This is a genomic window from Snodgrassella sp. B3800 (assembly GCF_026535865.1).
GTDB lineage: Bacteria > Pseudomonadota > Gammaproteobacteria > Burkholderiales > Neisseriaceae > Snodgrassella > Snodgrassella alvi_E.
This window is the reverse complement of sequence record NZ_JAFNPH010000004.1, coordinates 1-115,343: the sequence shown is the minus strand read 5'-3', so window position 1 is coordinate 115,343 and position 115,343 is coordinate 1. Positions and strand designations below refer to the sequence as shown.

96 protein-coding genes, 8 tRNA genes and 1 pseudogene (1 of these 105 running past the window's edge) are annotated in these 115,343 nt (G+C 40.6%); 59 read left to right on the top strand and 46 right to left on the bottom strand.

Going from position 1 to position 115,343, the window contains the following annotated elements:
• Positions 1-556 carry the 3' portion of a bile acid:sodium symporter family protein gene (locus J3U64_RS07340; protein WP_100141273.1) on the top strand. The gene continues 425 nt to the left of window position 1, outside the view, so the window shows 556 of its 981 coding nt (coding positions 426-981); the start codon falls outside the window, past its left edge; it ends in the stop codon at positions 554-556.
• A 336-nt stretch (positions 557-892) separates the two neighbouring features.
• Here J3U64_RS07340 and J3U64_RS07335 read toward each other — a convergent pair.
• Both J3U64_RS07335 and J3U64_RS07330 read right to left on the bottom strand, forming a co-directional pair.
• A tRNA-Thr gene (locus tag J3U64_RS07335) sits at positions 893-968 on the bottom strand.
• Between the two features lie 351 nt (positions 969-1,319).
• Positions 1,320-2,255 (bottom strand): hypothetical protein, encoded by a 936-nt coding sequence (locus J3U64_RS07330; protein WP_267408779.1) that lies wholly within the window; start codon positions 2,253-2,255, stop codon positions 1,320-1,322.
• A gap of 143 nt (positions 2,256-2,398) precedes the next feature.
• Here J3U64_RS07330 and J3U64_RS07325 point away from each other — a divergent pair, with 143 nt between their 5' ends.
• A complete protein-coding gene (locus tag J3U64_RS07325; RefSeq protein WP_100141275.1) occupies positions 2,399-2,650 on the top strand; it encodes an NGO1151 family protein in 252 nt (83 codons plus the stop codon).
• Between the two features lie 70 nt (positions 2,651-2,720).
• On the opposite strand, the gene J3U64_RS07320 is transcribed toward J3U64_RS07325, so the two are convergent.
• On the bottom strand, positions 2,721-4,373 hold the full coding sequence (locus J3U64_RS07320) for an electron transfer flavoprotein-ubiquinone oxidoreductase (protein ID WP_267408778.1): 1,653 nt from the start codon (positions 4,371-4,373) through the stop codon (positions 2,721-2,723).
• A 1,069-nt stretch (positions 4,374-5,442) separates the two neighbouring features.
• Between J3U64_RS07320 and J3U64_RS07315 the strand changes: the two genes are divergently transcribed.
• Positions 5,443-5,655, top strand: coding sequence for a hypothetical protein (locus J3U64_RS07315; protein ID WP_100141277.1), 213 nt, complete (start codon positions 5,443-5,445; stop codon positions 5,653-5,655).
• Positions 5,656-5,763: 108 nt separating this feature from the next.
• Here J3U64_RS07315 and J3U64_RS07310 read toward each other — a convergent pair whose 3' ends face one another.
• The 10 genes from J3U64_RS07310 to gshA all read right to left on the bottom strand — a co-directional run bounded on the left by J3U64_RS07310 (position 5,764) and on the right by gshA (position 15,192).
• On the bottom strand, positions 5,764-6,318 hold the full coding sequence (locus J3U64_RS07310; RefSeq protein WP_267408777.1) for a hypothetical protein: 555 nt from the start codon (positions 6,316-6,318) through the stop codon (positions 5,764-5,766).
• Positions 6,318-6,971, bottom strand: coding sequence for a DUF484 family protein (locus J3U64_RS07305; RefSeq protein WP_267408776.1), 654 nt, complete (start codon positions 6,969-6,971; stop codon positions 6,318-6,320). Before J3U64_RS07305 ends, J3U64_RS07310 begins: the two co-directional genes overlap by 1 nt.
• Complete coding sequence (gene dapF / locus J3U64_RS07300) at positions 6,968-7,825, bottom strand: diaminopimelate epimerase (protein WP_267408775.1); 858 nt, start codon at positions 7,823-7,825, stop codon at positions 6,968-6,970. Before dapF ends, J3U64_RS07305 begins: the two co-directional genes overlap by 4 nt.
• 305 nt (positions 7,826-8,130) lie before the next feature.
• Positions 8,131-9,051, bottom strand: a complete 921-nt coding sequence (locus J3U64_RS07295) for a LysR family transcriptional regulator (protein WP_267408774.1) — start codon at positions 9,049-9,051, stop codon at positions 8,131-8,133.
• Between the two features lie 8 nt (positions 9,052-9,059).
• On the bottom strand, positions 9,060-9,989 hold the full coding sequence (locus tag J3U64_RS07290) for a DMT family transporter (RefSeq protein WP_267408773.1): 930 nt from the start codon (positions 9,987-9,989) through the stop codon (positions 9,060-9,062).
• Positions 9,990-10,193: 204 nt separating this feature from the next.
• Positions 10,194-11,120, bottom strand: coding sequence for an AEC family transporter (locus J3U64_RS07285; RefSeq protein ID WP_100141283.1), 927 nt, complete (start codon positions 11,118-11,120; stop codon positions 10,194-10,196).
• 109 nt (positions 11,121-11,229) lie between these two features.
• Positions 11,230-11,637 (bottom strand): diacylglycerol kinase, encoded by a 408-nt coding sequence (locus J3U64_RS07280; protein ID WP_100141284.1) that lies wholly within the window; start codon positions 11,635-11,637, stop codon positions 11,230-11,232.
• A 48-nt stretch (positions 11,638-11,685) separates the two neighbouring features.
• Positions 11,686-12,660 carry a glutathione synthase gene (gene gshB, locus J3U64_RS07275; protein WP_267408856.1) on the bottom strand — a complete coding sequence of 325 codons (975 nt, stop codon included), beginning with the start codon at positions 12,658-12,660 and terminating at the stop codon, positions 11,686-11,688.
• Positions 12,661-12,720: 60 nt separating this feature from the next.
• A complete protein-coding gene (gene trpS, locus J3U64_RS07270; RefSeq protein ID WP_100152044.1) occupies positions 12,721-13,731 on the bottom strand; it encodes a tryptophan--tRNA ligase in 1,011 nt (336 codons plus the stop codon).
• Positions 13,732-13,830: 99 nt separating this feature from the next.
• Positions 13,831-15,192, bottom strand: coding sequence for a glutamate--cysteine ligase (gshA, locus tag J3U64_RS07265; protein ID WP_267408772.1), 1,362 nt, complete (start codon positions 15,190-15,192; stop codon positions 13,831-13,833).
• Positions 15,193-15,475: 283 nt separating this feature from the next.
• Here gshA and leuC point away from each other — a divergent pair, with 283 nt between their 5' ends.
• The 12 genes from leuC to J3U64_RS07205 all read left to right on the top strand — a co-directional run bounded on the left by leuC (position 15,476) and on the right by J3U64_RS07205 (position 25,936).
• Entirely contained in the window at positions 15,476-16,882 is a 1,407-nt protein-coding gene (leuC, locus tag J3U64_RS07260) for a 3-isopropylmalate dehydratase large subunit (protein WP_267408771.1), read from the top strand.
• A 95-nt stretch (positions 16,883-16,977) separates the two neighbouring features.
• Positions 16,978-17,103 carry an entericidin A/B family lipoprotein gene (locus tag J3U64_RS07255; protein ID WP_100141289.1) on the top strand — a complete coding sequence of 42 codons (126 nt, stop codon included), beginning with the start codon at positions 16,978-16,980 and terminating at the stop codon, positions 17,101-17,103.
• 18 nt (positions 17,104-17,121) lie between these two features.
• Positions 17,122-17,262 (top strand): entericidin A/B family lipoprotein, encoded by a 141-nt coding sequence (locus J3U64_RS07250; RefSeq protein WP_100141290.1) that lies wholly within the window; start codon positions 17,122-17,124, stop codon positions 17,260-17,262.
• Positions 17,263-17,328: 66 nt separating this feature from the next.
• On the top strand, positions 17,329-17,970 hold the full coding sequence (gene leuD, locus J3U64_RS07245; RefSeq protein WP_100157110.1) for a 3-isopropylmalate dehydratase small subunit: 642 nt from the start codon (positions 17,329-17,331) through the stop codon (positions 17,968-17,970).
• A 93-nt stretch (positions 17,971-18,063) separates the two neighbouring features.
• On the top strand, positions 18,064-19,134 hold the full coding sequence (leuB, locus tag J3U64_RS07240; protein ID WP_267408770.1) for a 3-isopropylmalate dehydrogenase: 1,071 nt from the start codon (positions 18,064-18,066) through the stop codon (positions 19,132-19,134).
• Between the two features lie 109 nt (positions 19,135-19,243).
• Entirely contained in the window at positions 19,244-20,539 is a 1,296-nt protein-coding gene (locus J3U64_RS07235; RefSeq protein ID WP_267408769.1) for a paraquat-inducible protein A, read from the top strand.
• Between the two features lie 10 nt (positions 20,540-20,549).
• Entirely contained in the window at positions 20,550-22,187 is a 1,638-nt protein-coding gene (gene pqiB, locus J3U64_RS07230; RefSeq protein WP_267408768.1) for an intermembrane transport protein PqiB, read from the top strand.
• Entirely contained in the window at positions 22,187-22,720 is a 534-nt protein-coding gene (locus J3U64_RS07225) for a PqiC family protein (RefSeq protein ID WP_267408767.1), read from the top strand. Before pqiB ends, J3U64_RS07225 begins: the two co-directional genes overlap by 1 nt.
• A gap of 282 nt (positions 22,721-23,002) precedes the next feature.
• Positions 23,003-23,248, top strand: a complete 246-nt coding sequence (locus J3U64_RS07220) for a hypothetical protein (RefSeq protein ID WP_267403264.1) — start codon at positions 23,003-23,005, stop codon at positions 23,246-23,248.
• A 234-nt stretch (positions 23,249-23,482) separates the two neighbouring features.
• On the top strand, positions 23,483-24,583 hold the full coding sequence (aroC, locus tag J3U64_RS07215) for a chorismate synthase (protein WP_267408766.1): 1,101 nt from the start codon (positions 23,483-23,485) through the stop codon (positions 24,581-24,583).
• 113 nt (positions 24,584-24,696) lie between these two features.
• The gene (locus J3U64_RS07210) at positions 24,697-25,128 is read left to right on the top strand and encodes a ProQ/FINO family protein (RefSeq protein ID WP_267408765.1); all 432 of its coding nucleotides are present in this window, start codon (positions 24,697-24,699) and stop codon (positions 25,126-25,128) included.
• A gap of 43 nt (positions 25,129-25,171) precedes the next feature.
• The gene (locus J3U64_RS07205) at positions 25,172-25,936 is read left to right on the top strand and encodes a TatD family hydrolase (RefSeq protein ID WP_267408764.1); all 765 of its coding nucleotides are present in this window, start codon (positions 25,172-25,174) and stop codon (positions 25,934-25,936) included.
• Between the two features lie 213 nt (positions 25,937-26,149).
• Here the strand turns inward: J3U64_RS07205 and J3U64_RS07200 are convergent, their stop codons facing one another.
• Positions 26,150-28,129 (bottom strand): ligand-gated channel protein, encoded by a 1,980-nt coding sequence (locus J3U64_RS07200; protein WP_267408763.1) that lies wholly within the window; start codon positions 28,127-28,129, stop codon positions 26,150-26,152.
• Positions 28,130-28,442: 313 nt separating this feature from the next.
• Positions 28,443-28,535 (bottom strand) — tRNA-Ser (locus tag J3U64_RS07195).
• A gap of 475 nt (positions 28,536-29,010) precedes the next feature.
• Here J3U64_RS07195 and eno point away from each other — a divergent pair.
• From eno to J3U64_RS07180, 3 genes are all read left to right on the top strand, one after another.
• Positions 29,011-30,294: a phosphopyruvate hydratase gene (eno, locus tag J3U64_RS07190; protein ID WP_267408762.1), complete on the top strand. Its 1,284-nt coding sequence runs from the start codon at positions 29,011-29,013 to the stop codon at positions 30,292-30,294.
• Between the two features lie 33 nt (positions 30,295-30,327).
• On the top strand, positions 30,328-30,648 hold the full coding sequence (ftsB, locus tag J3U64_RS07185) for a cell division protein FtsB (RefSeq protein ID WP_267391102.1): 321 nt from the start codon (positions 30,328-30,330) through the stop codon (positions 30,646-30,648).
• A 262-nt stretch (positions 30,649-30,910) separates the two neighbouring features.
• Complete coding sequence (locus J3U64_RS07180) at positions 30,911-31,291, top strand: STAS/SEC14 domain-containing protein (RefSeq protein ID WP_267408761.1); 381 nt, start codon at positions 30,911-30,913, stop codon at positions 31,289-31,291.
• 80 nt (positions 31,292-31,371) lie between these two features.
• Here J3U64_RS07180 and J3U64_RS07175 read toward each other — a convergent pair whose 3' ends face one another.
• On the bottom strand, positions 31,372-32,070 hold the full coding sequence (locus tag J3U64_RS07175; RefSeq protein WP_267408760.1) for an alpha/beta fold hydrolase: 699 nt from the start codon (positions 32,068-32,070) through the stop codon (positions 31,372-31,374).
• 494 nt (positions 32,071-32,564) lie between these two features.
• Here J3U64_RS07175 and J3U64_RS07170 point away from each other — a divergent pair, with 494 nt between their 5' ends.
• Positions 32,565-33,050 (top strand): YbhB/YbcL family Raf kinase inhibitor-like protein, encoded by a 486-nt coding sequence (locus J3U64_RS07170; protein ID WP_267391099.1) that lies wholly within the window; start codon positions 32,565-32,567, stop codon positions 33,048-33,050.
• 80 nt (positions 33,051-33,130) lie between these two features.
• Here the strand turns inward: J3U64_RS07170 and rbfA are convergent, their stop codons facing one another.
• The 4 genes from rbfA to rimP all read right to left on the bottom strand — a co-directional run bounded on the left by rbfA (position 33,131) and on the right by rimP (position 38,539).
• Positions 33,131-33,502: a 30S ribosome-binding factor RbfA gene (gene rbfA, locus J3U64_RS07165; protein WP_100141364.1), complete on the bottom strand. Its 372-nt coding sequence runs from the start codon at positions 33,500-33,502 to the stop codon at positions 33,131-33,133.
• 81 nt (positions 33,503-33,583) lie between these two features.
• The gene (gene infB, locus J3U64_RS07160; protein ID WP_267408759.1) at positions 33,584-36,511 is read right to left on the bottom strand and encodes a translation initiation factor IF-2; all 2,928 of its coding nucleotides are present in this window, start codon (positions 36,509-36,511) and stop codon (positions 33,584-33,586) included.
• A gap of 10 nt (positions 36,512-36,521) precedes the next feature.
• Positions 36,522-38,009: a transcription termination factor NusA gene (gene nusA / locus J3U64_RS07155; protein WP_267408758.1), complete on the bottom strand. Its 1,488-nt coding sequence runs from the start codon at positions 38,007-38,009 to the stop codon at positions 36,522-36,524.
• Between the two features lie 47 nt (positions 38,010-38,056).
• Positions 38,057-38,539, bottom strand: coding sequence for a ribosome maturation factor RimP (rimP, locus tag J3U64_RS07150; RefSeq protein WP_100141306.1), 483 nt, complete (start codon positions 38,537-38,539; stop codon positions 38,057-38,059).
• Between the two features lie 431 nt (positions 38,540-38,970).
• Between rimP and J3U64_RS07145 the strand changes: the two genes are divergently transcribed.
• The 7 genes from J3U64_RS07145 to J3U64_RS07115 all read left to right on the top strand — a co-directional run bounded on the left by J3U64_RS07145 (position 38,971) and on the right by J3U64_RS07115 (position 49,818).
• The gene (locus tag J3U64_RS07145; protein ID WP_267408757.1) at positions 38,971-40,842 is read left to right on the top strand and encodes a potassium transporter Kup; all 1,872 of its coding nucleotides are present in this window, start codon (positions 38,971-38,973) and stop codon (positions 40,840-40,842) included.
• 33 nt (positions 40,843-40,875) lie between these two features.
• Positions 40,876-41,916 carry an N-acetyl-gamma-glutamyl-phosphate reductase gene (gene argC, locus J3U64_RS07140; protein WP_267408756.1) on the top strand — a complete coding sequence of 347 codons (1,041 nt, stop codon included), beginning with the start codon at positions 40,876-40,878 and terminating at the stop codon, positions 41,914-41,916.
• Between the two features lie 53 nt (positions 41,917-41,969).
• Complete coding sequence (gene erpA, locus J3U64_RS07135; protein ID WP_100141308.1) at positions 41,970-42,317, top strand: iron-sulfur cluster insertion protein ErpA; 348 nt, start codon at positions 41,970-41,972, stop codon at positions 42,315-42,317.
• A 278-nt stretch (positions 42,318-42,595) separates the two neighbouring features.
• Entirely contained in the window at positions 42,596-44,116 is a 1,521-nt protein-coding gene (locus J3U64_RS07130) for a catalase (protein ID WP_100157124.1), read from the top strand.
• A gap of 778 nt (positions 44,117-44,894) precedes the next feature.
• Positions 44,895-47,036 carry a type I secretion system permease/ATPase gene (locus tag J3U64_RS07125; protein ID WP_267408755.1) on the top strand — a complete coding sequence of 714 codons (2,142 nt, stop codon included), beginning with the start codon at positions 44,895-44,897 and terminating at the stop codon, positions 47,034-47,036.
• A 32-nt stretch (positions 47,037-47,068) separates the two neighbouring features.
• Complete coding sequence (locus J3U64_RS07120) at positions 47,069-48,496, top strand: HlyD family type I secretion periplasmic adaptor subunit (protein WP_267408855.1); 1,428 nt, start codon at positions 47,069-47,071, stop codon at positions 48,494-48,496.
• Positions 48,496-49,818 carry a TolC family protein gene (locus J3U64_RS07115; RefSeq protein ID WP_267408754.1) on the top strand — a complete coding sequence of 441 codons (1,323 nt, stop codon included), beginning with the start codon at positions 48,496-48,498 and terminating at the stop codon, positions 49,816-49,818. The genes J3U64_RS07120 and J3U64_RS07115 overlap by 1 nt, the downstream gene beginning before the upstream one ends.
• A 417-nt stretch (positions 49,819-50,235) precedes the next feature.
• Here the strand turns inward: J3U64_RS07115 and lptG are convergent, their stop codons facing one another.
• Together lptG and lptF are read right to left on the bottom strand one after the other, a co-directional pair.
• On the bottom strand, positions 50,236-51,324 hold the full coding sequence (gene lptG, locus J3U64_RS07110; protein ID WP_267408753.1) for an LPS export ABC transporter permease LptG: 1,089 nt from the start codon (positions 51,322-51,324) through the stop codon (positions 50,236-50,238).
• On the bottom strand, positions 51,324-52,433 hold the full coding sequence (gene lptF / locus J3U64_RS07105) for an LPS export ABC transporter permease LptF (protein WP_267408752.1): 1,110 nt from the start codon (positions 52,431-52,433) through the stop codon (positions 51,324-51,326). The genes lptG and lptF overlap by 1 nt, the downstream gene beginning before the upstream one ends.
• 129 nt (positions 52,434-52,562) lie before the next feature.
• Between lptF and J3U64_RS07100 the strand changes: the two genes are divergently transcribed.
• Both J3U64_RS07100 and J3U64_RS07095 read left to right on the top strand, forming a co-directional pair.
• On the top strand, positions 52,563-53,972 hold the full coding sequence (locus J3U64_RS07100; RefSeq protein WP_267408751.1) for a leucyl aminopeptidase: 1,410 nt from the start codon (positions 52,563-52,565) through the stop codon (positions 53,970-53,972).
• The gene (locus tag J3U64_RS07095; RefSeq protein ID WP_267408750.1) at positions 53,973-54,428 is read left to right on the top strand and encodes a DNA polymerase III subunit chi; all 456 of its coding nucleotides are present in this window, start codon (positions 53,973-53,975) and stop codon (positions 54,426-54,428) included.
• Positions 54,429-54,479: 51 nt separating this feature from the next.
• Here the strand turns inward: J3U64_RS07095 and rfbD are convergent, their stop codons facing one another.
• The 5 genes from rfbD to J3U64_RS07070 all read right to left on the bottom strand — a co-directional run bounded on the left by rfbD (position 54,480) and on the right by J3U64_RS07070 (position 58,782).
• Complete coding sequence (gene rfbD, locus J3U64_RS07090) at positions 54,480-55,340, bottom strand: dTDP-4-dehydrorhamnose reductase (RefSeq protein ID WP_267391083.1); 861 nt, start codon at positions 55,338-55,340, stop codon at positions 54,480-54,482.
• 186 nt (positions 55,341-55,526) lie between these two features.
• Positions 55,527-56,663, bottom strand: coding sequence for a bifunctional diaminohydroxyphosphoribosylaminopyrimidine deaminase/5-amino-6-(5-phosphoribosylamino)uracil reductase RibD (gene ribD / locus J3U64_RS07085; RefSeq protein ID WP_267408749.1), 1,137 nt, complete (start codon positions 56,661-56,663; stop codon positions 55,527-55,529).
• Positions 56,663-57,253: a cytochrome C gene (locus J3U64_RS07080; protein ID WP_267408748.1), complete on the bottom strand. Its 591-nt coding sequence runs from the start codon at positions 57,251-57,253 to the stop codon at positions 56,663-56,665. Before J3U64_RS07080 ends, ribD begins: the two co-directional genes overlap by 1 nt.
• Before the next feature lie 103 nt (positions 57,254-57,356).
• Positions 57,357-57,812 carry a transcriptional regulator NrdR gene (gene nrdR, locus J3U64_RS07075; protein ID WP_100141320.1) on the bottom strand — a complete coding sequence of 152 codons (456 nt, stop codon included), beginning with the start codon at positions 57,810-57,812 and terminating at the stop codon, positions 57,357-57,359.
• Positions 57,813-58,293: 481 nt separating this feature from the next.
• On the bottom strand, positions 58,294-58,782 hold the full coding sequence (locus tag J3U64_RS07070) for a GNAT family N-acetyltransferase (RefSeq protein ID WP_100141321.1): 489 nt from the start codon (positions 58,780-58,782) through the stop codon (positions 58,294-58,296).
• A 155-nt stretch (positions 58,783-58,937) separates the two neighbouring features.
• Between J3U64_RS07070 and msrAB the strand changes: the two are divergent.
• From msrAB to J3U64_RS07035, 7 genes and pseudogenes are all read left to right on the top strand, one after another.
• Positions 58,938-59,924, top strand: a pseudogene (msrAB, locus tag J3U64_RS07065) (bifunctional peptide-methionine (S)-S-oxide reductase MsrA/peptide-methionine (R)-S-oxide reductase MsrB); the annotation flags it as partial.
• Between the two features lie 236 nt (positions 59,925-60,160).
• On the top strand, positions 60,161-60,733 hold the full coding sequence (gene pgsA, locus J3U64_RS07060) for a CDP-diacylglycerol--glycerol-3-phosphate 3-phosphatidyltransferase (RefSeq protein WP_100141323.1): 573 nt from the start codon (positions 60,161-60,163) through the stop codon (positions 60,731-60,733).
• 107 nt (positions 60,734-60,840) lie between these two features.
• A tRNA-Gly gene (locus J3U64_RS07055) sits at positions 60,841-60,916 on the top strand.
• Positions 60,917-60,947: 31 nt separating this feature from the next.
• Positions 60,948-61,023 (top strand) — tRNA-Gly (locus tag J3U64_RS07050).
• A gap of 52 nt (positions 61,024-61,075) precedes the next feature.
• A tRNA-Cys gene (locus tag J3U64_RS07045) sits at positions 61,076-61,149 on the top strand.
• A 20-nt stretch (positions 61,150-61,169) separates the two neighbouring features.
• Positions 61,170-61,244: transfer RNA gene (locus tag J3U64_RS07040), tRNA-Cys, on the top strand.
• Between the two features lie 39 nt (positions 61,245-61,283).
• Positions 61,284-61,374 (top strand) — tRNA-Leu (locus J3U64_RS07035).
• 1,216 nt (positions 61,375-62,590) lie between these two features.
• Here J3U64_RS07035 and J3U64_RS07030 read toward each other — a convergent pair.
• The 3 genes from J3U64_RS07030 to J3U64_RS07020 form a co-directional block, all read right to left on the bottom strand.
• On the bottom strand, positions 62,591-63,754 hold the full coding sequence (locus tag J3U64_RS07030; RefSeq protein WP_267408747.1) for an FAD-dependent monooxygenase: 1,164 nt from the start codon (positions 63,752-63,754) through the stop codon (positions 62,591-62,593).
• A gap of 26 nt (positions 63,755-63,780) precedes the next feature.
• Positions 63,781-64,971, bottom strand: coding sequence for an FAD-dependent monooxygenase (locus tag J3U64_RS07025; protein WP_267408746.1), 1,191 nt, complete (start codon positions 64,969-64,971; stop codon positions 63,781-63,783).
• A 256-nt stretch (positions 64,972-65,227) separates the two neighbouring features.
• Entirely contained in the window at positions 65,228-66,424 is a 1,197-nt protein-coding gene (locus J3U64_RS07020; RefSeq protein WP_267408745.1) for an MFS transporter, read from the bottom strand.
• A 690-nt stretch (positions 66,425-67,114) separates the two neighbouring features.
• On the opposite strand from J3U64_RS07020, the gene J3U64_RS07015 reads away from it, so the two are divergent.
• The 6 genes from J3U64_RS07015 (at position 67,115) to J3U64_RS06990 (ending at position 72,899) form a co-directional block, all read left to right on the top strand.
• On the top strand, positions 67,115-67,597 hold the full coding sequence (locus J3U64_RS07015; protein WP_100141327.1) for an Lrp/AsnC family transcriptional regulator: 483 nt from the start codon (positions 67,115-67,117) through the stop codon (positions 67,595-67,597).
• Positions 67,598-67,688: 91 nt separating this feature from the next.
• Positions 67,689-68,273: a DUF1415 domain-containing protein gene (locus tag J3U64_RS07010; RefSeq protein ID WP_267408744.1), complete on the top strand. Its 585-nt coding sequence runs from the start codon at positions 67,689-67,691 to the stop codon at positions 68,271-68,273.
• Between the two features lie 260 nt (positions 68,274-68,533).
• Positions 68,534-69,925, top strand: a complete 1,392-nt coding sequence (locus J3U64_RS07005; protein WP_416384988.1) for a sodium:proton antiporter — start codon at positions 68,534-68,536, stop codon at positions 69,923-69,925.
• A gap of 38 nt (positions 69,926-69,963) precedes the next feature.
• Entirely contained in the window at positions 69,964-70,677 is a 714-nt protein-coding gene (locus tag J3U64_RS07000) for a 16S rRNA pseudouridine(516) synthase (RefSeq protein WP_267408742.1), read from the top strand.
• Positions 70,664-71,305: a trimeric intracellular cation channel family protein gene (locus tag J3U64_RS06995; RefSeq protein WP_100141331.1), complete on the top strand. Its 642-nt coding sequence runs from the start codon at positions 70,664-70,666 to the stop codon at positions 71,303-71,305. Before J3U64_RS07000 ends, J3U64_RS06995 begins: the two co-directional genes overlap by 14 nt.
• 490 nt (positions 71,306-71,795) lie before the next feature.
• The gene (locus J3U64_RS06990; RefSeq protein WP_267404852.1) at positions 71,796-72,899 is read left to right on the top strand and encodes a Tim44 domain-containing protein; all 1,104 of its coding nucleotides are present in this window, start codon (positions 71,796-71,798) and stop codon (positions 72,897-72,899) included.
• 69 nt (positions 72,900-72,968) lie between these two features.
• Here J3U64_RS06990 and J3U64_RS06985 read toward each other — a convergent pair whose 3' ends face one another.
• From J3U64_RS06985 to J3U64_RS06925, 13 genes are all read right to left on the bottom strand, one after another.
• Positions 72,969-75,020: a TonB-dependent receptor gene (locus J3U64_RS06985; RefSeq protein ID WP_267408741.1), complete on the bottom strand. Its 2,052-nt coding sequence runs from the start codon at positions 75,018-75,020 to the stop codon at positions 72,969-72,971.
• 406 nt (positions 75,021-75,426) lie between these two features.
• Positions 75,427-76,920, bottom strand: coding sequence for a cardiolipin synthase (gene cls, locus J3U64_RS06980; RefSeq protein WP_267408740.1), 1,494 nt, complete (start codon positions 76,918-76,920; stop codon positions 75,427-75,429).
• 200 nt (positions 76,921-77,120) lie between these two features.
• Positions 77,121-78,185 carry a uroporphyrinogen decarboxylase gene (gene hemE / locus J3U64_RS06975; RefSeq protein WP_267408739.1) on the bottom strand — a complete coding sequence of 355 codons (1,065 nt, stop codon included), beginning with the start codon at positions 78,183-78,185 and terminating at the stop codon, positions 77,121-77,123.
• A gap of 60 nt (positions 78,186-78,245) precedes the next feature.
• Positions 78,246-79,448 carry a heme biosynthesis HemY N-terminal domain-containing protein gene (locus tag J3U64_RS06970; protein WP_267408738.1) on the bottom strand — a complete coding sequence of 401 codons (1,203 nt, stop codon included), beginning with the start codon at positions 79,446-79,448 and terminating at the stop codon, positions 78,246-78,248.
• Positions 79,445-80,830 (bottom strand): uroporphyrinogen-III C-methyltransferase, encoded by a 1,386-nt coding sequence (locus J3U64_RS06965; protein ID WP_267408737.1) that lies wholly within the window; start codon positions 80,828-80,830, stop codon positions 79,445-79,447. The genes J3U64_RS06970 and J3U64_RS06965 overlap by 4 nt, the downstream gene beginning before the upstream one ends.
• A gap of 51 nt (positions 80,831-80,881) precedes the next feature.
• Positions 80,882-81,613: a uroporphyrinogen-III synthase gene (locus J3U64_RS06960; RefSeq protein ID WP_267408736.1), complete on the bottom strand. Its 732-nt coding sequence runs from the start codon at positions 81,611-81,613 to the stop codon at positions 80,882-80,884.
• A complete protein-coding gene (gene hemC / locus J3U64_RS06955; protein WP_267408735.1) occupies positions 81,610-82,542 on the bottom strand; it encodes a hydroxymethylbilane synthase in 933 nt (310 codons plus the stop codon). The genes J3U64_RS06960 and hemC overlap by 4 nt, the downstream gene beginning before the upstream one ends.
• A gap of 95 nt (positions 82,543-82,637) precedes the next feature.
• The gene (locus J3U64_RS06950) at positions 82,638-83,348 is read right to left on the bottom strand and encodes a Sir2 family NAD-dependent protein deacetylase (RefSeq protein WP_267408734.1); all 711 of its coding nucleotides are present in this window, start codon (positions 83,346-83,348) and stop codon (positions 82,638-82,640) included.
• Positions 83,345-84,532: an acetylornithine/succinyldiaminopimelate transaminase gene (locus tag J3U64_RS06945; RefSeq protein WP_267408733.1), complete on the bottom strand. Its 1,188-nt coding sequence runs from the start codon at positions 84,530-84,532 to the stop codon at positions 83,345-83,347. Before J3U64_RS06945 ends, J3U64_RS06950 begins: the two co-directional genes overlap by 4 nt.
• Before the next feature lie 799 nt (positions 84,533-85,331).
• Entirely contained in the window at positions 85,332-86,186 is an 855-nt protein-coding gene (gene htpX / locus J3U64_RS06940; protein ID WP_267391058.1) for a protease HtpX, read from the bottom strand.
• 237 nt (positions 86,187-86,423) lie between these two features.
• On the bottom strand, positions 86,424-87,677 hold the full coding sequence (locus tag J3U64_RS06935) for a glutamate-5-semialdehyde dehydrogenase (RefSeq protein ID WP_267408854.1): 1,254 nt from the start codon (positions 87,675-87,677) through the stop codon (positions 86,424-86,426).
• 167 nt (positions 87,678-87,844) lie between these two features.
• Positions 87,845-88,777 carry a polyphosphate kinase 2 gene (gene ppk2, locus J3U64_RS06930; RefSeq protein WP_100151997.1) on the bottom strand — a complete coding sequence of 311 codons (933 nt, stop codon included), beginning with the start codon at positions 88,775-88,777 and terminating at the stop codon, positions 87,845-87,847.
• Positions 88,778-89,116: 339 nt separating this feature from the next.
• Positions 89,117-91,468, bottom strand: a complete 2,352-nt coding sequence (locus J3U64_RS06925; RefSeq protein WP_267408732.1) for a penicillin-binding protein 1A — start codon at positions 91,466-91,468, stop codon at positions 89,117-89,119.
• A gap of 180 nt (positions 91,469-91,648) precedes the next feature.
• Here J3U64_RS06925 and pilM point away from each other — a divergent pair, with 180 nt between their 5' ends.
• The 9 genes from pilM (at position 91,649) to J3U64_RS06880 (ending at position 100,812) form a co-directional block, all read left to right on the top strand.
• Positions 91,649-92,698 (top strand): type IV pilus biogenesis protein PilM, encoded by a 1,050-nt coding sequence (gene pilM / locus J3U64_RS06920; RefSeq protein ID WP_267391056.1) that lies wholly within the window; start codon positions 91,649-91,651, stop codon positions 92,696-92,698.
• A gap of 1 nt (position 92,699) precedes the next feature.
• Positions 92,700-93,368 carry a PilN domain-containing protein gene (locus tag J3U64_RS06915; protein WP_267391055.1) on the top strand — a complete coding sequence of 223 codons (669 nt, stop codon included), beginning with the start codon at positions 92,700-92,702 and terminating at the stop codon, positions 93,366-93,368.
• 13 nt (positions 93,369-93,381) lie between these two features.
• The gene (locus J3U64_RS06910; RefSeq protein ID WP_267404828.1) at positions 93,382-94,041 is read left to right on the top strand and encodes a type 4a pilus biogenesis protein PilO; all 660 of its coding nucleotides are present in this window, start codon (positions 93,382-93,384) and stop codon (positions 94,039-94,041) included.
• A 52-nt stretch (positions 94,042-94,093) separates the two neighbouring features.
• On the top strand, positions 94,094-94,630 hold the full coding sequence (locus J3U64_RS06905; RefSeq protein ID WP_267404826.1) for a pilus assembly protein PilP: 537 nt from the start codon (positions 94,094-94,096) through the stop codon (positions 94,628-94,630).
• Between the two features lie 36 nt (positions 94,631-94,666).
• Positions 94,667-96,850 carry a type IV pilus secretin PilQ gene (gene pilQ / locus J3U64_RS06900; RefSeq protein WP_267391052.1) on the top strand — a complete coding sequence of 728 codons (2,184 nt, stop codon included), beginning with the start codon at positions 94,667-94,669 and terminating at the stop codon, positions 96,848-96,850.
• 265 nt (positions 96,851-97,115) lie between these two features.
• Positions 97,116-97,658: a shikimate kinase gene (locus tag J3U64_RS06895; RefSeq protein WP_416384985.1), complete on the top strand. Its 543-nt coding sequence runs from the start codon at positions 97,116-97,118 to the stop codon at positions 97,656-97,658.
• 6 nt (positions 97,659-97,664) lie between these two features.
• Entirely contained in the window at positions 97,665-98,747 is a 1,083-nt protein-coding gene (gene aroB / locus J3U64_RS06890; RefSeq protein WP_267408731.1) for a 3-dehydroquinate synthase, read from the top strand.
• A gap of 56 nt (positions 98,748-98,803) precedes the next feature.
• Positions 98,804-99,511 carry a tRNA (guanosine(46)-N7)-methyltransferase TrmB gene (gene trmB / locus J3U64_RS06885; protein ID WP_267408730.1) on the top strand — a complete coding sequence of 236 codons (708 nt, stop codon included), beginning with the start codon at positions 98,804-98,806 and terminating at the stop codon, positions 99,509-99,511.
• Between the two features lie 107 nt (positions 99,512-99,618).
• Complete coding sequence (locus J3U64_RS06880; protein ID WP_267408729.1) at positions 99,619-100,812, top strand: aromatic amino acid transaminase; 1,194 nt, start codon at positions 99,619-99,621, stop codon at positions 100,810-100,812.
• A 101-nt stretch (positions 100,813-100,913) separates the two neighbouring features.
• Here the strand turns inward: J3U64_RS06880 and J3U64_RS06875 are convergent, their stop codons facing one another.
• From J3U64_RS06875 to J3U64_RS06865, 3 genes are all read right to left on the bottom strand, one after another.
• The gene (locus tag J3U64_RS06875; protein WP_267408728.1) at positions 100,914-101,489 is read right to left on the bottom strand and encodes an HdeD family acid-resistance protein; all 576 of its coding nucleotides are present in this window, start codon (positions 101,487-101,489) and stop codon (positions 100,914-100,916) included.
• A 63-nt stretch (positions 101,490-101,552) separates the two neighbouring features.
• Complete coding sequence (locus J3U64_RS06870) at positions 101,553-102,050, bottom strand: DUF3465 domain-containing protein (RefSeq protein ID WP_267408727.1); 498 nt, start codon at positions 102,048-102,050, stop codon at positions 101,553-101,555.
• Between the two features lie 150 nt (positions 102,051-102,200).
• Positions 102,201-103,826, bottom strand: a complete 1,626-nt coding sequence (locus J3U64_RS06865; protein WP_267408726.1) for a CTP synthase — start codon at positions 103,824-103,826, stop codon at positions 102,201-102,203.
• A 167-nt stretch (positions 103,827-103,993) separates the two neighbouring features.
• Here J3U64_RS06865 and gmk point away from each other — a divergent pair, with 167 nt between their 5' ends.
• The 9 genes from gmk to J3U64_RS06820 form a co-directional block, all read left to right on the top strand.
• Entirely contained in the window at positions 103,994-104,605 is a 612-nt protein-coding gene (gene gmk, locus J3U64_RS06860) for a guanylate kinase (RefSeq protein ID WP_267391045.1), read from the top strand.
• A 48-nt stretch (positions 104,606-104,653) separates the two neighbouring features.
• Entirely contained in the window at positions 104,654-104,857 is a 204-nt protein-coding gene (gene rpoZ, locus J3U64_RS06855; RefSeq protein WP_100141356.1) for a DNA-directed RNA polymerase subunit omega, read from the top strand.
• Positions 104,858-104,871: 14 nt separating this feature from the next.
• Positions 104,872-107,400: a RelA/SpoT family protein gene (locus J3U64_RS06850; RefSeq protein WP_267408725.1), complete on the top strand. Its 2,529-nt coding sequence runs from the start codon at positions 104,872-104,874 to the stop codon at positions 107,398-107,400.
• Between the two features lie 276 nt (positions 107,401-107,676).
• Positions 107,677-107,889: a 30S ribosomal protein S21 gene (gene rpsU, locus J3U64_RS06845; protein ID WP_100141358.1), complete on the top strand. Its 213-nt coding sequence runs from the start codon at positions 107,677-107,679 to the stop codon at positions 107,887-107,889.
• Between the two features lie 161 nt (positions 107,890-108,050).
• A complete protein-coding gene (locus J3U64_RS06840) occupies positions 108,051-108,494 on the top strand; it encodes a GatB/YqeY domain-containing protein (protein WP_267408724.1) in 444 nt (147 codons plus the stop codon).
• A 79-nt stretch (positions 108,495-108,573) separates the two neighbouring features.
• Positions 108,574-110,358 (top strand): DNA primase, encoded by a 1,785-nt coding sequence (dnaG, locus tag J3U64_RS06835; RefSeq protein WP_267408852.1) that lies wholly within the window; start codon positions 108,574-108,576, stop codon positions 110,356-110,358.
• Between the two features lie 59 nt (positions 110,359-110,417).
• Positions 110,418-112,379 carry an RNA polymerase sigma factor RpoD gene (gene rpoD, locus J3U64_RS06830; protein WP_267408723.1) on the top strand — a complete coding sequence of 654 codons (1,962 nt, stop codon included), beginning with the start codon at positions 110,418-110,420 and terminating at the stop codon, positions 112,377-112,379.
• Between the two features lie 100 nt (positions 112,380-112,479).
• Positions 112,480-112,555 (top strand) — tRNA-Ile (locus J3U64_RS06825).
• Between the two features lie 1,029 nt (positions 112,556-113,584).
• Positions 113,585-115,343: ESPR domain-containing protein (locus J3U64_RS06820; protein ID WP_267408722.1), on the top strand; the 1,759-nt coding region annotated here is incomplete at its 3' end.

Genomic DNA, 115,343 nt, shown 5'->3' with positions numbered 1-115,343 from the left:
CGGTGTTTTTCTATCACCTGTTCTGGTAGGACTGATGATGCCAACCAGTGGCAACAGCGTTGATACCGCAGCAGCGATAGAATCCATTTTGATGCAGTTAATGCTACCTTTTGTAATCGGACACCTTGCACGCCCTTTATTAGCCAATTGGATTCATCAGCACAAAGTTTGGATTAACCGCACAGACCGTAGTTCCATTCTGCTGGTTGTGTATGTGGCTTTCAGTGATGCAGTGGTTGAAGGCTTATGGCACAAAGTAAATCTGGGTTCAATTGGTATGATTGTGATGCTGAGCCTAGTGATTCTATTTCTGGTGATTACGATCAATACACTGGTAGCACGGTTACTAGGTTTTAAACGAGCCGATGAAATTACAATTGTGTTTTGCGGCTCCAAAAAAAGCTTGGCCAATGGCGTACCTATGGCTAACGTTCTGTTTCCTGCCAATATGGTAGGTATAATGCTCTTACCATTGATGATTTTTCACCAGCTACAATTGATGATTTGCGCTGTACTGGCGCAACGCTATGCTCGCACAAATAAACCAATTTCATAACGGTTACCTAGTACTATTGCGACAGATTATAATTGGTTTAAATATTTTTCATTTTAGAAAAACTGAACCAAATGAGTAATAGTTTTTCAGATGTATGCAAATACAACTTTTAGGTTCAGTAGTAAGCTTACTATTAGCACAAATTTTTGTTTTAATAATAAATACTTGTGATTTATTTGCCTGTGATTAGAATACATTCAGTATATTTATCATCAAGTTAATGGTTGCGATAAATATAAAATGCTTAATTCAAAGAATGACGAAACAATTAAGGGAATTTAAGTTGGAATAAGTGACGCAGATTTGTCACAAGATAATTGATATAATGAATTATTGTGGTGCCAGTAATAGGAATCGAACCTACGACCTTCGCGTTACGAGTGCGCTGCTCTACCAACTGAGCTATACTGGCTGACGGATAAATTTTTTCAGAATGGCGCGCAGTATAACATACCTACCTTTGATTCACCATCATTAACAAAACATGCCTGAAATCTTAGAATCTTAAGAATTTATACTTAATCATACATATAAAGCTTATTTAGTAGCCGTACTTTTTATGCGTTACTATCTCATTAAATTTTATGCTTCTGTTAATTAAAAATAATCGCAATAAGCATAATTATATTCAAAACACAATTTCTTTCTACTATGCTATGTTAGAAAAATTCTTTATTTCTAATAATCAATAGATATGTTAGCAACTTCAGCTACTACTCTTTTACAGAAGCAAATAGCAAAGCTAAAATACTGACATTAAATTTTAACGTTGTCTTTTCTTAAAATTGTTCATAACTTGTGTCAAGTTATATTTCAGCACGTCATCCACTGCCGAAGGCACTTCCGCCAATAGCTCACGCTGTAGCGTTGTTACCAGCCCAGCAGTATGTTTCTGTACCGCTACCCTGACCATACCAGATAATACATCGGCTAGATGAGGGCGTAATTTTTCACTAAGCTGCTGCAATAGAGCCTGTTCTGAAATGCAGGTAACAGCACGATTTGCTGTACCTCGCGGCTCGATTACATGCATATGAACATGAATTACTGGCTGGCCATTTTCACTAAAGTCTGTATTGACATCGGTAACATCAGACTCAGAAGTCTCAGCCTGCACAACCTTTGCCTGATTTCCTTTTAGTTGCACAGTACAGCCAGATGGCAAAGTTTCATCAATCGGAGCACTTTGCAAACAGTTTTGGGCAGCCAGCCAGTCTTCCTGAATCAGTAATGCTGTATCATTCAAGGCAGATTCTTGTTGCTGAGCCTCCAACGTACTCTGCTGCTGCCATTGCTGCAGATAGGCTCGATAAACACGTTCTCGCTGTATCGGATCCAATACTACTTCATCAGTCTGATTATACTGGGAAGGATTAGGTTTTTTTGGTTTAGCTGTAGCAGGCTGCCGGTTGTGAGGTACTGTACCTGTTACTACAGCAGAAGTATTAAAAGCGTGCTCGTGTCTTCTGGTTTGATGTACAACCACTGTCGGTTTAATACTCTTGTTCACATCATGATGAACAGCATGATTATCATGCTTCTTTTTATTCTGGCGCAGTTGTTCAAGATTACGTACCCAATCAGGTCTGGCTTCAGCCGACTCACTATCTGTATTAGTCATAGATTGCTGTGCAGGCGGATTATCTTCACTCAAAGTAAAAACAAATTGATTTTGTTGTTCATACTGGTTTTTCACCATGCCCTCACTTCTTATCGTCTGATGTATTCTGGCTCGCTTCACATGAATTTTCACTGTGCCATATATAGGTAATTATAACAACTTTTGTAGGTTAAAATGCTAAAATAATGTATATTTTGTCCAATTTAATTAGGAATCAAATAATGAGTACCTTAGAACAACGAATTGAATTTCTCGAAGAAAATAACGAAGCCCTACTCATGCAAAACCGTGTGCTAGCCACTGCACTGAAAGGTTTATTGAGAGCCTTGCCCGCAGATTTAGCAGAACTAGCTACAGAATCTATTCGAACAGCTTTTGATAACGAAATTGCTGAATTGCAGTATGAAGAAAATCCGCAAGTAGAATTATTTCATGATGCCACTTACGCGTTTTTTCATGAACGCGAACATTAAATCATAAAACAGACCAGCAGCAGATGGCTGGTCTGTATATGCTCAACTCTGATGTTTTTCATGCCGGCAGTCACATATCGGCATAATTTGGTCCGCTACCGCCTTCGGGACACACCCAGTCAATATTCTGCTCAGGATCTTTAATATCGCAGGTTTTACAGTGTACACAATTCTGCGCATTAATCTGCAATTGTGGTTCTCCTGCTTCTTCTATAATTTCATACACCCCAGCAGGACAATAACGCGTTTCTGGACTAGCAAATTTTTGATAATTAACACTAATGGCCAATTCTGGATTGTGTAGCCTAAGATGTACAGGTTGGTTTTCAGCATGGCTGATACCAGCCAAAAATACACTACTCATACGATCAAATGTGAGTTTGCCATCCGGTTTAGGATAATCAATCTTCTGGCAATCTTGTGCTGGTCGTAAAGACGCATAATCCGCCCGCTGATGCCTTAGAGTCCATGGTGCCTTACCCTTGAACACATATTCTTCTAGTGCACCATAAACTAGGCCTCCCAACAGACCCCATTTAAATGCAGGACGTACATTGCGGACTTTATTCAACTCACTAAATAACCAACTGTTTCTGAATAAACTTGTATAATTTACTGCCTCTGCATTACTGCTTTCGCTAGCTTCCTCGCTTAATACCTCAGCAACGGCCTCTGCTGCGAGCATACCGGATTTCATAGCGGCATGAATACCTTTAATTCGCGGCACATTCAGAAAACCAGCAGTATCACCAACCAGAACACCACCAGGAAACGTTAGTTTGGGCAAACTTTGCAAGCCACCTTCACTCAGCGCTCTTGCACCATAAGCAATACGTTTACCACCCTCTAATGTAGCTCGAATGGCCGGATGAGTTTTGTAGCGCTGCATTTCTGCATACGGAGACAGATAAGGGTTCTGATAATCCAGACCAATCACAAAACCAACTGCTACTTTATTATCATTCAAATGATACAAAAAAGAACCGCCATAGGTTTTCTGATCCAATGGCCAGCCTATAGTATGAATCACAGTTCCGGGTTTGGATTTTTCCGGTGCGATTTCCCATAATTCTTTAATTCCGATTCCATAAGTTTGATGCTGGCAGTCTCTTCTTAAATCAAATTGCTGCATCAGTACTTTAGTAAGCGAACCGCGGCAACCTTCAGCAAAAATAGTCTGTTGTGCCAACAATGCCATACCCTGCTGATATTGGTCACCAGGAGTACCATCGCGTTGAACGCCCATATCGCCGGTGGCAATTCCCCGTACCGAACCATCAGCATGATAAAGTATTTCTGTAGCGGCAAAACCAGGATATATTTCTACGCCCAATTCTTCCGCCTGCTGCGCCAGCCAACGACAAAACACGCCCAGACTAATGATGTAATTGCCTTGATTATTAAAACTGGCTGGCGTTGGCAGACGGTAAGCTTTTTTTTCGGTTAAAAACAGCAAACTGTCTTGTTTCACCGCACACGATAACGGAGCGTCTTTATCCTGCCAATTTTCAATCAGCTCCGATAATGAATGAGGGTCAATTACAGCACCGGAAATAATATGCGCTCCAACTTCAGAACCTTTATCAACAACGCATACACTAATCTCGCGCTGTTGTTTAGCGGCCAATTGTTTTAAACGTATGGCAGCAGATAAACCTGACGGACCGGCCCCCACAATAACAACATCATATTGCATGCTCTCGCGTTCAAGGGTATCTGTCATGATAAGTTTTCCTGCTTAGAAACAAAATTACTCAAAATTCAGTAGCCATGCCTGATAAATGCATGCTGAATACTCAAAACTTGTCATTATATCGAACAATGGCTTCAGACAGTGACTAAGGGACTAAGCCTGTTCTGATTTCCATTTCACACTAGCCAAACCAAGAAATAAACCATTACTTAAAATATTTGAATATAAGCTGAAAAATTACTTCTTAAAATACAATAAACTGTATTTCAATAAATGTACAATATCTATCCCAAACAGGTTTTATCAACATTAACTTTTCAACGGCTTTGTTTCAATAGAATAACCGTAGTAATAGTCTATATTCTGCGCACATCATTTCAAAGCAAGGGTTCATGCTGAGAATCGCTTTGATTTTCTCAAACTAAAAAATTGGCTACACAACCAATACTAAAAAACCAAACAACAATCTTTGTTGATTTCTGAATATGAAAATTAACACATTTTCATTGCGATTAATTGGTATTACTTCATTGTTAATAGACTCAGAAATTGATAATCAGATTGAAGACTGTAATTAGGATAAACCTAAAGTACGTCAGCTGCTCTATACAACATTCCCTATTAACTTAATTGTGGCAAGATTGCATGAAAATCATCCACAGTGTCATCAGCTAAACCAAGCAGAATCCAAGGTATATAAACCATAAATATGTAAATTTGTTGTAAAAAAACAACTTCTCTAATTTGCAGTAATTTTGTTGGGTAATCATTAAACTGTAACATTATTGCTGAATATTATTTACTTTTATTAAATTTTATCAATATCTTATAACTATACCCATACCTTAATCTTATTGCTTATCTAGTAAGTATATCCTGCACTAGACTAGATTCTAACGCGCCATTCTCAACAAGCTTCTGTAGCTGTTTAACAAAAATACACCTTTGGCAGATTGCATTAGTTTGCAAGGCGGGGCATAATTCGATTTGCACAAGTTATGCGCACTGTAGCTATTTATTGAAGAAATGATATAGTGTGCAAAAACTGGACTTCCATCACTAAAGTAATACTTTTTGATACAGATTAAGGTACATAATCATGAAAAAATCTCTGTTAGCTGCTGCTGCCCTGATGTCTTTGTTCTTGGCTGCTTGTAATAAAGATGAATCAGCTCCTGCTGCTTCTGCTGCATCAGAAGTTTCAGCTCCTGTAGCTTCTGAACCAGCTCCGGCTTCTGAACCAGCTCCAGCTTCTGAAGTTTCAGCTCCTGCTGTTGCTTCTGGCGCTTCTGCTGAAGCTGCTTCTCACTAAGCACATCAAATTAAAAAAGCCAGACTTTCCAGTCTGGCTTTTTTATTATCTGATTCTTAAAAAGGGTGCAAAGTTGAGATCTGGCTCAAAAACAATAGCAAACTCCAACTACAATTTTCCTCTAAAACTTAACATTAGATATATCAGTTGAGTAAATAAACAAAAGAGCAACAATGTCTGCATGCGCCATACCGTTTTTTGTTTATTTTCTGTACGTGAAAATAGCATCAACATCAATAACCATTGAGTTCCAATCCAGTATAAAGGTTGCCAAGTAAGCATCTGTAAAACACTAACCATTAAAGGAACTAATAAAATTGTATTTCTGATTAGACATAAAATGAGCGTCAAACAGATAGCCAGCGCTCCAAACTGTAACCAACTACTATAAAGCAGATTAGATAAATAACCGTTGCTTTTGAGTCTATTGCGCTGATGAAGCATAAACACCGAACCCAACAGCACATAAACTGGCATCAGAAATAAATTTAACGGTTTAAACAAACCAGCAATACCCGGCAATACCACACTACTCATAGCTGCCAAAATCACCCAAATGGTTAACGCAGCAGCCAGCCAGCCATATAATTGATATTTACAACATTGCCACACAAACAGTACTGCATAAATCATTACAACCGCATAAATGATTAATGTAGTCATCAGCGTACCAGTTTTAGCAGACGTGCCAGTACCACGGCCATATTTTCTGCCATATAGTTTACCCATTCAGTAGCCATATCCGATGTGAAATGAGCTTCATTCTCATGGCCGACTATCAAAATTGCTAGCGTCTGTTCCTGCCAGCGCAATGGCAGTTGTAAAAAGCTTTCCAGACGAGGCTGTACGGGCAATAATTCCCGTAAAACAACCACAGGTAAGTTACCACATATGGGCTTATTCAGTTTTTTTGCTACAGCTTTAACCTTATCATCTGCCATTAAAGAAGCAGGTATACGCACACTTTTAGGTGCTTCGGTAACAATTTTCAAGGCGAAATCAGGTAATACAAATTCGTTTTTCAAGCTATCGTGAATTGCCCTTTGCCATTGAGCGACTGTATTTACCAAGAGCAGGCGTCGGTCGAAAGCCATGAACTTAGCCATCAAAGTATGATTAGCATCCGCTTCTCCCAACATCTGTACCAATTGTGAAGCCATTTTTTCCGTTTTACGCTGCATAAACTGCATCCGGCCCTGCTGGAAAGACATTATCTTGCTTTCAATAGGTCGCAGGTTAAACTCTGCTGCATGTTCGTACAGCCACTCTGGCTGAGCATGTAAAAACGCACGTACATCTGCTTCTTTGATACTCATAAATAATCAATCTCCCCATCAAAAACACTCTGGGTAGGCCCTGTCATCCATACATGAGCATCAGGTTGCTGCTGCCAACTGATTAATAACTGCCCCCCAGTCAAATTAACTTCTACCGGTTCATCATCGCCCAGTAATCCCAAACTGATTCCGGCTACAACTGCAGCACAGGCACCCGTACCACAGGCCTGAGTTTCTCCAACACCTCGCTCAAAAACACGCAGACGAATCCTGCGTGGTGCCACAATCTGCATAAAACCGACATTAACGCGTTGAGGAAACTGTTTGTGGTTTTCAATAGCTGCTCCCAGCCGGTGTACAGGTGCTTGCTCAATATCTTTCACCACTATCACCGCATGCGGATTGCCCATATTGATACAGGTAACACTAACAGTCTCATTGCCGATTACAAGCTGATGGCTGATACTACGAGCATCATCCTCATCAATAGCGGTAAACGGAATTTGCTCCGGAGCCAACAACGGCACACCCATGTCTACTGTTACCAAACCATCATCGGTTAAACGGGGCACAATCACACCGCCAGCTGTTTCTACGACAATCTGCTTTTTGCTGGTTAACCCTTTATCGTAAACAAAGCGGGCAAAACACCGTGCGCCATTTCCACACTGTTCCACTTCAGAACCATCTGCATTGAAAATCCGATAGCGAAAATCAGCTTCTGCTTGTCGTGGTGCCTCAATCAGAAGAAGCTGGTCAAATCCAACTCCGGTATGCCGTTGTGCCCATGCGGCAATTGGTGCTGTACTCGGGTTAAATTTCTGGTTGATACCATCAATAACCATGAAATCATTACCTAAGCCATGCATTTTGGTAAATTTTAACTTTGTCATAAGCCGCCCAGTTTATTATTCCAGCAGATAGGCGACTATGATACCGATTTATCTTGATAACGATAAGTTCTGAACACCAATAAAATCAAAAATCTTTACATTTATATGATTTGAAAAATAACTTAAACTGTGATTTTATATACTTCATCTTTTGAATCAGATTCAGTATAAACCGCTAATAATATATATTCTGATATAAGAAATAGTATAAAAAAATAAAAATCATCTGATTATTGAAACACTGAATACTATCAGCCTAATATTTTTTATAAATATCAGCATATATACTAAATATTTTTGCTTGATTATTTAATGTTTTCAATGAAGTAATCGATAAAAACTCTAAGTTTTGCTAAATTCCTATTTGACTCTGGGTAAAGAAAACAAAATTGCCATGTATGATTATTAGAATATTCAGGTAAGATTTCTACCAATTTATTACTCTGCAACTCATTCTGCACCGCAAATCTAAATAAATGTACAATTCCACAACCATTCAACGCAAGAACCTTAGTCGCAAGAATGCTGTCAAACACTTGTATCTGGTTCGAATAATGAAAATCCCTCTTTGAATGATTATCTACAGAATTCCATAAGAATTTTTTGTTATTTTCGCTAATGCTGAAATTGATACACTGATGATTTTTAATATCTGAAGGCGATTGTATCATGCTGTTGTTAGACAAATATTCAGGACTAGCAAACAGACCGGATGTAGCATCATGCAATTTTTTTTTAATTAAAAAGGGCTCAAGTTTGGTCTCAGGCTGAATCAACCTCACTGATAAATCATAAGTTTCAGCCACAAAATCAATATTTCGATTAGTTACATGAAAATCTAGCTTCAGATTTGGATATAGTTCACAAAATTTATTTAAATATGGCGCCATTTTATAGTTAAAAAAACTTTCTGGAACACTGATTTTTAGTCTTCCAGCTACAGACTCTTTTTGTAGTTTAAGCTCTCGCTCAACACTGATTAATGATTCTAAAATTTCAGAGCATTTTTTATAATAAATTTTCCCCTCTGGTGTTAATTTGATTTTACGTGTATTTCGACTGAATAATTCAATACCAATCCTTTCTTCAAGCCTTTTAATAGAGCGGCTAACAGCAGCAGGTGTAATATTCAAATACTCAGCAGCAGCTGAGAAATTTTCATTTTCAGCTGCTACTAGAAACAGTTCAAGACTAGCTAAATTCATACCCTGTAAATGGTTTTTCATTTCAACAACTAAATATCTGCTTGATTTTTACGCATATAGAGATTATTCATTATTAATGCTATAAGCGTAATTACCATTCCCAAAACTTCAATATACGAAACATGATGCCCTTGCAAAAGGCCAACAATATACGATATAACGGGTACCAAATTAACAAATAAAACTCCATTGATTGTGCCTAGCGCTTTAATGCCTGCATTCCAACTGATAATCACTAAAGTAGTTATAACCAAAATAAAAATATCAAATTTACTGGCTGCCATTGCCTGAAAATTTGGATAACTGGCGTAACCTAATAATGTTGCCGCTATAGTAATGAATATTATACTCAATGTTCCTAAGGAAGAGCTTAACGCAGTAACACGTAAAGCACTCCAGCCACATACTGAAATCATAATATTGGCAAAATAGGTATATATTACCCAGCAGATAGTGGCCGCCAATAGTAGCAAATCGCCGATAAAGCTAGATGAAGCCCTCAAATGACTAAAATTACCATTAGTAATTACCAAAACAATACCAGTAAAAGCTAATAGCATGCAGAAACTAGTTTTAGAATCGGGGAAGCTACGATGAATAATGCATGTTAGCGCAAGCGATAATAAAGGCATCAGAGCTAATATAATCGTTGCATGTTCTGCTGAAGAATAACCTATTCCAATAAACGTGAGAAAATTTAGTCCTGCAAAGCCGATACTTCCAAAAAACCAGAGTAACAAGGTTTTACCTTCAGTTTGATAACTTTTTTTACCTTCTAGAATGATTAAAATCACACTGACAAGCACTGCCCCCAAAACATAACGAATGAAAGTAAGATAATAGCCATCAATACCTGAAGATACGGCATGTTTGGATGCGGGATACATAATTCCCCAGCCAACTACCGTAATCAATAGATATACAATACTTTTGCAACTAAATTGTCTGTTAATACCCATGTCTTTTATCCTGAAATGAATTGTATTGCATATTGTTATAATTCATTTCAAGTAAAAGAACATTATAGAGCGAGTAATAAGTCTTGTTACATAAAGTAACATCAGACAACATTAAGATCCAGAAAACCAACAATAGGTTTGTAATTGATTCAGATAAGCGTATATCGAATATACATTTAATTGCATCTCTCGCTACTCAATTGCTTACAGATTCATAACCGGCGGCTGCACCAGCATCAGCACTATCGGCAAGGTAATCAAGCTTAATACCGTACTGAAAAAAGTAGCAGAAGAAACTAGTTGTGGTTTGGTGTTGAACTGTACAGACATCAATGTGGTATTGGCTGCTGTCGGCATGGCAGCAAGAACAATTAATATTTTTTTCGCCATCAGGTCTAGCGGCATAAAGTACACCAGCAGCACAGCCCACAAAGGCGATACTATCAATCGGAGTATCAACGCAAAGCTTATTTTGGGCAGTTCAATCTGCTTAATATGTAATGTAGCCAGCTGCATACCCAAAATAAGCATAATAACTGGAATGGAAGAATCTCCTATCATTCCTACAGCCAGCAGTATTTCTTTACTGAGTGGAATATGCAGTATCTGAAATATCAAACCCAACAAAGCACCATGTACAATCGGCATGCGTAAGACTTTTTTCAAAACCGTGCGCTGGCTGATGCCTTCAACATCATTGCTGCCTTTTGCTGCAAAATAAGTGCCTAATGTACTCATAACAAACTGTTGCAGTACCATCAGAATCACAGCGATATCAAAACCGGCACTCCCGAAAAATACCAGAATCACCGGTGTACCATAGTTTCCATTATTCATAAAACATGATGCCAAAATCAAGGCGCAATTATCCTGATTGCGGTAATGACAAATTTTCGACCACAGATACACCAGCACAATCAGTCCGATACACAAAATCAATACATAGAAAGCATAATAAGCATAAGCAGAAGTAAGCTGATGGCTGTAAAACGTTTTGAAGGCCAGAAAGGGAGAAAGGATATACAAAGACATTTTCGATAATCCGGCTATATCGAATTTAAGGATTTTCTGACCAATGAATCCAGTAACAAAAATTCCGAAAACCGGTAATAAAATCATCAGAAAATGCATAATCTATCCTTACCGATAAACAGATATCGGATTGTCAATATGTCTGAAGAATTTTAGAAATTCTTAATCAGGCAGCTCTCGTACACAATGGCAGCAATGTGACTATGGTTTAAAACCAGTTAACCAGATAATCTCGCCACAGCGCCAGCACCCATAAAATTGCCAGTAGTAACATGGTTAATAATTGAGCAGCCGATGCTGTATCTTTAGCCCGTTTGGCCAGCGGATGTTTTGCCAATGAAGTATGGTCGACAGCTGCTTCAATAGCCGTATTAAAGAGCTCTACAATCCAGCTTAAAAACGAAGCCATAATTAAAACCATACGCGTCAGGATGCCAAAATCCAATACAAAAACCAGCACAATCAAAATTCCATTTAACCACAACAGCTGACGAAAAGCCGATTCGCTGCAAGCCGCTTTCAAACCAGCCAGAGAGTAACCATAGGCGTTGAATATGCGGCGTATACCGGTTTTACCTTTAATAGTATTGGCATACTGCTTATTATTTTCCGGCATGATAATATTATTGTCCTTTTGAAATCGGATATGGCTGCACAAGATTTTTTAAAGCGGGGAACCATATAAACGTGCAGCTTCTTCAACAGCATCGGCAAATATAGCAGCCACATCACAGTCAGTTTGCTTGCTAATTTCTTGAAAACCAGTCGGACTGGTAACATTGATTTCCGTCAGATAATCACCAATCACATCCAGTCCAGCCAGCAGAATACCTCTGCGTACCAGTTCCGGAGCCAATGTTTCAGCAATTTGCCTATCTCGTTCACTCAGTGGCTGCGCCACGCCATGGCCACCTGCAGCCAGATTGCCTCGTGTCTCGCCCTGCTGTGGAATACGTGCCAATGCATAGGGAACAACTCGCCCACCAATAATTAATATGCGTTTATCGCCATGAACAATTTCTGGAATATAACGCTGTACCATAATTGTACGGCTGTCTAAACGCATCAGCATTTCCAGAATACTGCTGATATTCGGGTCATTCTGCTGCAAGCGGAAAATCCCCATACCCCCCATACCATCCAGCGGCTTAATAATGATATCGTGGTATTCATGCAAAAAAGCACGCACATCTGCTGCACGGGTAGTGACCAAAGTCGGAGCAGTAAACTCTGTAAAATCTAAAATAGCTAGTTTTTCATTAAAATCGCGCATAGCCTGCCCGCTGTTATAAACACGGGCACCTTGTTTGGCGGCTAAAGTCAGCAGTTGAGTCGCATATAAATACTGCATATCAAACGGCGGGTCAGTACGCATGATCACTGCATCAAAACTGTTAAGCCGATATTGCTGTTGAGACAAAGGACTAAACCAGCAGTGGTCATGATCATCTCTGGCTTCGGTAAAGCCAAATTCGCTAGCCTCTGCCACAACATATTCTTGCTGCACACTTAGCTGACTGGCTAATGTGTGAAACAATGTCCAGCCTCGTTCAGCCATTTCCCTCATCATGGCATAAGTGGTGTCTTTATAAATTTTGAAGCCAGCCATTGGGTCGGCTATAAACAGGATTTTCATTATGTTTACCTACAGATAATTTAACCGGCTCAAAATCTACTTACAGCCGGTTAAACCAGTACTTTATTTTAATGAACGAATGCCTACTGCTTCACGTACTTCCTCTAGCAGCGGTTTTGCCTGTGCACGCGCTTTTACCGCACCTGCCTGCAAAATATCCTCAATCAATGAGGGCTCTGCCATCAGCTGAGTAAATCGCTCACGCTTTTCAGCCAGCTCTTCATTGATTTTTGTTGCTAGCATTTTTTTAGCTTCGCCCCAAGCCAGACCTTCAGCAAGCATCTGAGTAAAGCTGCTCGTTTCTGTCGGTGTAGAGAAAGCTTTATAAATATCAAACAGGGGGCTTTCATCAGGCTGTTTCGGTTCGCCCGGTTCTTTCAGATTGGTAACAATCTTATTTACCGCTTTCTGCAATTTCTTTTCCGGTTCAAATAATGGAATGGTATTACCGTAACTTTTGCTCATTTTTCGGCCATCCAGACCAACCAATGTTTCCACATTGTCATCTATTTGAGCTTCGGGCAAAGTAAACAAAGGCTTGAAACGATGATTGAAACGGCCTGCTATATCACGCGCCATTTCCAGATGCTGAATCTGATCACGCCCTACCGGTACCTTATCGGCATTAAATATCAGAATATCTGCACTCATGAGCATCGGATAACAGAAAAGCCCCATTTCAATGCCGTGATCTAGGTCCTCCTGCCCTTTTTCAGCATTTTCCTGTACGGCTGCTTTATACGCATGGGCACGGTTCATTAGCCCCTTAGCTGTATTGCAGGTCAGAATCCAGTTCAGTTCCATTACTTCGGGAATATCAGTCTGACGGTAAAAAGTTGTACGCTCAGGGTCAAGGCCACAGGCCAGCCATGTTGCAGCCACAGCTTTGGTTGATTCATGAACTTTTTCCGGATCATGACATTTAATTAAAGCATGATAATCAGATAAAAAAAGGAAAGATTCCACATCTGGATTCTGGCTCGCCTGAATAGCCGGACGAATGGCACCCACATAATTACCAAGATGTGGTATGCCGCTGGGTGTAACACCAGTTAAAACGCGCGTTTTTTTCATTATGAATCGTACTTTATGAAATTAATATTATTTTGAAACAAAATTTTCTGCTTACTCTAAATTACGTAGCAGTGAGAAAGTCTGAATAATAGAAGTAAATCAAACCGCTATTTCAGGCATATTTTCCAGCTCTATAGCTGCAGCCAGCAACGATAATCTGGCCAGCACACCATACACATAAAGACGGACACTTTCACAATCACTGGCCTGACTAACATTCTCTGTCTGCACGATACCCAATTGTTCCCATGGCTGAAATTCGCGTTTGCTAGCAGCATCTTCTTCCGTAATTTCAGTTTCCGGTGAGACAATATTGCAGTGCAATGGCACAAAATGCATACCCATAGCATTCAGATTTTCGTCTGGTCCGCGTCCCTCATGCACACGGTAAAAGCCACCGATTACAAACCGGTCCATCATATAAACCACAGGTTCTGCGGTAGCACCATGCAGTGTTTCATAAGTATAAATACCTTCCTGAACAATCACTTCACTGACTTCCAGACCTTCTTTGATTTTAGCCATTTTATTGCGTTTTTTGCGATTGAGGCCACGCACCTCATCTGCCGAATGAACGCTCATCACCCCCATACCATAAGTACCGGCGTCGGCTTTAACAATCACAAACGGTTTATCCTGAATGCCCAGTTCATCATATTTATTCTGAATGCGTTGTAAGAGACGTTCCACAGTATCTGCTAAACGGTTTTCACCTTCGTGGCTGGCAAAATCTAAACCACTACATACTTCATAATATGGATTAATCGTCCACTCATCTATGCCTGCCAGTTTGGCAAACTCTGCTGCCACCTGATTATATGCATGAAAATGAGTACTTTTTCGCCTCGTGGTCCAGCCTGCTTTTAATGGTGGCAATAGTTTCTGTTCCAGCCCCTGAAGAATATCTGGTACGCCTCCTGACAAATCATTGTTCAGCAAAATCATACAAGGAGTGAAACCATCTGCTAGCTGTAATCGATTACCCTGCCGCAATACTGGCTCGAGTGTAATGTGGTCACCAAGCGCCGTTTCCAGTGTGGTAATCTGAGTAATTTCGGGATTAATTGTACCAATTCGCACATTTAATCCCACATGACGCAATATAGAATAGAGTGCGTAAACATTTTGCAGATAAAAAGTATTGCGCGTATGGTTTTCAGGTATCATCAAAACAGACTGTGCTTCTGCACAGGCACGTTCCACTGCATCCTGTGCCGCTACAGAAGCCAAAGGCAAAAAAACAGGATTCAGGTTATTAAAACCACCCGGAAACAGATTCATGTCAATACTGGCAAGTTTATATCCGCTGTTACGAATATCCACCGAACCGTAAAAAGGAGCGTGGTGATGTCGCCATTGGGTACGAAACCATGATTCAATCTGCGTCTGTTTGGCTAAAATTGCCCGTTCAAAATTCTGCAATTCCAAGCGATGCGCTGCGGCCACATCAGGTAAACTCATATTTCAGTCCTTTCTACATATATATGCTGCATTACTTAGTGCATATAGTGGTCATTATTATAACAACAAACGCCAGATTAACAGAAAACAGCAACTATAATCGTTTTCACACAGACATTCAGGACATCTACACTTGCAAAAAAATAGACAATAAGTCCAAAAATATTCATTTAATTACATTCAAATCTGAATATTTTATATTTTTAGACAAAATGCTTGTAAATCCTTCTTAACAGTATTAAGATGCTTCACACATAAAACATAACAAAACAAAGCTAGTACAATGAAAGCACAAACCCTGTATGAAAAATTGTGGAATAGCCATATTGTCCAACAACAGGCTGATGGCACAGTTTTACTCTATATCGACCGCCATCTAGTACATGAAGTCACCAGCCCGCAAGCTTTTGAAGGACTGAAGCTGGCTCATCGGCCATTGTGGCGCGAGCAAAGTATAGTTGCTACTGCTGATCACAACACCCCTACAGACCACTGGGACAAAGGCATCACCGATCCAATTTCCAAGCTTCAGGTCAACACACTGGATAAAAACATACACGATTTTGGTGTAGAAAAATATTATCCTTTCAAAAACATCAATCAGGGTATCGTGCACGTAGTTGGCCCTGAACAAGGCGCCACTTTACCAGGTATGACAGTAGTCTGTGGAGATTCACACACGTCCACCCATGGTGCTTTTGGTGCGCTGGCTCATGGCATCGGTACATCAGAAGTAGAACACGTCATGGCCACACAGTGTATTACTGCCAAAAAATCAAAAACCATGCTTATTGAAATTACCGGCAAGCTAAAACCTTGTATAACCGCCAAAGATATTGCTTTATATATTATTGGCCAGATAGGTACTGCCGGAGGCACTGGTTATGCAATTGAATTCGGCGGTGAAGCAATCCGCAATTTATCAATGGAAGGTCGAATGACCCTATGCAACATGGCCATTGAAGCAGGGGCACGTTCAGGCCTTGTAGCAGTTGACCAAACCACAATCGATTACATCAAAGACCGCCATTTCGCACCTAAAGGTGAATTATGGGAGCAGGCTGTTAGTTACTGGAAAACGCTGGTCTCAGATGCAGGGGCCAGCTTTGATAAATCTTATCATTTTAATGCGGAAGACATCGATCCACAGGTCACATGGGGAACCTCACCAGAAATGGTAATTGCAGTAAATCAACAAGTGCCCGACCCTGACGCAGAAACGGATCCAGTAAAACGGGAGGGTATGCAGCGGGCACTGCGATATATGGGCTTAACTGCCGGTACACCCATTAATGAAATTCCAGTTGATGTTGTATTTATTGGTTCATGCACCAACGGAAGAATTGAAGATTTACGCATTGCTGCCCAAGTAGCGAAAGGACGACATAAGGCAGATAATGTTAATCGGGTATTAATAGTACCCGGCTCAGGAAGAGTCAAACAACAAGCTGAAGCAGAAGGGCTGGATAAAATTTTTACAGCCGCAGGTTTTGAGTGGCGTGAACCAGGCTGCTCAATGTGCTTGGCTATGAATGCAGATCGATTACAGCCACATGAACGTTGTGCTTCAACTTCCAATCGTAACTTTGAGGGCCGTCAAGGCAACGGCGGTCGCACTCATCTGGTCAGCCCTGCCATGGCAGCAGCTGCAGCAGTCACTGGCCATTTTACTGATGTGCGACACATATAAAGTGAATAACTTGCAGTTTTAAGCCAGCAAGTGCATGATAAGCATGTAGTTCTGATTGAATGTGTTAATTATTATCTTTGTTGAAGGAGTAAAGCATGAAAAAAATGTTGTTAATTGCTGCAATGGTTATGGCTGTACTCTCTGGTTGTCACACAATTCATGGCGTAGGACAAGACGTCCGTGCTGGGGGTCAGCATCTGTCCAACGCAGCTAGTCGATAATATTACAAGGATAAAACCATGAAAAAACTGATGCTCTTAAGCGTTGCCATTGTTGGTTTTCTGGCTGGTTGTCATACAGTTTCCGGCGTTGGTCGTGATATTTCTGCCGGTGGTCAGGCAGTAAGTAATGCTTCAGACAACGTACGCTCAGAAATGTAACTGCATGCAAGCCCGACAGGGCTTGCACTAAATTCAATCATTAACTACACATACTGTATCACCCGCATGAAATCTTTTACAACTCTTACGGCTCTGGTAGCACCGCTTGACCGCGCTAATGTAGACACAGATGCCATTATTCCTAAACAGTTTTTAAAATCAATCAAACGCAGTGGTTTCGGCCCAAATGCTTTTGATGAGTGGCGTTATCTTGATCACGGTGAACCGGGTATGGACAACAGCAAACGTCCCTTGAATCCGGATTTTGTACTCAATCAGCCACGTTATCAGGGTGCACACATTCTGCTGACCCGTAAGAATTTTGGTTGTGGTTCAAGCCGCGAACACGCACCATGGGCTCTAGATGATTACGGTTTTCGTGCCATCATTGCACCATCTTTTGCAGATATTTTTTTCAACAACTGCTATAAAAACGGTCTATTACCTATAATTTTGCCCGAAGAAGTAGTGGATCAACTTTTTCATGAAGTTACTTCTCATGAAGGCTATCAGCTCAGCATCAATCTGCCCGAACAAACCGTTACCACACCCAGCGGTCATCATTACTATTTCGAGATCACCGAACACCGCAAACATTGTCTTCTCAATGGTCTGGATGAAATCGGTCTGACCTTGCAACATGCGGATGCTATAAAAGCCTATGAAAGCAGCCACAAACAACAGCAACCATGGCTGTATCAGTCCTGACTCCATAGAAACCTGTTTCGTTTTCATACACTAAAAATAAATTATTACTGAGTGCCAATCAGTGGCAGTCAGACAACATTCAGAAAGAATAAAATGAGTAAACACCTTGCTATTCTTCCGGGGGATGGAATCGGTCCGGAAATTATTGCTCAGGCCGTCCGTGTTTTAGACAAACTGATTGCAGAAGGACTAGATGCAGATTATCAATATGCTCCATTAGGGGGAGCTGCCTATGATGAATACGGCCATCCTTATCCAGAATTTACTCAAAAAATCTGCCGCGCTGCAGACGCAGTGTTGCTTGGTGCAGTCGGTGGTCCACAGTACGACGGCCTTGAACGCCCACTGCGTCCCGAACGCGGACTACTTGCCATCCGAAAAGATCTCAACTTATTTGGCAATCTACGTCCAGCCATACTCTATCCTGAGCTGGCCAATGCTTCTACCCTAAAACCAGAAGTAGTATCTGGTCTAAATATTTTGATTGTGCGTGAACTAACCGGCGATATCTATTTTGGCGAACCACGCGGTATTCATACACTACCAAATGGCGAACGCGAAGGTATTAACACCATGCGTTACAGCGAAAGTGAAATTCGCCGTATCGGTAAAATTGCCTTTGAGGCAGCACAAAAACGCAATAAAAAACTTTGTTCAGTAGATAAGGCCAATGTATTGGAAACCACCGAGTTGTGGCGTGAAATCATGACCGATATGAATAAAGATTACCCTGATGTCAGCCTTAGCCACATGTATGTCGACAATGCAGCCATGCAACTTGTAAAAGCACCTAAGCAATTTGACGTTATTGTCACGGGTAACATATTTGGTGACATTCTTTCCGATCAAGCTTCTATGCTGTCCGGTTCCATAGGTATGCTCCCTTCAGCATCGCTCAACGAAACAGGTAAAGGCATGTATGAACCGTCACATGGTTCTGCACCCGATATTGCTGGCAAAAATTTGGCCAATCCGCTTGCCACCATACTTTCACTAGCCATGCTGATGCGTTACAGCCTAAATAATGAGCAAGCCGCATTTAGAATCGAACAAGCAGTAGGCAAAGTATTGGCACAAGGGCTACGTACTGGTGACATCTATGAAGAAGGTTGCCAGCGTGTTTCATGCAGCCAAATGGGTGATGCTGTACTGGCTGCACTATAAGTCAATTGCACAAGCGCTTCAAATTACGTATATTTAACTTAACAGAGTATTCCAACCCTCTGTTAAGTTATTTTTTGTACAGCTGTTTTCTTTACTGAAATCGAATATCTTGAGCTACCGTTTAATACAACCAGCACAACATCAAACTACAGACCTGCCTGCCGGCAGCTTGCCCGCACATCATGTTGGCTGTCCTTGCTGTGGCTTGTCATTAACCATTCCTGCTCTAATACCTGGCGAATCTGCCGAATGTCCGCGCTGCCAGCAGCGACTGGTTCGCATAGAAACCCACCCTCTTGATACTCCGATAGCCTTTGCCATCGCCTCATTAATTATCATGACAATTGTATACACACAACTGTACATGACCATAGACATGCTTGGCATTCATGTTGACCTTACCATTCCCTATATAATGGGTACTTTAGCTCAGCAGGACTATTCAATACTGGCAGAAGTAATGTTTTTTCTCACTTTTGGTTCACCAGTTCTGTTTCTACTGCTGTGCCTGTACGTATATACCGGACTGCGTTATCAGCAAGTTCTACCTGGCATGCTGTACGCCACAAGGACACTAGTGCGCCTGCGCCATTGGATTATGATAGACGTGTTTTATATTGCCACACTGGTGTCATACATTAAAATCAGCGCCATGGCACAAATGCATTTTGGATTGGCATTCTGGTTTATGATGGTTTTAGCTATTCTACTGATTCGCACTTCTCAAGGCGTACCTGAACATTGGATTTTTTATCAGATACAGCGACTTACCGGAAACGATCCTACCAGACAAATCTTCAGCGACCACACCATTAATTGCAATTACTGCTTGTTTGAACAACCAGATACCCAAAATGTCTGCGGCGTGTGTGGCTCTTATCTGAGCCGGCGCAAACCTCTCAGCCTCAGTATCAGCATGTCCTTTTTATTGGCTGCCATTATTTTCTATATTCCGGCCAATTTATTACCAATGATGATCACTCGTTCTCCAGGTACCAATCTTGCCAGCACCATTCTTGATGGTATCGAATACATGTGGAGTGATGGAGATGTATTTATCGCCGTCGTTATATTCAGTGCCAGTATGGCCATTCCTGTGCTTAAAATCATTTCTATGCTGATACTGCTTTATTCAGCAGCCTATCACCCGCTGATGTCCCCTCGCCGTTTAACCATTCTATATCGCATTACTGAATCAATTGGACGCTGGTCTATGATTGATATCTTTGTAGTAATCATACTGATGTCCGCATTCTCTACACCACTTGCCCACGTAGCGCCGGGTTCAGCTACCATATATTTCTGCGGCGTAGTAATCCTGACCATGGTCTCGGCACTTAGTTTCGATCCACGCTTAATCTGGGATGATCAAAACAACAAGCCCAGCATTAAAACAGCGCAATAAGGCATACATCATGAGCCAAACCGAAAACGAAATTACGCAAACTACGGCAACCGTAAAGCATAAACCCCCATTCAATGTACTGGTATGGATTATTCCTGCCCTAGCTTTACTCACGGGCGCATGGCTACTCATACAACATCTTCGCCATACAGGACCAGAAATTACCTTGTATATCAATGATGCTGATGGGATTGCAATCAACTCTACAGAAATTAAAGTATTAAATGTTACGGTAGGCAAAGTCACATCAATCAGCATCAGTCCGGATGAAAAAGGTGTACAAATCAAAGCCAAAATGAATGCCGATGTCAAAAATATGCTGCGTAAAGATACACAATTCTGGATAGTCAAACCACGCATCGACCAAAGCGGCATCACCGGCCTGAACACGCTGGTATCCGGTTCCTATATTGCCTTTACGCCTGGGCACAGCAAAGAAAAAGCTGAAACGTTTACCGTAGCAGATTTACCACCTGTTAGCGCCATTTCTCAGAGCGGAATCCGTCTGCGCCTGAAGGGTCACAGTGACAAACTGCTTACCCCCGGCAGCCCTGTTTTATATGGTGATATCAGTGCCGGCCAGATAGAAAAGGCCTATTTTGATCCCAAAGACAACAACGTTCACTACCAAATATATATCAACAGCCCTTACGACAGCCTTATTGGTGATAAAGTCAAATTTTGGCTCCAAACCGGTGTTCAGGTTACCGCATCTGGCGGCGGCGTCCATATCGACTCAGCACCATTACCTGCTCTTTTATCCGGAGCCATCGTATTTAAAACTATGTTTGAAGGCAAAGGTACACCTGTAGGCAATAATACAGAATTTACTCTATACAACAGCGAACGAGAACTAGACAACCTGCCTACCAAACGCGCCCAATATTACGTTGTTTTCTTCCAGCAATCCGTACGTGGCTTAAGTGTCGGGGCTCCTGTAGAGTATCAAGGTATTAATATTGGTTCCGTTGCCGACGTACCCTATTTTGCACTCAATGACAGCCATAAACTCTTTCAGCATGGCTGGGTACCCGTCCGGCTGCGTATCGAACCCGGGCGCATGGAAATTAATGCCAGTAAACAAGATGACAAAATCTGGCAGCAGCAAATTCAGCAGGCCCTTAATCACGGTCTTTCTGCCTCGCTAGAAAAAGACAACTTAATCACCGGTAATCAATACATCAGCCTCACACAGGCTCAACCGGGAGAAACGCTGCTCAAACCGCTCACACACTATCAGGGTTACACCGTTATCGGCAGCAATCGAACCGGATTAGATATGATTCAGAACCAACTTTCTGCCTTACTGACAAAACTCAATAACCTACCGATAGAACATTCCATGAAACAGCTGGACAGCACACTAGCACAGCTAAAAACCACACTAGCCACCGCAGACAAACTGCTGGCACAGAATAAAACCCAGCAACTACCAGCAGAGCTTACCGCCACCTTGAAAGAATTACGCACCACTCTGCAAGGTGTTTCCAGCACATCCCCACTTTATGGTGATATTCAGCAAACCCTGAAAAGTATAGATACAACTCTTAAAGAAGCACAGCCAACCTTGAAAACCCTCAGACAGCAACCAAACGCCCTTATATTCAACCGTCGCGGCCATGATCCTGAACCTAAAGGAGCCAGATAATGAAAATCATACTATCACTTGTCTGCACTGCTGCTCTGACCCTCACCGCGTGTGCTGGCACACCAGTGACCTATTATCAACTACCAGGCAGCAATTATCAGCTGCCCACCACAAGCCAGCGAATACCGGTACAGATAAAAGTTGTTCTGTCAGAACGACTCAATCAAGGTAATCTAGTGTACCAAGATAGTCCAACCACCCTTCAATTTGCCCAGACACATTTATGGGCAGACGACTTGAGCAACGAAATCAAACTGGTTCTGGCTAATGAACTAAACAAAAAAAGCGTGCGATATTGGTTTACACCAGAAAACAAAACCAAAGCCACACTCACCGTATACATCCAATCTTTTCAGGGTAGCTATGATGGCTATATAAACATCAATGGTTACAGCAGCTGGCAGGGAGCAACTGAAAACAACAAAAATTTCAATATCCATATTCCGCAGCAAGGTAATGGCTACAGCAACATGGTTAATGCACTAGCACAGGGACTATCTAACGTAGCACAAACCATCGCCCCTGCTGACTAAACTTATTTTCTCTTATCATCCGTACAAATTCGGCCAGTAAAACTATTGTTTAACTGGCCGAAATGCTAAATCGATTGTTTAAAAACATTAACTACACTAATTCATATTATCTATAACTTCCGTTAGAGCAAACCACAGAATGTCAACCGAGGGTATAACTGAAAAATTAAATTAAAAAATTCCTGCGAAAGAAAATCAGTCTATTTAAAGCATCAAACAATTTCATCGCCAGACAAGAAGAAAGATTTATAATAAAACACTTATTTCTTTTGAAAAAAAGCCATGAAACCTTTTATCGTTTCACAGATAGCCTGCTTCTTACTTTGTGCCTGTAGCATAGGAGTGCCTTCCAACGTCGCCATAGGTATAGGCGGAGGTAATCATAATTTCGGACTAGGCACCTCAATATATTTTCCTATTAAAACCAAACCAATACCTGCAGAACCGCCTGCCATAGCAGGTACCGAAAAAAGCAGCCCTCCTACTGCCACTCCATCTGCTTCAAACAAGAAACAACCAGCAAGATAGCCTGTTTGGCAATACTGGCATTAAACTTAACAATCAATAAAACATAAACAAAATACCAAAGAGATAGATACCGCAATCTCAAAAAACACTTCCAAATCATGTAAATTCATAACAACATCAATACCTATGCCACAAAAACAAAATAGCTTTTAGACAAATTATGCCTAAACCGTATAAACCGTGCTAAACTCAACAGCAACTTAAATTAATTACTCAAAAATCAGAGTAAAACCTATGGCTGGCAATACTTTCGGGCAAATTTTTACTGTTACCACCTTTGGTGAAAGCCATGGTGCCGCACTTGGTTGCGTGATAGATGGGTGTCCGCCTGGAATGAACCTAAGTGAATTTGATATTCAGCAAGATCTAGACAGACGCAAACCGGGCACTAGCCGCCATGTCACTCAGCGTCGTGAAGAAGATACTGTCGAAATACTTTCTGGTATATTTGAGGGCAAAACCACTGGTACACCAATCGGATTATTAATCAGAAACACCGATCAGCGTAGTAAAGATTATGGCGCAATTGCCCAAAGCTTTCGCCCCGGACATGCTGACTACACTTACTGGCACAAATACGGTATTCGCGATTTTCGTGGTGGTGGGCGTAGCTCGGCTCGCGAAACTGCCGCTCGAGTCGCGGCTGGTGCCATTGCCAAAAAATGGCTACGCGAACATTATCAAACTGAAATCGTTGCCTATGTTACCCAAATTGGCGAAAAAAAAATACCATTCGAAAACGAAAGTTTTATAAACAACAATCCCTTTTTCGCTGCCAATCAGAGCCAGATTGAAGAACTGGAACAATACATGGACAGCATCCGCAAAGCCTGCGACTCTATCGGAGCTAAACTGCATGTTACTGCCCGTAATGTTCCAGTAGGTTTAGGTGAACCCGTATTTGATCGACTGGATGCTGATATAGCCCATGCCATGATGAGCATCAACGCTGTAAAAGGTGTCGAAATCGGAGCCGGATTTGAAAGTATTTGCCAAAAAGGCAGCGAACATGGAGACGAACTGACACCCGAAGGCTTTCTATCCAACAATGCTGGCGGTATACTGGGCGGAATTAGCAGTGGCCAAGATATTCACATTAATCTAGCCATCAAGCCTACCAGCAGCATCGCCACACCGCGACACTCTATCGACATTCATGGTCAACCAGTTATACTCGCCACCCATGGTCGCCATGATCCGTGTGTAGGTTTACGCGCCGCGCCGATTGCAGAAGCTATGCTTGCACTGGTATTGATAGATCATGCGTTACGCCATCGAGCCCAGAATGCAGATATACAGGTAAATACACCAAATATTGCCCATCATAACCAATAGCCCACCAATATCTAGATGTAATTTTTATAGCCATCCATACATGTAATGAACTGAATCATCAACTGATTAATTCCAATTACTAAAGTGGCCGTAAACAACAAGGAAGTAACTATATGAGTCAAGAAACCGCTTTGGGTGCAGCCCTTAAATCAGCTGTACAAACCATGAGCAAGAAAAAACAAACTGATATGATTGCCGAACATATCTACCGTAAGTACGACGTATTCAAACATTTCAAACCATTGGCAATTGGTATTGATCAGGACTTAATCACAGCACTGCCACAATATGACCCAGCATTGATTGCGCGTGTACTAGCTAATCACTGTCGCCGGCCACGTTATATCAAATCTTTGGCACGCGGCGGTAAACGATTTGACCTGAATAACCGCTTCAAAGGTGAAGTTTCACCAGAAGAACAAGCCATTGCTAAGCAACATCCCTCGATGCAAACCACCAAACCAGTTGCAGAAAATACTTCAATCACTGAAAAAGAAGTTCTAGAACCTGGCCAAAGTATCGATAGCGAACAAACACAAAACTAGTACTACATATTTAACACGAGCTTCATGCTCGTGTTTTCATATTATGCTCTTCGATAGCCACTGCCACCTTAACCATAGCCCACTTATTGAGAACCTGACTCAAGTGTTGCAGCTGGCTGCCGAAAAAAACATCAGCCACTTCCTCGTGCCAGCAACCAATCCAGACGACTGGATAACCTCCCTTAATTTGGCAGAATCTCAACCTTACATATACGCAGCAATCGGCATTCATCCATGGTATTTAGACAGCTTTAGCGATACTGCAATCGACAATCTGGAAAAATTGCTGCTTCAGCATTCACAAGCCTTAATTGGCGAAATCGGACTTGATTATGTCCATGCTGAAAATATAAATGATAAAAACCAACAAATTAACTGTTTCGAAGCCCAATTACAATTGGCCAAAACAACTCAGCGACCAACAATCATTCATCATGTACATGCTACAGCTGACTGTTTGCGCAGCATTAAACGCTGTGGTTTTACTAATGGAGGTATTGCACATGCTTTTTCTGGAAGCATAGAAGAAGCGCAGGCATGGATTAAACAGGGTTTTCTAATTGGTGCCGGTTCTTTGCTTTTGCGCCCACAGGCTAAAAAAATACGCCAAATCGCCACATTGCTTCCTTTACAGCATCTGGTCATCGAAACAGATGCACCCTATATGTCCCCTAACCCTCAACACAGCAACAGTCCTGAGCATTTACTTCAGATAGCTAAAATCATAGCCAACTTGCGTAACATGCATTGGCAGGATATCGCCACTATCACCACTCAAAATATGTTTAAATTATTAAATATAAATTAAACTTTTATTTACAAAGATAATGTATTTAATCACTCATCTGGTACAGCCAGATCTTACTTAAATGCAATGAATTATAATTTCCAAACATGCTACACCCCGATTCCTCTGTAATTTTATGGATTTATCATTCAAATAAAGAACCCGCAGATAAACTAAATCATTTAAAAATAAACAAGGGGGAAATCTCCCCCTTGATTAACTAAAATACTCAGATTAAAAATTGACTTGTGCACTGATATTATAGCGGCGTCCATCCAAAGTACGGCCATAATCTTGCTGATCAACTCTTTTATCAAAAATATTATAAATCCCACCACTCAGAATCAAATCTTTCCGAGGTTTATATACCAGACCAGTATCCACAAAACCATAAGAAGGCTTACCAATCGCCATAGAAGTACGTGATAAATAATCTGAAGTACGACTGCGGAAATTCCAGCGCGCCCAACTAGAAAATTTTGTATTCGCATTCCAATTCAGCGTGGTATTGAACATATGTTTCGGCATCTCATTTAGCGGTTTACCACTAAACTGCCCACTTTTTTGCTCACTCCGAGTAAAAGTATAATTGGCAGACCAATCTACTTTAGGCGTAACTTTCCAGCCAAAAGTTGCCTCAATACCGCGCAAGAGCGCCTTATCCACATTTTCACGCTGACTTATGAAATCAAAATACTCATTTCGCCATGAGCAAGCATTTGAACCAGCCTTGCCCTGACAAGTACGTACTTCTGTTATTTTATTTTTAAATTTAGTGTGATAAGCAGTCACCCCGCCGGACAAATTACGGTTATTATCCCAATTAAAACTGATTTCAAAATTATCTGATTTTTCTGGTTTCAATTTAGAATTACCCACAATCATCCCATTAGAATAACCACCACCAGTTGCCTGTCCCCAGCCATCTGACGCAGCGCGTAACGCCGGCGCCTTGTAGCCACGGGAATATCCTCCTTTAATCGTCCATTTTTCATTCGGCGTCCATACCCCATACAACTTCGGTGTTAACTCCGAACCATAATTTTCATCATGATCAAGACGTGCCGCACCAGTTAAAGCAAAAGTTGGCACAATACGCCACTCATCCTGTCCAAAAACTGCCCAGGAATCACGCTCTAGTTTTGTTAGCCTTCGTCCATTAATAATCAACTGATTACCGGAATCATTAAGCTGCTCTCGCTGCCATCTGCCACCAATACTTAGCGTATGCCGATGCAAGCGAAACTGAGTTTGCGTATTGAAAATAGTATTTTTTTCATGCATATCACGAGATGGGTTATCATTTTCCTCTCGCTGAACATATGATTGAGTATCAATATTTTCATAATATCCACGATGAGTGACACTATATTGATTACGGTCATACAGCGTATAGTCATCAGTTGGTTTAGCTCCGCGTCGCGGAGTCGGATCGATCGTTTTACCGACCTTACCATTACGATTCTGCAGACTGCGGCTGACTTCAAAATCAACCGTGTTACTATCATCAGGCGTCCAAGACAGCACAAAATCACCATTGCGCATACGCTGTTCTTTATAGCCACCAATAAACTTATCCTCATCCCGATGAGAATATCCTGCATTGGCTCGAATACCCAGACGCTCTTTAATCAGAGGACCGGAAACATACACACTACTTTGCAATATATTGCCACTATTGCTGTGCTGCTGAATCGTACCATCTGCTTTCACCGATCCTGTCCAGTCAGCAGCCGTTTTTTTCGTAATAATATTAATTACACCACCCATCGCATCAGAGCCATATAAAGCCGAAGCCGGTCCCCGAATCACTTCTATTCTCTGAATTGCAGATATGGGCGGCATCCACCCCTGTTCAATCCCCGGCCCATCAGAATTCGGGCGCACACCACGCGAATTTACACGCTTACCATCTATCAGCAACATCGTATACGCGCCTGACATACCCCTGATACTAATGTCCTTAGTACTGCCGCCACCGGTTATCACCACACCCGGAACATCTTGCAAAGCATCAGTCACATCATGGTACTCTTTAGTTTCCAGCTCCTTAGCATTAATTACTGTAATTGAAGCTGCAGCATTTTTTGCCTGTTGCTTAAAACCAGATGCAGTCACCACTACATCAGCCAAATCCGCCTCCGCGGCATATAATGGAGAAACCAAAGTAGGCAGAAGCGCCAGCGAAAAAGAATGATGGACGAGTTTGCGCATACAAAAATAGACTCCTGAAAATGATCACGCCAAAAAAAAACGCTTAAACTAAAGCGTTACATTTACATAATGATAATAATAATCATTATGTAATTTAACATAAATAAACAATAAAAGCATTAAATTTATTGACAAATCATCAATCAGAGCTACAACAAAGAAAGCAAGAATGACTATTTCAGCCTTAATGAGCGCAATCAGAAAGGCAGCCCAGCCCAGAAGATTCGATATTTTTATTTAAAACAAATCAGTTTTATTTATCTAAATGAGAATAAATAAAAAATCCCTGAATAAATCAGGGATTTTTCAAAAATGGCGGAGAGTAAGGGATTCGAACCCTTGATACAGGTTTTGCCCGTATACTCCCTTAGCAGGGGAGCGCCTTCGACCACTCGGCCAACTCTCCGTAGAGAAGTGCGAACTATACCCAATCGATGCTTTACTGTCAAACAATATTCACGGCAAAACAGCCAGAAATATTAGAACAATTTCTAACACACTAACAGTAAAAGATATTTTCTTTTCGAAAAAATCTATCATTAGCTTCATAATTTTATTACATAAAGCAAATACCTCCATAACATAGACAATTCCAGCAAAGCATCCATATCAAGCTAAAACTATCCCATTACAAATAGCAAAAACAGTATATTGTATTAACATAGCTACACGCTTAAAGGGTCAAAATTTGCTGCACTATACAAAAAAATGCTTTCCAAATTTCAGCCTGTCTTATCCAAGTGTAAATTACCCTGTTCTCATACCAAGGCTTCGGTATAATACCAAGCTTAATTACCTTAACCTGCTAATCATTGACAGGCCTGTTGTTTGTACAATTTATCGCACAACAATACAAAAATTTAAAAAATCTGGAGACTTGCATGAGTGCAATCATTGACATCTTTGCGCGTGAAATACTCGATTCACGTGGTAACCCAACAGTTGAATGTGATGTTTTACTAGAATCAGGCGTAATGGGCAGAGCCGCAGTACCGTCTGGTGCTTCAACCGGCGAAAAAGAAGCATTGGAACTGCGTGACGGAGACAAACAGCGTTATCTTGGTAAAGGGGTATTACACGCTGTAGAAAATGTTAATAATGAGATTGCACAAGCATTAATTGGCATCGATGCCAGCGAACAAAGCTACATTGATCAGATTATGATTGATTTGGATGGTACCGAAAATAAGGGTCGTCTTGGAGCCAATGCTACTCTCGCCGTATCACTGGCAGTCGCCCGCGCCGCTGCAGAAGATGCTGGTTTACCTTTATACAGATACATCGGTGGAGCCGGACCCATGTCTATGCCCGTGCCCATGATGAATGTTATTAATGGAGGTGCACATGCCAACAACAGTTTGGATATTCAAGAATTCATGATTATGCCGGTAGGTGCAGAATCTTTCCGTCAAGCTCTGCGATGCGGTGCAGAAGTTTTCCACCAGCTGAAAAAATTATGCAACGACAAAGGAATGTCTACTTGCGTTGGTGATGAAGGCGGCTTCGCACCCGATCTGTCCAGCCATGAAGAAGCAATCAAGCTGATACTGTCTGCAGTAGAAGCCGCAGGCTATGAACCCGGCAAAGACATCGTTCTGGCTTTGGATTGTGCATCTAGTGAATTCTATAAAGATGGACATTACCATTTAACAGCAGAAGGACTGAACCTGACCAGTGCGCAATTTGCAGATTATCTTACAGAACTGGTGAACAAATATCCGATTGTCTCAATCGAAGATGGTATGAGTGAACACGATTGGGATGGCTGGAAATTATTAACAGAGCGATTAGGCAAAAAAGTACAGTTGGTAGGCGATGATTTATTTGTCACCAATCCCGCCATTTTAAGCGAAGGCATTGCTCAGGGACTAGCTAATTCATTACTCGTTAAAGTTAACCAGATTGGTACCTTATCAGAAACACTAAAAGCTGTAGATCTGGCGAAACGTTCAGGCTATACCAGTGTAATGAGCCATCGTTCAGGTGAAACTGAAGACAGCACAATTGCTGATTTAGCCGTGGGTACGAACTGCATGCAAATTAAAACTGGTTCCCTGTCACGCTCCGATCGAATCGCCAAATATAATCAATTGCTGCGAATTGAAGAAGAACTAGGTAGCGCTGCTTATTATCCAGGTAAAAAAGCCTTTTATCAGCTGGGCTAAAACGGATGTAGGCTAAACTGATAGGCAAATAAGATGAAGTGGGTAACCTGGGTACTGTTATTGGCACTGGCCAGTTTGCAATACGACCTGTGGATGGGACATGGCGGCTGGCAAGACATGTGGAAACTGGAAAAAAGTGTTGTTGCGCAAAATTCCAGTAATGAAGCATTGATACAACGCAATCGTGCCCTCACTGCTGAAGTTAAAGATCTTGCTGATGGAAAAGATGCAATCAACGAAATGGCTCGCGATAAACTGGGATATATACAAGAAGGCGAAGTATTTTACCGCTTTGTACCCTCTGGAACACTCACAACCATAACTGATACATCAGCCACCATACCCACAAGGTGACATACCAATAATTACCCAGATAAACAGCTTTCATTAATGAAAGCTGTTTTTATTAACAGATATGATATGTCATTTAATTTGTATCAAATCTAAATTTCATATTACCAAATTCAGTTGTATACCTACGACAGCTACAGGCCATTTCAGGTCGATATTAAAGCATAAAGCAGTAATATAGATAGCCAGTATATTTAACCATCAGTATGATGATATAGATCACAGGCGCACGTTACACATAAGTAGGAAATAAAAAGGCAGATAAATGATATCTATTCAGAAAACAAGTTACGGTCTCAAAGTTGTATTACATAACGACTTTACACTTAAAGACTTCAATCAACTGGAAGAAGCATTATTATCAGCCATTAATCAAAAACAACAGCCTGATTTATTGCTGGATTTGAGCCAAATGAAAGACTTTACCATCGATATGGCTCTAGAACATCTACGATTTTTACGCCAACATGCACATGACTTCGGCCGTACCGCTATCATTGTTGAAGACATATGGATTCGGCTTGGTGCACGTTTTGCCAACCTATTGACATTACAACACCCAAAATACTTTAGTGAAATCGAACCAGCACAAAGATGGCTAGAGCAGAATGCTCAAACCACAACTGTTATTGGTAACAATCATTAAATACATCAATTTAAATTGATATATTCTACTTTTACCAAATAAACCTATTCCAAAAATAATAAAATTTTTAGCATAATTAATCACAATAGGTTTATCCAATTAGAAATGGTCTGAGCAAGTACTTCCGGTTGCTCCAAGGGAATCATATGCCCGCTATTGTTAATGACCTTAAGGCTGGCCTGTGGTATAAATTCCTGCAACTCTTGTGCCTCATTCAAAGAGCGCATCTGATCCTGTGCTGCAGCAATAACCAGAGTTGGACAAGAAATTTTCTGGTCAGTTGGCGTTGCCCGATTGAGCAGCGACTGTCGTTTTAAAACCTCAAATCCCAAACGTGCACTCATACCACGAATACGAGCAATTAAATCCATATTATTCTGATTATCCGGACGCAAAGTCTGCATAATGGCTTTGTTTCCTAATCCTCGAAAATGTAAATGTTGCTGAATCTCTAATGTATTCAGCTTAGCCGTATGCTGTTCAGGAGTATCTTCACGTAATGACGATGCGATTAACACCAGAGCGGCAACCCGTTGCGGATATCTTGCAGCTAAAGCCCTTGCAACAAATCCACCCAGAGAAAAACCGATCAGTACAAACCGTTTCGGTGCAAAAGCAGCTATATTCTCCGCCATAGTTTCAATATTTTCACCCTTGGACAAGGAAGCACAGCATACAGATTGAGAAACAGGTAAACAAGATTTCATCTCATCCCATAATGTTTCATCCAGCATAAAGCCGGGAATACATACCCAGGGTAAAAAGCCTTGGTCGGACATTTTATAATTCACCATCAAAAAAAATTATTTTTACAAATTAAATATCAGCTTAATTTCTACTCTGCCCACTAACAAATCAAAACAGGTTTTTTGTATTCTGCACATAAATAAAAAAACAGTAGGCTTTATATATCAGTATTCTATATCAACTCAAGCTAAAGCATTTAAAGCAAAAACAGCGCGCCATTTTTCAAGATAACAATCATCAATTGTTTCTATTTCTCTAGCAAGCAGAAATACCTTCACAAATACTCACTTTAGTAAGTAATTAGTATTTTCAACCAACGCTATCATCAATCACTGCGCCCTACACATGCAAAAAATTTCTCAACCACATCCTCTGAATAATAAACATTATGCCTTCCTGCATAAATACAATACATATAAATATATCCGTAACTTAAACCTCAACATTCACAGCAAAATTGACTTGACGCAGCACATATCGCAAAATTAAACATTCATTAACACTATTAATTGATTGAGAGGAAATCATGACCCAAAATTTTATTTTAACCAGTTCCGAATTTAAAAATGGCGATACCGTTGATTCCTCCTATCAAAGTGACCGAGATAATCAGTCGCCAGCATTAGCATGGCAGAATGCACCGGCCGGAACCAAAAGTTTTGCAATTCAATGTCATGATCCGGATGCACCAACTGGAGGTGCAGGCTGGTGGCACTGGATGGCAGTCAATCTTCCTAAAGACGTAACCGAATTACAACGTAATGCCGGAGCAGCAGATGGGCAAAATCTTCCCTTAGGTGCACAGCAACTACGTAATGACACAGGAACCCTAGGTTATTCAGGATTCTACCCACCGGAAGGCACTCCGCCCCATCGTTATATTTTTACCATTTATGCTTTAGATACCAATAAAATTGATTTGCCGACGGATGTAACAACCAGCCATGCAGGTTTTATAATCAACAGCCATGCTATTGCTCAAGCTTCGATTACTATTTACTACGGTCGATAATTAATTCAATAATATTAATTTATCACCAAATATAAAAAAGGTTGGCCTTCAAAGACCAACCTTTTATTCATAATTTTTCTTCAATCTTCTATGGGTTTTTCTTTTGCTACCGTATCTATCAGATGCGAAATACTCATACCCCGTTCAAGAGAATCGTCATAAATAAACGTCAATTCAGGTGTTCGGAAAAGAGTAATTCGCCGCGCCAGCTCACTGCGTAAATAGCCTCTAGCATGTTCTAAAGCTTCTTCAGTAACAGCACGTGTAGCGTCATCCAGCACCGTATAATAAATAGTAGCGTGGCTATAATCACGAGTTACTTCAACTTCATTAATCGTAATAAAACCGGCTCTCGGGTCTTTCAGCCCCACACGTACCAAATTGGCCAACTCACGCATAATTTGCTCTTTGACACGATCCTGACGTGCATAACCGCGTTGTGGTTTGCGCATAATCATTCCTTTCTGTGAACAGGCAAAGAATACAGGCAGCCCAAAATATCCTTTTAGGCTGCCTGTTACTGCTCATTATCTTCAAAGTTTACGGGCAACCTCAACCACTTCAAATGCTTCCAGCTGATCACCTTCCATAATGTCATTATAGTTTTTCAGCATCAAACCACATTCAAAGCCCTGCCGTACTTCTTTAACGTCGTCTTTGAAACGTTTTAATGAAGCCAGTTCGCCAGTATGAACAACCACATTATTACGAATCAAGCGTACATGCGAGTCACGTTTAATTAAACCATCCGTAACCATACAACCAGCAATATTGCCTACCTTAGATACCGTAATAACCTGACGGATTTCTACCGTACCGATTACATTTTCTTTCTGCTCAGGTGCTAACATGCCACTCAAAGCAGCTTTCACATCATCAATAGCATCATAAATAATGTTGTAATAGCGGATTTCAATACCTTCATGCTCAGCCAGCTTGCGTGCAGTAGCATCAGCACGAACATTAAAGCCAATAATCACAGCACCGGATGCAATCGCCAAATTAACATCAGATTCGCTTACACCACCTACACCACTGTGCAATACATCTACACGTACTTCATCAGTAGATAGTTTACGCAAGCTTCCAGCCAAAGCCTCATACGAACCCTGTACATCGGCTTTAATGATAATCGGCAGACTTTGTGCCTGATTTTCACCCATGTTATTAAACATGTTTTCCAGTTTGGCTGCCTGTTGCTTGGCTAAGCGTACATCGCGGTATTTACCCTGACGGAACAATGCAATTTCGCGAGCTCTTTTCTCATCGGCCAGTACGATGAAATCTTCACCTGCATTAGGCACATCAGATAATCCCAGAATTTCAACTGGAATGGATGGGCCGGCAGCAGCAATAGTTTTGCCATTCTCATCCACCATAGCACGTACACGACCAAAAGTTGTACCGGCCAAGACCACATCGCCTTTGTGCAGAGTACCACTTTGTACCAGCAAAGTTGCCACAGCACCACGACCTTTATCCAGCCGTGATTCAACAACAATACCTTTAGCAGCAGCATCAACCGGTGCTTTCAGTTCCAGCACATCCGCTTCGAGCAGTACTGCTTCCAGTAAAGCGTCAATATTCGTACCCTGCTTGGCAGAAACATCGATGAACTGTACATCACCACCCCATGAATCCGGTACCACTTCATGTGCAGTTAGTTCTTGGCGAATACGTTCCGGATTAGCGCCTTCTTTATCAATCTTGTTTACAGCCACAACCAAAGGTACTTTGGCTGCTTTAGCATGAGCAATCGCTTCTATCGTCTGCGGCATTACACCGTCATCAGCGGCCACAACTAGAATAACAATATCAGTAGCCTGAGCACCACGAGCACGCATAGCCGTAAATGCTTCATGCCCCGGAGTATCCAAGAAGGTGATCACACCACGAGGCGTTTCAACATGATATGCACCGATGTGCTGAGTAATACCACCGGCCTCACCCTGTACCACACGGGCACGGCGAATATAATCCAATAAAGAAGTTTTACCATGGTCTACATGACCCATTACTGTCACCACCGGTGGACGTGGCAATGCTTCAGCTTCAGTAACAGTCGTATCCTCATCCAGAAATGCTTCAGGATCATCTGCTGCCGCAGCCTTACCGATATGACCCATTTCTTCTACCACAATCAGGGCGGTTTCCTGATCCAATGACTGATTAATGGTCACCATCATGCCCATCTTCATCAGGGTCTTAATCACTTCAGCTGCTTTAACGGCCATTTTATGAGCCAGCTCTGCCGCCGTGATGGTTTCCGGTACCAGCACTTCATGTACTACCGGTTCTGTAGGTGCTTGGAATGCATGCTGGTTCGGCTCTAGTTTAAGCTGTTTCTTACCACCTTTTTTACCACCACGTCTACGGCTGTCTTCGCCATTACCCATATCTGTTCCGCGACGGTTTTTACCTCCGCGAGCAGATTTATTTTTAGGCATATCATCTTCACGCTGATGACGTTGCTCATCTTTTTTGCGCCGTGAGCCTGAATCAGTCCCGCTATCCGCAGCTTTGACAGAAGCGCTGCTAACTGATTTCTTCTCAGTCGGTTTAGCCGAACGTACTTCTGCAGATTTCTGCTCGCTGGCGGCTTTGCTTTGTTCCATAGCTTGTTGCTTGGCCGCTTCTCGGCGCGCCTGACGCTCTTGCTTCTGTTTCAGCAGCATTTCACGCTGTTCTCGTAAAGCCTCTGCTCGACGTGCTTCTTCATCGCGTTGAGCTTGCTCTTCCGGACTAATAATCGGTTTGGCTGCTTCGGCCACCAAAGCAGCCAAATCCACTTTCTTCGCATTATTACGATTACGATTGCGTTTGGATTTGTGCTGCTCATTTTTATCTGCTGCTTTTTTATCAGCAGAAACTTCTGCCTTAGGAGGTACCACTTCAACCTGCTGCTGTTTAACTTCTTGTTGTTTCACTTCCTGTTTTACCACTTCTGTCTGCACAGCCTCCACTTTAGGTTTTGGTTCGGTTTTACTGGCCGTGGCTGCTGCTTTCAAACGCGCCGCCTCTGCAGCTGCGGCAGCTGCAGATTCTTCTCTGCGTTTGGCTTCAGCCTGCTCTTCAGCGGCTTTTTTCGCCTGTAGCTCAGCTTCAGTATCTACCTTAACTGGTTCTGATTCCTGTTTTACAGGTGCCTGCTTTTCTTCAGACAAACTGACCTGCTGTTCTTCAGGTGGCACTACAATACGGCGACGACGACGGGTTTCAACCTGTACCCCACCTACCGTACTCTTTTCGGCCTGCTTCTTACGATTCAGTGTGATGGTACCGGCAGACTGACTACCATTAGACTGCTTTAAATAAACCAGCAACTGTTTCTTATCTTCAGCAGTCAGTTTATCTGATGCTGTCTGTTTATGTACTCCTGCTTCGGCCAGCTGTGTCAACAGTCTAGTAGTAGACATATGTAGCTCCGAGGCAAATTGTTCTACAGTTATTTGATTACTCATTCGCGTACCCTCATACTTCGTCAAACCAGTGGGCGCGTGCAGCCATCACCACTTTCTTGGCGGTTTCCTCATCAATGCCAGTAATTTCAATCAGTTCATCAACTGATAGCTCAGCCAGATCATCACGGGTTTTAATTCCCTCATTAGCCAAATCATGCAGCATCTCCTGATCGACACCCTCAAGATTTTTCAGGTCGTCATCCATGCGTTCCAGCTGCTCTTCAGAGGCAATGGCCAGAGTCAGAATCGCATCACGAGCACGGTTACGCAACTCTTCAACTGTGCTTTCATCAAAACCTTCAATTTCCAGCATTTCCTGAACAGGCACGTAAGCCACTTCTTCCAGACTAGTAAATCCTTCTTGAACTAGTACTTCGGCCACATTTTCATCAACACCAAGATTGTTTATAAAGAGTTCACGTATAGCCTTATCTTCGGCTTCGTGGCGTTCCTGCGCCTCTTCCACAGTCATAATATTCAATTGCCAGCCAGTCAGTTCTGCGGCAAGGCGTACATTTTGACCACCACGACCAATCGCCAGTGCCAACTGGTCTTCAGCTACAATCACATCTACAGAATGGTGATCTTCATCAATCAGAATGCGCGTAACCTCAGCTGGGCTTAATGCATTAATCACAAATTGAGCGGTTTCAGGTGACCACAACACCACATCTATACGTTCACCAGCAAGCTCCTCAGTAACCGCATTCACACGAGAACCACGAACACCGATACAGGTGCCTTGCGGATCAATGCGGGCATCATTTGATTTCACCGCTATTTTGGCGCGTAAGCCAGGATCACGAGTGACTTCTTTAATTTCTAGCAGACCGTCCTCAATTTCGGGCACTTCCATTTCAAAGAGTTTCAGCAAAAATTCACGCGAAATACGCGTCAGGATAACCTGATTGCGATTGCCGATCTGGTCGACACGTAAAAACAAAGCTCTTACACGGTCTCCATTTCGAAAATTTTCCCGAGGAATCATCTGATCACGCGGCAGCAATGCTTCCAATCGTCCGATTTCCACAATAGCACCATGCCGTTCCATACGTTTAATCGTACCAAGAACCAGATTATCTTTGCGTTGTAAGAATTCATTTAAAATCTGTTCGCGTTCTGCATCACGAATGCGCTGCAGAATAACCTGCTTAGCGGTCTGTGCACCAATCCGGCCAAATTCAACATTCTCAATTGGCTCTTCATAATATTCACCAATTTGGAGCGTTGTATCCGGAATTTCTTCCTGTATTTCTTCAATCGTTTTCTGAATATCCGGATACGTATAATCCTCATCCGCCACAATCAGCCAGCGGCGAAAACTGCGGTAATCGCCAGTATTGCGATCAATCACTACCCGCACATCCATATTTTCACGCTCGGTTTTTTTCTTAGCTGCACTGGCCAGAGCAAACTCCAGTGCACTAAATACTACTTCTGTATCAACGTTTTTCTCACTTGCCAAAGCTTCGGCCAGTAGTAAAATTTCACGACTCATTTAATTCTCCTTGCAAGCCTGCGCTTACAACAATATGAAAATTTAATTTAAAAATCAAACTCTGGCTTTAAACGTGCTTTGTCAACATTCTGCCATTCAATACATACCGTTTTACCGGCTGCAACCGCTGCACGTTTGGCCCTGCGTATCTCATTCGCCTCTTCCAGCGTAATACTAATCAAACCATTATCATCAATACCATTGATGCGACCGATAAAATTTTTCTGGCCATCAATCGGCAAACGGGTTTTAATCTTAGCCAGTTGTCCTGCAAAACGTGCAAAATCAGCAGGCTTAGTCAGTGGACGATCCAAACCAGGACTGGAAATTTCCAGACGCTGATAATCAACATCTTCCACCGCCAATACACGACTTAAGTGGTTGCTAACAGCTACACAATCATCCAGAGAAATGCCGCCTTCAGCTTTATCAATAAAGACCCGTAAATCTCCTTGCGAAGTCAGCTCATAATTCACCAACTCATAGCCCAGACCTGGCAAAGTTTTTTCCAAAATGCCCTGAATATCCATCTGTGCTCCGTAAAAACAAAAAAATGGCCTCAGGGCCATTTCTCAATAATTCGAAAAATTTCTTTATTTTAACTCATTGTTGAAAAAAAAGAAACCACCTGCCATTATTTTGATTGCCCATATAATGCGATAAAACTAGACATATCAATCAATTGTATCGGTTCTTATATTCTTATAACTTCTTAAAAGTCCGATCATAAAAAACTTTTAGCTTAACCCTTGGTTTTATTACAACAATACTTGCCACTACCTTAACTTAAACTGTCTGAAAACAGCATATTTACCACAAATAAGCACTCATTCCACACCTAGAGCACACATCAAGGTCTAATAAACAAAAAATCTATAAAAACCCAGTATTAAGGGATTGGCTAAACCCCATGTTGAGACTAAACTGCTCCCCCTGTTAAACACATCAATAGGGTAAATAAATGCGTATACAGTTTTCTGCCAATACGACAATGACACTTGCAGCATTGGGCATTGTCTACGGCGATATTGGCACCAGCCCTCTGTATGCCTTAAAAGAAAGCTTTCGCGCATCTTCTTTAGCGCCCATTGAAGCAAATATATTAGGTTTTGTTTCTCTTATTCTCTGGTCATTGCTGCTAATAGTCACCCTAAAATATGTACTTTTTATTTTGCGAGCTGACAACAATGGTGAAGGTGGAGTGGTAGTCCTCATGCAACAGGCTATGCGGCATCTAAAAGGTAAACCAGTCTGGATTGCAATGATGATGGGGCTTACCGGCACAGCATTATTCTACGGAGATGCCATGATTACCCCTGCTGTTTCTGTACTTTCAGCTGCTGAAGGCCTGACCGTCATCAATGAAAGCTTTCGGCCATACGTAATGCCGATAGCACTGGCAATCCTATTCGGATTATTTCTGATACAAAAAAAAGGCACTCATAAAATCGGCAAATTGTTTGGCCCTGTTATGCTAGTTTGGTTTAGTGCCATCGGCTTGATAGGTCTCTATCAGATAGTACAGGCACCAAGAATAATTCTGGCATTCAATCCCTACTATGGCATCAAATTTGCCATCGATCATGGCTGGGATGGCTTTATCGGATTGGGTTGTGTTGTATTAGCTGTTACTGGTGCTGAAGCTTTATATGCCGATATGGGGCATTTTGGTCGCCAGCCCATTCAAACAGCATGGATTAAAATAGTGTTGCCAAGCCTGATAGTCAATTATCTGGGACAGGGAGCATTGATTATGCATAACCCAACGGCAATTAATAACCCTTTCTATCTGAGTGCTCCACACTGGTTATTAATCCCATTGATCATACTTGCTACCTTCGCAACCATTATTGCCAGTCAAGCTGTTATAGCTGGTGCCTATTCTCTCACTCGTCAGGCCATTCAGCTTGGATTCGCACCACGCATGAACATCATCCATACAAATAATGAAGAAATTGGTCAGATATATCTGCCATTAGTCAACTGGTTATTACTAACCGCCGTTACCTTAGTTGTGTTGGCTTTTCATGATTCTGAACATCTAGCCTCAGCCTACGGCATTGCTGTTACCGGAACCATGGTCATTACCTCATGCCTGTTTTGTGTTGTCATGATTAAAAACTGGCACTGGCCTTTACCCATTGCAGTAATGCTTACCTCATTGTTCCTTTGCTTTGATCTGGTTTTTTTCAGCAGCAATCTATTGAAACTTATCCATGGAGGCTGGTTTCCCGTAATGGTAGCTTTGATTGTCGTTACCCTTTTTTCTACCTGGCGCCGTGGACAATGTCAATTGCATCAGGCACAGCAGAGCAAAGAATTTTCACTTGATAACTTTGTCGAAAATCTACATGACTACCCACCACAGATAGTTACAGGTAATGCCGTATTTATGGTATCAGATCCATTCAGCGTACCTCGCGCATTACTTCACAACCTTAAACATAACAAAGTCTTACATAGCTACAATGTCTTGCTCAGTATCAAAACCAAAGAAATACCTTATGTCGCCGATAATGAACGCATTGCCATGAAGCAGATAGGGCCACGTTTTACCCGCGTAATTGCAAATTACGGATTTCAGGAAACCGCCAACATTAGCCACATTCTGTCATTAATGGCCGAACAAGGCATCACACTTGATACCATGGACACATCGTTTTTTCTTTCTCATGACAGCATCGTCGTAGCTGCTCGAACCAAACATGGCAATATGGGACGCTTACGCGCCCGCATATTTAAATGGCTATATAAGAACAGCGCAACAGCTACAAACTACTACCATATCCCTGCTAACCGTGTAGTCGAACTGGGCGCTCAAGTAGTCATTTAACCAACATACCCGTTACTAAAACAGGAAAAATTTATGAGTATTAAAATTGGTATTGTCGGTGCTACAGGATACACAGGAGTAGAATTACTGCGCCTTCTTACCCACCACCCCGAAGCAGAAATCATTGCCGTTACCAGCCGAAGTGAAGCAGGAATAAAATTAAGTGATTACTTTACCAGTCTGCGTGGGCAGTACGATGATCTGATGTTTCAACATCCAGAACAAGCCTGTTTAAAGGATTGTGACGTCGTTTTTTTTGCTACTCCCAATGGCATAGCTATGCAGGAAGCACCACCTTTACTGGCACAAGGTGTAAAAGTTATTGACCTATCAGCGGATTACCGCATCAAAGATGTTTCTCTGTGGCAACAATGGTATCCATTTACTCATAGTAGCCCAGAATGGGTTGCGAAAGCTGTATATGGTCTGTGCGAACTAAACCGCAGAACCATCGCCAATGCGCAATTAGTAGCAAACCCAGGCTGTTATCCGACCTGCGTCAGCCTGCCTTTAATCCCATTGCTGCAAAAGCAATGCCTGATTGATAATCAGCCAGTAATAGCAGACTGCAAATCTGGCGTTTCCGGTGCAGGGCGCAAAGCGAGCTCCAGCAATCTGTATGCTGAATGCAGCGATAATTTTAAGGCTTATGGCATCAGCGGCCATCGTCATTTACCCGAAATTAGACAAACCCTTAATCATCTACACCCCCAGATGGGAAACAATCTAGTTTTTGTTCCCCACCTCACCCCCTTGATTCGCGGCATGCATGCCACCATATATGTACAGGTAAAAAATGGTTACAATCCAGCCAAAATGATTGATGAATACTATTGTAACAGTCAGGTAGTAGACGTCATGCCAGTTGGCAGTACGCCGGAAACTCGGTCTGTTCGCGGAGCAAATCTTTGTAGAATCAGCGTACAACAAGCTCCTGAAAATAATACATGGATAATTCTGTCGGTCATAGACAATCTAGTTAAAGGCGCAGCGGGACAAGCAGTTCAGAACATGAATATCATGTATGGGCTGGACGAAAGCTGTGGATTAACATTTGCTCCCCTATTGCCATAATAGCCGGCAGGATAGACAATCCAGTATGCACTTATCTTTTAAAAGGAATTGCCATGTCAGAAACCGATATTGAAACACCCATTGTATTTACCGAAAGCTGCTGTACCAAAGTTAAAGATTTGATTGCTGAAGAAAATAACCCCGATCTTAAACTGCGGGTATTTGTAACTGGAGGAGGTTGTTCTGGTTTTCAGTATGGCTTTACGTTTGATGAAATCGTAAATGAAGACGATTTTGAAATTGAAAAAGACGGATTAACCTTTTTGATTGACCCAATGAGTTACCAATATCTTGTCGGAGCAGAAATTGATTACTCCGAAAGCCTGCATGGTTCGCAATTTGTCATCCGCAATCCCAATGCTACCACCACATGTGGCTGTGGTTCATCTTTTTCTGTTTAACCCTAAAACTTTAAAAGCAATTCAATTAAAATAAATCAAAATTAACTAAATTTAAAAAAACATCAACCAGCCAAAACAGGCTGGTTTATTTTTTAACTAAACAATGAACATTAAAATATAATTAAATTGACAAGTTTTAAAAAAATTTGTCATCTTCAATAAAATGTAAAATAACAAGTTATTTACATTAGAATTTTTATACCAAGCTTATAATAATCAAGGTGCCAGAGCAGTAAAGGCCTTTCTTACTTAATAATAAATTAATAAGGAGCTTTACCATGAACCATGATTTAAAAAAATGCCCAGTTACCCACCTGACCACCGATCAGGGTGCCCCGGTATCTGATAATCAGAACAGTCTCACCGCCGGTCCTCGTGGCCCATTATTGGCACAGGATCTGTGGCTAAATGAAAGACTGGCTAATTTCGTGCGCGAAGTCATTCCCGAACGACGAATGCATGCCAAAGGTTCTGGCGCATTTGGTACATTTACTGTCACACACGATATTACACAATATACATGTGCCAAATTGTTTAGTCAGATTGGCAAAAAGACCGAAATGTTTGTTCGCTTTTCAGAAGTAGCAGCCGAACGTGGCGGCGGCGATGCAGAAAGGGATATTCGAGGATTTGCCATGCGTTTCTACACCGAGCAAGGCAATTGGGACATAGTTGGTAATAACACACCTGTTTTTTTTCTGCGCGATCCTCGCAAATTTCCGGATTTAAACAAAGCAGTCAAACGTGACCCACGTACCAACCTGCGGAGCCCTACTTATAACTGGGACTATTGGACACTGCTTCCCGAAGCCTTTCATCAAGTCACTATTACTATGTCAGACAGAGGCATTCCAGCTAGTTACCGTCATATGCATGGTTTTGGTTCCCACACCTTCAGCTTTATCAATGCCAACAAAGAACGATTTTGGGTTAAGTTTCATTTCCGTACCCAACAAGGCATCAAAAATCTTACCGATGAAGAAGCTGCCAACATCATGGGACAGGATCGGGATAGCCATCAGAGAGATCTCTACAATGCTATAGAAAAAGGAGATTTTCCAAAATGGACTATGTACGTTCAAATCATGCCCGAAACTGATGCAGAAAAAGTACCTTATCACCCATTTGATTTATCCAAAGTTTGGCCACATGGCGATTATCCGCTTATCGAAGTAGGCGAATTCGAACTAAACCGTAATCCCGATAACTATTATCTTGATGTTGAACAAGCTGCTTTCGCCCCCAGCAATTTGGTTCCGGGCATAAGCGTTTCACCCGATAAAGTATTGCAGGCTCGTTTATATAACTACGCAGATGCTGCTCGTTATCGCGTTGGCGTAAATCATCATCAGATACCAGTAAATAAAGCCCGTTGTCCCGTATTCAGCAATCATCGTGATGGCTTAACTCGAGTGGACGACAACTACGGTAGTCTGCCACATTACGAACCAAATAGTTTTCATCAGTGGCAAGAACAACCTGAATTCAGAGAACCACCATTAAAAATACACGGAGATGCAGACTTCTGGAATTTTCATGAAGACGATAATGATTATTTCAGTCAGCCGCGAGCTCTTTTTAATCTGATGAGTGATGCTCAAAAACAAGTATTGTTTGAAAATACCGCACGAGCTATGGGGGATGCACTTGATTTTATTAAATATCGCCACATCCGCAATTGCCATGCCTGCCATCCTGATTATGGCGCCGGTGTAGCCAAAGCCTTAGGGATGACCGTTGAAGATGCGCTGGCTGCGCGCAGCAGCGATCCAGCTCAAGGTTGCGCGGTTTTAATTTAATTATTCATGTCTATCAGAAATCCTTAAATATTTAAAACTAAGGATTTCTGATTTCTATTTTTGTTTTTAAATATTGTTTAAAACTTAAAATAAATCGATAGTCAAAATAACTGATGAAAAGAATAAATAATATCAAACAATTAAAAAGAAATATTCTAATATTTTATTAGTCTAATTTCCATGTTTTTTTTAGTAAATAGATGGCTGTTAAATAATAAATTATAAAATCTAGAAATCTAAATTGCCATAATCTGTATGTATTTATTATTTCAAGATATATCTATTATCATTTTCTTGTTTAGTTTCAATCATAGTGTTTTATTTTTAAACCTAGCAAGCCAAAAATATGTTATTAACCACATGAAAAATTTAATAATTTAAATATTCGTTTTCCTTATTCATTATATCTTTTCCGATCTAAGCCTGAATCTAAATATGACTATAAAGTTATAAATCTTTTAATATAATAATGATAAACTTAATTTTAATATGATTAGAGAGAAACTTGAAATAAATATTAGAGTTTATAATTAGCAAATTATTTAAATATTATTTCATAGACATTAATTTTGTAAGACAAATATATATAAAACTCTTTTTTTAATTCATTATATATACTTAAATTTAATTATCCAACTCTATACCATTTAAATATTAAAAATTATAACTAACTAATAAATATAATAACCACATAATTTTTAAACTATTCTAGGTGTATTAATTTTTAAGAATTTGTGTTAAATTATAATAAATTATACTAACTTATTTACTCACACCTATGCAGCCATCTTCGGAATCATCTGAAACATCCTCAGCACAAAAAAATAATATTGCTTTGTCAGCACTCGTTTTACTAGCCCACTATCATGGTATTGCAGTCAATCCGGCAGATATAACGCATAAATACACAGAAAAAGAAGATTTAAATGTTGAGCAATGGCTTCTTGCTGCAAAAGATTTAGGGCTGAAAGCAAAGCTGGTAAAGCATCGTATAGAGCGGCTTTCATTAGTAGCATTACCAGCAGTAGTCTGGCGGGAGGATGGACAACATTTTATTTTAGCCAGAGTAGATGGCGACCGGTATCTGATACAGGATATAGCACAGGGCAAACCGGTTATACTCAGCCAAGAAGAATTTGCACAGCGTTATTCTGGTCAACTGATTCTGGTTACTTCTAGAGCATCTGTACTTGGGCAATTAGCTAAATTTGATTTCACATGGTTTATTCCTGCTGTAATTAAATATCGCCGGATTTTTCTGGAAGTATTGGTAGTATCGGTTTTTATTCAGCTTTTCGCTCTGGTGACGCCTATGTTTTTTCAGGTGGTCATGGATAAAGTTCTGGTACACCGCAGTTTCTCTACTCTTGATGTTATTACCTTTGCATTACTAGTAATTATTATTTTTGATGTAGTCCTCAGTGGTCTGCGTACTTATGTCTTCGCCCATACTACCTCACGTATTGATGTCGAATTAGGCGCAAGACTCTTTCGTCATCTTTTAAGCCTGCCTCTGGCTTATTTTGAACATCGCCGAGTAGGTGATACGGTGGCAAGAGTACGGGAGCTTGAGCAAATCCGTAACTTTTTAACTGGGCAAGCTCTGACCTCTGTTCTGGATTTGTGCTTTTCATTTATATTTCTGATAGTCATGTGGTTTTATAGTGGTTGGCTTACATTGGTAGTGATTATTTCACTCCCCTGTTATGCCTTCTGGTCCGCCACCATCAGTCCCATACTACGTTCTAGACTGAATGAAAAATTTGCGCGCAATGCTGATAATCAGTCTTTTCTTGTTGAATCGGTAACTGCCATTGGTACGATCAAAGCCATGGCTGTAGAACCTCAGATGACCAGACGCTGGGATCAGCAGCTCGCAGCTTATGTCAGCTCTGGCTTTCGTGTTGCCCGACTGGCTACTATAGGCCAGCAAGGCGTACAGTTCATCCAAAAAATGGTCACACTTATTACTTTATGGCTTGGCGCTCATCTGGTAATTAAAGGTGAACTCACTGTAGGACAGTTGATCGCTTTTAACATGCTTGCAGGACAAGTAGCCGCTCCGGTTATCCGTCTGGCTCAGTTGTGGCAGGATTTTCAGCAGGTGGGTATCTCTGTATCCAGACTTGGGGACATTTTAAATACCCCAACAGAAAATCCCACTTCACGAATGGCCTTACCCAATATTAAAGGACAAATCGAGTTTGAAAAAATCTCATTTCGCTATCGTCCAGATGGTGCAGAAATTCTACGTGATTTGAATTTAAAGATTAAGCCGGGTGAAATACTAGGCATTGTTGGTCGTTCCGGTTCTGGCAAATCTACATTAACCAAACTGGTGCAACGATTATATACGCCAGAGCGTGGACGGGTACTGGTTGATGGTAATGATTTAGCACTGGCAGATCCTGCGTGGTTACGTCGTCAGGTAGGCGTTGTTTTACAGGAAAACGTTCTGCTAAATCAGAGTATCCGCGCTAATATTGCACTTGCAGATCCTGGCATGCCGTTAGAAAAAATAATGTATGCAGCAAAAATGGCTGGTGCACACGATTTTATTATGGAGTTGCCTGAAGGATACGACACAATTGTTGGTGAGCAAGGTGCAGGATTGTCTGGCGGACAACGACAACGTGTTGCCATTGCTAGAGCACTGGTTGGAAATCCGCGTATTTTAATACTTGATGAAGCGACAAGTGCGCTAGATTATGAATCTGAACGTGCAATAATGAAAAATATGCAGGCTATTTGTAAAGGTCGTACCGTTTTGATTATTGCTCATCGCTTATCTACAGTGCGTATGGCTAATCGCATTATTGCCATGGATAAGGGTAGCATTGTAGAAGAAGGTACTCATCAAGAATTACTGGCTAAACCAGATGGCTATTATCGCTATTTATATCAGCTGCAAAACAGCTGAAACGAATCAGAATAAGAAATTAATATATGAGTATTCGCATTCAAGCATTTAAAGATTTCCTGCAACGTTATAGCACAGTATGGAAAAATGTGTGGGCCGTACGGTTTCAACTCGATCCACCTAAACGCGATAAAGATGAACGTGCCTTTTTACCAGCACATCTGGAATTAACCGAAACTCCTCTATCCGCAGCACCAAAGTGGACCGCTCGTCTGATTATCCTGTTCGCAGTAATCGCTCTTCTATGGGCTTTAATTGGTAAGCTGGATATTGTTGCAGTGGCCACGGGCAAAACAACACCAGGTGGACGCAGCAAAGTTATTCAACCATTGGAAACTTCGGTAGTTGATAAAATTGCAGTAAAAAATGGCGACCATGTAAAAAACGGACAAGTACTTGTCGAGTTGAGTGGCATTGGCTCTGACAGTGATTATGCACAATCGGAAAAATCTTTACAGGCGGCTCGTTTGAATAAATTGCGTCTGGAGGCTGTAATCCGCGCATTAGATTCTCATCAGACTCCTATACTGGATAAGGAGCTTGCTACGCAGTGGCACCTTAATCCCGATCAGATTACAGAAGCACAATCTCTGGCTTTAAATCAGTATCAGACTTGGTTTACTCAAGATGCACAATTGCAAACGGTGCTGCGTGAACATCAGGCTCAGCTTCAAGGTACTCAGTCTCAGGTAAGCAAGCTGGAGCAAACTACCGCCATTGAACAAAGCCGTACATCAGACTATAAAGACTTACTGGCCCAAAATTTTGTTTCGAAACACGCTTACTATGAACAGGAAAGCAAATTTATTCAGAATAAAAATGATTTAGCCAGTCAGCGCAGTCAGTTACGGCAGATACAGGAAAGTATTCGTGAAGCAGAGCAAAATCGTCAATTACAAACCAGTACACTCAAACGAGATACGCTAGATCAGCTTCGACAGGCAAACGAACAAATACAGCAACTCACTCAAGCAACAGAAAAGGCTTTACAACGCAAACAGCTAATGACTTTGAAATCCCCTGTTGATGGTACAGTACAGCAGCTAGCCACCTATACTGTGGGCGGTGTGGTGACTGCTGCCCAACAAATTATGGTGGTGGTACCTGATCAGGATCAGATGGAAATTGAAGCATTGGTATCAAATAAAGATATCGGTTTTGTCAAAGCTGGGCAGAATGCAGTTATTAAAATCGAATCTTTCCCCTACACTCGTTATGGTTATCTAACCGGCAAAGTAAAAAATGTTAGCTTTGATGCTATTGAAGATGAAAAACTAGGCTTAGTGTTTGCTGCAACAATTGTTCTAGACAAAAATTATTTAGTGATTGATGGTAAAAAAGTTAATTTGACTGCAGGCATGAATGTCACAGCTGAAATTAAAACCGGTAAGCGTCGCGTTATTACTTATTTATTAAGCCCGTTACAAACCAAAGTAGATGAAAGTATGCGAGAACGCTGATGCACAAAAATTACCCCTTTAATTGCAGAAAATTTATCTTTGCTTTACTTGGCTTCGTATTTTTACACTCTAATGCACAGGCATTTGATTTATTCGAAGCTTGGCAGGCCGCAATAAATTACTCTGCAGATTATGCTGCGGCACAAAGTGAGCGGGATGTACAAAAGGAACAACTGCCACAAACTCGAGCTGCTTTATTGCCGCAGGTAAATACTAACTATATATACCAGAAACAACCTTCCTCTTTATCCAGTACGACTCAGACTCACGGATGGAATGTTCAGGCAAGTCAATCATTATTTGATAAATCCAAATGGGCACAATATCAGCAGGGTAAAATCACGGCCAGCATGGCTGATTGGCAGCTGGAAAATGTGAAAGAAGATTTACTTTTTAAAGTTGCTAAAGCCTATTTTCAGGTTTTATTGATAGAAGACAAATTGGTTTCAATTGAAAAAGAAAAAGAAGCTTACGCCATGCAAATCAAACAGGCTAAAGCTTTATTCAATAAGGGTGCGGCCACTATTGTAGACACCAATGAAGCTCAGGCAGGCTATGAAGCTGCCCGCGCGAAAAAAGTCAGTAGTATGACGGATTTGTTGGTAGCACAAAATAATCTAGCCAATATTACAGGATTGGATCCCAAACAAATAAAGCGGTTGAAACACACCGATTTTGGTGATTTACTTGGGAAAACAAGTAAATCAGACTGGTTGATGCTGGCACAAAAAAATAATCCGGAATGGCAGCAGCAAAAACTGGCTCTGCAAAATGCCAAACAGGCTTATATTGCCGCCAAAGCTGAAAACTGGCCTAAACTAACTCTAAATGGTGGGTATCAGGATAATCATCAGATTCAGCAGTTTTATGGCATGGATCATGGCACGCGAAGTAAAGGAGGTATTGTAACCGTTCAACTTTCAATGCCTTTATTTTCAGGAGGAATGATTCACAGTAAAATCAAGGAAGCAGCAGCCAAAGAACAGCAAAATAAATTTCAACTAATTGCTACTGAACGTAAAATTAAGCTAAACATAGATCAGGCTTATCAAACAACTATGGGTAATCTATACCAGATTCAGGCCCAACAACAATTATTGAAAGCCAATGCAGTAAAACTTCAAGCTACGCAATTGGGACGTAAGGTTGGCATACGAAGCAATTTGGACGAATTACAGGCTTTGCAGGCCAAAGCTGATGCAGAGCAAAAACTGGCAGAAGCACAGTATAGCTACATTACTACATATATTCAGTTACTGCAAAGTGCAGGTATCCTGACACAAATTAACGAACAGAAAAAACTGCATAAATTGCTTTATTAAATATATTCCCCCTTGATGAATCAAGAACTGAAATTATATGAATAAATTAGAATATATTGAATAACAAATATTTACGTACAATGGAAAGATATTTTTAAAAAGTTTTTTCCGAAATTCTAATTATTCAGAGTATTTCTTTTGACGTATTTATTTTTTCTCAGTTGTATTTAATTTAGTTTAAACTAGCTAGCTTATCTATATCATCCTTATTTATATAAAAAATTATAATAATGATATTGTAAAAAATGATTTTGATTATTCGGAATAGTCGTAACTTAAGCTAGATTCTATATCAAAATAATATTTCATTTCTGCTGAATTTCATGTGAATTATTTATTATGAACTACTATAGGGGGAAAAATAATTGATACCCTACTGATAAATTTCTTTACCTATAGGGCATCAATTTATTCTTACTATCTCTTTTCTTGTCGCCTTATAAGATAGACTGCCAAACTTAAAAATAAAAGTGTCGGCAAAAAAGCTGCTACCGGTGTTGGCACTCCATATAATTGACTGGTAAAACCAAATAAACGACCCGAGAAATGAAAAAACAAACCCAAACAGATGCCGTAAAATAGTTTCAAGCCCATATTACCGCGCCGGTTTTGTTGGGGTGTAAATGCCAATGCCACCAGCGCCATAACAATGCAGGCTAATGGATAAGCAATTTTGCGCCACCAAGCGAGTTCATAACGAATTATTTGCTGGTGATTATTTTTCAGGTGCTTGATATACGTAGATAATGCGACTATAGACATTTGCTCTGGTGCTACCAGCAAAATATTAAGCAGCTGATGATTTATGGACATATGCCAATCAACATTTTCCAGATGGTTTACGACAATCTGATGTGCTTGTAATATCGATTGGTTTACCTGATGCAAATGCCATTTTGTCTGTTTACCCGCCTGAGTATGCACATCTACATTAGCACTGGCAGCATGTAATGTTTCACTTAAATGAAATTGATCATCGTGTCGGTATATGCTGATATCTTTTAAACTACCATCTGGCAACATTTCTGCTACATTTACAATATCTTGGCCCTGTTTGAGCCAGATACCGCTATCTCCAGCACTAATAGTGTTTTGACGAGCGTGCAACTGATATTGTTCTGCATATGGTCCTGTTTTAGGAACCACATATTCACCTAATAATGCTGCGATAATTGCAAACATTAGACCAAATTGCAGCATCATACCAATGATGCTGGCCAGACTGATTCCAGATGTTCGGATGACGGTAAATTCACTATGGCTGGCCATCTGATTCAGACAAACCAAAGCACCTACTAGTACGGCCAGAGGCATCAGTTCGTAAGCATGAGTGGGAATCAACAATAAAACATAAAACAGCATTTTATCGGCCGTATATCGTCCGTCACCAACATGGCTAATTTCCCCCATAATATCGAAGAAGCTGTACAAGCTAATCAGCGCTAAAAGTGCATAAATTGTACAAATCGATAGTTGGCTAATTACATAACGATTGAGCAGACGCATCAGGAGCGGCCTCCCAGCAATGATGTAAATGCTGTTCTAAATGGTGCTGAAGGCATATCCCGCCAGCGTAATAGAAATAAAAACACCAGAAACATCAACAGATGCATTGGTATGATACCCAACCAAAGCGGAATACGTCCATTCTCAACTAAGTCACGTAGAAAAGTGAGCCCGTTCTGGTAAATCAGGAAGATGGCTATTGCAATCAGGATATTGTAGGTATGTCCTGTACGCGGATTAAAATAAGACAAAGGTAAGGCAAGCAGAGCCAGAATAATTACGCTAATCGGTAGTGACAACCGCCACATCAGCTCTGCTTTATAAATAGCTTCATTACTACTTAATAGTGCCGCAGTTGGTATGGTATGTCTATTTTGCTTCGGATCAATAATCATTGTATTGACACTGATTACAAGTGTCATTTTGTTAAATGAAGCTCTCTGATAATCTGCCTGTCCGGGTTGTCCGTAATAGCGGAATCCGTCTTCAAGTGTCAGAATTCTTTTTTCTCCATCCTGTTTAAACTCCCCTCTTTTGGCAAATATGGTACTGTCTTTGCCATTTTTTTCTTTTTCACGTACAAAAAGATTGCTGGCCTTGCCCGTATCAGGATCAAAAGTTTCAATGAAATAAACTCGAGGATGGCTTTTGCCTATTTCTCTGAATACGCCCGGTTCGAGCAAAGACATTTCCTGTTTCTGTTTCAGTAATTCTGCAAATTCTCGGCTGCGCCATTCTGCCCACGGCTGTATCAGCATTGATACCAGCGCAACCAGCACAGCAAATGGTATGCTGAATTTCATAATTGGAAAAATCCAATTTCTTAATGATAAGCCACTGGATAGCCAGATTACCATCTCACTGTCACGCCAGTAGCGTGTCAATACTGTAATGATGCTGATGTAGGCTGTCAGAATTAGTAATACCGGCGTCAGACCTATCGTCCAAAACCCAATCAGCGCTGTTACCGCATCAATGGCTACCCGCCCGCTGGCAGCTCTTCCAAGTAAATTGATTGCCTGAGTGGCCACCAGTACAACAAGTAAAATCACGAATATGCCAACGGCCGTCCATGATAATTCTTTAATAAATTGGCGTTGATAAATCATAAATTAATAAACACATCTGCGACTGTCCATATTTTACTGACAGCCTGCGTTACAATAGGGGAATCCAAATCTGCCTGAAGGCTGATTTGAACAGAATATATACAACGCCCTTAGATTGGGAGAAGAAATATGAAATTTAGCATAAAAACCGAACTATTGCAGCCGCAAAACAACAGTTCTTTACTGATTATCGCCGCTGCCAACAATAATCGCAATAACACAGTTATCGATACTTTGCTGTCTCAATTAGACCAGCAAGAAAAAGATTTTCTTGCTACACATACACTTGAGCAGAATCAGCTACAAGCTGTAGCGGTTGCACGTATAGAAGAAGAGGATTATGCCAGCATACAAAAACTGGCAACATCTGTAGCATGCTGGGCCAAAGAACAAATTCGGATTGATGTGGATCTGAGTTTAGTTTCAAAAGTCATTGTGCAAAAATGGGTACAGGCATTTACTATCGCTGTAGGTGAGGCAGTTTATCGTTTTGACACTTTTAAAAAAGATGCTAAGCCGATCAAATTGGAGCAAGTACATTATTATACTACTCAAGAAGTAAATGAATACCTTATAAAAGCTGAAGCCATAGTTTACGGAATGAATATCTGTAAAGACCTTGGTAATGCACCCGGTAATGTATGTACTCCATCCTATCTGGCCTCTACAGCGGCTAGGATTGCTGAAAATGTAGGTGCCAGTGCCCGTATCATGTCTACAGCAGAACTTCAGGAAATGGGGATGAATGCGTTACTGGCTGTAGCTCAGGGCAGTACAGCAGGTGCATACCTGATTGAACTGCAATATCATGGCGCTCCTGAAGCGGATGAGAAACCAGTGGTATTGGTAGGTAAAGGTATAACCTTTGATTCGGGAGGAATTTCGCTTAAACCGGGCGCAGCTATGGATGAAATGAAATTTGATATGTGTGGCGCAGCTTCAGTTATCGGAGCGTTTGCAGCTGCAGCAAAACTTAAGCTGCCCTTAAACCTAGTTGCAGTTATTCCTACTTGTGAAAATATGCCATCGGGTAATGCTGTCAAGCCTGGTGATGTAGTAAAAGCCATGAATGGATTAAGCATCGAGGTGCTAAATACTGATGCAGAAGGCAGGCTGATTTTATGTGATGCGCTGACCTACGCGGAACGTTTCCAGCCTAAAGCTGTTATCGATCTCGCTACTTTGACAGGTGCATGTATTATTGCTCTGGGGCATGTAGCTCAGGGAGTACTAGGCAATAATCAACCACTAATAGAACAGTTGTTAGAAGCAGCCAACAATATTAACGATAAAACTTGGCAGTTGCCGTTATTCGATGAATATAAAGAACAGCTGAAATCCAATTTTGCGGATTTGCAAAATATAGGTGGCCGGCCCGCTGGTACGATTACTGCTGCGGCATTTCTTTCTTATTTTACAAAATCCTACCCATGGGCACATTTGGATATCGCTGGTACAGCATGGCATTCCGGCTCTAATAAAGGTGCAACAGGCCGACCCGTGCCACTGCTAGTGGAGTATCTGCTTCAACAAGTCTAAATGCGAAATGATATGGCCACTACCACTTTTTACACGCACCTCTCTGACATAGTTTCGTTCACCTGCCGGCTGACACAAAAAGTGTTTAAAAGCGGGCTAAGTGTATTAATTTGGCTGGAAGATGCAGGTAAAGTCAACGAACTTGATCATGCTTTGTGGTCATTTAACGCTACTAGTTTCCTGCCACATGAAATCTGGCCTCACTCACAGCCTTTACCCGTAGAAGGACAATGGGTATTACTTTCTTATGGCAATGATTTACCTGCTATTAAAAATGATTGGGTAGTTATTAATCTGGCAGATGTTTATTGGTCTGAAGCACCACAAAGACCAGAGCGTGTATTAGAGCTGGTGGCTAATGATCTGGATGAAGTCGCAATGGCAAGACAAAGATTCCGTACTTATAAGGAAGCAGGATTCGTAATCGAACACCATGATATGCGTAAAGAAAAATAAATCGTCAAACTAAAATTAGCGGGTTTTTATTAACCCGCTAATTTTATATTTTTATTTCAAAAGTTTGCTAACGACTTGCGATAAAGGCGTATCGGTTACTGGTTGCTGTATGATATTTTGCAAGGTACGGCTATCTAGAATACCAAACTCAGGACGCTTAGCTGCACACTTATAATCTGCGGTAGCGATGCGTTCTACCTTTACTTTACTATAGCGATCATCTATTTTGGCAGCTTCGATAAAAATGCGCTGAGCAAATTCTGCCCAGCTCATTTGCTGACTACCAGCAAAATGGAATATTCCACGTGGCGAACTCTTTAATTCAGCTAGGCGGATGATGGCTTCAGCTAAATCTCCGGCATAGGTTGGACAACCAATTTGGTCATCAACGACCCGGATAGTCGGTGCTTCCAAACCTTTTTGCAACATAATTTTAACAAAATTGTGACCATGTTCACTGTAAACCCAAGAAGTTCGGATGACTGCAGTTTCAACATGGGCATTTAAAGCAAGTAATTCACCTGCCAATTTACTGTGTCCGTAAATATTTGCTGGATTAGGAGCCATATTTTCAGTGAGCACCACATGATGATGTCCATCAAATACCTGCTCAGTGGACAAATGAATCAAACGTGCACCAATCGACTGTGCAGCCTGTGCTAGATTCAGAGTTCCGGTTGCATTAACTGCAAATGCTTTATCGCTATCTGTTTCAGCGGCATCGACTTTAGTATAACCGGCAGCATTGATGATCATATCCGGTTCAAATGTCTTAACCATATTGAGCACATTATGTGCATCTGTAATATTCAGTGTCTGAGAATCACTGGCTATCAATTCCCAGTTTTCAGGAAATCTTTCCCGCAAGCAACTTCCTACCTGACCTTTTGAACCCGTTAATAGAATACGCATAGCGAAGCCTTTATTATCAATGAGCAATGTAATAATTAATATTGTAATATCAATAATGCTGCATACATTATGTAGGATTAGTAAAATAAACTAACAATGAGAATATTGTTACACAACGAAATTTTATTTTCAGCTGTGTTTGATACATTAATTAAAGAATGTTTGATATAGATAGATTTTTAACTGCTATAACAAACTACCTTTTAACCAAGAAGCACTCTGCTCATGGCGTATTGTCCAGCGACAATCATTACCCAGCAGTCTAAGATCGACTGATTGCCATTCAGATTCATTCAATGCCTCTTGATTTTCGGGAAGTTCGATTGCGTTTCTTGCGGATGAACCTAGAATCTTCGGCGCCTGATAATAAATAATTTCGTCGACTGCTTGGCCTGCCAGTAAAGCAGAATTCAAGGTTGCGCCCGTTTCCGCGAGAATCAAACCGATATTACGTTGAACCAGTATAGGCCAAAGTTCGGAAAGTTCTATTTGTCCGTGATGGTTTGGAGGCAAGGTTAGAACGGAAACATGGGAATACGGTGCAAAAAGGGCCTGTTTAGCCTTGTCTCGGATAGTAGTCACAATTAATGTTGGGCTATTTGTATCCTGAATCACATGGAAAGCAGGAGTAATACGCAGCTGACTATCCAAAATAATACGCACTGGCTGGCGCAAGGCTTTAAACCTCCGCACATTTAGCAGTGGATCATCTGCAATAACGGTATTGATACCAGTTAAGACTGCACAGCTCTCAGCGCGCAATGTCTGAACATCATTACGAGCAGCATCACTTGTAATCCACTGGCTTTGCCCATTACTCAACGCAGTTTTACTATCAAGACTCGCTGCAATTTTAAGTCTGATATAAGGCTTGTTTCTTTCTTGTCTAGAAAGGAAACCTGGATTAAGTTCACGCGCCTGTAAGGTAAACAATCCGCTTTCAACATTCACACCTGCTTGTTCCAGCATCTTTATACCCTTGCCACTGACCTGTGGATTAGGGTCTAGCATGGCCACAACAACGCGCTTAATACCTGCTTCAATCAACGCCTGCGCACAGGGCCCCGTCCTACCTGTATGACTGCAAGGCTCTAGTGTGACATATACAGTAGCATCGTGAGCCAATGATCCAGCCTGTTTCAAAGCATTAACCTCAGCATGAGCTAAACCAGTTTGCACATGGAAACCCTCACCTACTATCTGCTCGCCACGAGCAATGACACATCCAACACGGGGATTGGGAGAAGTAGAAAACCGCCCTTGCCAGGCCAGATCAAGGGCGGTTTGCATAAATTTTTTATCCAGCTCGGAAAAGCTCATCATTAACTATTCTGTAAATTAATTGTTTTCAAAGTAGCAGCAAGAGCATCATCAGAGGCACTATCGCTGCTGGCACAAACTGTATACAGATTTCCATTTGCCACTAGTGCAACACAGCTTTCATTTAATAAAGTGCCGTTCTGCTGATGGCTGAAGCGGTAATTCATGCGGTTTTCAGTAGCAATTCCCAGCTTAACTTTGCTTATGGCTGCGTTGTTTTTCAAGCTGTCCGCTAAATTTTTAAAATATTCGTCTGGTTTAATTTTCATTACGCCCAGATTATTTACCGCCAGTGTAATATTGCTGTCATCATCGTGCTGCAATAATGTCAGATTCTTTACCTGACTCTGATCAACCCAGTCTGAGGCACTATCCAAAACATCAGTAAAATCACCATCTAACACAATGCTAACTTTGCCATCGTTACTGCTTAATGTTTGAGTAGAGTTTGCATTAGACGCAGAAGCCTCACTGGCACTACTTGCTGCCTGAGTATCGCTGGCATCAATCGTTACAGAGGTATCTTTCTGTTTACAAGCAGATAAACTCAGCAAAGCGATTGCAACCAGCAACCATAAACGAGATTTCAACATGATAAATTCGAGCTTTCATGACAAGGCATAATAGTTACAAAGTATAACAAGATTTAGCCGCCATTGCAGCGAACAGAAAGAAACAGCATGAGAATTTATACTTCTAATTTTTCTTTTTTAAACTAGCGATGAGCTGTGTGAATTCTGAAACATCATGAAAACTTTTATATACCGATGCAAAACGGACATACGCTACTTCATCCAGTTTTGCCAGTAACCCAAGTACCATATCTCCAATCATATGGCTGGGCACTTCTTTAATACCCATATGGTAAAGATTGGTTTCAATCTCTGCTACTGCATTCTCAATACTTTCTCTATCCATTGGCCGTTTATGTAATGCCCTACTTATACTGGTATAAAGTTTAGCAGGATCAAACAGCACTTTTTCACCTGTCCGCTTGATAATCAAAGGCATGCGCATTTCCACCACTTCCAGTGTACTAAAGCGGCTATCACAGGCAAGACAGCGGCGACGGCGACGAATACTATTATTACCTTCACTCAGACGGGTATCTATTACCTGTGTATTATGATGTTGACAAAAGGGACATTTCATATAAATGCAAATTGATAAAAAAAAGAATTGAACAACTATTGTGGCAGGCACTACCAAGGCTGGCAAGCTTCTTTATGTGCAGAGTTAGAACAATTCGAACATGAAGCGCAAACTTATCCACCTGTACACAAATTTCAGCGCAAAACTGCGGGTAAAATCTGGGGATAACTATAATATACTATTGTTTTTTAGAGAATATTTTTAATTGATTAAAAAATAGGCAATTTATAAATACCTACCAATATTAAGTGTATACAACAATCGGGAACGGTATATTCACTGAGCTAAAATATCTACATCAACCTGTGAAAACATAATAAACATTGAAATAAAATTCACAAATAAACAAAGATGTGGAAAGTTTGCTTAAATTTTGGATTTATCTAAAACAAAAAGAAATGCTCTATTTATATATATTGTAGATATTACAAAATTAATAGACATAATAATTGTGATTACAAGAAAGATATCTGTAAAAAAGCTACTCAGTTAAATATTTTCGCATCAGCAGGCAATTCACCGTAACCTCTTTATTAAGCGGCAAAGCACATTCTCCCAAAGAAACATAGCCATTGATTTCATAAAACTTTACAGAATTAAGCGATGCATACAGCTTCAGCATCCCCAAACCTGCACGAATGGCAACATTTTCAGCACGCTGCAACAAAGCCGTTCCTAACCCCTGATTATGTACAAACGGATGGATATATAATGCATCCAATTGTGCCTCAACAAGATCCATTTGAAAAAAACCCTGTATATGGCCCTTATAATCAACTACCCATAAAGCTTTATTTGTATCAGCCAGAGTATGTAAATAACTTTCAATATTTAACAATGATAACCAAGCTTTCAACACGGTTTCATCATACTTGCGTGCGCAAGTATATTGCACTGCATAGCGATGCGCATTGTAGATGTCTTCACAATCCTCCGCCCGTGCCGGACGCAAATAAGTAATAATACTCATAACAATTCTTTAAATTAGGTCTGCACTACGTAGATTTACTCATCAAGTATTAAGATTTTATATCACACGCACATAATTAAGCAAAACAACACCTTTCATTCATGATAAGCAGGTGATAGCATATAGATAAATATCATACAGCGACAGGTTATAACATCATGAATAAAAAAACTATTTATTTAGCTGGCGGTTGTTTTTGGGGTATGGAAGGCTATTTTAAAGGACTAAAAGGCGTATTGCACACGGAAGCAGGCTATGCCAATGGACGTACTACTAATCCCAGTTACGAAGAAGTATGCAATCAAAATACCGGCCACGCCGAAACCATCAAACTTGAATACGATGCAGACATTCTGTCCTTAACCGATATTCTGCGTCATTTTTTCCGAATCATTGACCCCACTACCCTAAACCGGCAGGCCCACGATGTAGGTACCCAGTACCGCAGTGGTATTTATTATGTTGATGCAGCTGATCGCGATATTATTCAGGCGGTCATCAAAGCCGAACAGGGTCGGTACACAGCACCAATTGTTGTGGAAAATCTGCCATTACAAAATTTTTTCCCGGCTGAAGAATATCATCAGGACTATCTGGATAAAAATCCACAGGGCTATTGCCACATTGATCTACAAAAAGCGCGTGAACCATTGCCCGAACTGCCTCAGCCAACTACTCTTACTCAAGCTTACAACCCCGATTCTTTTCACAAACCCGATAATGCTGCTTTACATCAACAGTTAAGCGAAGAAGCCTATCAGGTAACACAGAATTCTGCTACCGAACGACCTTTTAGCCATCCCTATGATGAGCTTTTTGTTCCCGGTATTTACGTGGATATTGTAAGTGGAGAACCCTTATTCAGTTCGCGTGACAAATTCAATTCCGGCTGCGGCTGGCCCGCTTTTAGCCAGCCAATTCAATCAGAAGCCGTTAGTGAACATCATGATAACAGCCATGGTATGCAACGCACAGAGATACGTAGCCATCAGGCTGATTCGCATTTAGGACATGTATTCAATGATGGTCCGCAAGAACGGGGTGGTTTGCGCTACTGTATCAACGGCTCTAGCCTGCGCTTCATTCCATATGATGAAATGGAAGCAGCAGGCTATGGCGCTTATAAGGATATGGTCAAATAATATCTACCGTTTAGGCAGCACGGGTGCAATAGCCATGCTGCCTGATTAAAGATTTGAATATTACTGCTCATATCTAGAACCAAAGCAATATTTAACCGATATTATTTTGAAATTAAGAACCTACATCTCTCTATGCACTGATGCGGACAACAACGAATAATAAAAAATTACCTGAAAACGATCAAACAGGTATCATGTGAACTAACCAAACCTAAACCCATCAGGAACACCCCGTTATGCCATGGAATTTTCCGATATTGCTCACTTGGTTGCGTATCCTTATCATTCCTGTATTCACCCTCTTATTTTATTTGCCTACAGACTGGATCAGCGACCGTCAGATTATCAACTGGCTAGCGGCAGGCTTTTTTGCAGCCGCGGCCATTACTGACTGGTTTGATGGATATCTGGCACGCCGATGGGGGCAAACATCTAATTTTGGTGCTTTCCTTGACCCAGTTGCCGATAAACTAATGGTAGCTGTAGCCTTGATATTGCTAGTAGCAACCGGCCGCACATACGCTATATTTGCCATGATAATTATCGGGCGGGAAATCACCATTTCTGCTTTGCGTGAATGGATGGCCCAACTGGGTAAACGCAATAGTGTGGCAGTAGCCAAACTAGGCAAATTCAAAACCGCTGCTCAAATGGGTGCCATATTTATACTATTGATGACATCTCCCCCATTAGCAGAACCCAATCTGCTATGGAAAATTGGAAATATTCTGATGCTTGTGGCCTGCATTCTGACCATCTGGTCCATGCTGTATTATTTAAAAATGGCTACTAAAGAATTTAAATCTTAAAAAATCATAGTGAAAGCAAAAAAAAACAAGCAAGCTTCATTAATAGCCTTGACACAGATTTTTTCATCGATATAATGTTGCTTCTTCATTCAGTACGAATGAGCACCGCGGGAATAGCTCAGTTGGTAGAGCGCAACCTTGCCAAGGTTGAGGTCGCGAGTTCGAGACTCGTTTCCCGCTCCAAAAAAACATGCTCACATGTATAAAGTGAAATGCGGGAATAGCTCAGTTGGTAGAGCGCAACCTTGCCAAGGTTGAGGTCGCGAGTTCGAGACTCGTTTCCCGCTCCAGATTTTGATTTAGTAGTTGCTCTACCCGATTGAGTAAATATTTAAGATTTAAGGCGGGATGGCAGAGTGGTCATGCAGCGGACTGCAAATCCGTGTACGCCGGTTCGATTCCGACTCCCGCCTCCAGATAATTTGAATAGTTTTATGGCGGGGTGGCAGAGTGACTATGCCACAGTGTGCAAAGCTGTGTAGGCCGGTTTAAATCCGTGCCCCCGCCTCCAACATAAAAATTAATACATCTTTTGTATTAATTTCCATCCGCCCGGGTGGTGAAATAGGTAGACACAACGGACTTAAAATCCGTCGGCTCTTAAAACGGCCGTGCCGGTTCGATTCCGGCTCCGGGCACCATTCTATACTCGCCTATACTCATCAATGCACAAACTTGTACAAATGAGTTTAGACCTTAGATGTTTAAAACTGTTCAAATTTTTAATCCCATTTATAGCAGAATATAACATCTCCACAAAGAATTGGTACACAGCAAATTTTTTGATTATCTTCGTACAGTCTTATTCAGTTACAGATTTGAGTGTGATATCAGCAGTTTTCTATGCAAACTTGAGAAAACAAACTAGAATTTAACTGTGATAATTAATCCAAATAATATTGCATCCAATGGTAAGCCTTTAATCAGTTCAGATATAGCTTGAGTTTTTTTTCTGATATTGCTCAATCAAAGTACTCAACGAAAACTTGAGTTTTAGGCATTACAAGTATCAATCTTAATATACGTATTAACTTACTTTATTTTAAATTTTAATAAGCAGATGTGTGAGCTTAAGAAAAATCTAAATCCTTGCATTATGCTCTATTAATTCTTCAGGCTAAAAAACCAAAAAATAATAAATTATACAAATAACACGTATTTCTAAGAATGTCAGAAGCTTATCAATCACAAATTAGTCAAAAACATATGCGTTGTGAAAGTTAAAATATTTATTCCAAACATTCTAACCTGAAAATAGTAATAAACAGATAAGCTTTCGACATCAAGCTAGTTACAGACAGTATAATAACTTGATAAAAATTAAATAAATTCATCAATGTAAAAATACATAATCAATAATATTAAAATAATTTAATTCTGTTTATGCGTACTTTGTCTCTATATCATCTGGATTATTATTTAATAATTCAAGCATTTTTGAGTCTATCAGCTAATTTTAGAGCTTTTTATCTCACAAAAGTTACTACCTGAGAGAAAGAAATAACTTAAAGAACTACCCATGCAAAATATGCAGCAATTAAGTCTTAATTCAGCCTTGATATTATGATGTAATAAGATAAACGTTATTAATCAAAATGAGCTGGTGTACTAGATTAATACATTTTGATGATTGATAATATAGCACCTTTAATCTATATTTATATCAATTTTTAAAAAAAGAATATTTTACACATTCATATTGATTGGAAAAACGAGCAACAACGAAACTGTAAATTAATTATTTATTAAAATTTTCAACAATTCATACATTTTTATAAATAAAAATATTTAAATACAAAGATATAAATTTCTACTCATTAATTAAAATTTATTTTACAGTATTTAGGCTTGAGATTATTACAGCCCCATAGCTTGACGAATTAGCTGATTTTTAAGCGAATCTAAATTATTCACCATATTCATTCCCTGATTGCGCAACCAGCTTATTCCGGGTAGGTAATTATTGGCAAACAGTCTGAACAATCCATCACAACCCTGCTGCATTGTACGCACTGCTAGTAAGCGGGAACGCTGATATTGTCTGAGCAAAGACAAGCTACCTAAATCATCGGCATGTGCTAGCAACTGACTGAGATATTCTACATCTGCGAAACCCAGATTAACACCTTGTCCAGCCAAAGGATGAACGGTATGTGCTGCATCACCAATCAAAGCTATACGCTGACTGATGATAGTCTGCGGCTGGCGCTTAATAAGGTCGAAAGCAAATACCGGAGTGATCGGGCTTAATTCACCCAACTGATAATTGCCTGCTTCAGCTATTTTACAAGCAAAATCTTCACCATTCAGGTGTGAAAGCTTGTCTGCGGAAGCTGTAGACCAAACAATAGAAATTTGATGCCCTGGTAAAGGCAGATAAGCAAGAATATCGCCATGACTAAACCACTGGTAAGCGCAGCCGTGATGATATTTTTCTGTGTTGAAATTAGCTACCAAACCTTGCTGCTGGTACGGTGAAACGTTTACTGTAATACCTGCCTGCTGCCGTAGCCACGATTGAGCACCATCAGCACCTATGAGTAACTGACTGCGATAAGAAGAGCCATTTTCCAATGTAAGCTGTGCTGACCAGACGTCAGTGCTTATCATTTGGGGCTTACTTTGCACAATGGTTACATCAGTCTCTACCAAAGCAAGCCATATTCTGGCTAGCAAATAGCGGTTTTCCAGCATGTAATTCATATAAGGTACTTTTACGCTGGCTGCATCAAAACTGATATGCCCGTTGGTGTCGCCATATACTTCCATACGGCTTACTGGCTGTACTCTCTCTGCAGGCCATACACCTAATTTATTTAAAAGCTGTTGGTTGGCTGGGCTAATTGCATAGATACGCGCATCCCATGATTGAGTCAGACTGGTCAGGTTGGTTGTTGGTGGTGCTTTTTCTACTAGTAATACACTTTTGCCCTGCTGCTGCAATATGAGTGCCAATGTCGCTCCAATTAGCCCACCACCGAGAACAATGATGTCAAAATCTGTTTGCTGCTTATGATGCATTTTACGTCCTTATCATGCCAATATTCTTATTCAGCAAATTTTGTGAAGGATGAATTCAGACCATAAACCAATTGTTTGGTAAATGACTGTCTGAACTCTGGTATAGCACCCAGAATACTCATCGCAAAACTCTGGCCGTAAGCCAGACCACTATGGGCATGATCAAACAGTTGAACCAAAGCATGTGTGAAACCTACAACCGCATTCGCATCATAAGCACGTGCTTGTGCATAGTTTCGCGCCAAAATATCATTATCCAGTTTTGCAATATCAAATGAGCCAAATACGACACTTAGTGTTTCTGCATCACGTACACCCAAATTCAGTCCCTGAGCAGCCACGGGATGCATGGTCTGAGCTGCATTACCGATACAGATTACTCGCTGGCTGTAAACACGGCTAAGCTGCCGCAATTTTAGTGGAAAAGTTGCCACATTGCCTATCTGACAAAGCCGGCCAAGACGGTTTCCCAGCACCGTTTGTAACTGCTGATTCATCGTATCCAAATCCATCTGCTGGCGTTGTTTTGCTTCCTGCGGCGTACATGTCCATACCAAACGAAAATCATTTGCATACGGCAATAATGCCAATGGACCGTTAAGGGTGAAACGTTCATAAGCAACAGATTGATTGGGTAATTCAAATTTAAGAGTACTGACCAAGGCCTGTTGCTGATAATCGTAGCTGCGTATCTGAATATCAGGTAAGTCTGCGGCCAAATTACCGCCCTCAGCGAGAATTAGCCATTGCGCAGTAAATATGCGTGTCTGAAACTGGCTCTGGCACTGGATAGAAGCCCAATGTGGCGTTGTATGTATTTTTTCTACCTTAGTCTGCCATTGTACGGGAACCCGAAGTTTAGTCAGTGCTTGTTCACAGGCCTGAACCAATTTCACATAATCAATGGTGGCACCGAGATAAGGCAGATTTATATCCTGAGCTGACAACAGTACTCGACCAAAATAATGCTGCCGCGAAACGTGCACCTTCTGAATGAAAGTAAAAACATCGTCAGGGAGTTCCACTCCTGCATGACGAAATACTTGAATACTGTGATACGACAAAGCCAGTGTACGCTGATCGGTCAGTCTGCTGCCGGCGGCACGAGCTTCAAGCAATAATACAGATTTTCCCTGTTGCTGCAACATCAGGGCTGCAAGCATACCCACCGGACCAGCACCGATAATCACAATCGGATAATGTGACAATGGTTGCATGATGCACCCTTTTACAATCAGAAAAACAGATTCTAACGTAATTTACCACTCGATAAAGTAAAAACAACCATATAAGGATTATCCCTATCTGTACTTGGCATAGATTTTAGTGCGGCAGTTTTACTGCTCATTACACATGTGTTTTCTATGGCAGATAAAGCTAATTATCTTATTGATCGATTGAAGTTGTGGTCTGGTTTTTTCTTTATTACTAGGAAATGAATATTGTCTACTAGCTTTGCACATGTGCTCAAGGCTAATTATGTTTAGCCTTTTTTCGCATCAGTACACCACCTATCAGCATAGCCAGCAGTTGAGCGCTAATCAATGTGACTGCTGTCATAAACCAGCCACCACTTTCAAAAGCATGGCCACAAAGCAGTGAACCCGTAAAACCACCAGCATAGTAACACATGTAATATAACCCAGAAGCCAATGAACGGCCTTCTGTGACATTAGCAGATATATAAGTGATGGTGGAAGACTGAGTAATAAAAATACCACTACTCATCACGGCAAGTGCCAAAACAATCATCCACAATGGATGCAATAATGTTAATAATACACCGAAAATCGACAAACTCATGGCCATTAATACAGTTAGATTAGTTCCAAATTTGATAATCAGACGAGCTGACAACGGCGTAATAATCATACCTATTAAATAGACCGCAAATATATTGGCCAGTTGCGAGCTTGAAAGATTATAAGGTGGCTGATCCAAATACAGATTAATATAAGTGAAACATCCAACCAATGAAAACAGTACACAAAAACCCAGTGCACACGCCGCAAGAACGTAACGATTGTGCAGATGATGCCAGAGAGTCTTCAATGCGGTTGAAACCTGTGGCTTAGCTTCAAACTTTTTGGATGCTGGCAAGTTGCGCCAAACCAGTATGCCCCCCAGCAAACTGATGATACCCATTATCATAAATGCATGTCGCCAGCCGATAAATTCAGTGAGATAACCCATCAAAAACCGGCCAAGAAAGCCACCAAGCACTGTACCGGAAACAAAGAAACTCATTAGCCTGATGCGCGGATTGCCACTGAATTCTTCGCCTATATAAGCCAGCAATACTACAGTGATACCGGGAACTGCCAACCCTTGTACAAATCGCAGCCACCAAAGCCAGCTGATGCTATGCACAAAAGACAGCGCCAGTGTTGGGATAGCGATAAATATGATTGAACCAACAATAAACATCTTGCGTCCGAAAGCATCTGAAATCATACCCAGAAATGGAGACATCAATGCGACTGCCAGTATAGTAGCGCCTACGGTTGAGCCTACAGTAGCAGCACTGGCATGAAACTCCTGCATTAGCACAGGCAATATGGACTGCACAGAATAGACTTGCACAAAAGCCAGGGCCCCGATGAGTAATACGGTAAATATGAGAGCAAGATTTAGTTTAGGTTTGGCTAAAGCCGCAGATAAGTCAGACATAATCGATTAAAACTATTCAACTTCACTTATCAATCATGTGAAATCATCAAGATAGGTGAAGCAAAGGGTTATGAATAATGTTTTTTAACCTGAGTTAAATTTTGTGGAATGGTAATTATACCCTTTATATGAAATATTGCTTTTCTGCTTTTCAATAGGTTTGAGAACAACTTTAGATTTTTAGCAGTAATAATTTCACGCATGATAATAAATAAATTTTCATTCAATAAATTTTTTTTATTTTTTTCATTACATTTAGACTAAATCACTTCAACAACTTTAAAAAGATATTGCTTATATTGGTGTCGTAAGACAAATAGATGTTTTTCAAATGCACAGGTATGGTAATTTTAAATTCATTTATTATAATTATGAGTTGCACTTGTATTACTTGTAAAAACAGAACGAAATATTAATCAAACCTTGATGTATATAACTTAACTTTGAAACTTTACACTAAAATATTCATTTTCAGTTATCATAAATAGCTGACTACATTTTTTTATATTATTAAAGTAGATAGATAAACAAAAATCATTCAGAATAACTAGTATTAAAATTAAATTAATGTCAAAATAAACTTTTTTATGTAATAAAATGCAATTTTGCATCACTCATAAACTTTAACTTTAATCTATGTTTCGCTGCCTGTTGCATCAATGCGGCAGTAATCCTCAGGATCCTTGCATTATGGCAATAAGTTTTTTAGATAAAACCGACCTAAAAATCCTGCAAGTTTTACAAGACAACGGTCGTCTTACCAATGTAGAGCTGTCTGAGCGTGTGGCACTATCGCCCTCACCTTGCCTACGCCGGCTAAAGCAGCTTGAAGAATCAGGAATCATCCGTCGCTATGCTGCGCTACTAGACCCAAACCACGTTGCACTTGGATTACAGGCTTTTATTCATGTTAGTGTAAACAAGAATAAACAAAAACGAGATGAATTTACTCAAGCAGTGCAAAATTGGCCGCACGTTCTAAACTGTTTTGCCTTAACCGGCGAATCAGATTATATTCTTCAAGCTTTTTTTTCCGATATGAATGCTTTCTCACATTTTGTGTTGGAAACATTGCTGGCCACACCAGGGGTGGAAGATGCCAAATCTAGTTTCGTTCTGAGAGAAATCAAGGCAACGACTTCTTTACCACTGGAACACCTGAATATCAGTTAGTATATGAGAAAAACGATGAGCCAGGCACAATCTGATTAATCAATTATTTCTAAATGTTAAAACAGTTAATATAAAGGCAATATCGAGATTTATGTCTGCCAATGTCTATTCTGATGATGATATCTCCGCCATTTGCCAGCAATGGCTAGAACGGGCAGTAATCGGCCTGAATCTTTGCCCTTTTGCTCGCAGACCATACCAGCTACACAGACTGCGCTTCAGTATCAGCCATGCTAGACATACTGATGCATTTCTTGATTTGCTAGAAAACGAATTACACCTTTTATTACAGACACCAGCCACTGAAATTGAAACCACATTAGTTATTGAACCAAAATTATTCGCTGATTTTGAGGTTTTCCTCGACGTAGTGGCTCTTGCCGAACAAGTTTTAGAAGATATTGATGCCACAGGCACCATTCAGATAGCACCATTCCATCCAAATTTTCAGTTTGCTGATGAACCACCTGAAGACATTACCAATTATACAAATCGAAGCCCATATCCAATACTGCATCTGATTAGAGAAAGCAGTATAGATCAAGCTGTAGCCGCCTTTCCTGATGCAGGGTCTATTTTTGAACGCAACAAAACATTATTGCGCACGATGGGTACGGAAGGATGGTCTAGCCTCGGCATAGAATATCCACTACATAAAAAAAATAGCACTGAATAGAGATTACAATTATATAGATCAGAAAATTACAGTTTAACTAAAGCACGTCGGTTACAATCTAAAGACAATACATCTTAAATATCTTTGATTTAAATTCCCTATTTCCATTCTCTTTTAAAACAGAAAAACTTTTCTTCAACCATTTTTTATTTTTGTTGTTAAAATCGCGTTTGTTAAAATAAACCACCCTTGTAATGCTTCCTGTATCCCATTTCTCTTCTCTGTCCGCTTTAGCCATTTTGTGCCAAAAAAGTCACATATTGCGCTATGTCAGTGCATTTATCGGCTTCTTTATACCTGCAACAGTGCTGGCTGCTGGCTTACCAGCTAACGAACTGAGTCTGTGGTGGTGTCTTCCCTTTATTGGCGTGCTTCTTTCCATTGCTGTCAGTCCTTTACTGATACCACATCTTTGGCATCACCATAGTGGCAAAATTATTGCTATATGGTGCTGTATCTTCCTGCTACCACTATGCTGGCAATTCAGTATCATGACATGTGTTTCACTTGTTCTGCATACGCTACTGCAGGAATATCTGCCATTTATGCTTCTGCTACTGGCGCTCTATACCCTTTCTGGGGGTATAGTAATTCGGAATAGTGGTATTGGCAGTGTTAAATTAAATGTTTTACTTTTAGCAAGCGGTACCGTTCTGGCTGGACTGATGGGAACGACCGGAGCTTCCATGCTACTCATTCGGCCTATACTGCGTGCCAATGCACAGAGACGGTATCGTGCTCATATAGTAGTATTTTTCATTTTCTTAGTGGCTAATATCGGTGGAGGTTTAACACCGCTTGGTGATCCACCCTTGTTTCTGGGCTTTCTAAAAGGCGTAGGATTCCAGTGGACATTTAGTCATATGATTTTACCAGTATTGCTGAATACAGTGCTTTTACTAGTCTTGTTTAGCTGTATAGATAATTGGTTATGGCGACGAGAAGCCAGAATTGAGCCTCTATCACAACCACACAAGTCTACATGGACAATTGAGGGTATAATCAACTTACTGTTTTTGCTGGCAGTAATAGTTATCATACTATTGTCTGGTTTATGTAAAAATTTTCCAATCTGGCAGTTTTTTGGCATAGAAATTAGCTTAATAGCCTGTATTCGTGATGGTTTACTACTGCTGATTACCTTATGCGGACTGAAGTACACTCCATCCGCACTGCGTCAGCAGAATGAATTCAACTGGGCACCAATGCAAGAAGTCGGAAAGCTGTTTATCGGCATTTTTATTACCATTGCACCTGTGATGGCAATACTGCAATTAGGATCAGATGGTCAGTTTAGGCAACTAGTCAATTTCATTCACCACAATGGAGCGCCTGTCAATACGCTGTATTTCTGGATGAGTGGTGTTTTATCCGGTTTTCTGGATAATGCGCCAACCTATCTGGTATTTTTTAATCTTGCCGGTGGTGAAGCACAATTACTGATGCTGCAATTTCCTGAAACACTGCTGGCTATTTCCATGGGCTCAGTATTTATGGGGGCACTCAGTTATATTGGCAATGCACCTAATCTGATGATTAAATCAATCGCTGAGCAGCAGCATATCGCCATGCCCAGTTTTTTTGGCTATATGGGTTGGTCTTTAACTATACTTATTCCATTGTTTATTGTAGATACGCTTTTATTTTTATAATTTATCGAGAAAATAACGGCCTGTAAGGTTAATTTGTTATGCATTTATTGAAATACCTGCAAGCGCAGGGTCTGGGCAGCCGTAAACAATGTCAGGTGCTGATTAAAGATGCCGCTGTACTCATTAATGGGCAGCTTTGTACCGATGCACGCATGGAGATAGAACCATCGAATGTAAGCAGTCTGCAAATTGACGAAGTGAATCTCCCACCTGTGCCATTGCCCTACTTTTATATTCTGCTAAACAAACCTGCCGATTACGAAACTTCACACAAACCTCAATTTTATCCTAGCGTATTCAGCATATTACCCGAACCACTGCGCCATCTAAATATGCAAGCTGTTGGCCGGCTAGATGCAGATACCACCGGTGTTCTGATTTTGACCAACGATGGCCAGTTTAATCATCGCTGTACCTCGCCTAAACACAAGCTACCTAAAATTTACCGAGTTAGCCTGAAACATGCTGCTGATGAAAGTTTGTGTATGAAGTTAAAGCAAGGGGTATTGCTACATGATGACAATGAAACTGTACAAGCAGAAACGGCTGAACTGACCGACTCCCATACCCTGCTGCTTACCATTACCTCCGGAAAGTATCACCAGGTTAAACGCATGGTTGCAGCTGCGGGTAATCGGGTAGTTGCTTTACACCGTAGCGCATTTGGTCCCTGGCAAGCCGAAGATTTATCGGTAGGTGGCTGGCGTTTTTTTCAACCTGAATTCGATAAACTGCAACATGCTCAATACTGATCTTATTTTTCAGCTGATTAACATTATTGGTACTGTAGCATTTGCTGTGTCTGGCTATTTAGTCGGATTTCGTAAAAGGCTAGACATTCTCGGTGTAATAATCGTTGCTTTACTCACAGCAGTGGGCGGCGGCATGATGCGCGATGCCCTTATCGGACATATTCCGATGATTTTTAAAAGCAATACCTCATTGTGGACTATATTTATTACGCTTTTATTATCGTGGTTGTTTCATATTCAGTATCAGCGTCACCGAGTTCTTGCAGTATGGTTTGTGGTAGCAGATGCGCTCGGACTGGCTGCATTCAGCCTTACTGGTGCCGAAGTCGGCTTAGCATTGAAATTAAACTGGTTTGGCGTAGTCACCTTAGCCTTTGTTACTGCAGTGGGTGGTGGGATTCTGCGTGATATTTTAGTCAATGAAGTCCCGATCATTTTGCGTAGTGACATCTATGGAACTATAGCAATATTACTCGGGCTACTGTTATGCATATTGAATCATTGGAATATGGTTACACCATTGAGCATTAATGTGTTGTTTATCAGTGGTGTCATCAGCCGTTTAATCGTTTATCGCTACAACATCACCTTGCCTGGATTCCAAAAAAAGAAAAATTACAAAATATAACAAAAATACATGAACTTTCTCTGCAAAAAACAGTCTAAGTCATTAAGATGGTATCCATACGCAGCAACAAGCGTATAACCTCAAGATTTCAAATGCTTTTTAGTATTCTCTTGTCGAAACATTATTTTGGCCCTCTGCTGCTTCTCCCCTTGGCACAGAGGGTTCTTTTTATCTGAAGTGTATTTAATTTATCTACCAGCAATCCTTTTAATCAAGATATCCCCATTTTTATCAAATAAATAACAGCAAGCTGCAAATTTCTTCACTGATGAGCACTGTTTAACAAACTCAATCCAAACCTCATTAACGCTGAAGTTCATCACACCATGCTAGTTATTTTTCGCTAAAATGCCGACTGCAATTCGCAAAAGCTACCATTAAACCGTAAAATATTTTAAATATTGCTGGTTTTTTTGCTTGAAATCTTATTTTTCAACGCTATGTACAGTAAAGTTAACTTTAATATTCAAGATATGAAAGTATCCAAATAATGGACAATCGAAAACTACGATACATTGCTTCAGCTGTCATCCTCAGCCTTACCTTGAGCCCTTTAGCAGAAGCCAAACGCATTGGAGGCGGAGGAAACCGTGGTATGTCACGATCCAGCTATTCCAGCACGTATAGCAGCCCTTCCTACCAGTACAACCGCAGCAATTATGCAAATTCTTCGTCTAGCCGTCTAGGAGGAGGTAATAATGCAGGTATGTCACGCTCTTATTCAAATTCTGGACGCAATGATTACCGATACGGTAATAATCAGAATGGTTACGCCAATCAAGCTCAGCCTCGTGGAAACAGTACTGCACGAGTCATTGGTGCCGGTGTTGCTGGAGCAGCAATTGGTGCATTAGCCGGCCATGCTATGGCAAACCACAACCAGCAGCAACCTGCTACCACCAACGCTACCCCTGCAAGTGATTACAATAATGCGGCTAATAATGTTGATAATCAGACCATCCCTGAGGCTAATCAGCAGACACAAATGGCGCAGCCAGAGAAAAAAAGCGGGTTTAGCTGGCTATGGCTTCTCATTATTGTGATTGGCGGAGTCTATTTGTATCGCCGTTTTGCAGCAAAAAAAAATAATCAGGGCAATATACCTTACAATACTCAGCAAAACAGCAATCATTTCGGCACTCAGAACAATAGCAGTAATAGTGCCCGTACCAACATATTTGGTCAAAATCTAAGCAACAATAGCTCTGTCATGCCAAACAATTTTTCGGGTATGGCTGATGGCAGCAATACTGAAGCATTTCTTCGCTTTGCACGGCAACGTTTTAATCATGTGCAATCCATGAATAATGCCTCGAATCTGGAAGAAATTAGACGCTACTTTACACCTGAAATGTTTGCCGCCATCCGCGACGATATTATCCAGAATCAGGATACGGCCGAATTCAGCGACCTCAATGCCGAACTGGTAGACAGCACACAGGAAAATGGTCAGTACATTGCCAGCGTACGCTTCAGTGGACTAGTCAGTGAAAATCTGGGCAGCCCTCAGCAACCGTTCAGCGAAGTCTGGCATTTTGTCAAACCGCTTAGTAATCAGCAAGAATGGTTAATAGCCGGAATTCAGCAGGATTAATTGAGAACATTGCGTAAGATAAATTACGCCGTTTAAGAAAAAAGCACTGATTAAATCAGTGCTTTTTTATCATAAAGCTTTGCGAATATTAAGACCAGTACTGAAAGTCCGTTTAGGAGAGGGTTCGAAATAACGGCCATTACTATCATTGACAATCACCGAACCAGCGTAACGTCGATTAAACAGATTATCAACACGTGCGTAGCTGCTTAATGTCCAGCCTCGATAAGCCCATTCATAACCAATATTGGCAGATGCCAGCGCATAACCAGGGGCATGATCCGTATTGCTGTCATTAACGTATATTTTATCCATATAACGAACATCCATACCGCCTTGCCATCCTTGCTTCGGTTGCCATTGCAAACCAAAATACAATTGATTCTGTGCTACTCCCGGTATTTTATTTCCCTTACGCACAGCAACTGCTTTTCCTAGCGCCGGTATATCACTATCAAATTTGGCATCAACATATGAGTAGCTAGCCCGCGCCTCCAAATTTTGCCACAGTGTTTTCTGCCAGCCTAACTCTGCGCCATATCTTTTGGTACGGTCAGCATTACGAAATGTACTACGGCCTCCGGCTGATACAGCTGAGACTATATCGTTATGTGACTCAGTGTGAAATGCTGTTGCAGAAAATATTCCCCATTGCTGGTCAAATTTCAGTCCTGCTTCAATAGTATCGCTGGTAGAAGGCTTAAGATTGAAATTAAAACCGGCCATACCATCTGGCCGATAAGCCATTTCAGTAAAAGTAGGCGTTTCAAAACCTTTGCCATAGGCAATATAAGCAGCCGCATCATCCCGGAAATCCCAGCCTAGCGAAATACTGGGCAATAATTTATGGTAACGCAGTGCTCCACTATCATCGCCATTAGCTAGATAATGATCCTGCGTTTTAAAATGTACGTTACTATAACGCAAGCCTCCATCCACATGCCATTTCGGCACAAAACGCCACGAAAACTGCATATATGGGTCGAGATTCCATAAAGTATTGTACTCATCCCGACGCAATTTACCCTTCACCCCCAGATGGCTGCCGTTAAAATTATTGTATCCTTGCCGGTCTTCATTCTCACGGTCAAATGCCACTCCCCCAATAAGAGTGAGATTGGGCAAAGTGTTTTTGTTTAGCCAACGCAAATCGGCTCCATAATAATGTCGGGTAAAATCAATCACGCCTCCTGCGTGCTTAGGAGCGGTTTGCGCCTTGGCCGGAATCGACTGATATTGCACTACATGACGACGGCCGGCATAAACCATTGCATATAGACTATTATGCTCATTAATGGGTTTATCCCAAGTTAAACCAGTCTGGCTTTGGTCAATTTCCTTACGCATGTTGTAATCTCTGACATTTTGAGCAATCTGGCGCGGATTCTCCTGCCATTGTTCACGTGTCAGTCCGCCGGGATCAGCCGCTCTGATGCGTACCTGATTCAGCACCCAATTCACTGTACTGCCATCATTCAGATTCCATGTAAATTTAGCATTATTCAGTACCTTCCGTGCATCGCTGTGCTCGCGATATCCATTGGTATCAAAATAATTAGAGCTGATATTATAGGCTGGCAGGTACGCTGATTCACTCCCACTCTGCAACTGAAATGAAGTTTGCTGCTTAGCAAAACGACTGGTATTGAATCCAAGACTAACACTGGGCTTACCTTCGCCTTCACGGGTAGTTGCCAGTATTGTTCCTCCTGAGGAGTTCCCATACAGAGATGAAAAAGGACCACCAAGCACTTCTATTTTATCTAAAGAGTTCAAATCTATATTAGAAGTCTGCCCTTGCCCATCTGGCATAGAAGCTGGAATACCATCAACGTATATGCGAATACCACGCACCCCAAATGTTGAACGCGCGCCAAAACCACGCATCGAAATTTGCATATCCTGAGCATAATTTTCCCGTTCCAGAGCTTGTAAACCCGGAATCCCTTTTAGGGCATCGGAAATATTCGTTTTAGGTGTATCAGTTAGCGCTCTGGCATTAACGGTATGCACAGATGCTGCTGTATCCAGCCACGATGCATGCGTGCGTAAAGCAGTTACTTCTATATCTGGCAACTGCGCATTATCTTTATCTTCTGCATAAACAACAGCAGGTAACATAGCCAGGGAAAAAACCAATTTCTTCAAGTGTGTGTAAGACATAATTATCAAATGTTGGAATAAGTAATATATATATATAAAGCAAACTTTTCAAACAAATATTATTTGTAAATATTTACTTCCTAAATCAAAGATACATAAATATAACAGAAATATTTATACATTCTGAAATAGACATAAAATAAGCAGCTATTTATCTGTAAAGATTGACAAAAATAATAAACAAAACAAAAAAATATTTAAAGAATATTAATAACAGCAGTTTATCAGTAAACATTGATTACTCAAGCTACTAACTGTTCTCACTCACACCTGAAATTGTTTCTGCACAGACTGCATCTACAATATCAGCTAATAAAAAAGCTGCCGGTTTGTACCAGACAGCTTTGTATACATTCACAAACCGCTACAATAATGGGCCGACGAGACGCACAGAATTTTCAACTAGTCCCCACCATTTGGAACGCGCCTGCCATGCTTTAAGTTCAATATACTCACAATCACGCAGATAGCCGTTTTGTAAAGCAACAATCGTTTCCGTCATACCTTCATCATAAATGGCCAGACTAATTTCCATATTCAGATAAAAACTGCGCATATCCATATTAACCGTTCCAAAAAGCGTATAATCACTGTCAACAGTCAGTGTTTTAGCATGCAACAAACCACCTTTAAACAAAGCAATTTTAACACCGGCCTGAAGCAACATCGGATAATAAGCTCGAGAAGCATATCTAACCAGTTTCGAATCTACAGCCTCAGGTACAATCAGGGTTACTTCCACCCCTCGAGTAGCTGCTGTAGTCAGTGCCAGTAGCAAAGCATCATCCGGTACAAAATATGGGGTTGTAATCATAATCCGGCGTGTCGCGGCATGAATAGCGTTCACAATCGTGTCATAAATCACCGGACTTCCCTGTTCAGGTGCTGATGGAATTACCTGTACTACCACTCCGGTCTTTTCTTTTTGTGCAACCTGCAAATTTTGCATTAGAGCTTGTTTGCCATAGCTGTCTACCCATTGCTGTACCTGCATCAAATTAGATTCGGTCTCTACAGCCATATCACCGGCAAACACAGCAGCTAGTGGCTGAACCAAACTGCCTTCACAGCGCATCATCACATCCACCCACTGCCCGACACCAGCATTCTTTTTAAAAAACCGAGGATCCACCAGATTAAAACTACCGGTATAGCCAATTTTCTGGTCGATTACTGCAATCTTGCGATGATTACGCAAATCAGCACGGACAAAAAATGTACGCCACAGCTGTATAGGTAACGCTTCTGTCAAAGTAATACCAGCACTGCGTAATCGCTGCGGCCAGTCACTACGCCAGAATCTAGCGCTGCCAATACTGTCCACCAGCATACTGGTCACTACACCTCGTTGAGCAGCCGTCATAGCATCATTCAGCAAATCGACAATCACACCCTGAGGATCAACAATATAAAAAGCCAGCAGGCAGCTCGTTTTGGCCTGCTGAATATCGTGGCGGATAGCAGAAATAATTTCCTCATCATGTGTCAGCAAAGTTAGATGATTGTACTCAGTAGCCTCAAAACCAGTTTTGTCTGCTGCAATCAGGCTGATTCCATGATAACGCTCATTCAGACCACTACAAGCATGCTGATTGAAATCATGCAGATAGGTATCACTGAATTTATGATAAAACTTCACCAGTTCCCGCTGACGCCGCAATCGGCGCGAACCTAGTCTGGGTTCACCAATCAGCAAATAGGCCACAGCACCAACAAGAGGAAACGCCATCAGCATTAATATCCAAGCAACAGAAACACCTGTATTCCGCTGGTGATACAACACTCGTACCATCAGAACAGTCACCACCAACACGTGTAAAACAACAAAAATTTCTGCCCAAGGAATATTGTGTAACATAAAAGCTGACCTGTTGTTCTTAAACACAAAAAAAGATTAATTATAAAAATAAAGCAACAAAGAATGAATACGCAAATAAAATAACAGCTAGACAAAAATCTGGCAGGTACCGGAATCATCACTTCCTGTGCCTGCCTATACATTAAGGTAATTTAGCTGAAAACTGTATGAGCCCCGTAGTTGTCAGTATCTAGTGATGACTAAATCTGATGATATGGAGCTGACAAATTATGTACTGCTTCTACAGCAAACTTTACCATTTCTGGATCAGTATATTGATTAATTCCATGTCCTAAATTAAACACATGGCCGCTACCTTTACCATAATCGGTCAGTAAACGACGCACTTCACATTCAATACTTTCAGAATTACCAAATAATGCCAACGGGTCAAGATTTCCCTGCAAAGCTACTCGATCACCAGCTAACTCACGTGCCCGATGTAAATTTACAGTCCAATCCACCCCAAGAGCTTCGATTTCCAAATCAGCCAGCTGGTCAAGCCACTGCCCACCGCCCTTAGTAAACACAATTACTGGTACTTGCCGGCCATCTGCTTCTCTATGCAAGCCAGAAATCACCTGTTGCAGATAGCGTAAATCAAACTCCTGAAAGGCTGCATCACTCAGAATACCGCCCCAAGTATCAAAAATCTGCACAGCCTGAGCGCCCGCTCTGATTTGCTCATTCAAATAAAGACTAACCGATTGTGCATTGATATCCAGAATATGATGCAATAACTGCGGCCGCTGGTACATCATAGTTTTTAATAAACGAAAATCTCGGCTACCGCTACCTTCAACCATGTAGCAGGCCAATGTAAACGGGCTACCACTGAAACCAATCAATGGCACACGTCCGTTTAAAGCCCGCCGAATACTGTTTACAGCATCAAACACATAGCGCAACCGCTGCATATCCGGTACATGCAACCGCTGTACATCTTGCTCCTGCCGAAGCGGATTCATAAACTTAGGCCCCTCACCTTCCACAAAGTGCAAGCCCAGACCCATGGCATCAGGTACAGTCAGAATATCTGAAAAAAGTATCGCCGCATCCAGTGCAAAGCGTTCCAGTGGTTGCAATGTGACTTCTGTAGCCAGCTCGGTATTATGGCATAACGCCAGAAAACTACCAGCCTTGGCGCGAGTAGCGCGGTATTCAGGCAAGTAACGTCCAGCCTGACGCATCAGCCATACTGGCGTGTACTCTACTGGCTGTTTCAATAAAGCTCGTAAAAAAGTATCGTTATGTAACACTGCCATAATCTACCTCAGGCAGTCAGCAAAAAAAGTACTGACTACCTGTAAAATCAAAATAAAAAATTACAACTCATCATCATTACTGATACTGGACAGAATCTGATTACGCTGCTCTTCTGCGGCCTCATTTTCACCCGATTGCTCCAGCACTTTTGCCAGCAACAATCTGGTCACATTATTGTTTTTCGCTTGCAAGCTCGCTTCTAAATAATTTTTCGCCTTACCCCATAATTGCTGCTGGTAGCTCATCTCACCCATCAGCAATAACAAATCCGCATTCTGTGGCTCCTGTTGTAACCACTTATCCGCTGCTATCATATTTTTTTGCTGTTCTTTACTGCTCAAATACTGATTAGCGTGATTAAAAGCTGGTAACAATGCAGCATCATGACTACGTGGATAATATTTCTTTACCCATTTCACAGCCTGTGAGTACATCCCTAGCTGTAAATACTTTTCTACTATATCTGCACTCAACAAGCTTTCTTGTTCGTCCACTGGTATTGATTTAAGACTATTTTTCAGTTCAACAGGATTTTTGGCTTCAGCCAGTAATTGCCGGTAAGCCCAATATCTATATTGCTGCTGTTCACTATCACTTAATGCACTTGCACGGCTCAGCTTATCCACTTGCTGCAATACTCCTCGTGCATCATGCTGATCCCAGTCATAGCGTAGTTGTAGTTTCACAAGCTGAGTTAAATTCGGATTGATTTTGGCCGCAGCATCCAATGCACTCTTTGCCTGCTGCTCATTGTGCTGAGCCAGAGCTGATTGACTAAGCAGCAGATAACGTGAGAGTTGCTGTTTTTCGGGCAGCTTGGCCACCTCGTTTAAATAGCGGTCTCGAGTACTCATATCATCCATTTGGTCTGCACTGTGGGCAGCCAGCAATAAAGCCAGTGATCGGCTATGCTGACCCTGTTTATTGCGCAGCACTCGTTCAGCCTCTCGGGCAGCAAACTGATAGCGTCCTTCAAAATAAGCCAAACCAGCATGATTCAAGGCCGTTTCAACCTGATGGCGCTGATGATTTATGCGCCAATGTTGCCAATGGCCGGGGAGATGCACAAAACCCATAACAATGCGCAGCAAAATATACAGCATTACCACCGTCAAAAGCACCATACCGATAAAGAGCTGCAGATTAATACGTATCAACGTCTGTTCTACAACAATATAAACATCACCACTGTAATACTTGGCACCCAGTACCACAGCTACAGCTACTATAAATAGTATAATCAACCATAACAAAGATCTCATAATGAATGTTCTCCCTGCACGGCAGAAGCTGCTGTTGCATTTTTAGCGCTTTCCGCACTGGCTGCTTTTGCTGAATGAGTTTCGGGCACAGCAGAAGCACTGCTGGCACTAGAAGCACTAAAATCCGGCAACGCAGTTGACATATCCATACCAGCCTGATGCTGATAATCTCGTACTGCTGCCAAACTTGCAAAAAGATTACTGTCCTGATTGGTCTGAACATTCAACATTTTCAATTGAGACAGCTCTTTAAGCCAAGATTGTGTCGCCGCAGAGCTACCATCAAAATACTGTTTAACCGTGGCCTCGGCTGTGTTCAAATCAGCGGCATAAACCTCACTACGACGCTGAATCAGCGCAATACGCGCATCCAACAAACGCAGACGTAGATTTTCTCGTACAAAATAAATTTGTTCCGGCGACATTAACATCGAATCATTATGATTAATATGCCGAACTTCAACCATACTACTTAGCGAATGCAGTGTAGCTTGCCACGTACGCTGCCACCATGATGCATTTGGATTAATAGTTGCCGTACCAGAAGAGACATTAGGCTGCAACTGATTATCAACCACTAAAGGTAAGCCCGCGACGCCAGATTCCAGACGATTTAGACGGAGAGAGGCACTGGCCACATCAAGATATGGACGACCTTTTAAGTTTTCGAGATCACTGCTGATGGCTTTTTTAATTGGCAGTAACTGAGGTTGGTCAAAACGTGCCAAACGACTATCCAGATTTTCCAGCACATTTACGGCCACCGGAACATTACCCGATATCAGCAACTGCTGTGCAGCCAGATTTAGCGTAGCCTCAATCTCATCAACCAGCCAATCAGTGCGGCTTTTTACCAGCTCCTGATAAGCATGAGTCAGACGGTCAACATTATCACCCTGCGTTTTCTGCTGCGTTTGCAAATCTTGCAACTGCTTACTTAATTCATCAACCCGCGCCAAACTTGTTTCCACCGTAGCCGCGGTTTTACTGGCTCCAATACCTGCATTTTCGATTTTCTGATCAAATTGAAGCTGCTGATTTTTCAGCAGATTCTGTCCCTCGACAAATAAAAATCCACTGGCACCTAATGCCAGTATTGACAGTACCAAAGCACCCAGTGCTATTCCTTTACCCGTACCAGATACTTGTTTTACTGAAGCTGGCCGGCTGGTTTCTTGAGGTACAGACATTCCTGATCCTGTGTTGTTTTTTTGAAAATCTTTAGTTTGATGGGTGCCGGCTTTTTGTTTATCTGAAGGTTCAGCTGCCGCGGATGTAGTCGATTCAGGAGGTACACGCACTTCACCTTGTGTATTCACCAGCAATGGCTGCTTACCTTGTTCCGGAGACTGACCAGACTGCGTATCTTGTTGTTCACTCATTCGGTATACTCCCTGCACGATAATTGGGACAACAGCTCAGCAGAACAACTATCACACTGTACTGTCTGAATGCAAAATTTCCAATCCACGCTGTAAATCCGATACCAGCATCGTAGCGACATCATAACCCGACAGCGCTGCTTCCACACGTGGATGGTGAACTAAGTATAACAAGCTTTTGCCAATTGCGTACAAATCTGGCGGCATCTGCGAAAACCACGCATTTACAGCAGCACTTGTCGTCATATAAACAGCCTTCAAACGCTTTTCTTTAAGTGGCTGCGTCAATACTGACCAATTAAGCAGCTGTGGCTGACGCTCATACACTTCAGCCAGCTCAACCTGCCATCCTTGCTGACCTAGCTTGTCAACCAGCAATTCACGACCGCCAACACCCCTAATCAGCATCATCCTTCCATTTTTCTGATGCCATATAGCTAAACGTAAAACTGCTTCACTATCATTGCCATCAAGCGGATAAACTACCTGTTTAAAACCGTAAGCAACTAACACTTTTGCTGTAGCCGCGCCTACAGCCACATGCATTACATTATCAGACTGAACAAGATATTTGGCAGCAATGTGCACTGCGCTAGGGCTGACCCACACAATAACATCTTGTTTCAAGCTGCGCTCAGCCAGCTGCTGCAAGATATCATCAAAAGGTAGCAACTGCTGATACTCCATTAATAATGGCTGCCATCCAGCACGAATACAGCTTTCTATATCAGCAGCCGCAGCCTGTCGCGGACGCATCAATACAATGCTGGGATGAGTAATCATTGACCGGACAGCACTTCATTAATCAAGTCTCTGGCGCCCAAACTGGCTAATTTTTGTGCCACGTTTAAACCCAGTTGTTCCGCATCACTCATAGAAGCCTGCGCGCTGGCACGCAGCACCGTTTTTCCATCAACAGAAGCAACCAAACCAAACAATTCAAGCGTACCAGAGCCTTCAACACAATAAGCAGCCAGAGGGACTTGACAGCTACCACCCAAAAACTTTGCCATGGTTCGTTCTGCCGTCACACAAGCCGCTGTAACTGCATGATGAAGAGGCTGCAACAAGTTTAATAAATCAGTCCGGTGAGAAGCCACCTCAATTGCCAGTGCACCTTGACCAGCCGCAGGTATGGAAATTTCAACCGGCAAAATGCTACGGATACGATGATCTAAACCCAAGCGTTCCAAACCAGCAGCAGCAAGAATAATAGCTGCATATTCTTGTTTCTCTAATTTACTGAGGCGGGTCTGCACATTACCGCGCAAAGGTTTTATGTGTAAATTCGGATAGTGCAACCGAAGCTGAGCTTCGCGGCGCAGACTAGATGTGCCAACAATGGCTCCTTCTGGCAATTCCGACAGATGGGCATACTGTTGTGAAACAAAAGCATCAAAAGGATTAGCCCGCTCAGTTATAGCAGCCAGAACAAAACCTTCTGGCAACTCCATAGGTACATCCTTAAGTGAATGAACCGCAATATCGGCGGTTCCTGCTTGCAATGCCCATTCCAGCTCTTTGATAAACAGTCCTTTACCACCTATTTTAGACAAAGACTGGCTTAGTATCTGGTCACCCTGTGTCGTCATACCTTGAATAGTGATAGATATATTAGGATAAAGCACCTGCAAACACTGCTGTATGTGTCGTGCTTGCCACATAGCCAGTGCGCTTTCACGACTAGCAATGACCAAATTATTTTTTTTCATACCAAGACACATAAAACCAAAAATTAAAGCATAAATTTTAGCATTAACTGTAAATTAAGCTGCATTTACTTACACAACCCAATATGTATTCAAAGTCAAGCTTCAGTTCGTAACAATAACTCATCAACCAGACCACTTACACCAGCTTGAGCAGATGCACGAATGATTTGTATATTCTGCAACCCTTCAAGTGGTTGAGGATCAACCAGAAAAATTTCTGCAGATCGTGCCGCATAGTGAAACAGACCTGCAGCCGGATATACTTGCAAAGATGTGCCAACAATGATAACTATATCAGCACAACGCATTAGCTGAATGGCAGAGTCAATCATCGGCACAGTCTCTCCAAACCACACAATATGCGGCCGCATCTGGAAACCGTGATTATCTTTATCTTCCAGCTTCTGATCTGAAAAACAATCGACAATATAATTTTCATCAACACTACTTCTTGCTTTTAACAGTTCACCATGTAAGTGTAGTACATGACTACTACCAGCACGCTCATGCAAATCATCTACATTCTGCGTGATAATATTAACATCGTATCTTGTTTCCAGATTTTTTAGTGCTAAATGAGCCGTATTAGGTTGAGCTCTTAGCAACTTCCGCCTTAAACGATTATAAAATTCTAAAACTCGTTCAGGATGGCGCTCAAAAGCCTCAGGTGTAGCAATATCCTCAATTTTTTCACCATCCCATAATCCACCATGATTACGGAAAGTCTGCAAACCACTTTCTGCACTGATGCCCGAACCTGTCAACACAACAATTTTATGCCGGCCTATAGACGAATGCTTACTCATATGTGCACAAAAGCTTTAATTGCAGCTTTTAGTCTTTGCAAGCCAGTCTGCAAATCAGCATCAGTCAATAGCAGACTAGGTGCAAAGCGTAAGACATTATTACCTGCCACTAAAACCAGCAAGCCATGCTGCAAAGCCAGCTGCATTAATTGCGCAGCCCGTCCATTGTAATTATCAGACATTACACAACCAAGCAATAAACCCTGTCCTCTTACCTGAGCAAACACACCAGATGCAGCAGATAATTCCTGCAAACCTTCCTTCAATTTTTCACCTTGCCGCAAAACATTCTGTACGGTCTCAGGCGTATTTATAATATCAAATGCCGCACAACCCACCGCACACGCTAGCGGATTGCCACCAAAGGTACTGCCATGACTACCAGGCGTAAAACTGCGGCCAACAGCTTCTGTCGTCAACATAGCACCTATAGGAATCCCACACCCCAGTGCTTTAGCAGCTGAAACAATATCCGGCCGGATATCATAATACTGATGTGCAAACAACTTACCGGTACGTCCCATCCCCGTTTGCACTTCATCGAGAATCAACAAAGCTTGATGACGATCGCAGGCACGACGTGCCGCCTGCAAAAATGCTTCTGTTACAGGCAATACACCACTTTCACCTTGAATCGGTTCAATAACTACCGCACAGGTTTTATCATTGACCGCTGCATCAATAGCAGCAACATCATTAAACGGAATATGCCGGATACCAGCAGGCAAGGGCGCAAAATCATTACTGTATTTGGGTTGACCGCCTACAGAGACAGTAAAAAGCGTACGACCATGAAATCCATTAATACAAGCAATTATTTCGTGTTTTCCTGTATCAGGAAAATGGTCACGCGCGTATTTTCGGGCCAGTTTAAAAGCAGCTTCATTGGCTTCTGCGCCAGAATTACAAAAAAATACTTGCTCAGCAAATGTGTGTTTTACCAGACGCTCAGCCAAATTCTGTGCCGGTTGGGTGGTATAAATATTGGAAATGTGCCATAACTTATGTGCCTGTTCCATCAACGCATTAATCAGAAGCGGATGACAGTGACCCAAAGCATTCACAGCAATACCACCTGCTAAATCTATGTATTCCTGCCCGTTATCATCCCATACATGGCTACCTTCAGCACGAATAGGCAGCATAGGTGCAAAACTAAAATTAGGTGTTAAATAATTATGCATATTTCTCTCTATTAATCTATACATTTATCATAATCAGAAGTAATCAGGTTCTGATATCTCGCTGTATCATAAACCTGATGAACAAAAAAAGAAAACATACCTACAACTGATTCAGTAAAGATTAACCTGAATAAAATATCAGCTTCACAATAAGCTTATATAAAGTAAAAAGATAAAATGCGAACATTTTTCAAATTTCCAAACTTATATGTTTAGCATTTATCATAAGTTTTATGCAAAAAACTATTTAGATAACTAATTTCCATAACATCTATCAAGACAAAAACCCTCATCAAAATAGACAGAAAAATTAATCATAACTCATTAAAATTTGAAATAAATATCAAATTTGAAGTACCAAATAAATCATAATTCTTATATGTTATTCATAAAACCAGAATAACTCGTATAGCTAAATTCTTAAAACTAAAAACAGATTTATTATTCAATTACAAAGGTTTGAACTAGTGCATTTTTAAAAGAATATTCTGAAGAAATTGTTTATTTATCACTGCAGTGTTCAGAATTACCTTAATTATAAATCTAAGACTGAAACAAATAAGGGAAATATTCGATCAGAAACTTATAAATACTTTTTATAAAAAGCCGAAAATCATAAATCCACAAACTATTTTTTCAATTAACCTATGGCTTCAGTATAAATCGGCTATTACTAATTTCTAATGAACCTTATTTATAATAGTACTCAGCAATTTAGCTTCAAAATAATTACTAGCATTTTGCACAAAATAAATATAAGAGGTTGATTTAAAGCAGTCTACTTATAAAAATACAGATTTTACATTTGGCGCAATCGATTAATTCGATTATCCAACGTTGGATGGGTGCTAAACAAAGAGTCATCCGATTCACTGGCAATTCCCAGAGCAGACATACCAGTCGGCAACTGACTGGTTTCACCTTTCAACCGCTGCAATGCAGCGATCATTTTTGGTGCACCCACTAAACGTGCAGCACCTGCATCTGCCCGATACTCACGCTGACGGCTAAACCACATCACAACTAGACTGGCCAAAAAACCAAATATAATCTGCAAAATCAGACTTATTGCAAAGTAGGCACCCTGAGACACTTCTCCATTTTCATCTCTGGACATAACATCTGCAATACGGCGTGCCCAGAAAAACACAAATGTATTTACCACACCCTGTAACAATGTCATTGTCACCATATCACCATTACCAATATGTGCCATTTCATGAGCCAGCACAGCTTCTACTTCATCCTGAGACATACCATGTAACAAACCAGTACTCACCGCGACCAGTGAGCTATTTTTAGTAGCACCAGTCGCAAAAGCGTTGGGCTCTGGAGAATCATAAATCGCCACTTCCGGCATAGTAATATTCCACTGATTTGCCAGTCGGGCTACAGTGTTTAGTAGCCATGCCTCCGCAGCACTTTGAGGTTGACCGATTATCTGACCATCGACCGAAGCAAGAGCTAGCGATTTTGACATCAACAAAGAGATAAACGAACCGGTAAAACCCACTACAGCTGCCACTAACAACAAACTGCTGGTCGTATTACTGTTAAGCCTAATACCCAAAAATGCACATAAAATGTTCAGAACAATATTAATAACGATAATAACGGCTAGATTTGTAGCAATAAACAATAAAATGCGTTTCACATTATGCCCTTTTAACTTCTGCAGAATTTAATCAGCACAATATAATATTGACATATAAAAATCTAAATACCAAACTTGAAACAAACAGTTTATAAATCAGAAGTCACAAACAAAAATATCATATAAAGTTAAAGAAATGATTTAATTCACGAATTCAACTTTGAAAAGCGACATTCTGTATAGAGAAAGAAACATTCAAGTCAAAAGAATATAGCGATGATTAAAACAGACTAATCCCTAAATACGTACCTCTCCATGTCCCAAAACAATCCACTTCTGGCTGGTTAACCCCTGCAACCCTACTGGACCTCGTACATGGATTTTATCAGTAGATATACCAATTTCCGCCCCAAGACCATACTCGTAGCCATCTGCAAAACGAGTAGACGCATTCAGCATAACACTAGCAGAGTCTACAGCTCGCAGAAAAAGCTGAGCATGTAGCAAATCATTGGTTACAATACTATCAGTATGATGGCTGCCAAAATGATTTATATGCTCTATCGCGTCTTCAATATTGGCAACTACCTTAATAGACAGAATTGGAGCCAAATATTCAGTAGACCAATCTTCCTCAGTAGCCGGTAAAACATCATCCTTCAAAATCTGCACAGTTTGCGCACAACCACGTAATTCAACATTTTTTTCAGCATACCTTTGCTGTAGTAAAGGCAATAACTTTTTTGCTTGGCTAGTATGAATCAATAAGGTTTCCATAGTATTGCAAGTACCATAGCGCGAAGTCTTCGCGTTTACAGCTATATCAATTGCCATTTCTGCAGAAGCGGAAGCATCAATATAAACATGACAAATACCATCAAGATGTTTGATTACCGGTATCCGTGATTTTTCCTTCACTCTTTGCACCAGCCCTTTACCGCCACGTGGAATAATCACATCAATATATTCCGGCAGATTAAGCAGCACATCAACACCTGCCCGATCAGTCTCAGTAATCAGATTAACAACTGCTTGGGGTATTCCAGTTTCAATCAAAGCAGAATTGATGACAGCAGCAATAGCTTTATTGCTATTAATGGCTTCACTCCCGCCGCGTAATAAACAACTATTACCTGCTTTCAGACATAAAATCGCCGCATCCAGCGTCACATTCGGGCGTGATTCATAAATCATGCCAATTACACCAAGCGGAACACGCATTTTACCAACCGTGATACCACTTTGCAGAGTTCTAAAATCATCCATTTCACCTACTGGATCAGGCAGTGCAGCAACCTTATGAACACCTTCAATCATCGCATCAATACTACGATTGCTCAGATGCAGGCGATCAAGTAAAGCAGCATCCAATCCCTGCAAGCGTGCTGCCTTCATATCCGCTTCATTGGCTGCAAGAATCAGGTGCTGTTGTGCAGCTAGATTATCAGCAATCAGCATTAAAGCCTGATTTTTCTGTGCAGCAGAAACTTTAGTCAGAGAATAAAAAGCCTCTTTAGCTGCTTTAGCCGTTTCAGTAATATATTTGGTCAATTCCACGTGAATTTACTTTCCAGAAAAAAACACTAAAATCATTCTTATTCTCATATAAAATCACAAAGAATACATTTACCCAATTACAACTACCCTTGCATATACCCTGAAATCCACATGATAGGTAAAAATTATCAGGCTAATAGAACCCTGCACACATAATAGAACTAATCAATATGTGTATCGGTAGAATCCTTAAAATTGGTTTGTGGCCTCAACACTATTAAGTGGTCAACAGCACCAATGGCATTGGTATCCTTACCTGGATAATCAAGTTCAGTCAAAAAATGGCGAATACAATTCAGACGGGCTCGTTTTTTATCATCGGATTTAATAACCGTCCAGGGTGCATCACCGGTATGCGTATGAAAAAACATATCATTCTTAGCTGCCGTATAATCATCCCAGCGATCCAGAGACTGAATATCAACAGGCGAAAGTTTCCAGTGTTTCAACGGGTCGTCACGACGAGAAATAAACCTACGCAACTGCTCTTCTCTAGAAACAGAAAACCAAAACTTAAACAGATAAATCCCGCTGTTGACTAACATACGCTCCAATTCTGGTGTTTGACGCATAAACTGCAAATATTCATGTGGCTGACAAAAACCCATTACTCTTTCCACACCAGCACGGTTATACCAAGATCGATCGAAAAAAACCATCTCACCACTTGTCGGCAAACGCTCGATATAGCGTTGAAAATACCACTGCCCTTTTTCAGTTTCAGTCGGTTTTTCCAGCGCTACAACTCGGGCACCGCGCGGATTGAGATGTTCCATAAATCGCTTGATTGTTCCCCCTTTACCGGCAGCATCCCGACCTTCAAATAAAGAGACAATTTTCTGACCAGATTCCTTAACCCAGTTTTGCACTTTCAACAGCTCAATTTGCAATCTGGCTTTCTCACGCTCATAAGTAGCCCGACGCATCCGAGTGCGGTATGGATAACTAGCCGGCAAAGGTGCTGAAGACGAATCTTCATCGGAATGTTTTCCTCGATACTCCAGCACACTTTTTTCAAAAACATTTAATTTAGTGTCTTTATCCTGATTGTTCACTTCAGAGGATTGTTCAGGCTTTAGTATCTGCTCACTCATATTCTTCCTTTCCTATTATGGCTCAGAGTAAGCCAAATTTTCATTTTAAGAAATGTGATAATCTGTATAAGTATTGTAACTCAATGTACAGTCTGCTTACCAAACAAAATGTCATAGATTAATAAAACCTTAGTCTATTACAACTATGACAACTAAAAACCACTGTAATTTCAAAAATTCTAATTTTCAAATATTCATTTCCATAATAAAAAATCTAATTCAACCAGATAACAAATAATTTTTTAAATTTAAGTTTTCTTTTCAAAAATATATTCAATAAAAACGGGTATCTGTACAGATTACCCGTTTTTATTAATAAATATCTTTATCTGATATCGTTTAGAAAAGAGAATCTAATTGGCCATTATTACCTGACTGCGGAACAATTGGAATTTCAGCACCATCATCATCTCCATCATTATTACTATTTCCCTGCTTTGGCGTAATCGGCCCGTCAGCTCGATTATCCAGTGGTAGATCAGGATTAGTTGTCTGATATTCCTTCAGATAAAATTCACCGGATTTCTGAACAATTCCGGCAGGTACTGGTGTATTTACAACCGGTTTATCTTTTAACGCATAGCGCATGTAATCAAGCCATACTGGCACTGCAATCGTACCACCAAAAGCAGAACGTCCCATACTGCGTGGACGGTCATAACCAATAAATACCGCACTAACTATATTCGGATTGAAACCTACAAACCAAGCATCCTTATTATCATTAGTCGTACCTGTTTTACCCGCTATATCACTGCGTCCCAATGCATGAGCACTATAAGCAGTCCCATGATTAACCACGTCCATCATCATGTGATACAAAATAAATGCATTACGCGGATCTATAGCCATGGGAGCATTCTGTTTAGCCACCAACGGCTGCATCTGCGCGCGCAAATTGCCACGACTGTCATAAATTCGGTCAATCACATAATTGGAAACCTTGTATCCCCCATTAGCGAAAATTGCATAGCCTTCAGCCATTTGCATTGGCGTTACCTGCCCACTACCCAATGCCATCGACAAACTATTGGGAATCTGATCTGGCCTAAAACCGAAATGCTGCACATACTGTCTGGCATAATCCACGCCCATTGCCATCAAAATACGAATAGACACCATATTTTTAGAGGCAGTTAATGCTTGTCGCAGTGTTATAAATCCAGCATAGCGTCCATCCGAATTTTTTGGTGCCCATGCACGTCCACCATTACCCATACCTGGCAAAACAATCGGCGCATCATTAACCATCGTAGCCGGCGTAAAACCTTTAGCAATAGCAGCAGAATAAATAAACGGTTTAAATGATGACCCAGGTTGCCTTTTTGCCTGAGTGGCACGATTAAAACTGCGGCGGTAAAAGTCATAACCACCCACAAGTGCTTTAATTGCCCCTGTCTGAGCATCTAAAGCAACAATTGCACCTTGAAGTTCCGGTTGCTGCACAACACGATAACTATTACCTTCTCTATGCACATGCACTACCGAACCAACACGTACAGATGCTTCACCCAATTTAGCATTGTTAATAGCACGCTTTATCCAGTTATAACTATTACCACCAATGCGCATCTCCCCCACACCAGCGATATAAACTACTATTGAATTGGAATTCAGAGCCGTCACCACAGCCGGCAGCATCCCATCCACTGCTGATCGATTGGCCAAATACTGCTCTATCTGTTCATCGCGAATATCATCTGGAATTTTGCTTAAATCAAAAAATCCTTCAGCACCCCGATAAGCAGAACCTCTATCAAAATTGTTCAATACCTTACGCAGCGCCTGAGTAGCTACTGCCTGATCCTGAGAATTTACTGTGGTATAAACCTTGAATCCTTGGGTATACGCCGCGTCACCATATTTTTCATACATCTGCTGACGTACCATTTCAGCGACATAAAGAGCATTCTGATCTATAGCCTGCTGATAATGCACATACTTTAATGGTTCAGCATAAGCGGCATCAGCCTGAGCCTGAGTAATTTTGCCCAGTTCAACCATATTATTCAGAATATATCGCTGACGCATTTTAGCCCGTTGTGGATTTACAACAGGATTAAAAGTAGAAGGAGCCTTAGGCAAACCAGCCAGAATCGTCGCCTCTGCCAAATCTAATTGTTGTACAGGCTTATTAAAATAAACCAAAGAAGCAGCTGCAAAACCATACGCACGCTGCCCCAGATAAATCTGATTAAAGTAAAGTTCCAGTATCTGATCTTTAGTCAGTTTTTGTTCAATTTTATAGGCCAGCAAAGCCTCATTGAACTTGCGCGTATAGGTACGCTCATTAGTAAGATAAAAATTGCGAGCTACCTGCTGAGTAATAGTGCTGGCTCCAGATTGCACACCACCAGTTAGATTAGAAATAAGCGCACGGCTAATGCCAATAAAGTCAACACCACCATGTTCATAAAACCGCTTATCCTCAGCTGCAACAACAGCATCTTTCAGTACTTGTGGAAAATCATTGATACGAGTAAAAGCACGTCGTTCTTCACCAAACTGCCCCATAAGCTTGCCATCAGCAGAATAAATGGTAAGTGGCATTTTCGGCTGATAATGAGTTACAGCTTCTAGAGAAGGCAATTTAGGATAAGTTACCATAATTGCAATCGCCACCAGACCAGCAGCAAATAGCGCCAGTCCTACAAACAAACCAACGGTAGATAGCAATAATTTTCTAATCATAATCAACTAATTTTCATTTAAAGGCTGCGAAACATATTCAAAATAAAGTAAACTTTGTTCTTCATTTCGTTAGCAACATACAAAATCGAGTTTTAAGCACTTCATCACCCGTTTGATAAACAGACAGAAAGCCCTTTCATGAAACTGAATAATTTCAAAATAAATTCAAAGAATAAGAAGGTGGCCACAACTTCATCGAGACAGTGTCTTGGTATCAGTCTTACTGATAAAAGCATTAACATGGTGCTCCTGAATGCACGCAGTTTAAATCAATTTCGTCTCGAAAAATACGTTGTTGTGCCTTTGCCAAAAAATATTATTGGTAACGGCAACATCGAAAATCATGATGAACTTGTTGTTCATCTACAACAGGCTAAACAAATGCTCCAAAGCAATTGTCGCAACATTACCGTAGCCATTTCACAAAAGCAAACCTCCATCCAGTTTCTAGATAGAGATGAAGATACAGAGTATACCGAAGAAGAACAAATCATGGCTGAATTGAGTCAATATGACTCAATGGATGATGTAAGTTACGACTATCAGAATGTCAGTATCAATGAGAATGGAAAAGAAAGTTTGCTACTGGTCAACAGCAAACGGGATGACGTCAATATTCTGATGGATGCTTTTACCGATGCAGGTATCACACCCACACAAATGGATGTCGATATACTGGCAATAATGAATAGCGCCATCACATGGATAAATATCAGACAGCCTGAATTAACAGAAAAATGTATCGCAGTTTTCAATATTGATTACGGTGAAACACAAGCAATTATCATGCGTCATGGCAAATTACTTTATAAACAAGAAATTAATCTTGGCTATGATCATCTGATGCAATCCTTGCGGCGAAACTACCAGCTGACTGATGAAGAAGCGTGGGAAATGCTCTATAGTCAAACCAAGCCAGAAGATTACAATCAGACTGTAGCGCAGCCATTCCAACAACAATTTATTCAGGAAATACAGAGAGTTTTACAATTTTATTTTACTTCGGCTAGTCAAGAAAATGAAATTGAAGAAATCCTTGTTTTTGGTTACAGCAATAATCAGGCAGCCAATAGCCTTGCTGACAGCATCAGCCAGCAAACCAGTATTCCTGCGCAACAGATTAACCCTATACTGTTAGCACAGCCCGGTGATGCAATTCAACAGGCAAAACTGCAACAGGACAGTAGTTTATTAACCGTAGCCTTTGGCCTGGCCGTAAGAGGATTATAAGATGTTACCTTTATTAAAAATTAATCTGCTGCCCTATCGAGAAGCCTTACAAACCAAACAAAAGAAACAATTTCAGACTCTACTGGCCGTTGCTGCTTTAATCGGTGTAGGTCTGGCAGTATTAGGCTACTTAGCTATAGATAGTCGGGTTAGCAGTCAAGAAGCCCGTAATCAAGTATTAAAAGATGGAATAGACAAACTGGATGGAGAAATTAAACAGATCGCTCAATTACAAGATGAGCGCAAAAATTTCACAGCCAGACAAGAAAAAGTAGAAGAGTTATCAAATAAACGTTTTGAAGCAGCTCGTATACTGGATACGTTGAATACATTAGCACCTTTAGGATTGTATATAACCAGTATAGAAGCTCAAGATGCCAATACATATGTTATTAATGGTAAAGCTTTTAGTGATGCTAAAACTGCAGCTTTCATGAATGCTTTACCAGGACAACTATTTACAACACCTGAATTATTAAATATCAAACGAGTTAATAATACTCAGGAATTCAGTATTCGTATACGTTTAAATAATCTTATTGGCCAGCAAGAAGATATGAGAGAAACCAATCAGGCTATTAACCCAAACTCTTCATCAACTGAACTAAATCAGGATACAGAAGCACCTCATCAAGAAAATGAGTCTAGTGCATCTGAACCAACAAATTGAAGGAGTACTGACAATGGCCAAAAATATAGATCTTAAATCAATAAATCTAAATTTCCTCTCCCAACAAGCTAAACCTGTACAGCTAGGCATAGCCGGTGGTATCATTGTATTGGTACTTCTTATTGCCTATTTCTTTGTTTACAGCGGATTAAATGAACGGCTTAGTGGATTGAAGGAAGAAGAAGAATCTCTAAAGCAAACCTATTCTGAAAAAAGTAAACAGGCAGCTAATCTTGATGTATTGAAAGCAGAACTTAATAATATTAATGGTTCATTTCATTTATTATTAAAACAGCTCCCAACACAAGCAGAAATCCCTAATCTTATTCAAGAACTACATGAATGTGCTACTAAAAATGGTTTAAATATGGATAGTATCACTCCAGCACAAGTTCTTAATTCAAACTCAGATGATCAGCCACAAAATAAATCAGATCAACAAGTTATTCAAACCTTACCTTACAACATCACATTGACAGGTAATTATAATCAGATAAGTCAGTTTCTTCGTGATGTAGGGAAGCTATCGCGAATAGTCACATTAAACTCAATCGTACTAAAACGAAATGAGAAAGATAATACGCTTACCTTAAACGCAGTTGCCAATACATATAAAGCTTTAACAGATGCAGAAATTAAAGCTCAAAATAAAAATAAAAACGACCAAAAATAGGCTGCCTATAGCTGTAACTAGGGTAATTTAATATATAAGCAACGGAAAAAATATGAATAAATATCTAATCTGCCTGTGTATTTTTACACTGAGTGCCTGTTCGGCAGCAAATGAAGATTTACATGAATGGATGCGGAATACCAGCCAACAGGCAAAAATCAAACCCATGAAACAGAAGCAAACTACAATAAATATTCAGCCTTCTTACACCCCTCCTCCACAGCCTCAAATGAATATATTTGAACCTGCGCGTCTCAAAGCAGGTTTACAAGGTGCTAATGCACCTGATCTAAACCGACCTAAACAAATCTTGGAAAATTATTCATTAGATGAATTGCATTATGTTGGTTTAATTAAAGGAGCGGGAAAAGCACCATCTGCATTTATTTCAGTAAATGGACATGTATACACTGTTAATCTGGGTAATTATCTGGGTCAAAGCTATGGACGAATTACTGCAATAACACCTGATGAAATTGTTATATCAGAATTAGTTGAAGACTCATATGGCAATTGGACTAGCAGAAAGGCTAGTTTACCCTTGCAGGCTGCTGACGCAGCATCTTCAGAGACATCCGGTCAGAACTGAAAAAAGTAACCCATTTAAAATTAAGAAGGTACCAATATGAAAATTAAAACCATATCTATTTTGTCCACTCTGGGTCTGGGTTTACTGAGTCAGAGTCTTTTTGCCGGCAACATAACAGCCATCAATGTCGGTGCGTTACCAAACCAGCAACGTCTGATTAAAATTCAGTTTGATAAAGACCCCGCGTTACCTAAAGGTTTTACAACCGAAAATCCTGCACGAATTGCACTGGACTTTGCTGGGACAGGAATAACCTTACCACAGAATTTACTCAAATTTGATGATACAGTTTTACAGCAAATTGAAGCTGGTCAAACTACAGACAAATCTCGTGTAATGCTATCATTAGCCAAAACTGGCCAGTACAATGCTGTAATTAAAGGCAATGAAGTCTGGGTATATGTACAGGAATCTATTCCGTCCAAAAATAAAGTAAAAAATAAATCAGAAAAAATTACTACTTCTCCGGCAACAGTCAACACACCATATACAGCAACAAATAACATTACAGAACAAGTTGTCAGCCGTCAGCCTGCCAGTTCAAATAGTAACGCATTTGATCAATCAGCTTCTGTACCGATAAATATAGATTTTCAAAAAGGGAAAAATGGTAATGGTGTAATTTCCATTAGTGGTTTGAGTGACAAAGGAGAGCCAACAATTAGACGCAATGCATCTAATTTGGTTTTAACCTATAAAAATGTACCTTTGTTAACAGAACAACAACGTAATCTTGATGTAACCGATTTCAGCACTCCTGTACGGACTATTCGCCTGCGCAGGATTGGCAATGATACCGAAGTAAACATTCAAATGCAGGGTGACTGGGATTATTCCCAAATTAAAAGTGGGACTAATCTGGTTCTTCAGGTTACCCGCAAATTTGATTTAGACTCTAAAGGCTTACAATCAAATAATAAATCCTTCAAAGGAAAACGGGTTTCACTTGATTTTCAAGACATTGATGTTCGCACAATCCTACAGATTCTGGCTAAAGAATCAGGAATGAATATAATAGCGAGCGACAGTGTTCAGGGCAAAATGACAATATCATTAAAAGATGTTCCTTGGGATCAAGCTTTAAATTTGGTTATGGAAACTCGAAATCTTGATATGCGTCGCGAAGGAAATGTTATCAATGTTGCTCCACGTGACGAACTGATGAACAGGGATACAGCATCATTAGAACAACAAAAAAAATTAGATGACTTAGGTCCCCTGATTTCTCAGACTTTCCAACTTAAGTACCGTAATGTTGAAGATTTTAAAAAGATTTTGCACTTATCCGATGATGGTAACAGTTCATCAGATAAAAGTATTTTGAGTCCACGCGGCAGCGCATTATTGGATCCCGCAACAAATACTTTAATCATTACCGATATTAGTAGTGTAATTAAGAAATTTGAAAAACTGGTTGCTCAAATTGATGTTTCATCTCAACAAGTATTAATCGAAGCACGAATCGTTGAAACTACAGACAGTTTTGCCCGTGAATTGGGAACTAAATTTGGCTACTATAGAGGAACTTATCGAAATGGTATTGGTGGTAGTGTATCCCTTAAAGATGAAGATCGAGGTACAACACGTGACCCTAATTTTGAACTAGGTTTTCCTAATGTCAACCTTGGCGTATCCAATCCAACATCAGTAGTATCATGGGTGCATAAATTTGCATCCGGGGCTCTCGCTTTAGAGCTTTCAGCCTCACAAGCTCAAGGCAAAACCAAAATTATCTCTTCTCCACGAGTATTAACACAAGATAGAAAAGAAGCAAAAATTGAATCTGGTTATGAAGTACCTTATCAGGAATCAACTTCCAGCGGTGCAACTTCTACCAGTTTCAAAGATGCCGTTCTTGGCTTAAAAGTTACCCCACAGGTTACACCTGACGGTAATATTATTATGACATTGAACGTACAGAATGACAGACCCATAGCATGCTCAAATGTTGCACCTGATGTTCTCCGTTCTGGCGACATTTGTATGCAAAAGCGTAATGTAGTGACTCAGACAATGATTGAGAATGGTGGTACTTTAATTATTGGTGGTATTTACAATGAAAATAATGAAAACAGTATAGATAAAGTACCTTTACTTGGCGACATCCCTGGTATTGGCAATCTTTTCAAACATAGAAAAAATACCCAACAACGTAATGAATTACTCGTATTTATCACACCTCGTGTAGTCGATTCAAGCAGTGCCCCATTAAAATATTAAGTAAGCATTTTTAACTTCGTCAGCCTGTTTATGACAGGCTGACTTTTTTCAATTTATAGAGTCAGAAATTTTCAAACATACTTAAAAATAAAATTATTTGAGAAATACAATTACTAATGACTTAAAATAATATCTATAGTGACTTTATAACTATAGCTAAAAAAATTTTCACACCCAACGTTTCTGTTTCAATCAAAGCAATTCCAGATAATGGTTTTTCTGCCAATTAATGCGTAAATTCTTATACTAAGTTACAATTACAAACATGGATAACATCGCAGGCAATCTGATTTTAATAGGTCTAATGGGGGCAGGTAAAACTACTCTTGGAAAACAACTTGCCAATAAACTGAAACGCATTTTTTATGATAGTGACCAGGTAATTTGTGAACGTACCGGAGTATCAATACCTACTATTTTTGAGCTCGAAGGAGAAGCAGGTTTTCGCAGTCGAGAAACAGCTGTTATTAGTGAGCTGACACAACAAAAAGGTGTTGTTATAGCAACAGGTGGTGGTGCTATATTGCAAATTGAAAACCGGCTTAATTTGCAGCAGAATGGACATGTGATTTATCTTCATGCGCAACCTGAAGTTCTATTAAACAGGATACGGCACGATAAAAATCGCCCTCTTTTGCAAGTCTCAGACCCTTTAGCAAAATTGCAGGAATTATATAGCTTGCGTGATCCCATCTATCGAGCTACGGCACATACTGTTTTAGATGTGAATAGCCCCTACAGCTTCCACTCACTAAATCGTTTAATTCGTTTACTACGTCAACATTCTAAACAAATACCTCAACTTTAAATCATCATGTACACACTTAACGTTGCTACCACATCACATCAGTATCCTATATTTATTGGAAGCAACCTGCTTGAATCCGCAAATCATCTTTTGGCACCCTATTTTACAAACAAAATTGCACTTATCAGCAATGAAACCGTAGCGCCTTTATACCTGCAGCAATGGGAAAAAATACTAAATCATTCAGGACGCGAGTATTTCAATATTATTTTGCCTGATGGAGAAAAATATAAGAACTGGCAAACACTTAATCTGATTTACGATGGTCTAATGCAAAATCGCGCCGAACGCAAAACCACCATTATGGCTTTAGGTGGCGGAGTAATTGGGGATATGGCAGGGTTTGCTGCTGCAACTTATCAGCGTGGTGCTCCATTTATACAGATTCCTACAACACTACTTAGCCAGGTGGATTCCTCCGTAGGCGGAAAAACAGGAATTAACCACCCTTTGGGTAAAAATATGATTGGTGCATTTTATCAACCTCAGGCTGTGTTTATTGATTTAAATAGCTTACATACTTTGCCACCACGTGAATTTTCAGCAGGTATGGCAGAAGTCATAAAATACGCAGTGCTGGGGGATATAGAATTTCTGGAATGGCTAGAAATCAACATCGAAGCATTGATTAATCAAGACCCTGAAGTATTGGCACATGCAGTTCATCGTTGCTGTCAGATGAAAGCAGATATTGTTGCGGCCGATGAAAAAGAAAGTGGTGTCAGGGCTCTTTTGAATCTAGGCCATACATTCGGCCACGCCATTGAAGCTGAAATGGGGTATGGTAACTGGCTTCATGGTGAGGCTGTTGCTGCAGGTACTGTACTTGCTTGCCGTTTATCTGAACAACTTGGTTATTTGCATCAGGATGATACTCAGCGTCTAATCAGATTATTATCACAAGTTAACCTGCCTGTTACGCCTCCTAAAATGTCTTTAGAAGCTTGGCTGATGCATATGAGCCATGATAAAAAGGTTATCGATGGTAACATGCGTTTTGTGGTGTTGAAACAATTGGGTGAAGCGACAATCACTGACAATGTAACAACTCAAAACCTAGCAGCAACATTGAACCAATATATAAGTTGAAGCATGTTAGAATTGACGTTAGAAAATTTATCAACTTTAAGTTAACACAGAACAGCATGACCCAATATTCTGATTCAAAATCGGACATTAATAAAGTTCACCCGCGTAGCATACGTAGTTTTGTTTTACGTCAAGGCCATATGACACAAGCCCAGCAACGTGCTATAGATAACCAATGGACAAATTTTGGCATTGATTTTGTCAACAATAAAATTGATTTAAATGCCATATTCAATCGAACAGCACCCAAGATACTTGAAATTGGTTTTGGTATGGGCGTTGCAACAGCAGCAATTGCACAAAACCTTCCTGATTGCGACTTTCTAGCTATTGATGTGCATGGGCCTGGGGTAGGAAATCTATTAAAGCTGATTCAAGAACAGAATATACAAAATATTAGAGTGATGCGCCATGATGCAGTTGAAGTGGTTGATCACATGCTTGAAGATAATTGCCTGCAAGGTATTCATATCTTTTTTCCTGATCCTTGGCACAAAAAACGACATCATAAACGGCGCCTGATTCAAGCATCTTTTATTGCACGACTACTTCCAAAACTTCAATCAAATGGCTATGTGCATCTTGCAACTGACTGGCAAGAATATGCAGAACAAATGCTTGAAGTTTTAAACGGCTTTCCTGAGTTGCGCAACGCTGCTGAAACTTATGCAGCTGTCCCTGACTACCGTCCCGAAACCAAATTTGAGGCACGAGGCAAAAAATTAGGTCATGGTGTATGGGATTTAGTTTTTGTAAAAAAATAACAGACCAAATTAATAAAAAGTAAAGACATTTAGAGTACAATCACCTTAGATTGCATTACAGCAATCATTTTCTGTCAAATAATATTGCTGTTTTCTAAGGAACTGAAATGTTTCAGAATGTCAAATACTATCCAGGTGACCCTATTCTGAGTCTGATGGATGAATATAAACAGGATGCACGCAGCTCAAAAGTAAATCTTGGTGTAGGTGTGTATTATGATGATAACGGCCATGTACCTGTGCTCGAATGTATTAAAACAGTAGAGTCACAATTAGTAGAAGAAAATCAGCCACACGACTATTTACCTATGGATGGTCTGCCTGCTTATCGGCAGGCATGCCAGAAATTGTTATTAGGTAAAAACCATGAAGCCATTACATCTGGTCGTGTTGCTACAATAGCTAGTCTGGGCGGATCAGGTGCGCTGCGTGTAGGAGCAGAATTTATTCACCAATGGTTTCCACAGGCAAAAGCTTATGTAAGCAGTCCTACATGGGGAAATCATATCAGCATATTTGAGGGTGCTGGAATCGAGGTTCATAAATATCCTTATTATGACCCTAAAACTATCGGAATTAAATTTACCGAATTAAAACAATTTCTGACACAACTCGATGTAGGCAGTATTATTTTACTACATCCGTGCTGTCACAATCCCACTGGCGTAGATCCCAGTCATGAGCAGTGGGACCAGCTTTTAGATATTATTAAAAATAAACAGCTAATACCATTTATGGATATAGCCTATCAAGGTTTTGGGGACGATTTAGAAACCGATACTTATGCTATCCGCAAAGCAGTAGAAATTGGGTTATGCGTTTATATCAGTAACTCTTTTTCCAAAAACATGTCGCTCTATGGTGAACGTGTAGGTGGTCTGAGTATTGTATGTCCAACTTCCGAAGAAGCCAGATTAGTTCAGAGTCAGCTCAAATTCACCGTACGGCGTCTATATTCTAGTCCACCTGCCTACGGTGGTCACGTCGTAAGCCGAGTACTTAGCAACACTAAATCTTATGAACACTGGCAGCAAGAAGTATATACCATGCGCGATCGCATTCGGAAAATGCGTTCTCGATTGTATGAAGTATTGCAGACGAAAATTCCTGATCGTGATTTCAGCTATTTTATTAAACAGCGTGGCATGTTCAGTTTTACAGGCTTAGATCCACAGCAAGTAGCCCGTTTAAAAAGTGAATATGGTGTATATATGGTTGAAAACGGAAGAATGTGCATGGCCGGTTTAAACAGTAGCAATATAGAATATGTTGCCAATGCCATGGCTGAGGTCTTGAAATAAGAAATATTACTGATTAAAAAGTAAAACTGGTTGGCTAAGATTTAGCCAGCCAGTTTTTTTATCATTTATTCTATTAATTATTATTCCTCAATAATTAAAGCTCAATTAGCATTTTCCCTACCCAGTCTACGCATACGGAATGCCAAAGCGATATTAACTACACCAAACAAAGCAGCATAAATGCCAATTACCCAAGTTAGCGCTATTCCGCCCTGAATAGGATTTACCAGCAAAATAATACCAACTAACATGGATAATACACCTGCTGTGATCATCCATCCTGCACCACCAACAGATTTATGCAGACGAATAGCTGCTACAATTTGCAGAACACCACTTACTAACGCCCAAATCGCAATAAAAGTAATCAGTACCAGCCAAGTAATTCCTGGCACAAAAAATGTTAGGAAACCTGCAAGTACACTTATAAAGCCCCAAATTAGCATCAGCCACCAATCCTGATGAGTTTTTCGTCCATTGATGGAAAGAACAATACCCATTACACCATCAACCAACGCATAAAAGCCGAAAAACATCACCATAACCAGTATCGAAATAAATGGATAAAACCAAGTTAATAAACCAAAGATTAAAGCTGCAAACCCACGAACTAGTACTATCCACCAATTTTCAGACAACAAATCAGCTAATGGTCTACGAAAAGAAAGAGTATTCACATTATTTCCTTTAGATAAATGTAAACTGCAAATAATAAATATTACACATGCTATTTCAGCAAACTATTGGTATCGCTTCTTCTTATACATCAGCCAGCCATCAGGATGGTGGTGTCTAGGATCATGGTGAGTCCAGTGTATCATCCCGCCTTTTTTATTACTGATATATTCACCAGTAAAAGCTACTAGGTCACCACGCTGTAAATTTTCTAATCGCGGAGCGATATCTATATTATGTACCACTAAAACCGTACTACTACCTGTACTTAAAATAAACCTCTGATGACGGCTACCTTTATTATCATCTGGTAAGGTTTTGATAACATAGCCATCACCGTAAACCTGCACTTTGTCTAAATTCTCATTCTGAGCCTGATGTAAAGATATAGCTTCTCGTATCTGAGATACAGACAAAGGTTCTTTAGAAAAATTACTGCGAATTGATTTAAATGAATCAATTATTTGTTCATGTGCCTGACTTTTTTGCTGGTCATCAACAGAGCTATGCTGCCACCACCAGAAACCCAGTGCTACGATAACCAGAAAAATAATATTTTTCATAATAGGGAATTAATCTATCTACAGAATCAGCACTGAAACCATCATACAAAATGTAATCAAAGATAGCAAAATATTAATAGTTTAATCTTAAAAAAAAGGCTACCGGATAACACCAGCAGCCTGAGATACTAATTCGAATAAAATAGTAAACTATTTTTTATGAGCTAATGCAGCTTTGATAAAAGCAGTAAATAATGGATGTCCATTTTTAGGCGTTGAAGTAAATTCCGGATGGAACTGACAAGCAAAAAACCATGGATGTTCAGGTAGTTCAATGGCCTCTACAAGTTGTTCATGTCCAGTAGATACACCTCCAATTACTAAGCCAGCCTGCTGTAACTGTGGCAGATAATAATTATTCACTTCATAACGATGACGATGGCGCTCACGGATAAACTCATTGCCATATATGGTTTTGGCAAGTGATCCATCGGCCAATTTAACTTCCTGAGCACCCAAACGCATGGTACCGCCAAGGTTAGTATTGATATCACGTTTTTCAATCTGTCCATCGCGGTCTTGCCATTCACTAATTAAAGCTACAACTGGATGCGGTGTTTTTAAATCAAATTCGGTAGAATTAGCACCAGCCAGATTGGCAACGTCACGTGCGTATTCAATCAGTGCAATCTGCATACCCAGACAAATACCCAAGTAGGGAATTTTGTGTTCACGTGCATAGCGTACAGCTGCAATTTTACCTTCAACACCACGAGTACCAAAACCGCCCGGAACCAAAATAGCATCCATATTTTGCAAACATGCAGTGCCATCTGTTTCCAGTATTTCACTATCAATATAATGAATGTCTACCTCTGTTTCGGTTTGAATACCTGCATGTTTTAATGCTTCAGATAAAGATTTGTACGACTCAGTCAAATCCACATATTTACCAACCATGGCGATTTTGACTTTATGTTTCGGATGTTGTACCAAATAAACAATTTTATTCCATGCAGTCAGATCAGCCTGCTGAACGTTTAATTGCAATTGTTCACAGATAATATTGTCAATACCCTGATCATGCAGCATTCTTGGTACTTCATAAATACTATCAGCATCATAGCAGCTTATAACAGCACGCTCTTCTACATTGCAGAATAATGCAATTTTACGTTTTTCTTCTTCAGGCATCGGCCGGTCCATACGACAAATAAGCACATCCGGCTGTATACCAATTTCACGTAATTCTTTGACTGAATGCTGGGTTGGCTTGGTTTTGATTTCACCAGCAGCAGCAATATAAGGAACATAAGATAGATGAACAAATAAAGTATTTGCTCTGCCCTGCTGGCTACGCATTTGCCGAATGGCTTCCAAAAACGGCAAAGATTCAATATCACCTACAGTTCCACCGATTTCGACAATTGCTACATCATAGCCGGCAGCACCTTCATGTATTTTACGTTTAATTTCATCTGTAATATGCGGTATTACCTGAACAGTACCACCAAGATAATCACCACGCCGCTCTTTATGAATTACGCTTTCATAAACCTGGCCAGAAGTGAAGTTATTACGCTTCTGCATGGTAGCATCAATAAAGCGTTCATAATGACCCAGATCTAGATCAGTTTCAGCACCGTCATCAGTGACAAATACTTCACCGTGCTGAAAAGGGCTCATTGTACCCGGATCCACATTAATATAAGGATCCAGTTTAAGCATGGTCACTTTCAGACCACGAGATTCCAAAATAGCAGCAGTAGACGCAGCGGCAATGCCTTTACCCAGTGAAGAGACCACACCGCCAGTTACAAAAATAAACTTGGTCATGACAATCAGCAGGAAATTGAATTTAGCATTTTAGCTGAAAATAACACCAAAAGAAAGACATTCCCTTTTTCAAACTCTGCAAGTATATGCAATAATCTGCTTGCTCGGATTGGCGTAATAATCACGGCTGTGGCATAATTAGTCACCGTAATCCTTAAATTTATATTATGTTGCAATCTGGACATATTTTCATTGTTTCTGCTGCTTCAGGTACTGGCAAAACCACACTTGTTTCGCGCCTGAGTGCGCGTCAGCCGAATATTCGCATATCTATTTCCCATACAACCAGAATGCCGCGTGAGGGTGAACAAAATGGTGTACATTATCATTTTGTCAGCCGTAGTGAATTTGAGGATATGATTGCCAGCAATGCTTTTATTGAGCATGCCAATGTTTATGGCAATTATTATGGCACCAGTTTACAGGCTGTAGAATCATTAACCCAGCAAGGTTACAACGTTATTTTAGAAATTGATGTTCAGGGTGCGGAACAGATTCGCCGTTTACTGCCTAATGCTACCAGTATTTTCATACTACCTCCTTCGATGACAGAACTCACTGAACGTCTTAAAAATAGAGGCACTGATAGCGAAGACGTGATAGCCTATCGTTTAGCAAAATCCCGTGAAGAAATTGAACAAAGTCTTTTGTTTGATTATGTTATTGTTAATCAAGATCTTAATCAGGCAGAGCAGGATTTATTAGCAATTATCCGTTCGGTTGGGTTATGCGCGAAGGCGCAGCAACAAACCATTACCCGGATTTTATCTGGAAAATAAATATTTCAAGTTTAATGTTAAACAATTATTTCTATTGGAATTTATATTATGGCACGCATTACTGTAGAAGACTGTATCGGACGCATCCCTAATCACTTTGACCTGACCATGATTGCTGCCCTGAGAGCACGCCAGCTGGCTAATGGCGCAACATCACTGGTAGAAGAAGATCATGACAAACCCACAGTCATTGCTTTGCGCGAGATAGCCAGTGGACAAATTGGTGCAGAGTTACTCAACCAACAAAAATAATAAGGCAAACAGCCATGTACCCTCCCAGCCAGACCTACAAACCACCTGTTAAACAATGGCGTAACACTCTCTTTGCACAAACAGAGTATTTAAATAAACAGGAACGCTGGGAATTACTGGAACAAGCGTGTGCCTATATATACACTCTGGCCGAAAAAGATGGCAAAACTGCTCTACTTAAACGCAGTTTTGCCATTACTACATCTTTGGCACAAAATCAGCAACGAGTACAAGCACTGGCAGCCGTGCTGATCAAAATAGCCTTTGAAGATTTATCTTCTTCAGACAGTGATTTACCCAGCTCAGCTATAGGCCCGGTGGGAATGAAAATATTTGATGCAATTAATACTTCATCATGCACCGGCACAAACGACCAGCTACAATGCTGTCAACAACAGATAGAAACGAGCTATCAGGACATTATTAACGAAGCAGAAAATAAACTTCTACACACTGCCTCTTACCTCAGCAAAGAAGATTTACAAATGCTGTCCCGAGCTTGCAAATTCGGTGCCCATGCACATCATGGACAATTCCGTAACAGCGGCTTACCTTATATCACCCATCCTCTAGCCGTGGCGACTCAATTAGCAGAATGGCATGTAGACATCCAGGCTTTATGTGCCGGTGTATTACATGATGTACTAGAGGACACTGGTACTACCAAAGAAGAAATTATTGCCGAATTCGGTGAAACCATTGCCAACATGGTTGACGGGCTATCCAAACTGGAAAAACTTGAATATAACAACCAGCAGGAAGCACAGGCAGAAAGCTTCCGTAAATTAATTATGGCAATGACACAAGATGTTCGTGTCATAATTGTCAAACTTTCAGACAGGCTGCACAACATGCGCACACTGTCTGCTAAAAAACCGGCCAGTCGCAGGCGTATCGCACAAGAAACCATGGAAATCTATGCGCAACTGGCCAATCGTATCGGTTTGAATCATGTATACCGTGAATTGCAAGACTTAGCATTTAGACATCTGTACCCCCACCGCTATGAAGTACTTGCCAAAGCCATTCAGTCTTCACGACGAAACAGGCGCGATATAGTAGGTAAAGTACTGCGAGCCTTCAGTCAACGTCTTGTGAGCGCCAATATTGAAGCACAGGTAAGAGGTAGAGAAAAAAACCTATACAGCATTTATGAAAAAATGCGTCGTAAAAATCTCCATTTTGCCGATGTAATGGATATTTATGCATTCAGGGTTATTGTAAATAACATACCTTCATGCTATACCGCCCTGGGTGTTCTGCATAATTTGTACAAACCCAAACCTGGACGAATTAAAGATTACATTGCTATTCCCAAAAACAATGGTTACCAGAGCCTGCATACCATCTTAATTGGACCCTACGGGCTACCTATTGAAGTTCAGATACGAACACACGAAATGGATACAATAGCCGAACGTGGTATCGCTAGCTACTGGATGCATAAAGATGGAGAGCAGAACAGTTTTGATCAGGCACAAATGCGTACCAATCAATGGTTGCAAAGTATTCTCGACATTCAAGCACATAGTGCCAATGCCATTGAATTTCTGGAACATGTAAAAACAGATTTATTTCCGAATGAAGTTTATGTCTTCACCCCTAAAGGTAAAATTATTACTCTTCCAGAAGGTGCCACACCTGTAGATTTTGCCTATGCTGTTCATACCGATATCGGCAATCGAACAGTCTCTGCACGTATTAATCACAATTTAATGCCTTTACGTACCCGTTTGCATACAGGTGATACCGTAGAAATAATTACTTCCAGCAATGGCCACCCTACTCCGGCATGGCTCGGCTTTACCGTTTCAAGCCATGCCCGTAGTGCCATTCGCAGCCAAATAAAAAAAATGGATCGTTCCGATGCGATACGCTTAGGCGAAAAATTATTACAAAAAGCCTTATCCAGCCTACTGCCAGAAAACGTTTTACTGTCAGACTCTTTAAAAGATAAATATCTGACCGATTTACGCCAAAAAAATACTTCTTTTGAAAATGTTCTCTGCGAAGTAGGTATGGGGTTACTACAGCCAGTATCTGTAGCCATGCATATAGCTGAACTGGCTGGCGAGCATTTTAATGACACCATTAAACTGGCACCAATTAATTTGACTGGCAATGAGTCAACTCATATTCATTTAGGCAAATGCTGCCACCCTATTCCTGGTGACACCATTAAAGCTTTGCTAATCAAAGATCAGGGCATTATTATTCATCGTGATACTTGTAATACGATTTTGAAAACAGACCCTGAACTTCAGCTGGATGCAAACTGGGATTTACTACAAGCAAATAACTATCAGACAACTTTATGCCTCAATGCTATTGATAGTCATGGATTACTGGCCACCATTGCTCAGGCTATTTCTTCCAATGGCGGTGATATTACATCTGTAGAAACCACCTCAAAAAAACTCGAAGGTGTGGAAGGATTTATTGAATTTCGTTTTGTGTTACAAGTAAAAGATTTAAATCAGCTCAATCATATTACCCGCGATTTACATTCTGTTCCTCAGATTCGTCGTGTAAACAGAATATAACGCTCATCATCTTTAATGATGTCACAAAAGTACCCCTCCAGCTGGCTTGACGAATCATATTTAATCAGCCATAATCTTCTCCTTATTTATTTAAAATAACCCTATATCCGTTTTACTTTAAATTCTAACAGATATAGCCTCAATTACACCTTGGGAGGTGATGTTGTAAACGGTAATGCGGAACCGTAAACACCGCCTTTGCCTTTAGTGGCCTTTATTTAGTATTTATCTATCTGATATACATTCAGTAATATAATTATTTATTCAGGAAAAAACATGCCTTCTATTCGTGTAAAAGAAAATGAACCTTTTGAAGTTGCTATGCGTCGTTTCAAACGCTCTGTTGAAAAAACAGGCTTGATGACCGAACTGCGCGCACGCGAAGCTTATGAAAAACCGACAACTGAGCGTAAACGTAAAAAAGCAGCAGCCGTTAAACGCTTACAGAAACGCCTACGCAGCCAGCAATTGCCACCTAAAAATTATTAATTGGAATTTCCGGCTTTGTATTAACAACCGGGAAATTACAATTAATCAGAATACCGCAGGCATTGCTTGCGGTATTTGCTTTTTACAGGTAAAACCTGAAGTAAAACGTATTTTTACAGCAAATCTCTATAATAACCAATTCACTTACTGCGAGCCCCATTATGAGCCTGAAACAAAAATTACAGGAAGACATGAAATCAGCAATGCGCAATCACGATGCAGCATCCCTGTCTACCATTCGTATGGCATTGGCTGCTATCAAACAGATTGAAGTAGATGAAAGAATCGAGGTAGACGATAGCCGCTTCGTTGCAGTTATCAGCAAAATGGTTAAACAGCGGAAAGAATCGGTACGCATGTTTAACGAGGGTGGAAGAAACGATCTTGCCGAAAAGGAGCAAGCAGAAATTAACTTACTCCAAAATTACTTGCCCGAAATGCTAGACGATACCGCTATTGAAGCTGCCATTAAAGATGCTATTGCCAATGTGGGTGCCACACAACCGAGTGATATGGGAAAAGTAATGGGCATATTGAAAAAAACACTGGCAGGCAAAGCCGATATGAGTGAAGTTAGTAAGAAAATCAAACAGCTATTGGCCTAATTAATTCAACATTCAAAAAAAAAGAGACAGGATAATCAGGTCTAGAAATTATGTGCAGCAATTGACGGGCATGGTTGGCATGATTCCAAACGAATTTATTGACGAGCTTTTAAATAAAATAGACATCGTTGATGTCATTGAAGAATTTGTACCACTTAAAAAAAGTGGTGCCAACTACATGGCCTGCTGCCCCTTTCACAAAGAAAAATCCCCCTCGTTTTCGGTTAGTCCTGCCAAACAGTTTTATCATTGCTTTGGTTGTGGCGTACATGGATCCGCCATTGGCTTTGTCATGGAATATCAAGGATTGAGCTTTCAGGAAGCCGTACAATTTCTGGCTGACCGCATCGGCATGACTGTCCCAAAACAGTCTGGAAAATCAAATCCACATGTACAGAAAGCTCATAAACAGATTCAGCAGACACTAGAGCAAACTACAGCTGCGGCTGCCACCTACTATCAACAACAGCTAAAAACCTCACTGCGTGCACAGCAATATCTACAGCAGCGCGGCCTTAGTGATGAAATCATCATTCATTATGGCCTTGGCTATGCACCGGACGACTGGCAGGCTCTAGCCAAAGTTTTTCAGCCCTATCCCAGCAATGCATTGGTAAACAGTGGCATGGTTATCGAAAAAGACAGCCGCCATTATGACCGCTTCCGCGATCGCATTATGTTCCCCATACGCAGTACCCGTGGACAAATAATCGGTTTTGGTGCTCGCGTTATTGATGCAAACGAACCTAAATATCTCAACTCACCTGAAACGCCCCTATTTGATAAAGGGCGGAATCTGTACGGACTATATGAAGCACGCGCTGCAATCAAAGATGCACAGCGAGTACTGGTCGTAGAAGGCTATATGGATGTCGTTGCCTTGGCACAGTATGGTCTAGGATATGCTGTAGCTGCACTTGGCACATCTACCACGGCAGAACACATACATTTGCTGATGCGGCAAAGCGATCATATCTATTTCTGCTTTGACGGTGACACTGCCGGCAAAAAAGCTGCATGGCGAGCATTGGAAAACGCTTTGCCACAATTAAAAGATGACAAAATTTTACACTTTCTTTTTTTACCAGCTGAACATGACCCCGACAGCTATGTACGTAGCTATGGATTAAGCACATTTGAAGATGCACTACTGAACCAAAGCTTGCCACTTTCTGCATACTTCTGGCAAACACTAACCGCACAGATTGACCTTAACACTCAGGAAGGTAAAGCAGAATTGATTAAAACTGCCAGCCCTTTTCTAGCTCAAATCAAGGCACCAGCATTGTCTTTCCTACTGCGCCAAGAACTCAGCCAGAAAGTGGGTATAGATGAACATAATCTAGCTCAGCTATTGGGACAAGAACAACCTAGATCAGCACCTGTCAGACAGAAAAGTTACCGTCTTCCACAGAACACTTTCCGACAACCGCCTGTCATGTCACTGGCACAAAAACAGATACGGGCACTATTGATAAATCCGCAATGGGCCGCATTTATAGAACTACCAGAATATCTGGACCTGCACGGCGATTATGCATGCCTCGCTGCGCTGGCTGAACGCATACAAGCCTCCGTAACACCGTTAAACAGCGGAGCTGTGTTGGAACTGATGCGTAATACAGAATTTGAACCCGTCATTCGGCAGATTATCCATGATTATCTGGATTCACCGGATATCTTGCAGCCAGGAAATGAAGATGACTGCACAACGTTCAAACAGGGCATGCAAAAATTACTGGATAGTCTTAAGACCCAGCAGATTGATGCGTTGAAGCGCAAACTCCAGCATGGACGTCTCAGTGCCGACGAAAAACAGTTACTCCTGCTGCTCTTAAGCCCGCCCAAAATGCCGTCAGCTTAGCCTGACGTCTATTTTAACCCCTTGCAGCGCCATAGCTGCTGCAATATATTGAGTAAAATATGGCAAATCCAACACCCAAAAAAACCACTATTGATAGTAGTAAGGAACAAGACGATACCCGTCCGTTAACCGCTGAGGAACAACGTGCACGACTGCGTCAGCTGATTATTCAGGGCAAGGAACGTGGTTACATTACATATGCTGAAATAAATGATGCTTTGCCGGATGAAATGTCGGATGCCGACCAGATTGATAACATTGTTTCGATGATATCTGGTCTTGGGATTCAGGTTACCGAAGAAGCACCTGATGCCGAAAGTCTGCTAATGGGCGATAACACCGCCAACATGACTGACGACGATGCGGTAGCCGAAGCCGAAGCAGCTCTGTCTAATGCAGATAATGAATTTGGACGAACCACCGACCCTGTACGTATGTACATGCGCGAAATGGGTCAGGTAGACCTATTAACGCGTGAAGATGAAATCATTATCGCCAAAAAAATTGAGAATGCTCTGCGCAATATGATTCAGGCCATCTCTGCCTGTCCAGGTTCTGTAGCTGAAATACTGGCTTTGATTGATGCTGTACGCAAAGAAGAAATCAAAGTTGATGAAGTTGTAGAGGCTATTGTCGACCCACATGAAGAACTTCTCGATGAACTGGGTATCGGTATCGACAGCAAAAATGAGGATACTGAGGTAGAGGACGACAATGAAGACAGTGTTGACGTAGACGATGATTCTGAAGAAAACGAAGAAGAAAACGCTGCACTAGCAGCATCTGCTAATCTGGAAGAGCTGCGCCAAAAAACGCTAGAACACTTCGATGGAATTCAGAGCCGCTATGAAGCCATGGTTGCGGTACTTCAGGAAAAAGGCAGCAAAGACGCTACCTACCTCAAACTACAAGAGGAAATTGCAGAGCAATTATTACAGGTACGCTTTGCTACCCGCCAGATTGAAAGCCTATGTGAAAACCTGCGCATGCGCGTCAATCAAGTACGTCAGCTGGAACGAGATATTCGCGATATAGCTCTGAATCGTGTGCATATGGAGCGTGATTACTTTATCAAAAGCTTTGCCAATCGCACTACCGATTTGGGCTGGGTAGATGAAGAACTTTCTCTAAACCGCGTCTGGACAGAAGCACTACGTCGTTTCCAGTATGCCATTATTGAAAAGCAAACTGAACTGGCTAATCTGGAAGAGGCCGCTCAGATTTCACTGGATGAGCTGAAACAGATTAACAAAAACATGGTCAAAAGTGAGCAGGAAACCGCCGCTGCCAAGCAAGAAATGATTCAGGCCAACTTACGTCTGGTAATTTCTATTGCTAAAAAATACACCAATCGTGGTCTGCAATTTCTGGATTTAATTCAGGAAGGCAATATCGGCCTGATGAAAGCCGTGGATAAATTTGAATATCGTCGAGGCTATAAATTCTCCACCTATGCCACCTGGTGGATACGACAGGCTATTACCCGCTCAATTGCAGATCAGGCTCGTACTATTCGCATACCGGTACATATGATTGAAACCATCAACAAAATGAATCGGATATCCCGTCAGTATTTGCAGGAAAACGGAGAAGAGGCCGACTCAGCCAAACTGGCCGAACTGATGGAAATGCCTGAAGATAAAATCCGAAAAATCATGAAAATTGCCAAAGAACCGATTTCCATGGAAACACCAATTGGCGATGATGATGATTCACATCTGGGCGATTTCATTGAAGATGCGAATAACGTCGCACCGGCAGACGCAGCCATGTATTCCAGTCTGCGGGAAGTCACCAAAGATGTACTCGAAAGCCTAACACCGCGCGAAGCCAAAGTTTTGCGGATGCGCTTTGGTATCGACATGAATACAGATCATACACTCGAAGAAGTGGGCAAACAGTTTGATGTTACCCGCGAACGTATTCGTCAAATTGAAGCCAAAGCATTACGCAAACTGCGTCACCCTACCCGCTCTGACCGGCTAAAGAGCTTTCTCGACAGTGACGAAAACAAACAGTAAATTTTTTACTTTTAAAACCAAAATCATCCGCACTCTGCGGATGATTTTTTATGTAAAACCTTGCAATCGTCTGACGTATTAGCTAAAATACGCCTTTCTCGGGTCTGTAGCTCAGGGGTTAGAGCAGGGGACTCATAATCCCTTGGTCGTGGGTTCGAAACCCACTGGACCCACCAAAAAACCTCATATGATTTTGTATCAGCTAGGTATCTAATTTAACAGTGCTGATTTCTTAATTATCTGCTATCTATTTATCAGAGATTTAGTTTATCTATTCTACTACTACTATTTAATCTCAATAAAAAATTAGCATAAAGCTTGAATTTTCATCTCATGAGATTTTTTACCCAAAAAATCTAAGATATAAATTCAACAACATCAAAATTTTTCATTTTTTGGTTTAAACCTAAAATAGGTTTATTCCGATCCTACTTTTAAACAAATACAACTTTTCACAACCTATGTAATTCAACAATAATTAAAATTGAATATTTAATATAGATATTTAACTTTATATTTTTCTGAAATATCCTTTCCTCTCTTTAGCATTTACTGCTTTTTAAAAACAAAATCAAGCGATAAAAAGAATGTTTTTGATTAAATTCAGCCATCTTTAAACCAAGATTTTTTAATTATTAAAACTCAACATAATGACTAATATAGTTTGATATCCAAATTTAGTTAACGCAAAACATTCTCTGCTACAAATTAGTTGCAAAATTCATACACTTATTTATATATTATTTATTTTTCTTTTTATAGCCTGAATTTCCCGCCAATAGAAGCTCTGGCAACAACCACATTCAAAAAACATAAAATAATATTCCCTATAAATAACAAAACTTTCTATTAACACTTATAAATAGGTTCATAACATTTAGGGTGTATTAAAATAACAAAGTAAAGTTAACCACACTTTTTTTTATTTTGAATGTTTTATTGAACATCATAGGTATGTCAAATGATTATATATATGAATATATTAGAATTTTTAATGATTCACACAAAAAATGCTAACAAACTAACTGACACAAACCATTAGCATTAAGTTAACTTTATTTGGATACGATATAACATATCTTCTATAATGAATTAATACTATTTAGTATTAATTCATTATCCAATTACATAAAAAGCTTAATTAATTAAATTTTAATCAAGAGTTAAGATTTATTTTATTGAATCTGCAAAACCAAGGAAAACTGATGAATATCATCTACAAATCCAAATGGAGTGAATCTACCAATACATGGGTAGCCTGCTCGGAACTGACACGTGGCAAAACAAAAAATAATTGTACTAAAATCATTTTGGCTGTTGCATTATCCATAGCCAGTTTCGGTGCTTATGCGGCTTGTGACACTGTACCAACTACCGGAGCCGATCCAAATTTAATAGCTTCGGGTTCTGAAAGTGAATGTAATTTAGATGCGAGTAGTTATAATACAATTTCTGCTACTGATGGCGCAAAACTGGTAGGAGAGACAATTAATGCTACAGGTACAATTTCTCGTGCTACCGGATCTAAAAAAACAATTGAATTAAACAATTCATCATCATTAACCGCAAAAAATGTAACAACTGTAAACAAAGCATCAAGTTCATCAGACTCTAACGCTCTTTCACTGGATAAATCTGTAGCTAACATTGAGCAAAATTTGCAAGCAAACTCTTCAGGCACAAGTACAACTGTTATTAAAAATTCTAACGGTTCTACATTAAATGTAGGGGGAAATATAACTGTAACTGATACAGCCAGAACTGTTATTGATGGAATTGAAAATAATAACAGTACAATTATTGCTCAAGGTGACATAACTGTTAATGCACAAAGAAGCAACGGTGGCACAACAGCTATTAATAATGTTAATGGTACAATTTCTGCAAATAATATCATTATTAATCAAAAAGATAGAAATAATGCGATTATACAAACATCTGTTGATAACAACGCCAAAACACCATCAATAAATGTGAATAATAATATTGAAATAAATGCTGGTGAAATATTAGATGAAAATGAGGCTATCCGCGTTGAATCTGGCCAAATAAATGTTGGTGGTGAAACAATTATTTCTATGATAAAAAATAGAGATCAAGTTCAAGAACAAAAACAAGATCGTCCTGGCCAAGATTTTTCTGCAATTTTTGTATCCAATGGAAAATATAATGCTTCGAAAGGAGCTGATATTACTATTAAAGATGAACTAGATAATTTATACACTGAAATTAAAGGTGTTATATTAGGTGATAAAGGAGATTTTATAAATAATGGTAGCTTAAAAGTAAATGAAGGTCAGAATACAGTTATTGCTACTGACTCAAGACTTTCAGAAACAGAAACAGCAAATTTTGAGAATAATGAGAATGGTTATACAACTAGTAATACAGATACAGTTCTACACGACTCAAAAGGAATATTAAATATAACTAATAAAGGGGTATTAGAATCTAGTTCACTATCTTCAGAAAATAGTAATGCGGGATCTGTTATAAGAAATAAATCTAGTGGCACACTAAACGTTAATAATTCCGGAGATTTAAACGGTAATATAAATAATGATAGTACCGGTGCTATTATTATTACTAATACAAATAATACTAAAAATGGATCTATTAACAATAATAATAGCGGTAATATTGAAATTAATAATAGTGAATCTGGTAATATTTTTCATAATATTAACAATGCACAAAATGGTACAGTTACTCTCAACAACAATGGCAAATCATCATCTAATAAAATCAACAATACCGGAAATGGTTTGATTAATATTAATAACAATGGTACGGGTGAGATTGATAGTGCGATTAGCAACTCTGCCGCCGGTGCCATTAAGATTGTTAATGACAATGTTCTTGGCGGTACCATTACGAATACTGGTGATGCGAGCACTTCTGCTGCTAATAATATTGATATTACCAATAACAAAAATCTTACTGGTACGGTTATTAATAATGGCA

What these genes read in the sequence shown, in the direction of transcription:
- J3U64_RS07330 (WP_267408779.1), bottom strand. Translation starts at nt 2,255, where the DNA reads ATGGTGAAAAACCAGTATGAACAACAAAATCAATTTGTTTTTACTTTG.
- J3U64_RS07325 (WP_100141275.1), top strand. Translation starts at nt 2,399, where the DNA reads ATGAGTACCTTAGAACAACGAATTGAATTTCTCGAAGAAAATAACGAA.
- J3U64_RS07320 (WP_267408778.1), bottom strand. Translation starts at nt 4,373, where the DNA reads ATGACAGATACCCTTGAACGCGAGAGCATGCAATATGATGTTGTTATT.
- J3U64_RS07315 (WP_100141277.1), top strand. Translation starts at nt 5,443, where the DNA reads ATGAAAAAATCTCTGTTAGCTGCTGCTGCCCTGATGTCTTTGTTCTTG.
- J3U64_RS07310 (WP_267408777.1), bottom strand. Translation starts at nt 6,318, where the DNA reads ATGACTACATTAATCATTTATGCGGTTGTAATGATTTATGCAGTACTG.
- J3U64_RS07305 (WP_267408776.1), bottom strand. Translation starts at nt 6,971, where the DNA reads ATGAGTATCAAAGAAGCAGATGTACGTGCGTTTTTACATGCTCAGCCA.
- dapF (WP_267408775.1), bottom strand. Translation starts at nt 7,825, where the DNA reads ATGACAAAGTTAAAATTTACCAAAATGCATGGCTTAGGTAATGATTTC.
- J3U64_RS07295 (WP_267408774.1), bottom strand. Translation starts at nt 9,051, where the DNA reads ATGAAAAACCATTTACAGGGTATGAATTTAGCTAGTCTTGAACTGTTT.
- J3U64_RS07290 (WP_267408773.1), bottom strand. Translation starts at nt 9,989, where the DNA reads ATGGGTATTAACAGACAATTTAGTTGCAAAAGTATTGTATATCTATTG.
- J3U64_RS07285 (WP_100141283.1), bottom strand. Translation starts at nt 11,120, where the DNA reads ATGCATTTTCTGATGATTTTATTACCGGTTTTCGGAATTTTTGTTACT.
- J3U64_RS07280 (WP_100141284.1), bottom strand. Translation starts at nt 11,637, where the DNA reads ATGCCGGAAAATAATAAGCAGTATGCCAATACTATTAAAGGTAAAACC.
- trpS (WP_100152044.1), bottom strand. Translation starts at nt 13,731, where the DNA reads ATGAAAAAAACGCGCGTTTTAACTGGTGTTACACCCAGCGGCATACCA.
- gshA (WP_267408772.1), bottom strand. Translation starts at nt 15,192, where the DNA reads ATGAGTTTACCTGATGTGGCCGCAGCGCATCGCTTGGAATTGCAGAAT.
- leuC (WP_267408771.1), top strand. Translation starts at nt 15,476, where the DNA reads ATGAAAGCACAAACCCTGTATGAAAAATTGTGGAATAGCCATATTGTC.
- J3U64_RS07255 (WP_100141289.1), top strand. Translation starts at nt 16,978, where the DNA reads ATGAAAAAAATGTTGTTAATTGCTGCAATGGTTATGGCTGTACTCTCT.
- J3U64_RS07250 (WP_100141290.1), top strand. Translation starts at nt 17,122, where the DNA reads ATGAAAAAACTGATGCTCTTAAGCGTTGCCATTGTTGGTTTTCTGGCT.
- leuD (WP_100157110.1), top strand. Translation starts at nt 17,329, where the DNA reads ATGAAATCTTTTACAACTCTTACGGCTCTGGTAGCACCGCTTGACCGC.
- leuB (WP_267408770.1), top strand. Translation starts at nt 18,064, where the DNA reads ATGAGTAAACACCTTGCTATTCTTCCGGGGGATGGAATCGGTCCGGAA.
- pqiB (WP_267408768.1), top strand. Translation starts at nt 20,550, where the DNA reads ATGAGCCAAACCGAAAACGAAATTACGCAAACTACGGCAACCGTAAAG.
- J3U64_RS07225 (WP_267408767.1), top strand. Translation starts at nt 22,187, where the DNA reads ATGAAAATCATACTATCACTTGTCTGCACTGCTGCTCTGACCCTCACC.
- J3U64_RS07220 (WP_267403264.1), top strand. Translation starts at nt 23,003, where the DNA reads ATGAAACCTTTTATCGTTTCACAGATAGCCTGCTTCTTACTTTGTGCC.
- aroC (WP_267408766.1), top strand. Translation starts at nt 23,483, where the DNA reads ATGGCTGGCAATACTTTCGGGCAAATTTTTACTGTTACCACCTTTGGT.
- J3U64_RS07210 (WP_267408765.1), top strand. Translation starts at nt 24,697, where the DNA reads ATGAGTCAAGAAACCGCTTTGGGTGCAGCCCTTAAATCAGCTGTACAA.
- J3U64_RS07205 (WP_267408764.1), top strand. Translation starts at nt 25,172, where the DNA reads ATGCTCTTCGATAGCCACTGCCACCTTAACCATAGCCCACTTATTGAG.
- J3U64_RS07200 (WP_267408763.1), bottom strand. Translation starts at nt 28,129, where the DNA reads ATGCGCAAACTCGTCCATCATTCTTTTTCGCTGGCGCTTCTGCCTACT.
- eno (WP_267408762.1), top strand. Translation starts at nt 29,011, where the DNA reads ATGAGTGCAATCATTGACATCTTTGCGCGTGAAATACTCGATTCACGT.
- ftsB (WP_267391102.1), top strand. Translation starts at nt 30,328, where the DNA reads ATGAAGTGGGTAACCTGGGTACTGTTATTGGCACTGGCCAGTTTGCAA.
- J3U64_RS07180 (WP_267408761.1), top strand. Translation starts at nt 30,911, where the DNA reads ATGATATCTATTCAGAAAACAAGTTACGGTCTCAAAGTTGTATTACAT.
- J3U64_RS07175 (WP_267408760.1), bottom strand. Translation starts at nt 32,070, where the DNA reads ATGTCCGACCAAGGCTTTTTACCCTGGGTATGTATTCCCGGCTTTATG.
- J3U64_RS07170 (WP_267391099.1), top strand. Translation starts at nt 32,565, where the DNA reads ATGACCCAAAATTTTATTTTAACCAGTTCCGAATTTAAAAATGGCGAT.
- rbfA (WP_100141364.1), bottom strand. Translation starts at nt 33,502, where the DNA reads ATGCGCAAACCACAACGCGGTTATGCACGTCAGGATCGTGTCAAAGAG.
- infB (WP_267408759.1), bottom strand. Translation starts at nt 36,511, where the DNA reads ATGAGTAATCAAATAACTGTAGAACAATTTGCCTCGGAGCTACATATG.
- nusA (WP_267408758.1), bottom strand. Translation starts at nt 38,009, where the DNA reads ATGAGTCGTGAAATTTTACTACTGGCCGAAGCTTTGGCAAGTGAGAAA.
- rimP (WP_100141306.1), bottom strand. Translation starts at nt 38,539, where the DNA reads ATGGATATTCAGGGCATTTTGGAAAAAACTTTGCCAGGTCTGGGCTAT.
- J3U64_RS07145 (WP_267408757.1), top strand. Translation starts at nt 38,971, where the DNA reads ATGCGTATACAGTTTTCTGCCAATACGACAATGACACTTGCAGCATTG.
- argC (WP_267408756.1), top strand. Translation starts at nt 40,876, where the DNA reads ATGAGTATTAAAATTGGTATTGTCGGTGCTACAGGATACACAGGAGTA.
- erpA (WP_100141308.1), top strand. Translation starts at nt 41,970, where the DNA reads ATGTCAGAAACCGATATTGAAACACCCATTGTATTTACCGAAAGCTGC.
- J3U64_RS07130 (WP_100157124.1), top strand. Translation starts at nt 42,596, where the DNA reads ATGAACCATGATTTAAAAAAATGCCCAGTTACCCACCTGACCACCGAT.
- J3U64_RS07125 (WP_267408755.1), top strand. Translation starts at nt 44,895, where the DNA reads ATGCAGCCATCTTCGGAATCATCTGAAACATCCTCAGCACAAAAAAAT.
- J3U64_RS07115 (WP_267408754.1), top strand. Translation starts at nt 48,496, where the DNA reads ATGCACAAAAATTACCCCTTTAATTGCAGAAAATTTATCTTTGCTTTA.
- lptG (WP_267408753.1), bottom strand. Translation starts at nt 51,324, where the DNA reads ATGCGTCTGCTCAATCGTTATGTAATTAGCCAACTATCGATTTGTACA.
- lptF (WP_267408752.1), bottom strand. Translation starts at nt 52,433, where the DNA reads ATGATTTATCAACGCCAATTTATTAAAGAATTATCATGGACGGCCGTT.
- J3U64_RS07100 (WP_267408751.1), top strand. Translation starts at nt 52,563, where the DNA reads ATGAAATTTAGCATAAAAACCGAACTATTGCAGCCGCAAAACAACAGT.
- J3U64_RS07095 (WP_267408750.1), top strand. Translation starts at nt 53,973, where the DNA reads ATGCGAAATGATATGGCCACTACCACTTTTTACACGCACCTCTCTGAC.
- rfbD (WP_267391083.1), bottom strand. Translation starts at nt 55,340, where the DNA reads ATGCGTATTCTATTAACGGGTTCAAAAGGTCAGGTAGGAAGTTGCTTG.
- ribD (WP_267408749.1), bottom strand. Translation starts at nt 56,663, where the DNA reads ATGATGAGCTTTTCCGAGCTGGATAAAAAATTTATGCAAACCGCCCTT.
- J3U64_RS07080 (WP_267408748.1), bottom strand. Translation starts at nt 57,253, where the DNA reads ATGTTGAAATCTCGTTTATGGTTGCTGGTTGCAATCGCTTTGCTGAGT.
- nrdR (WP_100141320.1), bottom strand. Translation starts at nt 57,812, where the DNA reads ATGAAATGTCCCTTTTGTCAACATCATAATACACAGGTAATAGATACC.
- J3U64_RS07070 (WP_100141321.1), bottom strand. Translation starts at nt 58,782, where the DNA reads ATGAGTATTATTACTTATTTGCGTCCGGCACGGGCGGAGGATTGTGAA.
- pgsA (WP_100141323.1), top strand. Translation starts at nt 60,161, where the DNA reads ATGCCATGGAATTTTCCGATATTGCTCACTTGGTTGCGTATCCTTATC.
- J3U64_RS07030 (WP_267408747.1), bottom strand. Translation starts at nt 63,754, where the DNA reads ATGCATCATAAGCAGCAAACAGATTTTGACATCATTGTTCTCGGTGGT.
- J3U64_RS07025 (WP_267408746.1), bottom strand. Translation starts at nt 64,971, where the DNA reads ATGCAACCATTGTCACATTATCCGATTGTGATTATCGGTGCTGGTCCG.
- J3U64_RS07020 (WP_267408745.1), bottom strand. Translation starts at nt 66,424, where the DNA reads ATGTCTGACTTATCTGCGGCTTTAGCCAAACCTAAACTAAATCTTGCT.
- J3U64_RS07015 (WP_100141327.1), top strand. Translation starts at nt 67,115, where the DNA reads ATGGCAATAAGTTTTTTAGATAAAACCGACCTAAAAATCCTGCAAGTT.
- J3U64_RS07010 (WP_267408744.1), top strand. Translation starts at nt 67,689, where the DNA reads ATGTCTGCCAATGTCTATTCTGATGATGATATCTCCGCCATTTGCCAG.
- J3U64_RS07000 (WP_267408742.1), top strand. Translation starts at nt 69,964, where the DNA reads ATGCATTTATTGAAATACCTGCAAGCGCAGGGTCTGGGCAGCCGTAAA.
- J3U64_RS06995 (WP_100141331.1), top strand. Translation starts at nt 70,664, where the DNA reads ATGCTCAATACTGATCTTATTTTTCAGCTGATTAACATTATTGGTACT.
- J3U64_RS06990 (WP_267404852.1), top strand. Translation starts at nt 71,796, where the DNA reads ATGGACAATCGAAAACTACGATACATTGCTTCAGCTGTCATCCTCAGC.
- J3U64_RS06985 (WP_267408741.1), bottom strand. Translation starts at nt 75,020, where the DNA reads ATGTTACCTGCTGTTGTTTATGCAGAAGATAAAGATAATGCGCAGTTG.
- cls (WP_267408740.1), bottom strand. Translation starts at nt 76,920, where the DNA reads ATGTTACACAATATTCCTTGGGCAGAAATTTTTGTTGTTTTACACGTG.
- hemE (WP_267408739.1), bottom strand. Translation starts at nt 78,185, where the DNA reads ATGGCAGTGTTACATAACGATACTTTTTTACGAGCTTTATTGAAACAG.
- J3U64_RS06970 (WP_267408738.1), bottom strand. Translation starts at nt 79,448, where the DNA reads ATGAGATCTTTGTTATGGTTGATTATACTATTTATAGTAGCTGTAGCT.
- J3U64_RS06965 (WP_267408737.1), bottom strand. Translation starts at nt 80,830, where the DNA reads ATGAGTGAACAACAAGATACGCAGTCTGGTCAGTCTCCGGAACAAGGT.
- J3U64_RS06960 (WP_267408736.1), bottom strand. Translation starts at nt 81,613, where the DNA reads ATGATTACTCATCCCAGCATTGTATTGATGCGTCCGCGACAGGCTGCG.
- hemC (WP_267408735.1), bottom strand. Translation starts at nt 82,542, where the DNA reads ATGAAAAAAAATAATTTGGTCATTGCTAGTCGTGAAAGCGCACTGGCT.
- J3U64_RS06950 (WP_267408734.1), bottom strand. Translation starts at nt 83,348, where the DNA reads ATGAGTAAGCATTCGTCTATAGGCCGGCATAAAATTGTTGTGTTGACA.
- J3U64_RS06945 (WP_267408733.1), bottom strand. Translation starts at nt 84,532, where the DNA reads ATGCATAATTATTTAACACCTAATTTTAGTTTTGCACCTATGCTGCCT.
- ppk2 (WP_100151997.1), bottom strand. Translation starts at nt 88,777, where the DNA reads ATGAGTGAGCAGATACTAAAGCCTGAACAATCCTCTGAAGTGAACAAT.
- J3U64_RS06925 (WP_267408732.1), bottom strand. Translation starts at nt 91,468, where the DNA reads ATGATTAGAAAATTATTGCTATCTACCGTTGGTTTGTTTGTAGGACTG.
- J3U64_RS06915 (WP_267391055.1), top strand. Translation starts at nt 92,700, where the DNA reads ATGTTACCTTTATTAAAAATTAATCTGCTGCCCTATCGAGAAGCCTTA.
- J3U64_RS06910 (WP_267404828.1), top strand. Translation starts at nt 93,382, where the DNA reads ATGGCCAAAAATATAGATCTTAAATCAATAAATCTAAATTTCCTCTCC.
- J3U64_RS06905 (WP_267404826.1), top strand. Translation starts at nt 94,094, where the DNA reads ATGAATAAATATCTAATCTGCCTGTGTATTTTTACACTGAGTGCCTGT.
- pilQ (WP_267391052.1), top strand. Translation starts at nt 94,667, where the DNA reads ATGAAAATTAAAACCATATCTATTTTGTCCACTCTGGGTCTGGGTTTA.
- J3U64_RS06895 (WP_416384985.1), top strand. Translation starts at nt 97,116, where the DNA reads ATGGATAACATCGCAGGCAATCTGATTTTAATAGGTCTAATGGGGGCA.
- aroB (WP_267408731.1), top strand. Translation starts at nt 97,665, where the DNA reads ATGTACACACTTAACGTTGCTACCACATCACATCAGTATCCTATATTT.
- trmB (WP_267408730.1), top strand. Translation starts at nt 98,804, where the DNA reads ATGACCCAATATTCTGATTCAAAATCGGACATTAATAAAGTTCACCCG.
- J3U64_RS06880 (WP_267408729.1), top strand. Translation starts at nt 99,619, where the DNA reads ATGTTTCAGAATGTCAAATACTATCCAGGTGACCCTATTCTGAGTCTG.
- J3U64_RS06870 (WP_267408727.1), bottom strand. Translation starts at nt 102,050, where the DNA reads ATGAAAAATATTATTTTTCTGGTTATCGTAGCACTGGGTTTCTGGTGG.
- J3U64_RS06865 (WP_267408726.1), bottom strand. Translation starts at nt 103,826, where the DNA reads ATGACCAAGTTTATTTTTGTAACTGGCGGTGTGGTCTCTTCACTGGGT.
- gmk (WP_267391045.1), top strand. Translation starts at nt 103,994, where the DNA reads ATGTTGCAATCTGGACATATTTTCATTGTTTCTGCTGCTTCAGGTACT.
- rpoZ (WP_100141356.1), top strand. Translation starts at nt 104,654, where the DNA reads ATGGCACGCATTACTGTAGAAGACTGTATCGGACGCATCCCTAATCAC.
- J3U64_RS06850 (WP_267408725.1), top strand. Translation starts at nt 104,872, where the DNA reads ATGTACCCTCCCAGCCAGACCTACAAACCACCTGTTAAACAATGGCGT.
- rpsU (WP_100141358.1), top strand. Translation starts at nt 107,677, where the DNA reads ATGCCTTCTATTCGTGTAAAAGAAAATGAACCTTTTGAAGTTGCTATG.
- J3U64_RS06840 (WP_267408724.1), top strand. Translation starts at nt 108,051, where the DNA reads ATGAGCCTGAAACAAAAATTACAGGAAGACATGAAATCAGCAATGCGC.
- dnaG (WP_267408852.1), top strand. Translation starts at nt 108,574, where the DNA reads ATGATTCCAAACGAATTTATTGACGAGCTTTTAAATAAAATAGACATC.
- rpoD (WP_267408723.1), top strand. Translation starts at nt 110,418, where the DNA reads ATGGCAAATCCAACACCCAAAAAAACCACTATTGATAGTAGTAAGGAA.